This window comes from Luteibacter sp. 1214 (assembly GCF_031455395.1).
Taxonomy (GTDB): Bacteria; Pseudomonadota; Gammaproteobacteria; order Xanthomonadales; family Rhodanobacteraceae; genus Luteibacter; species Luteibacter mycovicinus.
This window is the reverse complement of record NZ_JAVDSQ010000003.1, coordinates 168,073-283,415: the sequence shown is the minus strand read 5'-3', so window position 1 is coordinate 283,415 and position 115,343 is coordinate 168,073. Positions and strand designations below refer to the sequence as shown.

Below are 115,343 nucleotides of genomic sequence, written 5' to 3'. Positions count from 1 at the left end.
GAGTCGGCGCCGCGGCAACGGCCACCGACGTGATCACGCCGGTATCGTTCGCCGTCACCGGAATCGTCACCGCCTGGTTGGCCGCCGTGCTGGCCGTATCGGCGACGGCCACGGGCACCGCATCGCCGATGGTGACCGAGTACGCCTGCGTGCCGGCCATGCCATGCGCATCCGCCGCACGCACGGTGAAGCTCACCGCGCCACTGCGCGTCGGCGTACCGGACAGCGCGCCCGCCGGTGAAAGCGTGATGCCCTCGGGCAGCGCGCCCGTGCTCACCGCGAAGGTGTAGGGCGCGGCACCTCCGCTGGCGCTGAGCGAACCGCTATAGGCGGTGCCCACGACACCGCCCGGCAGCGTGGCCGGACTGACGACCACGGTGACGGCCGCGATGGTCAGCGTGTAGTTCCGGCTGAGTGTCGCTGGCGTCAGGCTGCCGTCGGTCACCGTCACGGTGAAGGGGAAGCTGCCGGTCACGGTCGGCGTACCGGACAGCACACCGGACGCCGGATCGAAACTCATGCCCGCCGGCAGCGCACCGGTGAGTGACAGGGTGCGCGGTGCCGAGCCGCCGCTGCTGGTAAATGTGATGCTGTTGCTGACGCCGTAGGTGGCCGTCAGCGCCGGACTGGCGGGCGTCAGCACGAGAGGGTCCGCATCGACGGCCAGCGTCATGTTGACTGTCGCCGTAAACGGGCTGCCCGCACCCGTGCTGCTGTCGGTGACGTGGATAGCGACCGGGAAGTTGCCCGCCTGCGTCGGCGTCCCGCTGAGGGTGCCGTTGTCCGCCAGCGAAAGCCCGGTCGGCAGGTTGCCGGTCACCGTGTAGTGGTAAGGCGCGGTACCGCCCGTCGTCGAGTACGACGCGGTGTAGGCCTGGCCGACGTGCCCCGTGGGCTGGCTGGTCGGGGTAAGCACCAGCGTCGGTCCGCCGGCCGTCACGGTATAGGCGCGCGCGCCATCGAAGCCGTTGCCGTCGGTGGCCGTGACGGTGAAGTTGAACGTACCCGCAGCGGTTGGCGTGCCGCTGAGTACACCGGCCGCGCTCAGGCTCAGCCCGGAGGGCGTGGCACCGGCCGTGACGGCGAACGTGTAGGGTGCCGTGCCACCCGAAGCGGTCACGGTCTGCGAGTAGGCCGCGCCGACGGTCGGGTTGGGCAACGTGGCCGGTGCGACGGTTACGGAGGGCGCACCCACCGTGAGCGAATACGCACGCGAGCCGCTGAACGGTGCACCGGCCCCGCTGGAACTGTCGGTGGCGCTGACCGTGAAGTTGAACGTGCCGGCCACCGTGGACGTGCCTGACAGCACGCCGGTCGATGAAAGGGTGATACCGCTGGGCAGGGAGCCGCCCGTGACAGCGAACGCATAGGGCGCGGTTCCGCCACTGGCGGTGACCGTGCTGGAGTAAGCCTGGCCGGCCACCGCGTTGGGCAGGTTGGCTGGGGCGATCGCGATGGTCGGCGCCGCCACCGTGATGGTGTAGGCGCGGCTGCCGGTGAAGCCGCCGTTGTCGGTGGCCGTGACCGTGAAATTGAAGGTGCCCGCCGCCGTCGGTGTGCCGCTGAGAGCGCCGCCGCCGGCGAGGGTCATGCCGGCCGGCAGGGCTCCCGCGGTTATCGCGAAGGTATAGGGCGCGGTGCCGCCCGAAGCGCTGATAGTTTGCGAATAGGCCACACCGACCGTCGGGTTCGGCAAGGTGACCGGAGCGACCGTGATCGTGGGTGCGCTGACGGTGACCGCATAGGTCCGCGTCGTGCTGAAAGGCGCGCCGCTGCCCGTGGAGCTGTCCGTGCTGCTCACGGTGAAGCTGTAGTTGCCGGGCGTCGTCGCGTTGCCGGACACGTTGCCGGTACTGGAGACGCTGATGCCGGGCGGCAGCGTGCCGCCGCTGATCGAATAGGTATACGGCGCGGTACCGCCGGACGTGCCGAGCGTCTGGCTGTAGGCCGTCCCGATCACGGGGTTAGGCAGTGTCGCCGGCGTAATCGCCAGGGTCGGGGCGGACACGTTGAGAGCGATGGCACGCGACGCGGTGCGGTTGCCGCTGTCGGTCACCGTGAACACCGGGTTGAAGCTGCCGGCCTGGGTCGGCGTGCCAGTAACTACGCCTGCCGAGGAAAGGGTAACGCCGTTGGGCAGGCTACCGCCGGTCAGGCTCCAGGTGTACGGCGTCGAACCGCCCGACGCGGCCAGCGACTGGCTGTACCCGGTGCCTACCGTCGCGTCGGGCAGGGTGGTCGTCGTGACGGACGGACCCGCCTGCTGCACGGTGACGCTGAAGGGAATGACCGAGTTGTCATCGCCGTCGATGACGGAAAAGCTGTCGGTGGTCGAGCTGTCGCCGTTGTTCGTGTAGTAGACCAGGCCGGTGGAGTTGTTGTTACGGCTGTCGTTCACCCCATGCTGCGGGGGAGACTGGTAACCATTGATGCCGCTGGTCGTGCAGTTGCTCAAGTCCGTGACGACCGTGCCGCCGGAGGCCACGGTGATCGACTGCGACGGGCAGTTCGAGGCATGGGCGACGCTTGCCAGCAAGAGCAGGCACACGCCAACCAGCCAGGTCGACATGCGCGAACGGGCACGAGCCGGCGCGGCCGCGTGGCGGCCGCCGAAGAATAACGATGTCATGTGAACCCCTGAATCCCGCTGAAGCAGTCGCCTGCGAGCGCATTATGCGCAGCCGTTCGACCCCACCAGTGTGTCTAATCGGCAACGTTGACGTGAACTTGAATCCAACTACTTGTTTGCAGTCTTTCCATCGACCACAGTCCATGGACGCAGCCGCCGACTGACGCGGCCGAACGCAGGGGACATCGGATGAGTAACTATTTCCTCGGGCAGATCATGCTCGCGGGGTTCAGCTTCGCACCCAGGGGTTTCGCGGCATGCAACGGCCAGTTGATGCCAGTGCAGCAGAACCAGGCGTTGTTCTCGCTGCTTGGCGTGCACTACGGTGGTGACGGCCGGAACACGTTTGGCTTGCCCGACCTGCGCGGCCGTTCACCGGTCGGTTCCGGGCCTTCGGTCGACGCCAACTGGCAACCGCCGGCGTATACCGTGGGTGCCGCGGCCGGTCTGGAGACCGTCACCCTCCTGCAGGGTCAGATGCCGATCCATACGCATCCATTGAATGCCACCACCGCAGCGGGCACCGTGAAACTGCCCACGAACGCGTTGTACGGCAACTCCGGGGCGGAAAATTTCTACGCTAACCCGGCACACCCGACGCCGTTGATCGGGTCGACCATCGGGATGGCCGGGGGCGATCAGCCGCACCCGAACCTGCAGCCGTTCAGCGTGGTCGGCTTCAACATCGCCATGACCGGCATCTTCCCGTCACGCGGCTGACGCAGAACCAGGAGATCGACCATGTCCGAGTGTTATGTCGGTGAGATTCGCATGTTCGGCTTCAGCCGTGTTCCGGATGGGTGGCTCGCCTGCGACGGCAGCCTGGTCGCGATCAACCAGTACGAGACGCTCTATGTGCTGCTCGGCACTACCTATGGCGGTGATGGGGTCAACACGTTCGGTCTTCCGGACATGCGCGGCCGCTTGCCGGTCGGGCAGGGACAAGGGCCTGGGCTGGGCAGCTACGTGTGGGGCCAGAAGGCCGGCACCGAAACGGTGACCTTGTCGACGCCACAACTGCCCATGCACAACCACACCTGCATCGCGACCACCGACACGGGTACCAGTGCTTCGCCCGGTTCCAGTGCCGTGCTGGGTGGTATCGCACCGGACACGATGTACACGCCGAGTATCGCCGGCCTGACCGGCTATCCGCTGGCTACGGCCGCCGTGAGCAACCAGGGCGGCTCGCAGCCGCACGACAACCTCATGCCGACGTTGAGCATACCGTTCTATATCGCATACGTCGGCGTCTATCCCACTCCCCCTTGATCCCTCGCAGGCGACTACGACATGACCGAACCTTACTTCGGCGAAATTCAGGTTTTCGCCTTCGACTTCGCCCCGGTCGACTGGGCATTCTGTAACGGTGCGACATTGCCGATGACGCAGTACATGGCGTTGTATTCCTTGCTGGGGATCACCTACGGCGGCAACGGTTCGACAACTTTCATGTTGCCCAACCTCACGTCGCGTGCGCCCGGCGGCACCGGTGCCGGGCCCGGACTGACGCCGCGGTCGGCGGGCAATGCGTACGGTGAATTCCAGCATGCGTTGACTGTGCACGAGATGCCCTCGCACGGGCACAGCGCAACGGTTTACGTCCAGCGTGATCAGACCAAGCGGACATCGGTTCCGGCAGCAGGCAGCGCCGTGGTGTCACCCAGTACCACGGCACCGTTCGTTCCGGCCGGGGTACCGTCCACCTCGCTTTATCCGATGGCGCTCCAGCCGGCGGGTTCCGGCTTGCCGCATGAAAACCGGCAGCCGTTCCTGGCACTGAATTTCTGCATTGCGCTACAGGGCGTGTACCCCGATTTCAACTGATGGTCCTCCCCGGCTTTCCTGCCGCCGGCTCCGGCAGCGATGCGCTGGCGGAAGCCCTGGCCGTCGCCGGCGTGCGTTTGCGCGCCGGCCGCGAATGCGATCTGCCCTTCCTTCGCATGCTCTACCGCCAGACGCGCGACGACGAACTGGCCGTTACCGGCTGGCCGGAAGCCACCCGTGCCACCTTTGCCGACCAGCAGTTCGGCATGCAGCACATTCACTTCGTCAGTCACTTTCCCCACGCGCACTTCTTCGTGCTTCAACGTGAGGGTCGTGACATCGGTCGCTACTACCTCGACGTGACCGGGGAGGCGTGGCACGTGGTCGATATCGCACTCGTGTCGGACGCGCGCGGGCAGGGTATCGGCACGGCGCTCTTGCGGGCGACGCGTGCTCTCGCTCCCGCCGTTACCCTGAGCGTGGCCGTGAACAATCCGGCCGCCTTGCGGCTGTACACGCGCCTGGGATTCGTCGACGAAGGCGCGGCCGGCGGCATGCACCGGCGCATGCGCGCTAGTTGAAGACGGCCTGGTAGACGAAGCCGTCGCGATCGCGAGCGACGGGCACGAGAAAGATGCCGAATTCGCCCAGTTGCGGATGGCGCATCGTGTAGGTGCGCTGGGCGAAAAGAATGGCCGCCGTGTTGTGGAACAGCAGCGAGAACGCCTGGCGGAACGAGGACGCCGAAGACAGCGGCTGCACCTGCATCAGCACGAACGGCGCGTTGCCGTCCCCGGTGTCGACGTCGACCTCGAAGGTCTCGTTCACATGGCCGGCGAAGTGGTGGATCTCGAAGAACTGCATGGGTGCCCTCCCGGTGACCTGCAAGGCAGGTCGGTTGCGATGGGGGGAGCATCGCGCACATGGTGCGCTCCTACAAACTGAAAGCATCACACGCAGGGCGCGCTCCTACACCATCGTGTAAGAGCGCGCCCCGCGCGCGAATGGACCCACAGGATCGCCGCGACTTACTGCGGCAGCCCCAGGTCGTCGATCATCGCCTTGAGGAAGCGCGCCGCTTCGCCGCCGGTGGCGGCGCGGTGGTCGAAGGTCAGCGAGAGCGGCATGCGGCGATGCACTTCGATACCGCCCATCACGGCGACCACATCGTGGCTCAGCTTGCCCGCACCGATGATCGCAACGGTCGGCGGCACCACCACCGGCGTAGCGTAACGACCGGCAAACATGCCGAAATTGGACAGGCTGATGGTGTAGCCGGAGAGTTCCGATGCCGGGATGCTGCGATCCTCGACCGACGAACGCAGTCGCTTGATCGCGGCGCGGACACCGGCACCGTCGAGCACGTCGGCGTTACGAAGCGCGGGCACGAACAGGCCGTCTTCGGTGTCCACGGCGATGCCGATGTCCACGTGCGGATGCAGCGTGCGGGTCAGGTCCTTGCCGTTGAACCAGGCGTTGAGCGCCGGCACGGCCTTGCAGGCCACGACGATGGCGCGGATCAGACGCGAGGTGATGTCCTGCTTGCCGATCCAGGCATGCAGATCGGCATCGTCGACGATCGTGGTCGGGACGACCTGGGCATGCGCATCGGCCATGACGCGCGCCATGTTGCGGCGGACACCCTTGAGCTGTTCCGGCTGGCCCATCGCGTCCTTGCCCGGAGGCGCCGTGCGCACGGCCTTGCCCGCGAGCGACACCGGCGTACGCGAGGGGGCGGGACCCGGCTCGGGCAACGAGGGTGCCAGGTGCTGGGCCGAGGCGGGGCGCGCGGGTGCGGCAGGCTGCGAGCCGGATGCGCCGAGCGCGGCGCCTCCGTTGGCGGCGGCGTTCTTCACGTCGGCCATGGTGATCACGCCACCGGCGCCCGTGGGCGACACGCGGGTGAGGTCGATCTTCATCTTCTTCGCCAGCGCGCGCACGGCCGGTACGGCCTTGACGCCACCGGCGCTCGAGACCTGCTCGGTGTGCACGGCGTTGCCGCTGACCATGGCGCCGACGACGGTGCCTTCGTCTTCGCGCTGTGCCGGGGCCTTGCCATCGGATTCGATCTCGCCGCCGTCGTCGGAGGCGACGACCCTGGACGCATCATCCGGTGCCGGGCTGCCGACGCTCTTCTTCGGGCCGTGGTGGTGACCCGTGGATTCGGCTTCGGCACGCTGGCGGGCGTTCGGATCGATTTCGAAGTCGGCCAGCGACGCGCCGGTTTCGATGATGTCACCCACGCCGCCGTGCAGTTTCTTCACGGTGCCGGAGAACGGCGACGGCACGTCGACGACGGCCTTCGCGGTTTCCATCGACACCAGCGGGGCGTCGAGCTTGATGGTGTCGCCTTCCTTGACGTGCCACTCGACGACGGTCGCGTCGGGCAGGCCTTCGCCGAGGTCCGGCAGGTAAAAGGTCTTGATGTCGGCCATTTCTATCGTTTCCTCAGGAGGCGGCGAGCGTGCGCTGGGCGGCTTCGACGATGCGTTCGACGCTGGGCAGGTACTTCATTTCCAGGCGGAACAGCGGGATGTGGGTATCGAAGCCGGTGACGCGTTCGACCGGCGCGAGCAGGCTGTACAGGCATTCCTCGGACAGACGGGCGGCGATCTCCGCACCGAAACCGGCCGTCTTCGGAGCCTCGTGCACGATGACGCAGCGGCCGGTCCTGCCGACCGACTCGGCAATCGTGTCGAAGTCCAGCGGGGTCAGCGTGGCGACGTCGATGACTTCGGCGCTGATGCCCTGCTGCGCGAGTTCGTCGGCGGCCTCGAGGCATTCCTTGACCTGAGCGCCCCAGGTGACCAGCGTGACGTCGGTGCCGTCACGCAGCACGAAGCACACGTCGAGCGGCAGCGCTTCGCCGTCATCGGGCACTTCTTCCTTGTACTGGCGATAGATGCGCTTGGGCTCGAAGAAGATCACCGGATCCGGATCGCGGATGGCAGCGAGCAGCAGGCCGTAGGCACGCGCGGGGGACGACGGCATGACCACGCGCAGGCCCGGGATGTTGGTGAACAGGTGCTCGTTGGCCTCGGAGTGATGCTCCGGCGCACGAATGCCGCCGCCCCAGGGGGCGCGCCACACGGCCGGCACGGTCATGCGACCGCGGGTGCGGTTGCGCATGCGCGCGGCGTGGCAGGCGATGTGCTCCATCATCGGGTAGATGAAGCCTTCGAACTGCGCCTCGGCGACCGGCTTCATGCCCTGCACGGCCAGGCCGATGGTCAGGCCGGCAATGGTGCCTTCGTCCAGCGGCGTGTCGATGACGCGCTCTTCGCCGAACTGTTCCTGCAGGCCCTGGGTGGCGCGGAACACGCCGCCGTTGACGCCGACGTCCTCACCGAGCACCACGACGCTTTCGTCGTTGCGCATTTCGTAGGCGAGCGCCTGGGTCACTGCTTCGATCAGAGTGATTTGTGCCATGGGAAGAGATCCTTACGACTTGCGATCGAGGGAAGCGACGTAGTCACGCTGCGCTTCGAGGTCGGCCGGGACTTCGGCGTACAGATAGTCGAACATCGCCGTGGCCGGCTGGTTCTTCGTCTCCAGGTACGCGTTGACCTCGTTGTCCATCCAGTCATCGCACTCGGCCTTCCAGGCCTCTTCCTTCGCGTCGTCCCACTTGCCCTTGGCTTCGAGCCACTTGCGCAGGCGCGGCACGGGGTCGCGCTCCCAGGCGTCCTTCACTTCCTGCTCGCCGCGGTAGCGACGGGCGTCGTCGGCGGTGGTGTGGTCGCCGAGGCGGTAGGTCACCGCTTCGATCACGCTGCCACCCTGGCCGGAACGGGCGCGCTCGAGCGCGTCTTCCATCGCCTTGCGCACGGCGATGATGTCGTTCCCGTCCACCTGGATGCAGAACAGGCCGGCCGCGATGCCCTTCTGGGCCAGTGTGCCGGAACCGCTCTGGATGCGGCGCGGGACCGAGATGGCCCACTGGTTGTTCACGATGACGGCGACCAGCGGCAGGTTCTGCGCACCGGTGACGTTGATCGCGCCGTAGAAGTCGCCCTTGGACGAACCGCCGTCACCGATCGTGCAGACCGCCACGCGCGGTTCCTTGCGGATCTTGAAGGCGAGCGCCGAACCGGCGGCGTGCAGGCACTGCGTACCGATCGGCACGCACCAGGCGAAGTCGTGCGCGGGGGCATCGGCGAAGTCGTTGCCACGCTCGTCGCCACCCCAGTAGGTGTAGACCTCGCGCGGCTTGACGCCGCGATACAGCTGCGCGCCGTATTCGCGGTAGGACACCGCGAGGGAGTCTTCGCGGCGCATGGCGCTGCCGATACCGACGTGCGCGGCCTCGTGACCGAGGCACGACGCGTAGGTACCGAGCTTGCCGGTGCGCTGCAGCGCGATCGACTTGGCGTCGAAGACGCGTGTGGAGACCATCAGCTTGTAGAGCTCGACCATATGGTCGAGATCCTTTGCGAATTCAGGGAGTTCCTTACCGGTTTCCTTGCCATCCTGGTCAAGGTACTGCAGGTATTCGATTTCGAACTTGGCGGCGACGGACACGACTCGCTCCCAGGGGAAGGTTAGAAACGACACGCACGAGTGGGGAAGCGGACGGCCCATCCAGCGGGGCACGAGCGGCTTTTCGATCATTGCGAGCCGGACTAGATATCAGGGGTATTATCACCCGGCAAGGCACGGCGCAGCATGAGACCGGCCGTCGCAGCCCCGGAATGGCGGCGCGGCGCGGGTTTCAGGGCTTCCAAACCCCTTTTTGCGAATCGACTCACCCATGACCAATCCTCAGCGCGACCTCGAACCGGGCATCCGCACCGACCTCGACGGGCGCCTCACGTATGGCGACTACCTGCGACTGGACAAGGTGCTGTCCGCGCAGGAGCCACGCAGCAACCCGCCCCAGCACGACGAGATGCTCTTCATCATCCAGCACCAGACCTCGGAGCTCTGGCTGAAACTGCTGATCCACGAGCTGGACGCGGCGCTGGTGCATCTCCGCGTGGACGACGTCGACCGCGCGTTGAAGATCCTTGCCCGTGTCAAACATATTCAGCACCAGCTCTACGAACAGTGGGGCGTGCTCGAAACACTGACCCCCACGGAGTATCTGCAGTTCCGCGACGTGCTCGGTCCGTCCTCGGGATTCCAGTCGCTGCAGTACCGCATCGTCGAATTCGTGCTGGGCAACAAACACGCCGACATGCTGCGCGTGTTCGAGCACGATCCGCTTGCCCACGAGCGCCTCAGGGCCACTTTCGAAGCACCTGGGCTTTACGACGAATACCTGCGGTTCCTCGCACGCCGCGGGCACGCGGTGCCGTCGAGCGTGCTGCAACGCGATACCAGCCAGCCGTGGCAGCGCGAACCCGCCTTGCTGCCGGTCTTCAAGCGCATCTACGAAAACACCGCCAGCCACTGGCCTGAGTACCATCTCAGTGAGCAACTCGTGGATATCGAGGAATCGTTCCAGCTCTGGCGCTTCCGCCACATGAAAACCGTGGAGCGCATCATCGGCTTCCGCTCCGGCACCGGCGGTTCCTCCGGCGTGGCTTTCCTGCGCAAGGCGCTCGAGCAGAGCTTCTTCCCCGAGCTGATCGAAGTACGCACCATCCTGGGCACCTGACATTTGACGTTCCCGCCCGGTCCAGCTAAACACCCTTGATCGATCGACCGATCCATCGCCAAGGGAAGCCATGACACCGACCGCCCCAAGCCAGACACGGCCCGTGCCCGACTATCCGCAGACCCTGGGGCATCCGCGCCCCTTGTGGATGCTGTTCATGACCGAGTTCTGGGAGCGCTTCGCTTTCTACGGCATGCGCTGGGCGCTGACGCTGTACATCGTGGCCGAATTCTTCAAGGGCGATGCATCGGGGCAGGGCTACGCCAGCCGCACCTACGGCGCGTACCTCGCGCTGGTCTACGCGTCGGCCATCTTCGGCGGCTGGGTCGCCGACCGCATCCTCGGTTACCAGCGTTCGATCCTCGTCGGCGCCGCGGTGATGGGCGCGGGCCTGTTCATGGTGATGGTGCCGAACCAGCAGGTGTTCCTCGCCGGTCTGGCCACGGTGATCGTGGGCAACGGTCTGTTCAAGCCGAACATTTCTTCGCTGGTCGGCCAGATCTACCCGCAGGGCGATGACCGCCGCGATCGCGGCTTCACCATCTTCTACATGGGCATCAACATGGGCGGCTTCCTCGCCCCGCTGATCACCGGCCGGATCGCCTCGGTGATGAGCAACACGCCGTTGCAGGACAACTACCGCGCCGTTTTCGCCTCCACCGGTGTCGGCATGGTGATCTGCTTCATCTGGTTCCTCATCGGCAAGAAACAGCTCAAGGGCGTCGGCGTGCCGCCGCCGGAGCGCCACGAGGGCAAGAGCCTGATCGCCGTGATCGTCGGCATCCTCGTCGCCATTCCGCTGGTCTACCTGCTGATGGCCAAGGCGGGAGCGATCTTCATCGCGTGGCTGCTCGGCGTGCTCTTCATCGGCGTGGCCGCGATGCTGGTCGTCGAGGCCGTCCGGCACGACCGCATCCAGATCCACCGCGTCATCGCCATGCTGCTGCTGTTCGCCTTCAACGTGCTGTTCTGGATGTTCTTCGAACAGGCCGGCAGCTCGTTCAACTTCCTCGCGCAGAATATCGTCGACCGCCACATGTTCGGCGGCTGGGAATTTCCCACCGGCTGGTTCCAGTCGGTGAACTCGGCGGCGATCCTGGTCTTCGCGCCCATCGTGGCGCTGGCCTGGGGCTGGTCGGCACGGCACCGCAAGGAACCGTCGATCCCGCGCAAGTTCGGCCTCGGCCTCATGTTCAACGCACTGGGTTTCCTGGTGCTGATGTACGCGCTGAGCGCGCTCGTCGGTGCGGACAACCTGATCCCGTTCTGGCCGCTGGCGCTGTGCTACGTCATGCAGACCATCGGCGAGCTGTGCCTGTCACCGATCGGCCTGTCGATGGTGACCAAGCTGGCGCCGCTGCGCGTGGTCGGCCTGGCGATGGGTGGGTGGTTCCTGTCCACGGCGATCGGCAACAACCTGTCCGGTCTGCTGGCGGGTCATATCAGCGGCGAGACAGGGATGACCGTGGGTTCCGCGCTGAGCGGGTTCACCTTCAGCTTTGAGCTCTTGATCGGGGCGGGCATCGTGTTGTTCGTGATCGCGCCGCTGATCAACCGGTTGATGCACGGGGTGAAATGACGCGGCGCGCCGCTTCACGGCGCCTCGTGTCACTGTAGGAGCGCGCCTTGCGCGCGATTCGGTAATGCCGCCACCTCGCATCACCCATCGCGCGCGGGGCGCGCTCCTACATAAGCGGTCGCGGTGCGGTTTTTACCTTGCCGTATCGAGAAGCTTGTCCAGAATGCTGTTGAGCTGGGCCCTCTCGCCCTCGTCCAGCTTCGCGAGCAAATCCCGCTCATGCGCCCGCGCCATCGGCGCGACCTCGTCATGAATCGCCCATCCGGCCTCGGACAGCTGCAGCACCGACCGGCGCTTGTCCCCGTCATGGGTGCCCCGATCCACGCGCCCCTTCTCGACCAGTCGCGCCACGGCCCGGCTCACCGCGACCTTGTCCATGGCCGTCCGCTCGACCACCTCCCGCGCCGAAATCTCGGGGAACCGGGCCAGAATCGTCATCACGCGCCATTCGGTCATGCTGAGCTGGAACCGGTCCTCGTACTCCGCGGCGATCGACTGGCTCACCGTGTTCGACAGGATCGACAGGCGGTAGGGCAGGAAGTGCTCCAGTTCCAGCGGGGCATGGGCGGGCACGGGTTCAAAGGTCATTGCTGCGCTGGTCCTTGCAAATGGTTACAAGTGAAACTATAAGGTGCGAGTCGACGGCGTAAGCCGTGCCCAAGCCAGGAGTATCGCCCATGAGCGCCCAGCCCAATATCGGTATGGAAGTCACCACCTTCGAAAACCCGCAGGGTGTCGATGGCTTCGAGTTCGTCGAGTTCGCCGCGCCCGACAGCGCGCTGCTGCACACGCTGTTTCCGAAGCTTGGCTTTACGGCCGTGGCGAAGCACAAGACCAAGGCTATCACCCTGTATCGCCAGGGCGACTGCAATTTCCTGGTCAACGAAGAGCCGAACTCCTTCGCGTCCGATTTCGCGGCCGCGCACGGTCCGAGCGCCTGCGGCTTCGCGATCCGTTTCAATCGTCCCGCGACCGACGTGCAGGCCACCGCGCTGTCGAACGGCGCCGAGAAGATCGCGGACAAAGCCGACACGCTGGCGCTGGATGTCCCGACGATTCAGGGCATCGGTGGCTGCGCGCTTTACCTGATCGACACCTATGGCGCTAGGGGCGATGTGTTCGATTCGGAGTTCGAGTGGATTCCGGGCGTCGACCGGCACCCGAAGGGTTTCGGCCTCACCTTCATCGATCACCTGACCCACAACCTGCACTTCGGCAACATGCAGAAGTGGTCGGATTACTACGAGCGCCTGTTCAACTTCCGCGAAATCCGCTATTTCGACATCAAGGGCGCCAAGACCGGCCTGGTGTCCAAGGCGATGACCGCGCCGGACGGCATGGTCCGTATCCCGCTCAACGAGTCGTCGGACGAAAAGTCGCAGATCAACGAGTACATCCGCGAATACAACGGCGAAGGCATCCAGCACATCGCGCTGTTCACCGATAACATCTATGAGTCGGTGGAAGCGATGCGTGCGCAGGACGTGGCTTTCCTCGAGACGCCGGACACGTATTACGAAGTGATCGACATCCGCGTGCCCGACCACGGTGAAGACATCCCGCGCCTGCAGAAGAACAAGCTGCTGATCGACGCCGACGACGAGACCAAGAAGAAGCTGCTGCTGCAGATCTTCACCCAGAACAACATCGGGCCGATCTTTTTCGAGATCATCCAGCGCAAGGGCAACGAAGGCTTCGGCAACGGCAACTTCAAGGCGCTGTTCGAGTCCATCGAGCGCGACCAGATGCGTCGCGGCGTACTCTAAGATCACCGTCGACACGTAGGAGCGCGCCTCGCGCGCGACAGGACCCCGATGAGCCACATCGAAGACACCCGCGCCTACCAGACCGGCTTCGGCAACGAGTTCGCCACCGAAGCGGTCGTCGGCGTGCTGCCGACCGGACAGAACTCGCCGCAACAGGTCGCTCAAGGCCTGTACGCCGAGCAGTTGTCCGGCAGCGCGTTCACCGCGCCGCGCCATCGCAACCGTCGCAGCTGGCTGTACCGGATCCGCCCCGCCGCGCAGCACTCGCCGTTCTCGGCGCTGGGCCACGAGACCTTCCATAACCGTTTCCAGGAAGCGCCGGCGACACCCAACCAGATGCGTTGGGATCCGTTGCCGATGCCGTCCACCCCGACGGATTTCCTCGACGGTCTGGTCACCATGGGTGGCAACGGCGGCGCGGAAGAGCAGGCGGGTATCGGTATCCACCTTTACTGCGCCAATCGCTCGATGGAAGGTCGTTACTTCTACGATGCCGATGGCGAGCTGCTGATCGTGCCGCAAGAGGGCCGGTTGCGCATTCGCACCGAGCTGGGTGTGCTGGACGTGGCACCGCTCGAGATCGCGGTGGTTCCGCGTGGCGTGCGTTTTCTGGTGGAGCTGCCGGACGGCGAAGCGCGTGGCTACGTCGCCGAGAACTTCGGGGCGCAGCTGCACCTTCCCGACCTCGGTCCGATCGGCGCGAACGGACTTGCCCACCCGCGTGACTTCCTCACGCCGGTGGCGTCCTACGAAGATCTCGACGGTGATTTCGCACTGATCGCGAAGTTTCAGGGCGCGCTGTGGTCGGCCACCATCGACCACTCGCCGCTCGACGTGGTCGCGTGGCATGGCAACTACGCGCCCTACAAATACGACTTGCGCCGCTTCAACACGATCGGCTCGATCGCGGTGGATCACCCGGATCCGTCGATCTTCACGGTGCTGACCTCGGCCAGCGACACGCCGGGCACGGCGAACATGGATTTCGTGATCTTTCCGCCGCGCTGGCTGGTGGCCGAGCACACGTTCCGCCCGCCGTATTTCCATCGCAACGTGGCCAGCGAATTCATGGGCCTGATCGACGGCGCGTACGATGCGAAGGCTGGTGGTTTCGTGCCGGGTGGTTCGAGCCTGCACAACTGCATGAGCGGCCACGGCCCGGATGCGGCGAGTTTCGAGAAGGCCTCCAACGCCGATGTCTCGCGCCCCGACCACATCACGGGCACGATGGCCTTCATGTTCGAGACTCGCAAGGTCATCCGCCCCACCCGCCAGGCGCTGGCATCCGAAGCGCTGCAGGGCGATTATTACGAATGCTGGCGCGGCCTGAAGAAACACTTCACGCCGCCGACGGTCTGATCGCAAAGGACATCCATGAAACTCGCTTCACTGAAGGAAGGCGGCCGTGACGGCACGCTGGTCGTCGTCAGTCGTGACCTCACCCGCGCCGTGAAAGCGGCGGGTATCGCGCCGACGTTGCAGGCCGCGCTCGACGACTGGAGTGCCATCGCGCCGCGTCTCAATGCTTTGTCGGAAGATCTCAACGAGGGCAGGGCGACCGGTGCTTTCGATCTCGATGTCGCGAAGCTCGCCGCGCCGCTGCCGCGTGCCTATGAATTCGTCGACGGCAGTGCCTATCTGCCTCACGTCGAGCGCGTCCGTCGTGCCCGTGGTGCCGAGGTGCCCGCGTCGTTCTACACCGACCCGCTGATGTATCAGGCGACCAGCGCCGGCTTTCTTGGGCCGCGCGATCCGGTCGTCGTGCCGAGCGAAGACTTCGGCATCGACCTCGAAGCCGAAGTGCTCGTGGTGACCGATGACGTGCCGATGGGCGTGACCCCTGAGCAGGCCGCCGGTCACATTCAGCTGGTTGGCCTCGTCAACGACGTTTCGCTTCGCGGGCTGATCCCCGGCGAACTCGCCAAGGGCTTCGGTTTCCTGCAGTCCAAGCCGCGCTCGGCGCTGTCACCGGTGTTTGTTACGCCGGATGAGCTGGGTGACGTGTGGAAAGACGAGAAGCTGCACCTGCCGATGCGGACCTGGATCAATGGCCAGTGGTTCGGCGAGGCCGAGTGCGGTGTCGATATGCAGTTCGACTTCTCGCAGCTCGTTGCTCATGTGGCAAAGACGCGCCCGTTGACCGCCGGCACACTGGTGGGCTCGGGCACGATTGCGAATGAGGACACGGGTAAGGGCGCTTCGTGCCTTGCCGAGCAGCGTACCGTTGAGACGTTGCGCGATGGCAAGCCGACGACGCCGTTTCTGTCGTTTGGCGATACCGTGAAGATCGACGTCACGGATGACATGGGTGTGAGCATTTTCGGCTCGATCGAGCAGCGCATTCAAAAGAACTGACGGCCCCGCATTCGGGCGACTCATGCGTGCGTATCTATTGGTACCCCAATCACGGGGACAGAGGATCCGCTATGAAAAGTTGCATGCTTGCTCGCACGCTTCACGTCGCGTTTGCGCTCACGGCCGCTTGCGGCGTGATCAATGTTGCTTTCGCCGACGACGCCATGGGGGCGCAGAAGACGGTCATGGTCGGTGGCGCCGCGATGTATCCGACGAAGAACATCGTCCAGAACGCCGTCAACTCGAAAGACCACACCACGCTGGTTGCTGCCGTGAAGGCTGCCGGGCTCGTCGATACGCTGTCGGGACCGGGTCCCTTCACTGTGTTCGCCCCAACCAACGAAGCGTTTAATGCGCTACCGGCCGGTACGATCGATACGTTGGTCAAGCCTGAGAACAAGGCGACGCTGACCAAGATTCTTACCTATCACGTGGTATCGGGTCGTTACACCGCGTCGGACCTGATGGCTCTGGTGGCCAAGGGTAATGGCAAGGCGAGCCTGACCACGGTGCAGGGCGAGCCGCTGACGGTGATGCAGTCTGGCAAGACACTTGAAGTGACCGACGCCAAGGGCGGTGTTGCGCACGTGACTATTGGCGACGTGCTGCAATCGAACGGCGTGATCCACGTTGTCGACAAGGTTCTGATGCCGTAAGTCAGGTATGAAAAAGCCCCGCACGTTGCCGTGCGGGGCTTACTTTTAGAGCATCGCGCGCGGAGCTCGCTTCTACAGAAAGACCCCTCCGCTCACCGCCGGCACGCTGGTCGGCTCAAGCACCATCGCCAACGAACACACCGGTAAGGGCGCGTCCTGCCTGGCCGAGCAGTACATGGTCGAAACCTTCCGCGACGGTAAGCGGGCGACGCCGTTCCTGTCCTCTGGCCATACGGTGAAAATCGAGGTCACCGACAAGCGTGGCGTATCGATCTTCAGTTTGATCGAGCAAGTGGTCCAGAAAGCATAATCGCTCGATCACTCGCTGTGCGCGAAGGAAGTACTGTTCCCTGATGACAGGAGAACATGCCTAGCTCCGAAGCAGGGAATTCCTACAGCAGAAGTAAGCTTGGCGCGGTACCGTGTGCCGATCCTTTCATTGGATCAAGTCATGAAGACGGTGTGCTGGATCGTCGGATGTGCCGTGTTCGCACTGGTCATTGTGTTTTGCGGACCGACAAGGCCGGAGGACGGCGAGCGTGATGATGCGATCGCCGACGCCCTCTCGCTTACCAGGAAACGAGTCGACGGAGAGCCGCGCGCTTACGACCCGCCTCCGCAGCAAAGGGATGAGCTCGCTCATGCTCTGTCTTTGAGGCCCGGCGAAAGTGGGATTCGAGCAACGAGGGGCCGCGGTGTTCGGTGTTACCACAATTGTCCGCCGCCGGTAGGTAGCGTGACCGCGTCGCCTCAGGTCGTGAGCGTGCCGGTCGGCGCCCTCGGTAGTGTGAGTGTTCACTGGCGATGGGATCAATCTTCCACGCAGGAGGTTAGCCAGCACGGCTGCCTCTGGGTGAGTGTAGGCAAGGAGAGCGAGGCGCATCTCGTGGATTGCGGTGCTCCGGGCCGTAATCACGAAACAAGTGTGCGTTGGGTCGGAATGGACACCTACGTGTTTCGCGTCGCACCGGGCAATCCAAAAGGACCGTTCACCAAGCCACTTGCGGGACTGTTCCAGCTTGCGCAGACGCTTGTCATCGGCGTATCGCACTCAGGCCCTGGCGGTGGTCGGTTCATCGGCGATCCCGCTATAGCGGCAGAGGTTGCAGGAAGCTCCGATCGCCGCTGAAGCGGCGTCTGCAAGTCCCAGCGCTACGAATGAAGAAGCCCCGCACGTTGCCGTGCGGGGCTTCTGTTTTAAAGGCATCGCGTGCAAGGCACGCTCCTACATGGGGAGCGCGCGTTGCGAAGCCGTTATTTCGCGGCCATCAGCGCCTTGGTCATATCGAGCATACGGTTCGAGAAGCCCCACTCGTTGTCGTACCACGAGAGGACCTTGACCAAGGTGCCTTCCATCACGCGCGTCTGCGTCGAATCGTAAATCGACGAGTGCGGGTTGTGGTTGAAGTCGATCGACACCAAGGGCGCGGTGTTGACGGCCAGGATGCCTTTGAGGGCGCCGTTGGCGGCTTCGTTGATGGCGGCGTCGATCTCTTCCTTGGTCGTCGCGCGGGCGGCGGTGAAGGTGAGGTCGACCACGGACACGTTGATCGTCGGCACGCGCATGGCGAAACCGTCGAGCTTGCCGTTGAGCTCCGGCAGGACCAGGCCGACCGCGGCGGCGGCGCCGGTCTTGGTCGGAATCTGGCTGTGGGTGGCGCTACGGGCGCGGCGCAGGTCCGAGTGGTAGACGTCGGTCAGTACCTGGTCGTTGGTGTACGCGTGGATCGTGGTCATCAGGCCGTGCACGATGCCGATCTTCGAGTGCAGCACCTTGGCCAGCGGCGCGAGGCAGTTGGTGGTGCAGGACGCGTTGGAGATGACCTCGAGCTTCGAGGTGAGCTTGTCGTCGTTGACGCCCATGACGAAGGTGCCGTCCACGTCCTTGTCGCCCGGGGCCGAGATGATGACCTTCTTGGCGCCGCCGGCGATATGGGCGCTGGCCTTGGCCTTGGAGGTGAAGAAGCCGGTGGACTCCAGCACCACGTCCACGCCGTGCTCGCCCCAGGGGAGCTTGGCCGGGTCGCGCTCGGCAAAGACCTTGATGCGGTCGCCGTTGACGATCAGGTCGCCGTTGTCGACCGAGACCTCGCCCGGGAAACGGCCGTGAGCCGTGTCGTACTGGGTGAGGTGGGCGTTGGTTTCCGCGTTGCCGAGATCGTTGATCGCGACGATCTGGATGTCCTGGCCGTTCTTCTTCGACTCATAGAGCGAGCGCAGGATGTTGCGACCGATGCGACCGTAACCGTTGATGGCGACCTTGATGGTCATGTGCAGCCTCCGGGTGGGATTTGCTAACGAGGTAAGGGCAGGTGCGTAAACCTCCATGGTAGCGGAACGTCGCAGGGGCCTGCTTGCTGCACCGCCGCGATCTGTCATCCGAGTCTCAGTCCGGCTGTGGCACACTTGCCCGTTCGCCCCGTCCGGAATCGTTTACAGGCTCATGAACGCCGTTCTCAAGCGCCGCACCATTGCCGCCCTGCTGGCCCTCGCCGTACCCGCCTTCGCCACCACCGTTCAGGCCTGGGGCGACATCGGCCACCGTATCGTCGCCGAGCTGGCCTTCCGCCAGCTGGACCCCTCGGCCAAAGCCGAAGTGGAGCGCCTGCTCAAGGCCGACGGGGACGATTCCCTGCCCGACGTCGCCAGCTGGCCGGACCGCCTGCGCGACAACCCGGAGACGAAGGAGCTGGGTAAGGCCACCGGCCCCCTGCATTACATGGACTTCGTCGACGGTAAGTGCCACTACGTGCCGGCCCGGCAGTGCGCCGGTGGCAAGTGCGTGGTGGGCGGCCTCGAGAAGTACGTCGCCATCCTGGGCGACCGCCACAAGTCCAACGCCGAGCGGGCCGAAGCGCTGAAGTTCGTGGTCCACTTCGTGGGCGACGTGCACCAGCCGCTGCATGCCGGCAACCGCGACGACAAGGGCGGCAACGACTACCAGGTCCAGTTCGACGGCAAGGGCACCAACCTGCACAGCGTGTGGGACTCGAAAATGCTCTACACCCGCGACCTCAAGTGGCAGGCCTACGCCGACCGCCTGGCCGCCGAAGGCCCGGTCACGCTCCCGAAGCCCCAGGCGCCGCTGGATAACCCGTACGCCCAGTGGGCCGAGGAATCCTGCGAGATCGTGGCGAAGGACGGCTTCTACCCGGACTCGCACAAGGTCGACGACGCCTACGTCGCCAGAAACCTCCCGGTCGCCGAGACCCGCCTGCGTGAAGCGGGCAAGCGTCTCGCCGACCTGCTCAACAAGACGCTGGACTGATCCGCGCCCCCCGAATTCGCATTCGAAGACAAGGTAGACACAGATGACCGATATCCAGGTTCGCCGTACCAAGATCGTCGCCACTCTCGGACCCGCCACCGACGTGCCGGGCATGCTTGAGAAAATTCTGGAGGAGGGCGTGGATATCGTTCGCCTCAACCTCTCGCATGGCGTGCCTGACGACCACCGCGCCCGCGCCAATGCCGTGCGCGCCGCCGCGCTGAAGGTCGGTCGCGAAGTCGGCATCCTGGCCGATCTGCAGGGTCCGAAGATCCGCATCGAGAAGTTCGCCGACGGTCCGATCGACCTGATGGCCGGTGACAACTTCACCCTCGACTGCCGTCCGGACGCACCGGCCGGCACCCAGACCCACGTGGGCGTCAGCTACTACGACCTGCCCAAGGACGTCGTCCCGGGCGACGTGCTGCTGCTGGACGACGGCCTCATCGCGCTGTCGGTGCTGGAAATTTCGGGTACCGAAATCCGCACCCGCGTCATCATCGGTGGCCGCCTGTCGGCACGTAAGGGTCTCAACCGCCAGGGCGGTGGCCTCAGCGTGTCCGCGCTGTCCGACAAGGACCGTAACGACATCAAGCTGGCCGCCGAGATGGGCGCCGACTTTCTCGCCGTCTCCTTCGTCCGTTGCGCCGAAGACCTGCACGAAGCCCGCCGCCTGATCCGCGAGGCCGGTGGCGACGCCGCCATCGTTTCCAAGATCGAGCGCGCCGACGCCATCCCCGTGCTCGGCGAAATCATCGACGCGTCCGACGTCGTCATGGTCGCCCGTGGCGATCTGGGCGTGGAAATCGGTGACGCCGAGCTCCCGGGCCTGCAGAAGAAGATCATTCGCGAGTCCGTGCAGCGCAACCGCTCGGTGATCACCGCGACGCAGATGCTGCAGTCGATGGTCCGCGCGCCGATTCCCACCCGTGCCGAAGTGCTCGACGTGGCCAACGCCGTGATCGACGGCACCGACGCCGTCATGCTTTCGGAAGAGACCGCGGCCGGTGCGCACCCGGACAAGGCCGTGGCCGCCATGCGCCGCATCTGCCTCGGCGCCGAGCGCCAGTTCGAGCCGCGCGGCGACCTGCGCCCGGACGTGCAGTCGCTCGACCGCAGCGACCAGGCCATCGCGCTCGCCGCCATGTCGCTGGCCGCTCAGGTTGGCGTGCGCGCCATCGTGGCGCTGACCGAGTCGGGAGCCACGGCCCAGTGGCTATCGCGCTATCGCTTCGCGGTGCCCATCTATGCGATGTCGCCGTCCGACATGGCCCGCCGCCGCATGCTGATGCTCCGCGACGTGCAGCCGGTCGACTTCGCCCAGGGCAACCTCGATCCGGCGCACACCGCGCGCGCCGCGCTCCAGCACCTGTTCTCGCTGGGCAAGCTGACCAAGGGCGATCGCGTGATCCTGACCCACGGTGACCACATCGGCCGTGGCGGCGGTACCAACACGCTGAAGTTGCTGGTGATCGGGGACGACGGTATCGCGGACAGCCTGCGCGACCTGTAAGACGGTGTGGGGGCGTGCCTTGCGCGCGCCCCCACGTCAGGGTTTGATTTCACACGCAACGCAAACGCCCACAGGGTTAAACTCAACGCCCTGGTAAACCACCGAGGGCGTCATGATCCGCATTTCTTCCCGCACCGGCGCCATCGCCGCCGTCCTCCTCCTTGCCGCGGGTTCCGCGCAGGCGCAGAACCTCCGCCGTGTCGCCCCCGAGCGTCTGACCGGCTACTGGTACCTCACCAACAAGTCCGTCAGCCCGGACGTGCCGAACACCGGCAAGAACCTCAATCAGCCCACCTGCGTCGCCGTCAGCTACATGATCGGCTCGGACGGTCGCACCCAGAACGCGAAGATCGAGAAAGTGGTCCCCGCCGGCGACCTCGGTCAGGTCGGCGTGAGCATCGTCAACCAGCTGGTCTACGTGAAGGGCAACCAGAACGGCACCGCCGTTCCCGTGCAGACCTACTACGTCACGGGCTTCAACCTGCCCGAAGACCCCGCCGCCAAAACGGCCCTCCTCGATAAGTGCAAGCTGCCCGGCTACGACCAGACCACTTGATCGCATCGCACAACATGATTCGCGGGGTAGCCGTTTATACTTCGTCGGCTTTGCATACCACTAAATCCATGGAGTCCTCATGAGCATCGAAAACCTCGAAGAAATCGCGCAGGCGATGGTCGCCACCGGCAAGGGCATCATTGCCGTCGACGAGTCGACCAACACCATCCGGAAGCGTTTCGAAGCCGCCGGCGTCGAGAACACCGAGGAAAACCGTCGGGCCTACCGCGAGCTGCTCCTCACCGCACCGGGCCTGGGCGACCACATCTCCGGCGCGATCCTCTTCGACGAGACCATTCGTCAGAAGACCGGCGACGGCACCCCGCTCGTGGATGCGATGAAGAAGGCCGGCATCATCCCGGGCATCAAGGTGGACAAGGGCCCGGTGCCGCTGGCCGGCTTCCCGGGCGACGTCGTGACCGAAGGCCTCGACGGCCTGCGCGACCGTCTCAAGGAATACGCCCAGCTCGGTGCCCAGTTCGCCAAGTGGCGCGCGGTGATCAATATCACCGAGGACAACCCGAGCTCGACCGCCATCGAGGCCAACATGCACGCGCTGGCCCGCTACGCCGCGCTCTGCCAGGAAGCCGGGCTGGTGCCGATGGTCGAGCCCGAAGTCGTCATGGACAGCCCGGACAGCACGCACGACATCGACGTCAGCTACGACGTGCACGAGGCCGTCCTGCGCAGCCTGTTCAACGCGCTGTACGAGCAGAACGTCATGCTCGAAGGCACGATCCTCAAGGTCAGCATGGTCATCGCCGGCAAGCATTCGCCGGAACAGGCCTCGCCCGAGGAGGTCGCCGAAGCCACCGTCCGCGTGCTGAAGGCCACCGTGCCGGCGTCGCTGCCGGGCATCGTGTTCCTGTCCGGCGGCCAGTCCGACGCGCAGGCGACCGAGCATCTGGACCTGATCAACAAGCTGGGCCCGCATCCGTGGCCGGTCAGCTTCTCCTACGGCCGCGCCCTCGTCGCCGAGGCGCTGAACGTCTGGTCGAAGGATCTGAAGGGCAACGTCGCCAAGGCCCAGGCCGTGGTGCACGAGCGCGCCAAGGAAAACGGCGAGGCTGCGCTGGGGCAGTGGAAGAAGCGCTGATTCGCTAGCTCGTTCACAGATGTGAAGAAGGCGCCGGAACGGGCGCCTTCTTTTTTGCGAGCTACTGCCGATATTTCATATTGGCCACTTGCTGCGGGCATCGGCCCATTGTCTGATGCGAGGTAAGTGGAAGTCCTCAGCGCGAGGGCGGCGGGTTCCCGTGGAGGGTCCCGGTCCAGGGGGAATCGGGGAGCTGGCGATGAATCGTATGAAAGGGGCTGCGTGGGCGGCAGTCGGTGTCGTCGCATTGAGTGCGGCGGTTCTCTGGCGTGTATCCGGGGACGCAACGATAAGCGGGCAGTCACACGCGCGTGTTTCCACGCCCGTCGTGGCAGCGCCTGCCGCCCCCAGGGTGGTGTCGACCCCGCTTCCTCCGCAGCAGCGTGGGCGCATGTCAGCAGTGGCTCCGGCCAGCCCGGCATCGTCAGGTCGAGCGGCAGCGGCAAGCGCATCCAGCGGCGAGTTGTTCGCTTACTCGAAGACCGATACGCCGCATCGCGAGGGCCCTTACACCTACTATCCCGTCGATATCGACGTCGATCAGGTGCTCGCATCGGCTCTGTCAGGACGCCTCACCTTTACCGCACCTGATGGATCGCAGATCGCTCTCGACTACGACCGTCACGTCTCGCATGACGACGGCAACTGGACCTGGATGGGGCGTGAGGCGGGAGGAACGGCAAGCCAGGATGCGGTGATCACGTTTGGGCCGGACGCGACCTACGGATCGCTGCCGTCGTCCAACGGGCAGCAGTTGCGCATCACGACGATCCAGGGGAAAACGTACGTGACCAGTGCGTCGTATAGCCAGTTGCAGCAAGGGATTCGCGCAGGCGGCGATACCGTGGTTAAAGCGGCGGGCGCGGCGTCGACAGAGGTCGTTACCTCACAGCCTGTGGTCGCCGCTGCGGCAGCCGTCACGGGTACTCCGGTCGACGTGGTCATCGGCTATTCGACGGGATATCGGACGTCGCTTGGTTCGACGTCCGCTGTGACGACCCGGCTGACCAATCTTGTCGATGTCGCTAACCGTGGGCTCGGCAATTCGGCGGTGACGACGGCGTCGTTTCGCCTTGTCGGGACGCTGGAGATCAACTACGCCGACGGCACCGATAATGGCGTGGCATTGACCGACCTTGCTTCCACATCCGCCTCGTCGCCGCTTTCCGCCATGCGCGCGGCACGTGCCCAGTATGGTGCGGACATGGTGAGCTTCGTGCGTCGCTACGCGACGGGTCAGAACGGCTGTGGGCTGGCGTACATCCCTCAGGCACCCTATGCCAGTACCGGGCGCGACCAGACTTTCTCGGTCGTTGGCGACGGAACGATCGATCAGGGTGGCGGCGCGTACTCGTACTGCCCGGATACCTCGCTGGCGCATGAAATGGGGCACAACCTAGGTGCTCAGCACAATGCACAGACGAACTCTACGGGTGGTTTGTATGCCTACTCGTACGGCTATCGGAACGACGACGCCAATTTCTACGACATCATGTCGTATAGCCTCAACGGTCAGGAACCTGAGTTGCTCTACTCGAACCCGGGCGTCTCGACCTGCAAGGGCTTGCCGTGCGGCGTGGCAAACGCGGCGGACGTGGCGAGGACATTCCGCGAAACACTGCTGGTGGCAGCGACGTTCAGGGCCGCCCCGGCGCCAGAGGCGAATCCGAATTCGTCGCCTGGGAAGTTCATGCTGGCTAACGGCACGGGGCGATGCCTTGAGGTATCCGCAGGCGGTACCGCTAATGGCTCGGTTGTTCAGATGTGGGCTTGCAACGGATTGCGCTGGCAAAATTGGGCTATGAAGGCGGACACGGGGTCGTTGGTCTCATCGGGTACATCGTCTGTGCTTGACGCTGATGGATACGGCACCACCGAGGGGACGCTGTTGCATCTATGGCAAAGCACGGGTGCGTCCAATCAATCGTGGCGCTTCACGCACACGGCGGTGGTCGCAGCGAAGTACGGCAGAGGCCTGGATGCAGTCGCTGTCGGATCTGCGAACGGTACACGCATCCAGATATGGGACGGAGTGGGCGGTCCCAATCAAAGTTTTACCTTCAATCCAGTTACCGGTGAATTCAAGATCGACACCGGACGTTGTCTCGATGTCCAGGCAGCCGGCACAACCAATGGGACGCCACTTCAGCTCTGGGACTGTGCTGGTGTGCCGAATCAGAAGTTTCATTTGACAGCCAACGGCAGTATCGTCGGCTACGGCGGTTTATGCGTTGAAGTGAGCAATAACGGGTCGAATAACGGCGCTGACGTTCATATGCAACAGTGCAACGGCACGCCCGGGCAGATATGGCGCTTGCGTGGCGAGTTGCGGGGGGTACAAAGTAACCTCTGCGTGGATGATCCGTCGAGTGGTCAGGTCAATGGTTCTCGCCCTCATCTGTGGACGTGCTATCACAGCGCGAATCAGGTCTGGGAATACCAGCCGAACTAAAAAACTAAGGGCGCCGCGAGGCGCCCTTAGTTTTTTACTATCTCGCGAGCTTAGAACCGGTACTCAGCACTGACCGACGTCATGTTGGTCGACAGATCCAAACCATCCTTCTTCGCATCGTAGTGATCGTAGTTGATGCCCATGCTCCAGTTCCTGTTGAAGTCATAGCCTACGCCCGCACCCGCATACCAGCTGGTCTTGTCCAGATCGTGGCGGTTGATGTCGTCGTTGCTGGTGCCGTGGCCCTTCCACGAGTAGATACCGGCACGGCCACTGATGTACCACTTCGGGTCGATATTGAAGTGGCCATTCACGCCGGCGGTCCAGCCGTGGAGCTCGGACTTGCGACGATCGACGACGCGATCGCTGTTGAAGACATTCTTAGCGTGGATGTTGCCCAGGTCGTTGTAACCGGCCTCGACACCCAGGGCGGCCCACGGGCTCACGGCCCAGCGGTAGCCGCCGTTGACCGCGTAACCGGTGTCGTGGCCGTCATAACGGCCCTTGTCCACGGATGTGCGACCGACGTTGCCGTTGACGAACCAGCCAGCGCCGTTGGCGTCTTGCGCAAAGGCCGGAGCCGCAACGGAACCGGCCGCGACGAGGGCGAGCGCGATGAGGGTCTTCTTCATGGTGGATCTCTCCTGCTTTTCTTCTTGTTCGCTGTGACGGCCATGGGGGGGGTGCCATCGACAACGGCGCGGGGCCGGGGTGCCTCGCGTGAAAAATTAGATAAGGCCAGACCTTCGATATTCAATACCGCTCAGTGCAGTATTAATAAAAATTTAAGCCGCGACGGGGGTGGCGTCGCGGCTTAAAGGTTGAGCGTAAAACGTTGTTACGTGGCGAACGTGTCGCTTAGAAGCGGTATTCACCCGCCAGCGAGACGATACCGGTCGAGCGCTTGATGCCGCGCGAGATTTCGCCAGTAGCGTTGTTCTTGACCTTGCCCGCGTCAGCATGGAAGTAGTCGTAGTTGGCACCAACGCTGAAGTGCTCGTTGATATCCCAACCGGTGCCGACACCGCCGTACCAGCTGCCACGGTCGGCCTTACCGCCGTTGGAGAAGCCGAGGTCCTGGCTCACGCTGTTGTTGTAGTTCTGGTTGTTGTCGTTGGCGCGGAAGTAGCCGCCATGCGCGCTCAGGTACCAGCCCTGGACCAGGTTGACCTTACCGTTCACACCGACCATCCAGCCGCGCAGCGCGTTGCGCGTGCCCTTCTGATCGACGTCCTGGCCGTCTTCGAAGACGTTCTTGACGCGGTAGTTGCCGAGATCCGCATAGCCGGCTTCAAGGCCCAGGCCGAGATCCGGGCCGACCTTCCAGCGATAACCGCCGAGCAGGCCGTAGCCGGTGCGACGATCCTTGTTTCCCTTGAGGAAATTGAAACCGCCGTTGTTGCCGTCACCGAAGCCGCCATTGTCGCTGCCGTTGGTGCGGCCGACCTGGGCGCCGATGAACCAGTTACCGCTACCGACGGCCTGGCTGGGCTGATAGTTGCCGGTCACTGCCGGGTTGGAATCCTGTGCGAAGGCCGGAATGGCCACAAACGAGGCGCAAGAGACTGCAAGGGCAAGGGCTGCCTTTTTCATGGGACTGTTCCTCTTATTTTCGGGGCGGCCAGCACCATGGGGGAGGGGGAGTGATGCTGGCCTTGTACGATTAGAGGCCTTCGTACCTGAAGAGATTCAAAAAGCAGAACTAAAAGATTAAGGCTTGGTTAACTTCCCTGCCGCGGCATGAACATCCACGACAAGCTCATGCCGGATGCGCGACAATCGTGGTTTTTCCGCCGCCTGTTAACTGGAGAATGCCGATGACGACACGCCGCGAACGCGCAAACGCGATCCGCGCCCTGGCCATGGATGGTGTCCAAGCCGCCAATTCCGGTCATCCGGGCATGCCCATGGGCATGGCCGACATCGCCGAGGTTCTGTGGGGAGATTTCCTTCATCACAACCCGACGAACCCGCACTGGCCCAATCGCGACCGCTTCGTTCTGTCGAACGGTCACGGCTCGATGCTCCAGTACGCCCTGCTGCACCTGACGGGCTATGACCTCGGCATCGAAGACCTCAAGCACTTCCGCCAGCTGGGCTATCGCACGGCCGGCCACCCTGAGTACCACCACACCCCGGGCGTCGAGACCACCACCGGTCCACTCGGCCAGGGTCTGGCTAACGCGGTCGGTTTCGCGATCGCCGAGGAAGTCCTCGCCGCGCGCTTCAACCGCCCCGGCCATGACATCGTCGACCACCACACCTTCGTGTTCGTCGGTGACGGCTGCCTGATGGAAGGCATCTCGCACGAAGTGTCCTCGCTCGCCGGCACGCTCAAGCTCGGCAAGCTCGTCGCGATCTACGACGACAACGGCATCTCGATCGACGGCGAAGTCCACGACTGGTTCACCGACAACACGGCGGAGCGCTTCCGCGCATACGGCTGGAACGTCGTGGTCGGTGACGACGACAAGCCGGTCGACGGTCACGATGGCGACGCCATCAAGAAGGCCATCGCTTCGGCCACCAGCCAGAGCGAAAAGCCCTCGCTGATCATCTGCAAGACGATCATCGGCTTCGGTTCGCCGAACAAGGAAGGCAAGGAATCCTCGCACGGTGCCGCTCTGGGTGCGGACGAAGTCAAGCTCACGCGCGAGCGCCTGGGCTGGAACTACGGTCCTTTCGAAATCCCGCAGACCATCTACGATTCGTGGTCGGCAAAGGAGAAGGGCGCACAGAGCGAGCAGGCCTGGAACGAAAAGTTCGACGCGTATGCGAAGGCTTTCCCGGAACTCGCCGCCGAGTTCAAGCGTCGTACCTCGGGCGAGCTGCCGGGCAACTGGAAGAAGGATTCCGACGCCTACATCGCCAAGCTTCAGGCCGAAGGCCCGGTCGTGGCTTCGCGCAAGGCATCGCAGATGGCGCTCGACGCGTTCGGTCCGCTGCTTCCCGAGCTGATCGGTGGCTCCGCGGATCTGGCTCCGTCGAATCTCACCATCTGGAAGGGTTCCAAGAACATCGCCGACGGCGGTGCTGAAGGCAACTACATCCACTATGGCGTGCGCGAGTTCGGCATGTCGGCGATCTCCAACGGCATCGCGCTGCACGGTGGTTTCGTGCCGTACGACGCGACGTTCCTGGTCTTCTCCGACTACGCCCGCAACGCGGTGCGCATGTCCTGCCTGATCCCGGCTCACGCGATCCACGTGTACACGCATGACTCGATCGGTCTGGGCGAAGATGGTCCGACCCATCAGCCGGTGGAACACCTCGGTTCGCTGCGCCTGATCCCGAACAACCGCGTGTGGCGCCCGGCCGATGCGGTCGAGTCGGCCGTGTCCTGGCAGAAGGCGATCGAGCGCACGGGCAACCCGTCGTGCCTGATCTTCTCGCGTCAGAACCTCAAGCATAATCCGCGCACGGAAGAGCAGGTCGCCAACATCGCCAAGGGCGGCTACGTCCTCTGGGAATCGGCCGAGAAGTTCAAGGCGATCATCATCGCCACGGGCTCCGAAGTCGGTATGGCCGTCGAAGCCGCACAGGCACTCGGCGACCAGGGCATCCCGGTCCGCGTCGTCTCCATGCCCTGCACCGAGGAATTCGACGCGCAGCCGGCCGAATACCGCGAAGGCGTCCTGCCGTCGTGGTGCCGCGCCCGCGTGGCGGTGGAAGCCGCCAGCGTCGATTTCTGGAGCAAGTACGTCGGCCTCGACGGCACGGCGGTCGGCATGACGACCTTCGGCGCCTCGGGCCCGATCGACAAGCTGTATGAGCACTTCGGCATCACGACCACGGCTGTGGTCGATGCGGTCAAGAGTGTCGTCAAGTAAGTAGGTGGTAGTTCGATAAAAAAACCTCAGGAGTAATCCTGAGGTTTTTTTTTTCGGTGTTCGCCATTAAGGCCGCTAAGTCTCGTAGCGGTTTGCCGTGTCAGAAAGGAGCAGGCGCTATCCCGCCAAGCTAATAGCTCCGCGGTGGTGGCACCGGAGTGACTGGAGGCGAAGGTATTGCGAACGGTGCGATCATCGCCTGTTGTGCTGAAGGTCCGTTGCGGCAGCGGACGGTTGCCTTGCCATAGGCGTCCAGATCGGCGTCGGGATGCCTTGCGTGCTGTCGGTTGGTGATGGATTTTCCAGATGCTTCCCTTGCTGTAGAGATCCGTGTTTCAGGCCCCCGCGATATTGATCCCCAGCCCAAACATCACGCAAAGCAGTGCCAATGCCACGGCGAACGTCGCGGTGCAGATCTGACCAAATCGATGCCAGCGCTCGCTCCATACCGCCAGGGCGACGTAGATGCCCGGAGCTACGCCTGCGTAACGCGTCATCGAAGTCAGCGTGCCGGTGGCCATCGGTGCCAGAAGAGTGAGAGCGGTGAAGACAGCAAGGCCTCGCCAGCCTCGCTTCCAGCAGGTTACGACGCTGCAGATGCCGAGGGTGGTGATGCCGAAGTGTAGAAGCCTCGGATTCCAGGGTGCTGCCAGTCTGTGCGGGCGAGCGACGTACTCGGTGAGGGCGCCCCACGGCATGCCGAGATGGCGCCCCCACGCGACCTGGATATCCTTGAACGCAAACGGATTGCCGGTGATGACCCAGAGATAAGTCATATAGGCGGCGGCGCCAGCCACGACCGGTGCGATTCTGAGCAGATCCATAGGGCGCCTGTCGCCCTTCAGCCAATCCATGACGGCCATCGGCGCAATAAAAAGTCCGTTGAAGCGGGTGGCTGACGCGAAGGCTCCCGCAATGCCCACGCCGCCCCACCGCCCCTGCCTGGATGCTAGCGCGGACAGGCAGGTGAGGGCGAAGAACAATGCTTCAGTATGCGGCAGCATTGCGAAATAGCTGGCGGGCCAGAAGCTGGCGAAGATTGCGGCGTGGTCGGCCATCCGTTGTGAGTCGGTCAGCGTTCGTGCCAGTTGCCACAACATTGTCAGAGCAAGCAGAAAGCACGCATTCGACAGCAGGATCCCTGACCAGAGCCATTCTCCCGTCAGGTGCGAAGCGCCGCGCCAGAGCATCGGGTGAAGGGGAAAAAACGCCCAGTTGGCCTGTCGTGTCGTATCGAATCGCCGTTGCTCGTAGCCGTCATGGGCGATCGAGTAATACCAGCCTGCATCGCTTCCCGTGGCGACATTACGTAGGCCGGTCGTAATGGCCTCTCTCGACAGTTTTACGGCGGTGCTGTCGTCGTGATTCCACTGGTCAAGGGGTATCTGCGCCAACAGTGGCGTTGCCGTCAGTATCAGGACGATCAGGGCACGCGATACGAGGAACGGGATGACCACCTGCTTCAGTGACCGGGGCACGTACTCCCACATTCGTAGGGCGGAGATCCCGCGACGACCCTCCAGGTCGCTTGCGATGGCTCTCATTGACGCTGTGTCCGTCTGGCGTGGCGTTTGATTCTACGTGATCTTGAACAAGCCTGCGGGTAACGGCCGCCGCGAGAACGATTAGTGCACGCCGCCTATGCCGCCGCTGAAGGCGCCGAACGAGCCGAAAGAACTGTCGCTCATCGTCGGTGGCTGATCGGCTCGCTTGATGGGATCGCTCTGATTGCCGGGAACAGCGCCTGTAATATTGCCTGTGGCGGCGAGCGCGGTGATCACCGCAGTCGTGACCCAGCGCGTCGTTGCGCTGTAGCGGGGCCGATTGGCGAAAGCCGTACCGATGGCCTCATGATACGGCGAAGCATACGAGGACGATGAAGTCGGCTTCGCGACCAGTAGCGACGGTGGAGGTACGAATACCACCTGCGTTGCGGGGGGGGTGAGGTTGAGGCTCGGGCCGGCTACTGATGTGCTCTCAGAAGCCATGCCGACCGCGGGACCAGCCGAGGCGACGAGCATGATGAGCAGATAGTTCGACAAACGCATGATTCTTCCTTGGACGCGGGGCCGTTATGCGGAAGATAGTTCAGCCGGGTCGATAGCGAAAGTGCCCGTATGCTCAGTGGAGGGGTGTAAGCAGGTTCGCCAATCGATCCGGCGTGCCCCCAATCCGTTGGAGGTGGGGATAGCGCAATGGCCCTGTCGGCTGGATCTTAACGCTGGATTTTGCGTCGTTGGCGCTCAGGCCGAGGGTCAGACGCTGAGGCGCGGCAACGGTCAGAAGAGAGCGCAGGGCGTCTGCCGAGTAAGGTCTTCCATCCACACTTTCCACCCGCATGCCAGGTGCCACGCCGGCATCGAAAGCCGGCCCATCCCACGCGACACTTCGGATCATTCCGTCCTTGCCCAGAGTCATGCCGACCGCACTCGAGAAATCCTGTACGTCGCTGTCTGCTTCACTCGCCTTGGCGTAGTCAGTGGGGTTGCCATCGAAGACCAGCCGATAACCCTCCCGCTCGATGCCGTCGAGTGTGTCGGCTGGGTCGTGGGTGTCGAGCCGTTTCCGCAGAAACGTCGCCCAGTCGTTGGGCGCGACGCGGCGCAAAGCGGTGCACACGTCGTCGAAGGTATAGGTTTTTGTCACTGTGTCGCCTACCGCACCGCCAGCAAAGAACTCGCGGGCAAAGTCGTCGATACTTTTCGCGTCGTGAGTGCGTTCACGAATCTCTGCGTCAACAGCCAGCCACAAAAAGACGCCTTCCCCGTAATAGTCTTCGCGTCGCTGCCAGTCGCGCCACGACGTTGAATGGCCCCCGGCCGTGATTATCGCGTCGTTGGTACTGTCCTGCAGCGACTTCCAGGTGCGTCCCTTCTGAGCGAGCACTTGCGCCGCGCCCACCGCGAGAGCATCCAGCGTTTCCTGTTTCGTCCGCAGTCCGGATCGCGCCGCCAGCAAGCGCCCCCAGAACTCGGTCTGGCCTTCGTAGACCCAGAGCAGACTCCCCCGTACGGGCGTGTTGAAGTCAGCTGTCCAAAGATCGGCAGGCTGGCGATAGCGCCCGTTCCACGAATGGACAAACTCATGCGCCAGCAGATCGGCATTGATGAGGTCGCGCTCGTCGCCGGCAAAATAGTCGGGCGGCAAGGTGTCGGTGCTGGACTGTGCCTGCTCGCTGCCGCCGGGGCCGGGTAGCGCGTCGTCCAGCGCCAGCAGGAAATCGTAGTGTCGGTAATGCCGCGTCGGGAACACCTTGCCTGCCTGTTGCACCATCGCCCGAAGCGCGTCGAGTTGGGCTGGTTTGATGGCGATCCTGCGCTCGTCATCGGCAAACACATTCAGGGTGACCGGCGCTTCGCCTCTGCGCGCTAGCGCATAACGCCCGACGTGGCGCGACGCGTAGACGGGCGAGTCGACCAGTGTCTCCAGTGAGGTGGTGCGAAACCCTGTGGCATCGCCCGGGCTGTTCTCCAGCGCCGTGGCGGAGGCGAAGCCATTTGGCAAGGTAACTCGTGCACTTACAGGGATATTGCGCGTGAACCACCCTGCCGGGTAAAGCACAACGTTTTGCCAGGGTACCGTGACCGTGGACGCTGTCATGACAACGGCGCCCTGGCGAAGACTGAAGGGCGACAGGTACTGGAACGACACGTCGAGCGCTTTCGCGTCGGCCGGAACGTCCACATGGAAGGCGAACATGTTGACAGTATCGCGTTCCCATTTCAGGGGCCGGCCGTTCGATACGACGGTCAAGCCTGTGAGGCCCGCTACCGACGCCGTCGGGGCATGGCTTGCGGTTTCCCATTGCGGGTACAGGAGGACCATGGGTCCCGCTGCCTGTACCGGGATCGACTCCCGGACGCGGTAGATGCGCTGGCTCAGGTTGGATGCGTCGACATCCAGCGTTATCTGCCCGTTGAAAGGCACATCGCGTGCGACAGGAATCGGCGGGGGAAGGGGTGCCGGCTGCGGGCCTTCGGAAGCGAGGCTTGCCTGAGCGAAGAAGAAGGACAGAACGACGGTGGAAGCAACGACGCGCATGCGGTGCGAACCTTGGCGGGAAGAAGTGGTGCCAGCTGGGTGCCCCCCACGATAAGCGCATCGTCGCGGGGCACCCAGTGACCATCGGCATGGCCGCCCGGTCGTCCATTCAGGCCTCAGCGGGGAACGGTGGCACCCACCAGTGTTGCGATTTCAGCCGGTGTTTCAACCACCTTCCAGGCCCCGGCCGTCTCCAGTTCCTCGCGATCGCCGAAGCCCCAGAGGACGCCGATGCCACGAACACCGTTGGCGACCGCGCCGTCGATGTCGAAGTGGCGATCGCCGATCATGATCACGTCGTCCACGATGTGCCCGAAGTCCGCGATCGCCGCGGCGATCATCTCGGCTTTCTCGCTCTTCGACGTCGACGGATCGGGCGCATAGAGCGCATCGAACGCGTCGCCGAAGGGCAGGTGGGCGATGATCGGCTCCGCATGCGGACGCACCTTGCTGGTGACGACCGCCAGCTTGTGACCGGCGCCCGCCAGTGCGGAGATCAGGTCGGCGATGCCTGGGTACACGGTGTGCTCGGACCAGCCGACATCGTGGAAGCGCTGCGAGTAAGCCGCGACGGCTTGCTCGACGCGTTCGCTGTCACCATTCAGGAGCTCACCGAAGCTGACCCGAAGTGGAGGACCGATCCATGAGCGCAGCACGGTGTCGTCCGGAACGTCCGCGCCGACGGTTGCCAGCGAATGGCGAACGCCGGCGAAGATGCCGATCTCCGAGTTGATGAGGGTGCCGTCCAGGTCGAAGAGAATCAGCATTACTTCGAATCCGCGCGAGCCTTGAGCGCGGCCACGGCCGGCAGCTCCTTGCCTTCGAGGAATTCGAGGAAGGCGCCGCCGCCCGTCGAGATGTACGACACGCCGTCTTCGATGCCGTACTTGTCGACGGCCGCCAGGGTGTCGCCGCCACCGGCGATGGAGAAGGCCTTCGACGAAGCGATGGCACGCGCCAGCGTTTCCGTGCCCTTGCCGAACGCATCGAACTCGAACACGCCGACCGGGCCGTTCCAGACGACCGTACCAGCCTTGGCGATCAGGTCGGCATAGCGCTTCGCAGTATCCGGGCCGATATCGAGGATCATCTCGTCGTCGGCGACCTGATCCACCGCCTTGACCGTGGCTTTGGCGGTGGCGGAGAACTCGGTGGCGACGACCACATCGGTCGGCACCGGCACATCGGCGCCACGCGCCCTGGCATCCGCCATGATCTTTTTCGCGGTGTCGAGCAGGTCCGCTTCGACCAGCGACTTGCCGACCTTGTGGCCGGAGGCGAGGATGAACGTGTTGGCGATGCCGCCGCCGACGATCAGCTGCTCGACGCGACCGACGAGGTTCTGCAGCAACTCGAGCTTGGTCGACACCTTGGATCCGGCGACGATGGCGAGCAGCGGCTTCTGCGGGTTTTCCAGCGCCTTGCCCAGCGCATCCAGTTCCTTCGCCAGCAGCGGACCCGCGGCGGCGACGGGAGCGAAACGGATCACGCCGTGGGTCGACGCCTGCGCGCGATGCGCGGTGCCGAAGGCATCCATGACGAAGACATCGCACAGGGCGGCGTACTTCTTCGACAGGGCCTCATCGTCCTTGCCTTCGCCGACATTCATGCGGCAGTTCTCGAGTACGACCACCTCGCCGTCGGCCACGTCGACGCCATCGAGATAGTCGCGGACCAGGCGGACGTCCTTGCCCAGCTTGTCGCCGAGCCATTCTGCCACCGGCTTGAGCGAGGAGGCTTCGTCGAATTCGCCTTCCTTTGGCCGGCCAAGGTGCGAGATGACCATGACCTTCGCGCCAGCGTCGCGCGCGGCGACGATGGTGGGCAGGGAGGCATCGAGGCGCTGGGTGGACGTGATCTTGCCGTTCTCGACAGGCACGTTCAGATCTTCACGGATGAGGACTCGCTTGCCTTTGAGGTCGAGGTCTTGCATGCGGATGACGGGCACGGTGAGGCTCCAGCTAGGGGAAGGAGAATTCTCCATTGTCCGCGTCCTTGATGGGGTGGCGCAAATCCGTGTCGCCAGCTGGGCTGGCTGTTACAGGTCGCCAGCGGGGCTGGCTCCTACAGGTCTGCCGTAGCCCTGTAGGAGCCAGCCCCGCTGGCGACACGCGCGGCAGCGCGGCAAGGCTTGCCCCGGTCCCGGCGCTAGAATCGCGAAGTCCCCGCGAAGGAAGTCCCTCATGTCCCTCACCCTTTACACGTATTGGCGCTCCAGCGCCGCCTATCGCGTCCGTATCGCCCTCAACCTCAAAGGTCTCGACTACGAAGCGCGCCCCGTGCATCTGGTCAACGAGGGCGGCGAACACCTGAAAGCCGACTACCGCGAGCTCTCCCCCCAGGCCCAGCTCCCGACTCTGATCGACGGCGATCGCGTCATTCGCCAGTCGATGGCGATCCTGGAATACCTCGACGAGACCCGGCCGGATCCGGCCCTGATGCCAGCGGATGCGCAGGGCAGGGCGAAAGTCCGCGAGCTGATGCAGGCGGTGGGCACGGATATCCACCCGCTGGGTAATCTGCGTGTCCTGCAAGCGATCGAGACGGAATTCGGGGCCGATCAGGCGGCGAAAGAGGGGTGGTCGCGGCGCTGGATCCAGCACGGTTTCGACGGCATCGAGGCCCTGCTCGCTGAGGGTGCCGCAGGAACGTTCAGCTATGGCGATACGCCGACGCTGGCCGATTGCTGTCTCGTCCCGCAGTTCTACAACGCGTTGCGCTGGGGGGTGGATCTGGCGTCGTATCCGACGATCCGGCGAGTGGTGGAGGCATGCCATGCGCTCGAGGCGTTCCAGCGGGCGGCCCCGGAAGTTCAGCCAGACGCTCCAGCCTGACTTCAGAACCACGTAGGAGCGCGCCCCGCGCGCGAAAAGCCAACGAAGCGAAGAAGCGGTGACTCTGCAACCCCTGCCCTGCCGCTGTCGCGCGCGGGGCGCGCTCCTACATTAGTGGGTGGTGTCAGACCCCGATTCCGTAGGGATCGCTCGAAGCAAACTCATTGCCCGTCGCACCTTCCGACAGACGAATCTTCAGCGCCAGGCCATCGCGCGAATCCGCCTTGTTCAGGCACTCCTCGAGCGTGATCTTGCCGTCCTTGTACAGGCGGTAGAGCGACTGGTCGAAGGTCTGCATGCCTTCCTGCAGGCTGCGGTCCATGGCGTCCTTCACCTCGTGGATCTGGCCGCGGCGGATCATGTCGCGGATCAGCGGGGTGTTGAGCAGCACCTCGGTCGCCGGCATGCGGCGGCCGTCCTTGCCGATCACCAGGCGCTGGCTGATCACCGCGCGCAGGTTGAGGGCGAGGTTCATCAGCACGTTCTTGTGCGCCGACTCGCCGAAGAAGTTGAGGATGCGCTCCAGCGTCTGGTCGGCGTTGTTCGAGTGCAGGGTGGCCAGGCACAGGTGACCGGTCTCGGAGAACGAGATGGCCGCCTCCATCGTCTCGGTGTCGCGGATCTCACCGATCATGATGACGTCCGGGGCCTCGCGCATCGCGTTCTTCAGCGCCTCGTGATAGCTGTGGGTATCCAGTCCCACCTCACGCTGGTTGACGATGGACCGCTTGTGCCGGTGCAGGTACTCGATCGGGTCCTCGATGGTGAGGATATGGCCCGAGCTGTTGCTGTTGCGGTGGTCGAGCATGGCCGCCAGGGTGGTGGACTTGCCCGAGCCGGTAGCGCCCACGACCAGGATCAGGCCGCGTGGCTCCATGATCAGATCGCGGAAAATCGTCGGCAGCTGCAGCTCTTCCAGCGAGGGGATCTCGCTCTTGATGGCACGGATGACCATGCCGATCTCGCCGCGCTGCTTGAACACGTTGATACGGAAGCGGCCGGCTTCCTTCACGGCCAGGGCCATGTTCAGCTCGAGATCGCGCTCGAACTGCGGCACCTGACCCTCGTCCATGAGCGAATAGGCGATCTTCTTGACCATGCCGCTCGGCAGGCCGGTATTTCCCAACGGGTACAGCTTGCCTTCCACCTTGATGTTCACAGGGGCGCCGGTCGTCAGGAACATATCCGACGCGCCCTTGTCCACCATCAGCTTAAGGAAATAACCGATATCCACCTAAACCCCCGGACGTTCATTACAATCGAGTCGAGGTCATAGCCTGACCGTTATATATATCGACAATATCTCGCAAACCTGTACGAGGAACGAGTGATGGTGCACAACTTGCCGTCGAAAGCCCTTTCCAAGGGCCGCCGGCTCATTGCTCAGGCCGCCCTGGGCCTTGGTATCGCTACGCTCGCCGGCTGTGCCAGCGCCCCCCCACCCGACGGCTCGATGAACCAGGCACTGGCCCAGCTGCAGGCTGCCAGAGACGCCGGAGCGGCCGATTATGCGCCGGTCGATCTCGATTATGCGCAGGGAAAATTCCGTCAGGCGCAGGCCGCGATGGCCAGCCGCAAGTACGACGAGGCGGCGGTGCTCGCCGACGAGTCGCGTGCCGACAGCGAACTGGCCCGGGCCAAGGCCCGTCTGGGTGCCGCCCGCGCCCAGAACACGGCCAAGAGTCAGGAAAACTCCCGCATGCGCGTCGAGATGATCGACAACCATGCCAACGACACGGTGCCCATCCCGACCAACGTGCAGGAAACCGAATCGGTCCTGCCCGAGCCGACGGACAGCACTCAGCCGCCGGTCGGTGGTCAGACCCAGCCCCTGAATGACAATTCGGGCAACCAGATCCAGCCGTCCACCAACCAGGGAGGCCAGTGATGAAGCGTTCGACCCTCCTTACCTCCGCGCTGGCCCTTGCGCTTGCCGCGGGCAGTGCCATGGCCGCCACGGACGACCTGGACATCCGCCGTCTCAATTCGAGCCTGGACCAGCTGTCGTCGGACCCCGTGCTGGGCAATTACGCCCAGGCTGAACAGGCTCGCGCCCGCGAAGCGATCAGCCAGATGGCCCAGTTCCGTCCCAAGGACAAGGAGCACGGCCATCTGCTGTATGTCGCCGAGCGCCGGGTGGACATCGCCAAGGCGATGGCCCAGTACCAGGATGCCCAGGCCAAGAGCGCTCAGCTGGACCGCGAGCATGACGCCATCCTGCTGGAGGCCAGTCGGCTCGACGCCGAGATGGCCCGTCGCCAGCTCGAGCAGCAGCGTGCCCAGAACCAGATGATCCAGGAAGAGGCCGCCCGCCTGCAGCAGCAGGGTGTCGACTACGCCCAGGCGCTGGAGCAGGCCAAGGCTGAAGGCGACAAGGCCAAACAGGTCGCCGCGGCACAGGCCAAGGTGGCTAACGCCGCCAAGAAGCAGGCCGCGCTGGCCGAGGCCGCCGCGCGTGCCATGCGTGATATGAACTCGTCCGACGGTGGGGCGCCAGCCTCCACGCCTGCACCGAAAAAGAGCAAGAAAACCGACGGCAACTGAGAAATATCGCTCTTGCAGGCGCATGGCTAGCGGAGTAGCTTCGGTCTCCCGGCACCCGAAAATTCAGGGTGCCGGTCCTGCCGGAGCATGCGAAGAACTTGCCCGCATGGCTCCCCTCACGACCGGCCCGCGCATCGGGCCGATCCCACCGCGAGGAGTTTGCAATGTTCGAAAACCAGCAGCGCGACGACGTCGAAAAGTTCATCCATGCCGATGCGGAAACCCGTCGTCTCTTCTATCGCCACCAGGAACTCGATACCAAGTTGCGTGACGCCAACATCGGCTGTCTGCCTATCGACGACGTAAGCCTTGGGGGCCTCAAGAAGGAAAAGCTGCAGGCGAAGGAAAAGCTGCAGCGAATGTGGGATAGCTGGCAAAAGTCGCCACACTGACCACCCTCAATCAGTTCATTAATTGACCGACGGGCGCCGAAAGGTGCCCGTTTTGCATGTGTAGGAGCGCGCCCCGCGCGCGACCCCTCCCCTACCCCCTTTCGCCTCCGCCAATCAGCCGGGCATCCGTTCACAGGCACACCCTTTATGATGTGCGCCCATAGGGCGAGGTCGCAGGGGCCGCGCCGTTCCAGACGATTGGAGTTTCAATGAGTGTTCATGACAGCGTCCTCGACCTGATCGGTCATACCCCGATGGTGCGCGCCCAGCGCCTGGACGCGGGCCCGTGCGAGCTCTTTCTCAAGCTCGAGAGCGCCAACCCGGGCGGATCCGTCAAGGACCGTATCGGCATGTCGATGATCGAAGGCGCCGAGCGCGCCGGCAAGATCAAGCCGGGCGACACCCTCGTGGAAGGTACCGCCGGCAATACTGGTCTCGGCCTGGCGCTGGTCGCCCAACAGAAGGGCTACCGGCTGGTGCTGGTCGTGCCGGACAAGATGAGCCGGGAAAAGATCTTCAACCTCAAGGCGATGGGTGCGGAAGTGGTGCTGACCCGTTCGGATGTCGCCAAGGGACATCCGGAGTACTACCAGGACATGGCGGAGCGCATCGCGCGCGAAACCCCGGGCGCGTACTTCATCAACCAGTTCGGCAACCCGGACAACCCGCTCGCGCACGTGCAGACGACGGGGCCGGAAATCCTCGCGCAGATGGACGGCAAGGTCGACGCCATCGTGGTCGGCTGTGGCTCGTCCGGCACCATGAGCGGCCTGACCGCCTACCTGAAAGAGCACTCGCCGAACACGCGGATCATCCTCGCGGATCCGGTGGGCTCCATCCTTGCCGAGTACATCAACGAGGGTACCCTGTCGGAGAAGTCCGGCAGCTGGATGGTCGAAGGCATCGGTGAAGATTTCCTGCCATCGATCAGCGACTTCTCGCTCGTCGAGAAGGCATTCGCCATTACCGACAAGGAAAGCTTCCTGGCCGCGCGCGAACTGCTGGCGAAGGAGGGTGTCCTCGGTGGCTCATCCACCGGCACGCTGCTCGCCGCCGCGCTGAAATACTGCCGCGAACAGACTACGCCCAAGCGCGTGGTCACGCTGGTCTGCGATACCGGCAACAAGTATCTGTCGAAGATGTACAACGACTACTGGATGCTGGACAACGGCTTCCTGGAACGCGAGCGCTACAACGACCTGCGCGATCTGATCCTGCGCCCGTATGCCCAGCGCGACACGGTCGTGATCAAGCCGGACGACATGCTCGTGACCGCCTATAACCGCATGAAGCTCTACGACGTCTCGCAGCTTCCGGTGATGGAAGGCGACCGTATCGTCGGCATCCTCGACGAATCGGACGTGCTGCTTCACGTGCATGCCGACGAGGCGAAGTTCCGCGACCCCGTGTCCACCGCGATGATCGCTTCGCCGGAAATGCTCCAGGTCCGCGAGCCGATCGAGGCACTCCTGCCCGTGTTCGAGAAGGGTCACGTGGCCATCGTCGTCGACGGCGACCAGTTCCTCGGTCTGATCACCCGGATCGACCTGCTCAATTACCTGCGCCGCAAAGTTAACTGACAAGGATCCGAACCATGTGTGGAATCGTCGCCGCTGTCGCTCAGCGTGATATCGCGCCCATTCTGATCGCGGGCCTCAAAGCCCTCGAGTATCGCGGCTACGACTCCGCGGGCATGGCCATCGCGGACGCTGGCGAGATTCGCCGGGTGCGTGCAAAGGGCAAGGTTCGCGAGATGGAAGCGCTGTACGACGCCGATCCCGTCCCCGGTGGCACCGGCATCGCACACACGCGCTGGGCCACGCACGGCGTTCCCAGCGAGAAGAATGCGCATCCGCACGTGCAGGGTCGCATCGCTATCGTGCATAACGGCATCATCGAGAACTACGCGTCGCTGCGTGAAGGTCTGAAGGCGAAGGGTCGTACCTTCCATTCCGAGACCGATACGGAAGTGATGGGCGCGGTCATCGATGAGCACGTGCAGGCCGGCAAGCCGCTGCGCGAAGCGGTTACCGCCGCCGTGCGCGAACTCGAAGGCGCCTACGCCATCGCGGTGATGAGCCTGGACGAGCCCGAGCGCATCGTCGGTGCCCGCCGCGGCTGCCCGCTGCTGGTCGGCATCGGCATCGGTGAGCACTTCCTCGGATCGGACGCGCAGGCGCTGATCAAGGTCACCAACCGGATGATGTACCTCGAGGAAGACGACGTCGTCGAGATCACCCGTGAAACCGTCGAGGTGTTCGATCTCGATGGCAAGCGTGTCGACCGTACCGCGCACGAGAGCGAGATCAGTGCCGACTCGGTCGAGCGCGGCGAATACCGTCACTACATGCAAAAGGAGATCTTCGAGCAGCCGCGTGCCGTGGCCGACACTCTCGAAGGGCGCATCGGTCCGCACGGCGTGTTGCCCAATATCTTCGGCATCGACGCCGATCCGATACTCGACAAGACGCGCACCATCCATATCGTGGCCTGCGGTACGAGCTACCACGCCGGTATGGTCGCCAAGTACTGGATCGAGGAATTCGCCCGTATCCCGGTCGTCGTCGAAGTGGCCAGCGAATACCGCTACCGCGATGTCGTCGTGCCCGAGAACACGCTGTTCGTCGCCGTCTCCCAGTCGGGCGAAACCGCCGATACCCTGGCGGCTATGCGTGAATCGCGTCGTCGCGGCTACCTCGCTACGTTCGCGATCTGCAACGTGCCCGAGTCGTCCGTCGTGCGCGAGTCCGATCTGCGTCTGATGACACGAGCGGGCCCGGAGATCGGCGTCGCCTCAACCAAGGCCTTTACCACGCAGCTCACCGCATTCGCCCTGCTGGCGCTGGACCTCGGCCGCCGTCGTGGTCTGGACGAGGCAAAGTACCTCGAGCACTGCAAGGAGCTGCAGTCGCTGCCACGCTATATTGAGAACGCGCTGAAGAGTGAGCCGGAGATCGTCACGATCGCCGACCACTTTGTGGCCAAGCAGCATGCGCTGTTCCTGGGGCGTGGTGCGCAGTTCCCGGTGGCACTCGAGGGCTCGCTCAAGCTGAAGGAAATCTCGTACATCCACGCCGAGGCTTATCCGGCGGGCGAACTGAAGCACGGCCCGCTGGCGCTGGTCGACGAGAATATGCCGATCGTGGCCGTGGCCCCGAATGGCCCGCTGCTGGACAAGCTGAAGTCGAATCTGCAGGAAGTCCGCGCACGCGGCGGTGAACTGATCGTCTTCGCGGACGAGCGCGCGGAACTCGATGAAGATTCGCAGGAGAACATCGCGACGGTGCGCGTCGACGGTGGTGGCGATTTGATCGCGCCGGCTGTGTTTACGATTCCGATGCAGCTGCTTGCGTACCACGTGGCCGTGATGCGCGGCACCGATGTGGATCAGCCGCGTAATTTGGCCAAGTCGGTGACCGTGGAATGAGTGACGCGCCGTTGGGGTTATGTCGATGATCCTGCGTCGTAAGCGCCGCTCATTACCGTACGCAGTTCGCTTCTCCAGTCCGGCGGCGTGATGCCGAAAACCGTTTGCACTCTGGTCGTGTCGAGCACAGACCATGCGGGGCGCTTCGCGGGCGTCGGAAACCCCGCCGTATCGGTTGGAAGCAACAATGGGGCTGCATTCAAACGGCCTGCTTGAACTGCTTCTTCGAATATGGCCTGTGCAAAACCATGCCATGTTGTCTCGCCGCTTGCTGTCAGATGGTAAATGCCGCTCGCCTCGCGACGTGATTGGCGTTCCGTCATCCACTTCTGCGCGATACGTGCGGTGGCTTTCGCGAGGAAGCCGGCACTCGTAGGCGTCCCATGCTGGTCGTCCACGACGGTCAGCGAATGGCGCTCGGCGCCGAGTCGGAGCATGGTCGTCAGGAAATTACGACCACGCAGGCTGTAGACCCAGGCGGTCCGCAATACCAGATGATCCGCGCTCATTCGGGAGAGTGCGATCTCTCCGCTGAGCTTGCTCTTTCCGTAAACGCCGAGCGGCCCGGTCGGGTCGTGTTCGACATATGGCCGGGTACCCATTCCGTCGAATACGTAATCGGTCGAAAAGTGGATGAGCGCACCATTCCATGACGTGATCACCGAGGCGATCACCGCCGGGAGGGCTGCGTTGGTCAGCATGGCCTCAGCGCTGTCCGACTCGGCCTGATCCACGGCCGTGTACGCCGCCGCATTCACCACCAGGTCGGGGCTCTCTCTGGCGAGGAGCGATAGTAGCCCCCCCGTATCCTTAAGATCGATGCGCAGCGATTCATCGAGAGCACGGCGCGACGATGCCCGTACCGTGCCTATGTCAGCAAGCGACCGTTGCAAGTAGCCGCCCAGCTGACCTTCGGCCCCGAGCAGCAGGATCTTCACGGCACGTAATCGGGTAGCCGCTCGCGCGGCACCTCGTCGAAGAGGGGGGCCTTCCGATCCTTCGGCGAGAGTTCGGGGTCGGTGACCGGCCAGTCGATGGCGAAGCGCGCATCGTTCCAGCGAATCGCCGCATCGGCGGCAGGGTCGTATACGGTCGTGCACTGATAGGTGAACGTCGCCTGCTCGGAGACGACGCAAAAGCCGTGGGCAAAACCGGGGGCGATCCAGAGATGCCGCTTGTTCTCGCCCGAGAGCATGACCGCTACGGACTTTCCGAAGTGCGGCGAGTCAGGTCGGATGTCGACGGCGACGTCGTAAACCTCACCGTCGAGAACGCTGACCAGTTTCCCCTGCGGGTTCGGCCACTGATAGTGCAGTCCGCGCAATACGCCACGGCGTGACTTGGAGACGTTGCTCTGCACGAAGCTGGCGTCAATGCCGTGAGCGGCAAAGCGCGCCTGATTGAACGCTTCGTAGAAGAAACCGCGCTCGTCGCCGAATACCGTCGGTTCGACGATGACGACGCCGGGTAACTGAGTGGCAATGCATTTCACGCTGGTCCATCCTGCTCGGCGAGGCGCAGAAGATACTGTCCGTAGCCTACTTTGGACAGGGGCTCTGCCAGGCGCACAAGCTGGTTGCGATCTATCCAGCCATTGACGAACGCGATTTCCTCAGGGCAACAGATCTTGAGGCCCTGCCGGTTTTCGATGGTCTGGATGTAGTTGCCCGCTTCCATGAGGGACTCGTGCGTTCCTGTATCCAGCCACGCGTGACCGCGGCCGAGCTGTTCCAGGTGCAACTCCTGCTGGCTCAGATAACGTCGGTTGAGGTCCGTGATCTCGAGCTCGCCGCGCACCGAGGGCGTCAGCTCGGAGGCGTAGGCGGGCGCGTGCTCGTCGTAAAAATAAAGGCCCGTGACCGCATGGTTCGACTTAGGGTGGGTCGGCTTTTCTTCGATGTCGATCACCTTGCCATCGGTGCCCAGGGTAGCTACGCCGTAACGCTGTGGGTCACGTACCCAGTAGCCAAACACGGTTGCGCCGCGCTCGCGCGTGGCGGCACGGCGCATGCGTTCGATCAGCCCGTCACCATAGAAAATGTTGTCGCCCAACACCAGGCAGCTCGGGGCGCCGTCGAGGAAGTCCTTGCCAATGAGGAACGCCTGAGCAAGGCCATCCGGGTTTGGCTGCACTGCATAGTCGATCGAAATACCCCACTGCGATCCGTCGCCGAGCAAGCGCTGGAACATGCTCTGCTCGTGGGGCGTGTTGATTACCAGGATCTCGCGGATACCGGCCAGCATCAGCGTGCCCAGCGGGTAGTAGATCATCGGCTTGTCGTACACGGGCAGGAGCTGCTTGCTGACACCCTGGGTGATCGGATACAGCCGTGTGCCCGATCCTCCGGCCAGGATGATTCCCTTGCGATTCTTCATTGTCCGAGTCGTTCCATCCGATAGCTGCCGTCGAGGATACTGCTCACCCATGTCTGGTTGGCCAGATACCAGTCCACGGTGCGTGCCAGGCCCGAAACGAAATCGTTGCGTGGTGTCCAGCCGAGTTCACGCTGGATCTTGCCGGCATCGATCGCATAGCGGCGGTCATGTCCCGGACGGTCCCGGACGAACCGTATCAGCGACTCGCGCGGTGTGGCGCCGGGTACCCGCTGATCGAGTAAGCGGCAAAGCGCCCGGACCACGTCGATGTTGGTCTTCTCACTGTCTCCACCTACATTGTAGGTTTCGCCGGGGCTTCCCTTGTCCAGCACCGCGGCGATGGCGTCGCAGTGGTCCTCGACGAAGAGCCAGTCGCGCACGTTCAGGCCATCCCCATAGACCGGCAGCGGCTCGCCCGCCAGCGCCTTCTGAATGACCAGCGGGATCAGCTTTTCGGGGAACTGGTAAGGCCCGTAGTTGTTCGAGCAGTTCGTCGTCAGCGTCGGCAGGCCATACGTGTGATGGAAGGCGCGGACCAGATGATCGGATGCCGCCTTGGACGCGGAGTAGGGCGAGTTGGGCGCATACGGTGTGTCTTCGGTAAACCGCCCCTCGGCGCCAAGTGAGCCGTACACCTCGTCCGTGGATACGTGCAGAAAGCGGAAGCGCTTCGCGCCGTCCTCGTCGAGCGTGCGCCAGTAATCGCGGGTCACCTCCAGCAAGGTGAGCGTCGCCGCCACATTGGTCTGAATGAACGCCGCCGGCCCGTCAATGGAGCGGTCGACATGGGACTCCGCGGCGAAATTAAGCACGGCATCGGGCCGGTGCTCCGCCAGGAGTGCGGCCACCAGCGCGGCATCACCAATATCCCCTTCCACGAAGACGTGGTCAGGATGGTTCCTGAGCGAGGCCAGTGTGGACAGGTTGCCGGCATAGGTCAGCTTGTCCAGGTTGACCACGTGGTGGCCAGCGGCCATGGCGCGATGGACGAAGTTTCCGCCGATGAAGCCGGCACCGCCGGTGACCAGTAATGTGGGCATGAAGAACCTTATCGATGGCCCCGGCAAGCTCCCGGTGGCGATGGCGCCGATTATGGGCGATTGGGCCCGCGCCGTCCCCTTGCACGGGGACTTGATGAATATCGCTTCAGACTCCTCAGCCGAGAGACCGGCAAGACGGTAATATAAGTCGCTTTGCCGTGGCGCATGGTGCGCGCTCGGAACAATTATTTCAGGTAGATCAATGGCTTCCAAGAAAGCGACGCAAGTACTGGGTCTGGGCACGCGTGCCATTCACGCCGGGCAGCATCCCGATCCGTCGACGGGCGCCATCATGACGCCGATCTATGCGACCTCTACTTACGTGCAGTCCAGCCCCGGTAAGCACCAGGGTTATGAGTACTCGCGCACCCAGAACCCGACCCGCATGGCTTACGAGCGCTGCGTGGCCGACCTGGAAGGTGGAGTCGCGGGCTTCGCCTTCGGCTCCGGCCTGGGCGGCGCTTCCACGGTGCTGGACCTGCTCGATTCGGGTGACCACGTCATCGCCATGGACGACCTCTACGGTGGTACCTACCGGCTGTTCGAGCGCGTTCGTCGACGCTCCGCCGGTCTGGATTTTACGTTCCTGGATCTCAATGACGCGGTCGCCCTCAAGGCTGCGCTCAAGCCCAACACGAAGATGATCTGGGCGGAGACGCCGACCAATCCGATGCTGAAGCTGGTCGACCTGGCCAAGCTGTCCGCTTTCGCAAAGAAGCACGGCCTGATTCTGGTGGTGGACAACACCTTCTGCTCGCCCATGCTGCAGCGCCCGATCGAATACGGGGCTGATCTTGTGCTGCACTCGGCCACCAAGTACCTCAACGGTCACTCGGATATGGTGGGTGGCATCGTGGTCGCCGCGAACGACGAAATGGCCGAGCGCATGGGTTTCCTGCAGAACTCGGTAGGCGCCGTGGCGGGTCCTTTCGACTCGTTTCTGGCGATGCGTGGCCTGAAGACGCTGCATCTGCGCATGAAGGCGCACTGCGAGTCGGCGCTGGACATCGCGCGTTGGCTCGAGAAGCACCCGGCGATCGAGCGGGTGATCTATCCCGGCCTGAAGTCGCATCCGCAGCACGCGCTGGCGCGCCGGCAGATGGATGGCTTCGGCGGGATCATCTCGGCGGAAGTGAAGGGCGGGATTCGCGCGGCGCGCAAGATGCTCGAGCGCTGCGAGATTTTCGCCCTGGCCGAATCGCTGGGCGGCGTGGAAAGCCTTATCGAGCACCCGGGGATCATGACCCATGCGTCCATCCCGCCGGCGACGCGCAAGCGGCTGGGGATCAGCGATGGGTTGATCCGGCTGTCGGTGGGTGTGGAGGATGTGGAAGATCTGCGTTCCGAACTTACGCGCGCACTGCGGAGCTGATTTGCAGCGGCTGTACGGTGGAGGACCTCGACCGCGCGCAAAAGCGCTTGTCCGCATATCCCACCCGTGCGGATTTCGCGACTGGCACCCCGAACAAGGGTGCGTCAACGTGTTTCACGGCATCGTGGACCACGAGTCCTTTGATCGACCCAGGGTCTAGCGCATGCAGAACTTGCTCAGAGCGGTTTGGATTTACCGCCACTTTATCTTCTCATCTATCCGAAACGACCTGCGGATGCGCTTCGCGCGCAGTAAGTTGGGTGGTCTGTGGATGATCCTTCAGCCTCTCGCACAGGTAGCGATTTACGCAGTGGTGCTCTCGCGCATCATGGGTAGCCGGTTGCCAGGTGTCGACAATCGGTACGCCTACGTGATCTACCTGATCGCGGGAATGGTAGCGTGGTCGCTCTTTGTCGAAACGGTCACGCGCTGCCTCACTATCTTCGTGGACAACGGCAACCTGCTTAAAAAAATCGTTTTTCCGCGAATCAGCTTGCCGTTGATCGTCGCCGGGTCAGCTCTGGTGAGTAACCTGCTGCTGCTGATCGCTGCGGTGGGTGTGTTCCTCATTGCTGGGCATATGCCGACGATGAGCATGGCGTGGCTTCTTGTCTTGATTCCCGTAAACCTTGCCTTCTCCATCGGCCTCGGGTTGACCCTCGGAATCCTCAACGTCTTTGTCCGGGATATCGGTCAGGTCATGGTGGTCGTCCTGCAGTTGTGGTTCTGGATGACTCCTATCGTTTATATGCCGACGATCCTTCCAGAGCAATTTCAAAGCCTGATTCGGCTGAATCCTATGTACTACATTGCTTCCGGTTTTCAGGACGTTCTTCTCTACGGGAAGGCACCGCAGCTCGATCATTTGGGTTACATCGCTGTTGGCTCCGCGCTTCTTCTTGGCTTGTCCATGTTCCTCTTTCGTCGCGCCAACGCTGAAATGGTGGATGTGCTGTGAGCGCCGTTCTCAGAGTTCATCGTGTTGGTAAAGCCTTTCAGGAGTACGGAAGCGAGCTCCATCGTTTCGCACGTTGGTTCGGCCTGACGACACGCACGGCCCGGCAGCATTGGGTACTCCGGGAGGTGAGTTTTACCGTTGCTCCCGGTGAAGCTGTGGGCATCATTGGACAGAACGGTGCCGGAAAGAGCACGTTGCTTAAGATGATCACGGGCACGTTGCCGCCGACTGAAGGCGAAGTCACGGTCAACGGTCGTATCGCGGCGATCCTGGAGTTGGGGATGGGCTTCAATCCCGAGTTGACCGGGCGCCAGAATGTCTACCACTCAGCAGGGCTTATGGGCTTTGATCGCGCTCAGATCGCATCAGCAATGCCCGCCATCGAAGCATTTGCTGAGGTGGGCGATTATTTTGACCAAGCGGTACGAACCTACTCGAGTGGGATGCAGATGCGTGTGGCCTTCAGTGTGGCCACGGCATTTCGACCGGCGATCCTCATCGTCGATGAGGCCTTGTCTGTCGGCGACGCATACTTTCAGCATAAATGCTTCGAGCGTATACGTGAATTTCAGAGGGAAGGCACGACTCTGCTCATCGTCTCCCACGACAACTCCGCGGTGCAGGCGCTGTGCGACCGGGCGGTACTTATCGATCGCGGGCGTATGATTAAGGATGGTGCGCCATCGGAGGTTATTGACCTCTACAACGCATTGATCGCTGAGAAAGAGAATGCGACCGTCGAAGTGATCCGCATCGAGGGTAGCGACTCTGTCCAGACGGTCTCGGGTACGGGCGAAGCGGTTGTCAGTGAGATCGCCTTGCACGACGAAAACGGTGCGCCTGTTGAATTCATCAATGTTGGCTCCCGAGTCGATCTTCGTGTGAAAGTGCGGGTCTCACGCGATATCCCGCAGTTGGTATTCGGCTACATGATCAAAGACCGTTTCGGCCAGCAGTTGTTTGGTACGAATACATTTCACACCGACCAAGTTGTTCATGATGTACCCGCCGGGGCCGAACTTACCTTCAGCGCCGAGTTTGTCGCCGCACTTGGCTCAGGAAGTTATTCTGTATCAACGGCCCTGGTGAGTTCCGACACGCATCTCGTGGATAACTTCGAATGGCGTGATCTGGCCCTCGTATTCACTGTCAGCAACTTTGACAAACCCTATTTTGTCGGCAGCGCGTGGATGCCGCCGACCTTCAAGGTGACGATGTGACCTTTATATCCTACGCGCAGAATGCCGAAGACGTTGTTCTGCATCGTGCACTGGGTCATGTTGAACACGGCTTCTACATCGATGTCGGTGCTCAAGACCCCATTACCGACTCGGTAACCCGCGCTTTCTATGAGCGCGGCTGGCATGGAATCAACGTTGAGCCGGTGCCGCGCTGGTTAAAGCGACTGAATGAAGACCGTCCGCGCGATCTCAATATTCAAGCGATTGTTGCAGATCATGCTGGTATCGAAACAATTCGAGAGGTCGTAGGCACGGGCTTGTCGACCGTGGACGCGGGTATCGCACGCCAACATTCGACCGGCGGGCACGCCATCGAGGAGTTCGAGGTTCGGGCCACGACCCTCGACGACCTCTGTCGCGACCATAACGTCGAGACAATTCACTTTCTCAAGGTGGATGTGGAGGGGCACGAGGCGAAGGTTCTGGCGGGTATGGCGTTCGATGCCTATCGACCTTGGGTGCTTCTGATCGAGGCGACGGCGCCCAACTCCCAGGTTGAAACTCATGAATCTTGGGAGCCGGCACTGCTTGAACGGAACTATCTGTTCGTCTATGCAGACGGGCTGAACCGTTTCTATGTCGCTCAGGAGAAATTCGACGAACTTGGCGACTTTTTCCGCTATCCCCCGAATTTCTTCGACGACTACGAGCGCATGTCGGTTAACTGGCTGCGCCAGCACGCGGAGCGACTCGAGAGCGACCTCGCGCTCGTCACGGAGGAAAGGGATGATCTGCTTGCTCAGGGGCCGTTTCTGCCGAGTGACTTGCCTGATCACGACCTGCTGATAACTCTGCGTGAGCGCTATCGGCGCTTGCGCGCTGAGCGCATCCTTATGCGTCGTCAGATTAAAGATGCACAAGCAAAAGTCCTCGAACTGAATAACGAGCACAATGAACTGATAGAGCTGCGGCGTTCGGCGCAGCGTTACCGGCTGCAGCTTTTCTCGGCGCAAGAGTCGCTCGCCGAGGCGGAGCAGCGCGTCGACACGCAGCGCATCGAAATCGATAACTTGCGTCACTATGTCCGCGCCCTTGAGGTGCAGTCCAGTAATCTGGAAACAGCGCATGGTCAGGAGCGGGCCGAAGCCGCCCATCTTCGCGTGCAGCTCGATGCGATACTGCGTAGCACCTCGTGGCGTATCACCAAGCCCATCCGCCTGGGGCGTCGCCTTTGGTCGAACCCGTCTCCTGGCGATCGTCGCTCGGCGCTGCGCGGGCTGTCGGGTTTGTTCCTTAAAACGGCCGCGCGGATTCCGGGTGCCCGGCGAGTTGGAGGCGCTCTTCTGCGCCGCATGCCGCGTTTCCGCGCACGTCTGCTTCATCTCCACGGTTTATCTCCACCCGGCGATCCGATCGCGGTCGATCCGGCTGCCGATGGCCTTTCTCCGATTGCAAGGATGTATGCCGTTGCGCTCAAGAGCGCCGACGAACGGCGTGCCGTGCCGCCCGGGGACGATCAATGAGAATTCTGATTGACCTGCAGGCTTGCCAGAACGAGAACCGCTTTCGAGGAATCGGGCGTTACAGTATTGCCTTAGCGAAGGCGCTCTGTGGACGAAACGACGGCAACGAGTATTGGATTGCGCTCAATGCGAGTATGCCTGAGACGGGTGATGCGTTGCGCGGCGAATTTTCTTCGCTGGTTCCGGCGCATCGTATCGTCTCGTGGGACATGCCCACGCCGACTCGGGCGAGCAACCCCGCCAATCGCTGGCGGGAGCAAACCGGTGAGTGGCTGCGCGAGTCCGTGTTGGCCTACGTCAATGCGGACATACTCGTCTTAAGCAGCGTATTCGATGGGTTGCACGACGATAGCGTGACTTCAGTCAAGCTGGTCGACAACGGGGTCACGCAGACGATCGCCATCGTCTACGACCTGATTCCCCTGATATATTCGACTAAATACCTTAGCGATCCACTAGCTAAGGCTTGGTACTACCGCAAGCTGGCGGTGCTTAACGCCGCGGACGGATGGCTATGCATTTCCGAGCATGCGCGGCAGGAAGCAGTTGATGTCGCGGGTATCGATTCTTCGCGAGCATTCAATATCGTTGCCGCGTCGGACAGTATATTTGGACCGCGCAACTTCTCGAATGAAGAGCGAGCCCAGCGCTTGCTGCCCCTTGGTATCACCCGGCCGTACGTGATGTACACCGGCGGTCTGGATGAGCGCAAGAATATTCGTTCATTGCTGGTTGCCTACGCCCAGCTGCCGCACGACTTACGGATGTCACACCAGCTGGTTCTCGTCGGCAAAGCGAGCCCAGGCGAGCTCGATACTCTCGCAGGCATCGCGCGTCGGTCGGGTTTGCAGGACGACGAGTTGATCATGACCGGCTACGTCGACGACGAGTCGCTCGCTGCACTCTATAACCTGTGCAAGGTCTTCGCGTTTCCCTCTCTCCACGAAGGCTTTGGCCTCCCAGCGCTCGAAGCCATGGCGTGCGGGCGCGCTGTGATTGGCAGCAATGCGTCGAGTATTCCCGAGGTCATCGGCCGACCCGATGCGCTTTTCGATCCGAGGTCAATCGAAGACTGCAATCTGATGCTCTTGCGTGTGCTCACTGACGAGGTGTTCCGCGCGGATCTCGAGGCATGGGGTGTCGATCGCGCTGCCACTTTTTCCTGGGATGCATGTGCGGCGCGTGCGGTGGAAGCCATGGAGGGCATTCGTTCGCGTCAGCCCTCCGGGGCGCTGGTCAAGGAACAGCAGCGAGCAGGCCACGTATCACCGCGTCCGCGCATGGCAATGGTGACACCGCTGCCGCCCGCACGAAGCGGTATTGCGGACTACGCGGAGCAACTCATCCCGCAGCTTTGCCGCCATTACGACATCGATGTCATTCTGGAGCAGGATGACGTGGTATCCCCGTGGGTGCAAGCCAACTGCGGTGTGCGCAATGTCAGCTGGTTCGTGAAGAACGTCGCTACTTATGACCGTATCGTGTACCAGGTGGGGAATTCGACATTTCACACTTATATGTTCGATCTCATCGCGCGGTATCCAGGTGTCGTGGTGCTCCACGACTTCTTTCTCAGCAGTATCGCTGCCTACCTCGAGATTTCTGGCGAACGTCCCGGATGGTGGGCGCGGTGGCTGTATGAATCGCACGGGTATCCGGGGTTGGTTGCGCGCAGGGAGGCAGCGGATCCGCAGGAGGCGATGGATTCATTTCCTTGCAATCTGCCGGTTCTCCAGGCCGCGCAGGGTTTGATCGTTCACTCGCGCACGGCTATCGAGCTTGCCGCTGCATGGTACGGATCCGATGCGCCGGGATTCTGGCATCACATTCCGTTACTGAGAGAATCTCCGGCGCCGGATGCGCGTCTTCGAGCCCGGGAAGAGCTGGGTTTACTCGATGACGAGTTCATGGTTTGCTCATTTGGTATCCTTGCCTACACGAAGCTTAATGAGAAGCTGATAGAGGCATGGCTCACGTCCCGTTTGGCCCAAGACAGTCGATGCCGGCTTGTTTTCGTGGGTGAATCCCCGAATATTGCATATACCGCGCTTTTGAATCGACTCATTGATCGCGGGGCAGCGCGAATCAAGATTACGGGCCATGTCTCGGCTGCGGAGTATGCGACCTATCTCGCGGCTGCGGATGTCGGCGTACAGCTGCGCTCACACTCGCGCGGAGAGACGTCTGCGGCGGTTCTCGACTGCATGGTTAACGGTATTGCGACGATCGTTAACGCGCACGGCAGCATGGCCGAGTTTTCAAACGAAGAGGTATTTGTCCTCGACGACAAATTCAGTACCGAGGCGTTGTCAAACGCGTTGGAGTTGCTGTTCGAGTCGCCGGATCTGCGCGCACGGCTCGGTCGGCAGGCGCGCGAGAATCTCCTGAATGGCCATGCGCCTGACGTGGTCGCTTCGCGCTATGCCGACGCGATTGAGGACTTCTACGGTCCAACGACAGCAGCTGGTCGGTCACACGCGCTGATCGATACCTTGGTCGGTCTTGACCATATCGGCGGAAACCGGGAAGCCGATCTGGATGCGGTGGCACGCGCTTTGGCGCGGAACCAACCGCCTGCAGTACGCCAGCGCGTTCTTCTCGTCGACGTGTCGGTCACCGCCAATGAGGATCTGCGCACCGGTATCGAGCGAGTAGTTCGAAGCGTCACGCTCGAGCTTTTGCGTGGCGCTGCGGGTTCTTGGCGCGTTGAACCGGTTCGTGCGACGGAGCACGGCTATGTTTATGCTCACCGATACACTTGCGAGTTGCTCGGACTAGCGTCGAGCGGCCTTTCTGACATGCCAATTGATGTGGCAGCAGGCGACCTTTTCCTTGGCCTCGATCTCGCCCAGATGGACCTTCCAAAGCGACTCTCTGACGTCAAGAGGTTACGTCTTGCCGGGGTTGCGTGCCATTTTGTCGTCTACGACATGCTGCCGATTCAATTTCCGCAATTCTTCCCTGAATGGCTCGCGCCCGTCTTCCGGCAGTGGTTTCTTTCGGCTTGCGCCGTTGCCGATGGCCTGTGGTGCATCTCTGAATCTGTGGCCGACGATGTCATGGACACGTTGGCCGAGTTACGACCGTCCCGTGTTCAGCCCTTGGCAGTCGGCTCTTTTCCACTTGGCTCCGATCTGGCGTCTGGGGCGCCTTCGACGGGAATTTCAGATGCCGATACGGAGCGGCTGAACAGCCTTGACGCAGCGCCTGTGTTCCTGATGGTAGGTACCGTCGAGCCTCGTAAGGGGCATTCGCAGGTGGTCGACGCTTTTGAGTTGTTGCACGAACGGGGTGGGAACGCTCAGTTGGTGATCGTGGGTAAGCACGGCTGGATGGTTGAGGCGCTTGCTGAACGGGTTGAAACTCTGTGCCGCCGTGGAAAAGCCAGGATTCATTGGTTCAGTGCGGCGTCGGACGAACTACTTGCCGCCCTTTATGAGCGTGCGGACGCCCTCATTGCGGCGTCTTACGGCGAGGGCTACGGTTTGCCCCTCATTGAGGCTGCTGGCCACGGAATTCCTATTATCGCGCGCGATATCCCCGTTTTTCGCGAAGTAGGAGGCGAGCATGCGACGTACTTCGCTTCGAAGGACGGGCGAGGTCTGGCTCGCGATATTGAAGATTGGCTCCGACTGAATGCCGCAGGTCAGGTCCCAGAAAGTAGAGGGATCGCAGGCCGCACCTGGGCAAATAGTGCGCTACAGCTGATCAAGAACGTCACGGGAGGCCAGTCGACCCGCGTCTGGAGCGATCGTGGCGTGCGGCAACCTTGACCGGCCCATCCCGGGCTTGAGTCACCCGGGCCCCTCATGGAAAATGGGCGGCCCAGCTAAATCAATCATTTGCAGCGACGGACACTGATGAAAACAGCATTGATCACCGGAATTTCGGGCCAGGACGGCGCCTATCTCGCGGAGCTCCTCCTTGAGAAGGGCTACCGCGTCTTTGGCACCTATCGGCGCACGAGCTCGGTCAACTTCTGGCGTATCGAGGAGCTGGGCATCCAGAACCACCCGAACCTCGAACTGGTCGAGTTCGACCTGACCGATGGCGGCTCGGCAATTCGCCTGCTGCAGACCACCGGCGCCACCGAGGTGTACAACCTGGCCGCCCAGAGCTTCGTGGGCGTGTCGTTTGACCAGCCGGCCACGACGGCCGCGATCACCGGCGTCGGCGCGCTGCACCTGCTGGAAGCCATCCGCATCGTCAATCCGAAGATCCGCTTCTATCAGGCGTCCACCTCGGAGATGTTCGGTAAGGTCCAGGCGGTTCCGCAGAAGGAAGACACGCCGTTCTACCCGCGTAGCCCGTACGGTGTGGCCAAGCTCTATGCTCACTGGATGACGGTGAATTACCGCGAGTCGTACGGCATTTTCGGTTCCAGCGGCATTCTCTTCAATCACGAGTCGCCGCTCCGCGGTCGTGAGTTCGTCACCCGCAAGATCACCGACTCGGTCGCCAAGATCAAACTCGGCAAGCTGGACGTTCTCGAGCTGGGCAACCTCGATGCCAAGCGTGACTGGGGCTTCGCCAAGGAATACGTCGAAGGTATGTGGCGCATGCTGCAGGCCGACGAGCCGGACACCTTCGTGCTCGCCACCAATCGCACCGAGACGGTGCGCGACTTCGTGACGCTCGCGTTTGCGGCAGTCGATATCGATATCGAGTGGAAGGGCAGCGAAGAGAACGAGACGGGCACCTGCCGTAAGACCGGCAAGCTCCTGGTCAAGATCAATCCGAAGTTCTACCGCCCGGCAGAAGTCGAGCTTCTGATCGGCGATCCGGCCAAGGCATTCGAAAAGCTCGGCTGGAAGCCGGAGACCAATCTCGAGCAGCTCTGCAAGATGATGGTGGAAGCCGATCTGCGCCGGAACGAACGTGACGCTTCGTTCTGAGGGGAAGCCCGGCCGGGTACTCGTCACCGGCCATAAGGGCTTCACCGGTCGCTACGTGGTCGCCGCGCTTCGCGCGGCTGGCCACGACGTCCTCGGTCTGGGCGAGCAGCCGGACGATCTGGATTCACCGTCGATCAACCTGCTCGACCGCGCAGGCGTAGCGCGCGCCATCGATGCGGGCCGCCCCGATGCCGTGATCCATCTCGCTGCCATCGCCTTTGTCGCACATGGCGATGCGGAAGAAATGTACCGGACCAATGTCGTCGGTACCCGAAACCTGCTGGAGGCTCTGGCGGCGCTGCCGACGGCGCCCCGTGCCGTGTTGCTTGCCAGTAGCGCCAATGTCTACGGCAACAGCGAGATCGAACTGCTCGTTGAGTCGGTCGAGCCGTCGCCGGCCAACGACTACGCCGTCAGCAAGCTCGCCATGGAATACATGGCCAGGCTGTGGTCGGAGCGGTTGCCTGTCATTCTTGCTCGTCCTTTCAATTACACGGGCGTAGGCCAAGCGGAGAACTTCCTGCTGCCCAAGATCGTTTCGCATTTTCAGCGCGGCGAGCGTGTGATCGAACTGGGCAACATCGATGTCGCGCGCGACTTTCAGGACGTCCGCTTCGTGGCCGAGGCCTATGTGCGCCTTCTCTCCGCCGATGCAGCGGGTCAGACGGTCAATCTGTGTTCGGGTACGTCCGTCTCGCTGATGCAGGTGATCGGCATGATGCAGGAGATCGCGGGTTACGAGATTGAAGTCAGGGTCAATCCTGCCTTTGTTCGTGGCAACGAGGTGGCACGCCTGACCGGTGACAATCGTCGGCTGCGCTCGTTGATCGGCTCGCTCGACATCATTCCGTTGCGTACGACGCTCGAGTGGATGTTCACCCATCCTTTGCCGGCGCGCTGAGCGCGCCTCCAGGAATCGTCATGAAGTGTTTCAAGGCTTACGACATCCGTGGCCGCGTGCCGGATGAACTGAATGCGGACATCGCCTACCGTATCGGACGGGCGTTCGCGCGGACGGTAGGTGAGGGTGAGGTGGTCGTCGGATACGACATCCGTATGGATAGCCCGACGTTTGCCGCCGAAGTCGCCCGAGGCCTCGCCGACGAAGGGCGCGACGTGATCGACATCGGCCTGTGCGGTACAGAAGAGGTTTATTTCCAGACGGCACATCGCGGTGTGGCTGGCGGCATCATGGTCACCGCGAGCCACAATCCGATCGACTACAACGGCATGAAGCTCGTTCGTGAAGGCGCGCGCCCGATCAGTGGTGACACCGGCCTTCGCGATATCGAGCGTATGGTCGAAGATAACGCCTTTGGCGATGCAGGCGCGACGCGTGGCACGGTGCGTTCGGATCACGACAAGTCGGCGTATATCTCGCACTTGCTCGAATATATCGATGTTGCTGCGTTGCGTCCGCTCAAGATCGTCGTAAACGCTGGCAACGGTGGGGCGGGCGCCATCATCGACCTGCTCGAGCCGTTTCTTCCGTTTACATTTGTCCGCGTGAATCACGAGCCGGATGGTACGTTTCCCAACGGTATTCCCAATCCGCTGTTGCCGGAGAATCGTGATGCCACGGCTAAAGCCGTCATCGAATCCGGTGCCGATCTGGGCATCGCCTGGGACGGCGACTTCGATCGCTGCTTCCTGTTTGACGCCCAGGGCGGATTTATCGAGGGTTACTACATCGTGGGCCTGCTCGCGGCACAGCTGCTCGAAAAGCATCCGGGCTCGAAGATCATTCACGACCCCCGCCTGACCTGGAACACCGTCGACATGGTCGCGGCCGCCGGTGGTGTCGCGGTAGAGAGCAAGACGGGACACGCATTCATCAAAGAGCGCATGCGCGCCGAGGACGCCGTGTATGGCGGCGAGATGAGTGCACATCATTATTTTCGCGACTTCGCCTATTGCGACTCGGGGATGATTCCGTGGTTGCTGGTCGCAGAGCGCATCGGCAAGACCTCGACTTCGCTCACCGACATGCTGGCCCAGCGGATGGCGGCCTATCCGTGCAGCGGCGAAATCAACTTCCGTGTCGACGATGCCTCAGCCACGGTTGCTCGCATCGTTGAGCACTTCAAGCCTTTAGCCGAGAGTGTCGAAAATATCGATGGGGTCAGCATGTCGTTTGGTACGTGGCGTTTCAACCTGCGCTCGTCGAATACCGAGCCTCTGCTGCGTCTTAATGTCGAGGCGCGTGGTGATTCGGCGTTGATGGAAGCAAAGACTGCAGAGCTGCGCGGTTTGATCGGCGGAACGCCGGCATAAAAAACGGGCCGCGAGGCCCGTTTTTGTTCAAGCCATGCTTCGCTCAGGCGCGTCCGTAAACGTCTTCGAAGCGGACAATATCGTCCTCCCCCAGATAGCTCCCGGACTGTACTTCGATAAGCTCAAGCGGCACCTTGCCGACGTTGCGCAGACGGTGCGTTACGCCCAGCGGGATGTAGGTGCTCTGGTTCTCGGTGAGCAGGAAGACCTTTTCGCCGCACGTGACCTCTGCCGTGCCTGAAACGACGATCCAGTGCTCGGCACGGTGGTGATGCATCTGAAGGCTGAGGACCGAGCCCGGCTTAACGACGATACGCTTGACCTGAAATCGCTCGCCCATGTCGATGGAGTCGTAGCTGCCCCAGGGGCGATAGACCTGGCGATGGGCAAGATGCTCGCCGCGGCCGGCGCTGCTGAGATTGTCGACGATCTTCTTGACGTGCTGGACCTTGTCCCGGGCGGCGACGAGGGTCGCATCGGGCGTGGCGACGATGACGACGTCGTCGAGGCCGATGGTCGCCACCATGTGACGGTCGTGGGTGCGAACGAGCGTGTTCCGCGTGTCGAGGGTGATGACATCACCGTCGGTCGCGTTGCCATCGCCATCCTTGTCCGCAGCCTCCCAAAGGGCGGACCAGGAGCCGATGTCGCTCCAGCGGCAGCTCACCGGTACCACGGCGGCACGATCGGTCTTCTCCATCACGGCGTAGTCGATCGAGTCGTCCGGTACGTCGACCATGGCGGCCTTGTCGAAGCGGACGAAATCGAGGTCCGGCTGTGCCGACGCGAAGACCTTGACGGTGGCGTCATAGATGGCCGGCGAGTGCTTCTGCAACTCTTCAAGGTACCGGGAGGCCTTGAACAGGAACATGCCTGAGTTCCAGTCGAAGTCGCCGCTCGCGACGTACGTTGCGGCAGTCTCCGCATTGGGCTTCTCGACGAACTGGGCGACCTTGAAGCCGTTATCGGAGACCGCTTCCGCGCGCTTGATGTAGCCAAAACCGGTTTCGGGTGCCTCGGGGCGGATGCCAAAGGTCACCAGCCAGTCCTGAGTGGCGAGGGGGGCGGCACGCTTCACAGCGTCGACAAAGCTGGTCTGGTCGCCGATCAGGTGATCCGCGGGCAGGACAAGCAGGATGGCGTCGGAATCCTTCTGAACGGCGTGCATTGCAGACAGTGCGATGGCCGGCGCCGTGTTGCGGGCGGCTGGCTCGAGCAGAATGGACGAGCCCGAGATACCCAGCTCCTGAAGCTGCTCGGCGACGGTGAAGCGGTGGTCTTCGCTGCAGACAACGATCGGCGCGCCGGTATCGCCCAGCTTGCGCGTCCGTTCGACGGTCTGCTGGAACAGCGTCGTGTCACCGACCAGGGCGAGGAACTGCTTGGGGCGGTTCTTCCGGGACAGGGGCCACAGGCGGGTTCCGCTACCGCCGCTGAGGATGACTGGGACAATCATGGGTTCCGCTCCAGGGGTACGTTAACCGGACGATTATAGCGGGGTGGATGCCCATCAGCCGAGACATCGAAATCCCCGTTCAGTCATCTCCAAAGGGCCGCCTAGCAACGAGTCCAGAGAGGGCGTCCGCCGGGCTTCCCGTAGTATCATGCGAAGTCAGCAGCGTTGTTTCCGGGATCACGTATACCTACGGCACCACCGCCTACTCGCCCACCGTGCAGGTGCGCCGGAGCGGCTGCCGGTGTGCCGTCGAGACTTCGCATACAATCAATAAATTGACTGGTCGGCGAGTCATGCCGTGGGCGTTGCTCGGCCGGTCCCTGTGGATCCAGAGGATAGGAAATGTCTGTAAATCAACAACGTGTACTGGTGACCGGCGGAGCTGGCTTCCTTGGGTCCCACCTTTGCGACCGTCTCATCGCAGCCGGTCACGATGTCCTCTGCGTGGACAACTTCTACACCGGCAGCAAGGCCAACGTGGACGGGCTCCTGGCCCATCCGCGCTTCGAGCTCATGCGCCACGACGTTACCTTCCCTCTCTATGTTGAAGTCGACCGTATTTTCAACTTGGCATGCCCGGCCTCACCGGTGCACTACCAGCACGACCCGGTCCAGACCACCAAAACCAGCGTGCATGGCGCCATCAACATGCTCGGCCTGGCCAAGCGCGTCGGTGCCCGTATCCTTCAGGCCAGCACCAGCGAAGTCTACGGCGATCCCGAGATCCACCCGCAGGTCGAGGGTTACTGGGGCCGGGTCAATCCGATCGGTATTCGTAGCTGCTATGACGAAGGCAAGCGGTGCGCCGAGACCCTGTTCTTCGACTACTGGCGTCAGCACCAGCTCGAGGTGAAGGTCATGCGTATCTTCAATACGTATGGTCCGCGCATGCACCCGAACGACGGGCGCGTGGTCAGTAACTTCATCGTGCAGGCCCTCAAGGGTGAGGCCATTACGATCTACGGCGATGGCACCCAGACGCGCAGCTTCTGCTATGTCGACGATCTCATCGAAGGCATGCTCCGCCTGATGGACTCGCCGGCGGACTTCACCGGCCCGGTCAACATTGGCAACCCGGGCGAGTTCACCATGCTCGAGCTCGCAGAGACCGTCGTGCGCCTCGTTGGTGGCACCTCCAAGATCGAATATCGTCCGTTGCCCTCGGATGATCCGAAGCAGCGTCAGCCGGACATCAGCCTGGCCAAGGCCACGTTCGACTGGCAGCCGAAGGTCAATCTCGAAGATGGCCTGAAGGAAACGATCGCTTACTTCCGACACCGTTTGCAGGCATGACGATGGTAGCGGCGCAGAAGGTTGTGGTAATGCCGGTCTATGAGGACGTTGAAGCGTCTACCCGGCTTTTCCAGGAACTGGCACGGACACAGGGTGTTGGTACTTACGTAGTCGCTGTCGATGACGGCTCCGTCCGGCAGCCGCTCGACGTGGCGGCCATCGCCGCCGCGGGCCTCGATGGTGTCGTGGTCAAGCTGCGTCGCAATGTGGGTCACCAGCGCGCGATCGCCATCGGCCTCAGCTACGTCGCCGAGCACTTCGGCGACGACGTTGTCGTCATCGTTATGGACTCCGACGGCGAAGATACGCCGGAGAGCATTACGCAGCTGGTGGCGGGACTTTCGTCGCCCGAGGTCGACGTCGTCGTGGGTGCGCGCAAGAGCCGTGTCGAGTCGCTCAAGTTCAAGACCTTCTATATCGTCTACAAGACGCTGTTCTCGCTGCTCAGTGGCCGAAAGATCAGTTTTGGCAACTTCATGGCGGCAAAAATGCCGGCGGTGCGCCGTCTGGCTTCGATGCAGGAGCTCTGGACCCACGTGGCTGCATGCGTCCTGGGCTCCAAACTGCGCGTTCAGGGCTGTTCACTGGACCGTGGTCCGCGCTATGCCGGCAAGAGCAAGATGAACTTCGTCGGCCTTGCGCTGCACGGGTTTCGTGCACTGATGGTCTTTGCGGAAGATGTGCTGGTTCGCGTGGGGATTGCCTGCACGCTGGTCGCCGGTCTCGCGGTACTGGGCGGTGCGACGGCAATGGTGCTTAAGGCCGCCGGCTTTGCGACCCCTGGTTGGTTTTCGTTGGCCTTTGGCATCCTGCTGCTGGTTTTCCTACAGACCGCGGCACTGACACTGATCATCCTCATGCTCTCGGGCATGGTGCGTAGCGGTGGTGTCCTGGGTATCGGCAGCTATCGTGAGTTCGTGGCTGAGGTGTTGCATGCCCGCGAGCGCTAAGCCGGCGCTCGGTGGGCAGGTCGTCCGCTACATCATCAATGGATTGGTCGCTACGGCCGTCCATTTTGCCGTGCTGCGCTTCTGCATGGAGGTGCTGCATGTGCCTCTGGCAGGCGAGGCAAACGCCATCGCCGCGTGCTTCGGTATCACCGTCTCGTTTCTCGGTAGCCGGTATTTCGTCTTCAGAGGGCAGGAGGGCAGCGTCGTTAAGCAGGGATCCCTGTTTCTCGGCGTTTATGCCGTCATCGCTTTGCTGCACGCCACGGTCATGTACGTGTGGACTGACCGTATGGGATACGACTATCGCATCGGCTTCGTGCTGGCCACCGGCATGCAAATGGCCTTCAGTTTCGTCGCGAACAAACTCCTGGTATTCAAATGAACAAGTATCTGCGTGCGCTGATTGCGTCGGTCGTTTTCGTCGTCGTCCTGCTGCTGACGTACTACATTCACATGCGATACTTCCGCGTCAACGTGGTCTTCTACGCAGCGATCCTCGACGCCTTCATCGCTCTGCTCATTGTCATGGCTGGACTGGCTGTCGTCGGATGGTTCCGGGCCTTTACGCGGCTCGAGTTGATCCAGCTCGGCCTGATTTGGCTTCTAGGCGGGTATGCCTTCGCCATCTCGGTGCCCACAGTTATTGATCGGTCGCTTTCGTTCTACATCCTGGAAAAACTGCAGCAGCGTGGTGGTGGCATCCGGCAGGACGCGTTCCACGATGTGTTCACGGAGGAGTACGTCCGTGAGGATCATCTGGTTGCCGTTCGTCTGACAGAGCAGCTTCAGTCTGGCACGATCAGAATCGATGACGGATGCGTAAAGCTGACGCCATGGGGCGAGAAGCTGGCCACGTTCAGCAGCTTTTATCGGAAGAATCTCTTACCGACACATCGGTTGTTGATGGGCGAATACACCGATGCGCTGACGGATCCGTTTCGCAATAGCGTCATGGCTACGGATTACCGTTGCCACTGATGGATAATCGATCTCTAATACGCGCCATATTGGATGCTGGCCCTGCAAGCGGCCGCGCTGGTCAGATCGCGCGCTGGATCCTGCCGTTGGCAGTGCTGGCGTTCGGGTTTTGGTTGATCCCGCTTACGCACACCTGTCAACTTGCCTGCGTGCCGGGCGATAACGGTGACGCGCGGTTCAATAACATCATTCTCGAGCATTTCTATCGCTGGGTTATAGGGCAGGATCGCAGTCTGCTGAGCCCGAGTTTTTTCTATCCCATGCCAGGCGCGTTGACGTTCTCTGACAATCACTGGGGCACTGCGTGGATCTATTCGATTTTTCGTGCGTTTGGTTGGGACCGTTATCAAGCGTTCGACTTGTGGTACCTCTCTGCTTACCTCGTTAACTATCTGGCTAGCTATGGAGTAATGCGCAAATTGCATTTTTCCCCGCTCGCCAGCGCGGTGGGGGCATTTGCATTTACTTTCCCCATGCCGGTAATCGCAAAGCATGGTCATGCGCAGCTTTTGTATCGTTTTCTGATACCCGTTGGGGTGCTTTGCTGGCAGCGCTTTAGTGAGACTTCGCGGTGGCGTTGGATTGGTTGGCTCGCATTGGTTGTGGTCGGTCAGTTCTATATTTCAATCTATCTTGGCTACTTCATGCTGCTATTACTCGCGGCGTGGGCGATTGTTCAGTGGCGTCTAGAGGGTTGGGGCCCGAGTGGCTGGTTCCGCCAATGGGGCTCTTGGCGGGAGCCCTCTGACAGACAAGATCTTATCGTTGCGATGTGCATATTGTTTTTGGCATGCATTGCTTTTGTGGTGTTGATGCACCCCTACCTGCACTATGCAAAGACCTACGGTTTTAGTCGGGGCGCGGCAGAGATCGCCACGATGCTTCCAAGACCGCAGAGTTATTTGCTTGCTGATGAGTCCCGTATCTGGGGAGGATTGACCGCTAATTACTTCACTGTGCCCATGCGTGGTGAGCACCAGATGTTTTTCGGTCTCGGGATCATAGGACTCGCACTGGTCGGTGTATTCCGTTCGGCGCGGCGGCAGCGTTGGCTAGCTTTGGTGTCGGTTGTGCTGCTGGTGGTGCTCACGTTGAGCGTGCAGGGCTACTCGCTGTACCTGCTTCTGGCAAAGCTGCCTGGCGTAAACTCAATTCGCGCCGTCTCGCGGATCAGTTTGGTATTCACGTTTCCGATCGCGCTTCTCGTCGCAATGGGCGTGGACGCCGTCCGTGGAGCAACGCCGATGTGGCGTGTGCTGGTTGTATTTCTGGGCGTGGCCATGGTGACCGAATCTGTCGCCACGCATACAGTGCATTTCGATAGCTCACAGGCGCGCGAACAGACAAAGCAGATGGTCACGCAGTTACCCTCGCCTCTGCCGGAAAAAGCGATCCTCTTTAATCCTAGTCAAGCGGACGAGCCATTCTTCGTCACTGAGTTGGATGGCATGGTTCTGGGCCAGGAGTTGAACCGGCCGACGCTGAACGGTTATTCCGGAAATTTGGCTCCTGGCTACGAGCCGCATAGCCAGAACTATCCGTGCGTGCAGGCCGCAGCCCGAATCGAGGCGGCGAAACTTTTTTATGCACAGCATCTGAAGCGTCGATTGCCGTTGGGCGCCGCGGGTCCGATTATCATCGTAGGCAATGCTTCATGCGCGGAGACCGAAGCTTGGCGAAAGATGCCGCTCACCGATGCGGGCAAGGTGTCCCTGCGGATCGAATCCGTACAGAGGCGAGGGGACCACTATGAGGTTCAGGTTGACGTGCGCAACGACTCCGCTTACGCCTTGAACACATCCACGAGCAGGGCGCAGCCTCTCTTTCTGTCGTGGCAAAAAGTGTCAGAGGGTCGTACGGTCGATTCGAAGGCTTGGGTAGCTCGAATTGAGGTTGGGGGGCACGGTTCGCTCCTGCCGGGCGAGCAGCGCAGTGTCTCGTTCTCGGTCCCCGTGGCGGCTGGGGACGGCCGTGCGTTGGCGGTGAATGCCGTCCTGGAAGGTCGGGCGTGGCTGAGCGACTACGGCTTGAAGCCGGCTTTCGGCAGTTTGTCGACAGAAAAGTAAGTGACGCGGAATGCGTTGCACGAAGTAGTTCTAGAGGGGGCTCGTGTCAAATTCGTCTTCCATTGCGCAGGAACCAAGTCGCCGGGGCGTAGCGCTCGTGGCTGTGGCTGCGCTTCTTTTCGCCGCCCTGCTATGCGGTGTCCTCGCGTTGCGGCCGTTCCGGAACTCACCCGACATCAGATCGGACGGCGTGGGTTACCATATATGGGCACACGCCATTGCCCACGGCAACCTGACATTTTGCAACTACGGGTCGCTGCTGAAGCCCGTAGGAGCGCTCTCCGGCGAAAGCCTGGATGGGCTGCGTTGCAAGAATAAATATCCGCCTGGCGTAGCATTATTGCAGCTCGCATTCTCGTGGCCGGTGCTTGCAAAACATCCGACCGCGACAGGCTTCTCCGTCGGCGAGAATCGCGTCGTCCTATGGGGTGGGGCGGTCTTGCTTTTCGTGGTGACGGCACTTATGAGCAGAGTGCTGGCCCGTCGAGGTCATACGCCATTCATTGCCCTCTTTTCGGTGGGCGCTTTCGTGTTTGGTACAGGTCTGTTTCACTACTCGACCTATGACGCCTCGTTTAGTCACATTTATAGCGCTTTCGGTGCGGCGCTGGCTTTGTGGCTTGTGTACGGAAAAGCGCGTCTGTCCATCGGACGGCTGGTCGCTTTTTCGCTCGTGGTCGCGTGGTTATATGCGGTGCGTCAGACCAACGCCGCGGTGGGTTTAGCGGTGGTCTATCTCTTTTTCCGTCAGGCCGCGGTCGAAGATGGTCGTCGAGTGGCCTTTTCCTGGCTCGCTGGCACAGCCTTCTCGGCGTCGCTCTTACTGGCATACGGCCACTATTCCAGCGGAAGAGCATCGCTATCAAGTTACGGCGCCGAAGGGTTTCCCTCATTCGGTGGGCATGCCATTGATGTGCTCGTGTCTTACGAACGCGGCCTCTTCAGCTATTACCCATTGTTCTTCGTCACCGTGGTGCTCGCGCTATGGAGATGGCGGAAGCCGACGAGCCAGGCGTTCCTTGCGTTGGTCGGCGCATTTACGCTCCTATATGGATCCTGGCACGCCTGGCAGCTAGGCGCAGGCTTCGGCCACCGAGGGTTTGTCGAACTCGCACCCTTTGGCATTCTGGCGCTCGCCGAGGCGCTGTCCGCCATGTCGACAACAGCTCGGCGCGTCAGCGTCATCCTAGTCGGCGTCTGCTGCATGGTGACCCTTATGGCCATGAGCGCCTACTGGCGACGTGATCTGCCTTTTAGCGGTGCCGTAGGTGCGCAGTACTGGCAGAGTATTTCGCCGTTCCCGGTTTCAGCATCTGAAAAATTGAAGTATTCCGAGGACGATGTCCGGCACATTCGCCTCGCGTTTGAAGGGCCCATTCAGAAGGATGGAGCGGAATGGAAGGTCCGTATCATGGTGACCAACGGAAATCCTCTGACTCGGATGCATGGTGCTGCCGAAGGCTATCCACCCCTCCGCCTTTCATGGCGGGTAGTCAGCCAGGAAAAGGATATTCACAAGGGCTGGGTCGATCGCCTCGACCTTCCCGCTCTGGCGCCGGGAGAATCGCGAGCGGTCACGATTTCAGTCGCTGCGCCGATTCAGGCAGATAGCGGGCAGCAATTGCAGCTTGCTATCGTCCAGGAGGGCATGTTCTGGTCCCACGACATCGGCGTAGCGCCTGTATCGCTTACATGGACCCGTGATGAAACTGCGTCACTCAATATGGTGGAATGAACATGAGCATGAAAATCGCTGTGGTAGGCACCGGATACGTTGGTCTCTCGAACGGAGTCCTCCTTTCCAAGGCAAATGAGGTCGTCGCCTTAGACATCGTTGAGAGCAAGATTAGCTTGCTCAATCAGGGGCGTTCGCCGATCGTTGATGCTGAACTCGAAGCCGCGCTGGCTGGGGGCGGTCTAAATTTTCGTGCCACCCTCGATCCGAAAGAAGCATACGAAGGAGCCTCGTTCGTCATCATCGCGACGCCCACCGACTACGACCCCGATACGAACTATTTCAATACTGGATCAATTGAAACAGTGATCGGCCAAGTATTGCATATCAACCCACAAGCGACGATGGTTATCAAGTCCACCATCCCGGTGGGATACACCAGCAAACTTCGCGAGCAGTTTGGCGTAGACAACATCATCTTCTCGCCTGAATTCCTTAGGGAAGGAAAGGCGCTTTATGACAATCTACATCCGTCGCGCATTATCGTCGGCGATCACTCGCCCGCCGCGAAGACATTTGCTGCTCTGTTGCAGCAGGGAGCGGAAAAGGCAGATGTGCCTGTGCTCTTTACGGACTCAACCGAGGCTGAGGCAATCAAGCTGTTTGCGAACACGTATCTGGCGATGCGCGTTTCATACTTCAATGAGCTAGATACGTATGCGGTAACCCACGGCCTCGACAGTCGGCACATCATCGAAGGGATCTGCCTGGATCCGCGTATCGGGGGAGGCTACAATAATCCCTCATTTGGTTATGGCGGCTATTGCTTGCCTAAAGATACGAAGCAGCTTCTCGCAAATTACCAGAGCGTGCCGCAGACGTTGATTAAGGCGATCGTCGAGTCGAATACGACTCGTAAAGACTTCATTGCAGGCGACATTCTTAGTCGAAAGCCGAAAGTGGTGGGTATCTACCGCCTGATCATGAAAAGTGGATCGGACAACTTCCGCTCGTCCAGCATCCAGGGAATCATGAAGCGGATCAAGGCGAAGGGCGTGGAAGTAATCGTGTACGAGCCTGTGCTCGATTCCGCCGAATTCTTCCATTCAAGAGTTGTCAATGACTTGAGCCTGTTCAAGCAGGAGGCCGATGTGATTATTAGCAATCGCATGGCTGACGCCCTCAGTGACGTGAGCGACAAAGTCTATACCCGAGATCTGTTTGGCGATAACTGAAGACGGTCTGGAACGGCTGAGAGACGGCGGGCGGGTATCGGAATGTCCCGGTGTTCCGCTCGCTTCCGATGGGGATGGATGTCGACGGCATGGCTAGGCGACTTGAAAAAGTCTTGGTCCCGATTTTTTTCGGGCTCTACCTTCTTGTGGGTGTCCTCATCCACACGGACTATGGCGTCTCTTGGGACGAGCCCATCTCGAGAACAAATGGTCTTGTTAACCTCAAGTATGTCCACGCGACGCTTGTGCCTGGCACAGCGATCGTCGGGATGGACGACGTTCCCGATCTCGAAAACTGGGCCGACAAGGACTATGGCGTTGCATTTGAGCTTCCTCTCGTCGCCGTTGAGCGAGCGTTGGGCGTAGGCGAGGAAGATCTTTACCCCTTCAGGCACCTCGTCATTTTCCTCTTCTCGGTGCTTGGCATTCTGGCCGTCTACGGAGTTGCGAGGTTCGTATATGAGGATTGGCGCCTTGGCGTTCTTGCGGCGCTGATGCTCATGCTCTCTCCGAGAATATTCGGCGAGTCGTTTTATAATTCGAAAGACATTATATTCATGGCCGCCATAGCGATGGCCATCTATACGTTTACCCGAATGGTAACGAAGCCTGGTCTATTGCTCGCGATTTTTCATGGCTGGATGTCGGCCTTCGCGATCGATGTGCGCATCATGGGTATAACTATTGTAGCCGCGACCATCGGTATTCTCGTTGTGCGCGCCGTCAAGAAAGATTTTCCTGCGTCTCGCGTGCTGACATGCCTGTTAGCGTATTTGGTAGCGACGGCCATTTTTGTGGTCGCGCTGTTCCCGTATCTATGGGCGGACCCAGCCGGTCATTTCATGGATGCGCTTGGTAGTATGGCGAGGTTCCGGTGGAACGGTTGGGTGCTGTACCTCGGTAACCACTACCTCGCCGCACAGTTACCCTGGCATTACCTTCCGGTCTGGATACTCGTTACGACGCCGCTAACTTTCTCGGCATTGATGATGGTTGGCGCGGTACACGGTGTTCGAACGCTAAGTACGAACAGGATCGCCCTGTGGGTATCCGAGATTCAGATGTTGGAACTAAGCTACCTGGCTCTTTTGTTCGTTCCCACAATCGCGATCATCGCAATGCGAGCCGTTGTCTACGACGGCTGGCGGCATCTGTACTTCATTTATCCTTCGTTTGTCCTGGTTGCTGTAGCGGGATTCGCCGCTCTGATGCGCCGTGGGCGTACTAGTCACTTTCTGAAAATCGCCGTGTCGGTCGGACTTGTCTTGACCTTTGTCTCAAACGGCTATTGGATGGTCCAGTCTCACCCGCTGCAGAATGTCTATTTCAACGCTCTCGCGGGAAGGCATTGGAAAGAACGATTTGACGTTGACTATTGGGGCATGGGCAACCGTGCTGCCCTTGAGGCGATCATCAAGGCGGACGGACGTCGTGTCATATCGATCAAAGCGATTAGTGCTACGCCGTTGGATCGCGCTTTGCTGTCGATGCCCGTCGATGATCGCGAGCGCTTTGTCTTTTCGACTCCCGAGTCGAAGCCTGAGTTTATTCTCACAAACTATCGGTTTGCGAAGTTTTGTGAGGGTATGTGCGACCTGACTGATTACGCGCTGTTTTATCAGAAAAAAATCGGCGGCGAAGTGATCGTTTCGGTATTCAGGCTTCGTGATCTGTCTCTGGCCGATACGGTGACCCGAATTGACCGAAGGTATTCTGCTGATGAATTTCGCAGCTTGAGCTACCGCATCGAAAGGCGATACAAGCGCGGCGATCAGACCTATATCGATCTGCGTATCGATAACGCGGGACCGTTACCCATATCGGCGGCCTCCGCGGTGGGTACTCCGATCCGCGTGTCGTGGAGGTTTCTTGACGAAGAGGGTGTCGCCACGGAAGGCTGGAATACGCGTCGCGATCTTCCGCGCGACGTGCGTGCGGAGGGGAGTCTCACAATGAGCATTCCCGTCGCGGACAGCATGCAGGTTCCTGGAGGAACTCTTCAGGTTTCACTCGTTCAGGAGGGAGTGTTCTGGGGGCACGACATAGGTATTCCTGATGCGAATTTCCCATGGGAATCTTCGAGGCCGTAATTCCACTTGTACATGCCAAGTAAAAAGAGCTGGGCCTCGTTATGAGGCCCAGCTCTTTTGGATTGCTGTCGGTGCCTAGTGCGCTGCACTGCTCGCATGTGAGGCTTGACGTTTCAGCCCAGGGCGGCTTCCAGCTCCGGGAGGATCTTGAATAGATCGCCTACCAGGCCGATATCGGCAATCTCAAAGATCGGCGCTTCACCGTCCTTGTTAATCGCCACGATAGTACCGGCATCCTTGATACCGGTCAGGTGCTGGATGGCGCCTGAGATGCCGACAGCAATGTACAGCTCCGGCGCGATGATCTTGCCGGTCTGGCCGACCTGCATTTCGTTCGGGACGTAGCCGGCGTCGACCGCGGCGCGCGACGCACCTACTCCCGCACCGATCTTGTCGGCGAACTTATAAATGATCTCGAAGTTCTCCTTCGAACCCACGCCGCGGCCACCCGAAACGACCTTGGCCGCGCCCTGCAGGTCGGGACGGTCGCTCTTGCCCTGCTGCAGGTTCACGAAGCGGGTGTGCGAGGGCAGGGCGGCATCGACGGTCAGCGGTTCGACAGGTGCCGAGCCGTTTGAGGCAGCTGCTGGCCACGAGGCGGTGCGGATCGTGGCGACGACGGTCGAGGCCGTATCCACCTCGACGGTGACGATCGCGTTGCCGGCATAGATCGGGCGCTTGAAGCTGTGCGAGCCTTCCACGGTCATGACGTCGCTGACCTGCGACACGCCCAGGAGGGCCGCCACGCGCGGGGCGAGGTCCTTGCCGAAGGTGGTCGAGGGGGCGAATACGTGGCTGTAACCCGCGGCTGCCTTAGCGATCTGCGGGGCCAGGATGGCCGCGAGCGCGTGGGCGTTCTCGGCACGGGCGACGGTCAGCACCCTGGTGACGCCGTCGATTTTCGCGGCCTCAGCGGCGATGGCATCGGGGGCGTCGGACAGGACGATGACGTCGACAGCTTCCGGCTTGGCCGCCGAGGCGGCGCTGACCGCGCGGGCAGTGGCGCCATTGAGCTTGCCGTCGAGGTGTTCAGCGATAACGAGGATCTTGGACATATCGATTCTCCGGTCGGCTGCTTTACAGCAGGCCCTTCTGCTTGAGGGCCGCGACGAGCTCGGCGGCGTCCTTCACCATCACGCCCTTGCTGCGCTTGGGCGGGGCGGCATAGTGAGTGGTCTTGATGTGGTCTGCTGCGTCGACGCCAAGCGAGCCCAACTCGATCACATCGATCGGCTTGGATTTTGCCTTCATGATGTCCGGCAGCTTGATGAAGCGCGGCTCGTTGAGGCGCAGGTCCGTCGTGATCACGGCGGGCAGGTCGGCTTCAATCGTCTCGAGGCCGGCATCGACCTCGCGGGTGACCGTAGCCTTGCCGTCGGCGATCTCAACCTTCCCAGCGAAGGTGGCCTGCGGGCGGTCCCACAGGGCGGCAAGCATCTGGCCGGTCTGGTTGGCATCGTCGTCGATGGCCTGCTTACCCAGAATGACCAGGCCCGGCTGTTCCTTTTCGATCAGTTTCAGGAAGGTGCGGGCGGCGGTGAGCGGGGACACTGCTTCCGTGGTCTGGACATGGATGGCGCGATTGGCGCCCATGGCCAGGCCGTTACGGAGGTGGGCGGTCAGGTCGGCCGGGCCGATGCCCACGACGATGACTTCCTCGGCCACGCCCTTCTCACGCAGGCGCAGGGCCTCTTCCAGAGCGATATCGTCGAAGGGGTTGGCGGAGAGCTTGACGCCGTCCGTGACGACACCGGTGCCGTCGGGCTTGACCTGAATGCGGACGTTGTAGTCCACGACGCGCTTGTAGCCGACCAGAATCTTCATTCGGGGTTCCTGTGCGTTGGGGCAGGCGCGGGGCCGCGGATGCCTCGGGGTTGACCCCGCATTCTAGCGAAACTTCAAACTATCGTTTGATGCAGCGCGGGAAGACCTGGGGGAGAGCCGGAGCTGTAAGCCCCCGGTGGGAATCTCGTGTTGAGATTCAGGTCAACGCTATGATGTCATGGAACGTTCACACTACTTACGGCTGTCTATAGGTTGGGGAGCGAGCGTTGGCTGGGGAGATTGTCGTCAAATGAAACTGATCATTCAGATTCCGTGCCTGAATGAAGAGGCGACGCTAGCCATTGCGCTGGAAGCGTTGCCTCGTGTCGTGGCGGGTTTCGACACGGTGGAATGGCTGATCGTCGACGATGGCAGTACGGATGGCACGGTGGAGGTGGCGCGCGCCCATGGTGTGCACCATGTCGTCAGACACGCATGCAATCAAGGGCTGGCCCGAGCATTTTCCACGGGTATCGATGCCTGTCTCAGCCTGGGTGCCGACGTCATCGTTAACACTGATGCGGATAACCAATACGTCGCTGACGATATTCCAGCGCTGACCGCGCCCATCGTCGCCGGGGAGGCAGATATCGTGGTGGGTGCGAGGCCCATCGCATCGATAACTCACTTTTCTCCCGTGAAAAAATTTCTCCAGTCCCTCGGGAGTAGCGTAGTCCGGCTCGCCAGCGGATCAAAAGTGCCCGATGCACCAAGCGGCTTCAGGGCAATTAGTCGACATGCGGCGCAAAGGCTCGTCGTATTCAGTCGTTATACCTATACGCTGGAAACGATCATTCAGGCGGGCCAGAAGGGGATGGCACTGACGTCGGTGCCTATCAGGGTCAATCCGGATCTTCGCCCATCGCGACTTGTACGCAGTATCCCTTCCTATGTGCGACGCAGCATCGTTACGATCGTTCGCATTTTTGTCGTATACCGTCCTTTTCGTTTCTTTGCATCCATCGGCGTGGCTTTTTTTATTGCCGGCCTGGTGCCCGGTGTCCGCTTTCTTGTGAAGTACGCACAAGGTGACGGCGATGGCCATATTCAGTCTTTGATCCTCGCCGCGATCCTTCTCGGCATGGGCTTTCAGACCATGCTGATCGCCTTTGTCACCGATTTGCTTGCCGCGAACAGGAGGCTGCTAGAGGACATCCGGTACAAGATGGCCGTCGCTAATGACAAAGATAAAAAAAATATGGGTGAGAGTCATGGAGCATAGGGTCGCTGGCGGCGTCGTTGACGAGCGAGGGTTAGTTCTCGGTAACACGTTCGACAAATACGGGTCACGGAATCCGATTGTCAGATGGCTCATGAAGGGCTTTCACGACGCGCTGGATGAGCTCATTGCGGTAGCTAAGCCGTCGTCGATCTACGAAGTGGGATGTGGCGAAGGCTATTGGGTCGCACGTTGGCACGCAGAGGGCTATGCGGCAGCAGGCTGTGATGTTTCGGGAGAGGTTATAGCCCTTGCGCGCGCAAATACGGCGCATATCGAGATGCCTTCATCGACGTTCGATGTTTGCGACATCTATGACGTCGCAAGAACTCCGAGTGCCAGTGAACTGGTGGTCTGCTGCGAGGTTCTTGAACATATCGAGGATCCGCTTCGTGGCCTTCGCGCGCTTCGCGCCATAGCGGGAGACTACGTCATCCTGAGCGTGCCACGTGAGCCGCTTTGGCGCGCACTAAACATGGTACGGGGGAAGTATCTTGTCGACGGCGGCAATACCCCGGGTCACATTCAACACTGGTCCGCACGTTCATTTCGACGATTGGTGGAAGAGGTCTTCGACGTTGTCGAGGTAAAGTCGCCTATTCCATGGACGATGCTCCTGTGCAGACGGCGCGACTGACGTGTCGATTCGGAAGGCTCGCTGGAAGCGGTTTGCGAATCTTGCGGGAGCTGCCCTCGCCCTGATCGGTCTTACCTTTGTCGTGATTCAGCTGCGCCGATACGGCGCGTCAGTGGACACGGCGAACGTTTCGCCGGGGGAGTGGATGTCGCTGTGTGGCCTCATTCTCGTCGGCGTCGGGATGAACGCTTGCCTTGGCGTGGCCTGGCGGTCGGCTCTTGCTGATGGCGGGGCGCCAGTGTCGATGCGCTGGGGAATCGCCACCTACGCGCTGACCCATGTTGCGCGTTACGTGCCCGGCAACATTTTTCACTACGCGGGACGTCAGGCAGTTGGCATGGCCGCGGGGCTATCCGCGCGCTCGCTCGCGCGTGCATCGCTGCTAGAACTCGCCCTTGTCGCGATGGCAGGGGCGCTTTTGAGTCTACTCGCGCTTCCCCTCGTTTTTCCCCTTTTGATGGGGTATGCGTGGATTGCTTTCGTCGTGCTGCTACTGGGATCTGCAATCTGGGTGGTGTACCGGACACTGGGGCGCGCGCTAACCTCGGCATTCATGCTCTACCTGTTGTACCTGTCGCTGTCGGGTACGACCTTTCTCGTCGTAGTACTCGTACATGCCCCACACGATGCGGAAGCTGGCCACTACTGGATCGCACTATGCGCGGCCTACGTCGCCGCCTGGCTGATCGGTATGCTTACCCCCGGGGCGCCAGCAGGCCTCGGTGTGCGCGAGATCGTCATTCTCTTCTTGCTTCAGGGAAGTATGGACGCAGCCACGCTACTGTTTGCGGTCCTCGCGACGCGCGTCATCGCCATCGGTGCCGATACGGCGGCATGGGTTGTCGGATGCGCTCTGCGGCGCAATACATTACCTCCGGAGATAAATCGATGATGTCGATACGAAAGCAACGCGTGTTTGAAGTTGTGTCGGTTGTCATCGCTCTCGTATCTGTATTGCTCGTCTATGGAGCTATTCCTGGTGTGGCGACACCGACGCTCGGTCAGGCGCTGTGGACCACTAGCTTTTCGCAGTCGTTTGCGAATGAGGGTTTTTTTTCGATTCACGCTCACAACTTCGGGTATCCGGCTCTTGCGACGATACCGTTCGGACTTGCAGGCGCGGTTCCTTGCGGGTGGATGATCCGGTTAGGAATGTCCCCGGCAGACGCGTACACGAGCATGGTGGCTGCATGGCTTGTAGTCGCCTTCGCTGGAGCGGTAGCAGTAAGCCTACGTCTCGGTGTTTCCGTCGCCATGGCTGTGTGTGTATCTGCCCTCTGGCTGTGTATGCCCATGGTCTGGGCGCACGTTGACTACAGTATGCTGAGTCTGGGCATGGCCCTGATGCCGACTTACGTCTGGGGAACGCTGCGGTCGCTCGATGTTATCGACCGACGTGGTGCCGTGCTGCTGGTAGCGTCAGCTTTGGTCGCGGCCTTCATGGACGGATATACGTTTGTGATGTTTGCCTTCTGTGCGTCCGCGCTGGTTCTCGGTACGCTGTTCAGCAGAAAATCTTCGGAAGCCAGGATCCACTTGGTCCGACGCGTCGTTCCCATGCATCTGCTTGCCTTTGGCATTGCACTCATTGCCTACAAGGAGTACGTCGGAGGAGGTGCTTACGATGCCGCACCTCTCGAGATGTTTCGAGCCTGGGGCATGGATGTGGCATTCGCACTCATCCCAAGCCGAGGAGAGTTCTGGTTTTGGGACCTTATCCATCTGGCAGTGCCGCGCACTGCGAATAGCTTTTACGGGGACGCATCGGTCTGGACCACGACATTCGCAGCGCCCTTGCTTTTCGTGGCGATTGTTGCGGCATGGCGCGTGCGGAGGCATACACTTACGGTAACCCTGGTGGCTGTTGCGGTCCTGGCGCTCTATCTATCATTGGGCCCCTCGTTGAAGATCGATTCCCGAAAAGCCAGCAATGATCCTAATGAGGTCATGATGCCCGCCGATGCCGCAATCGCTCCGACGGGGAGCGCCTTCCTTTCGATGCACGTTCCCGGCTTTCGCCTCATGCGCGCGTCATATCGATGGGCCATGCTCGCCTATCTTGCATGCTGGCTATTGCTGGTTATTGCGCTTGGAAAATCTCGACTGGGTCGGCCGCTGATCGCGTATATCGTAGTAGCGTTGCTTGTAGTCATGTTTTTCCCGCACCCGGCACGCGCGCTCCGCGCAGGTCGCCTATACAGGGAGATGATGACGTCTATCGATGCGGAATGGGTGGGTTCGTTACGCGACGCCCATGTCGGTCCGCTGATAGCCTTTGCTCCGCACGGGAATGATTTTTTGGCGGCATATGCCGCAGCGCGCCTGAACGTCGTTACTTTCAATGCCGGTGGTGACAAGAATGCTGAGGAGGCGGCGAGCAGTTGGCCGCACGAGATGTTGCGGCTCGTTGATCCGTCTGAGCCATCAGCGGCCGCGTCAATAGGGCAGTTTCTTCTGCATGGGACGGGAGATCAGGTGATTCTTCCCTACGTCGACCTTTTGGCGAGTGCTCATTTCTGGCCATGTGCTCCGAAAGAATCGCTCGACAGGTCGTCTGATCGACGCGCAGGCAAGGTTTCCTCGGAGTGTGCTGTCGACACCAGGCAGCAATACGCGGGTACCATCGGGGCCCTTCGCGCGTCACCTTACTTCGACGTTGACGATCGGACGTTCTTTGCTGTCGTGTCCCTCAAGCCGGCCTACGCTGGAAAGGCAGGACGAGATCGCGCGCAAAGGGAATTACTCTCGAGCATTCGCTACCCTGTTGACGTCGCTGCTGACGTCAATGCGACGCGCCTTCTTCTTGGCGAGGGCTGGAACCCTGTCGAGCCTGTTAATCGGTGGTCCCAGTCTGAGGCGACGTTGGCGCTGCCTGCTACCGCATCGTGCACCCGGGATGGTTGCAAGGTCGTTATTCGCTTCATTGCCTTTGCTGCGTCACCCACTCGCCCGGTCACGGTATCGATGCGTATGACAGATCGTGTCGATTCCAGTGTTTCGCTGACGCTGTTTGATCAAAACGAGCACGACTTGGCTCTCACCATCCCGGAAGGGCAGAGCGTGATCGCGCTCACGGTTGACGTCCCCCTTGCAACATCGCCACTGGCACTCGGTATGAGTCCGGATGCACGCGTTCTGGGCATTTCACTGAGACGAATCGAGTTAGTGAGATCTCCCTGATGAAGCCACCGCGCAGGCCAGCAAAGCGGCGCTTTCTCTCCAGGTCCTTCGCGTTGGCAGTTCACCAGAGGGCGCTGGGTAGGATAGCCAGTGTGCAATGTGGGTTGCCAGGCCCGCTGCTGTCTCCGTGTCAAAATACGACGGGTAGTTCCCTGCGATTTCTCGGAATACGGGAAGTGACCTTGCAATCACTGGTTTGTTTCGCTGTGCGGCTTCAATGAGGGGGAGGCCGTAGCCTTCGCCCCGTGAGGCGGCGACAAGTGCAGATGAGCGCCGGTAAACGGCCTCGAGCATCTGATCGTCGGCGTCATCGAGCCAGAAGAGTCTCCGACCCCGCTCCGCGTGGTTCTCTATGCGCTGCATGAGTTCTTTTACAAGCCACCCGCGGTGACCGACGATTACCAACGTCAGGTTTGCGCCGGATTCCCACAGGAGCTCGACAGCACTAAGAACCTGATCGTGCGCCTTTCGCGGCTCCAGGGTGCCGACCATGAGTAATGATGGGGCGGAGGCCATCGCGGCCAGCAGTTTTGCATCTAGCGTTCCCTCTCGCCTTTGTTCCTCCGGCTCCACGCCGAGATCGAAGTGCATAACCGCAGGCAAGCGAGCTGGCTTGCGCTGTTGTAACCAGGTTATCACGTCGCCGGCCGTCGTTCGCGAAATGCAGTGCAGAGCATCCGCCAGCGCCACGGCCGTTTCGAGCCAACGCGCAAAGCTTTCGCGCGACTGTGGATGAAACGCTTCGGGCATGGTAAGTGGAAGTAGGTCGTAAACAATGAAGTGAATCGGCACTCCTGCTCGCCGCCACGTCCGCAGCAACGGCGCACTGGATGGCAAACTCTCCATTGTCCAGTCCAAACCGATATAAACCTCGTTACCGGTGATGGCGACGAGATCATCGGGAAGTGTCTCGTCGGACTTCGCGCCGATTAGTTCGCACGCGTAGGTATGCGCGTGGTGGAAACGACCCCCGCGGAATTCAACGGGATCGATTCGAATGCCTTTCGGCGGCTGCAAAAGCCACTCGCGGAGAATCGAGCGCACCACACGGTGTACTCCAGTCCCCAGGTCGTTTGCCGCTATATGTGTGACATCGACCAGCCAGCGAACTTGTTGGCAAGGAACTGATCGGACCAAGGCGTCGGCTACATGCGCCAGATCATCGTCAGTCAGATTCGGGGCAAAGGCGGCGGCGATCGCTAGCTCCGCCAACCGCTGCCGGCCGAGCGGATGTTCCGTCTCGAGTCGTGCCAGATGCGCTGGAAGAGCTTCGTCGGCCACTGCGTTGTCTCGCACAAGGGAGATCGCGTCAGCCTCTAACAAGGCGAGCCAGTCTGTATCGACGCCGTCATTTTGAAGCCTGGAGTATCCGCCCAGGCGATACCGATCTGACGCGGATAACAATGCGGCATTGGGGAGCGGCCCGGACCATACGATGTGTCCTGGCCACTGGCGAATTTTTGTCAATACGGTCGCGATATTGCGAGCGTCCGCCAGATAGATCGGAAGGGATGGCGACGATACATCGTCTATCGAGATGGGATGCCGTCCGAGCGACGCGTGCGACTCGATGGCCGCCAGCGCTCGTGACGCTACTGCGTGCCAGCTGAAATGCGACGCGCGCTCCATGCCGCTTCGTCGCAGCCGGTCGGCAAGATGGGCATCGCTGAGCACCGCTTCAATACGGGCTGCCATCGCACCATGCTGGCTCGCATCGAATAGGGCCTCACGGATGCCGACCACCTCGGGCAGGCTCGTCGCATCGTTGACGACGGTTGGGGCACCACATGCCATGGCCTCCAGCGGGGCAAGGCCGAAGCCTTCACGCTCCGATGGGAAAACAAAAACCGCGCACGACTGGTATAGCCGCACGAGATCCTCGTCGCTGACAAATCCCGTGAAGATAACCTCGCCAGGGCGCAGGCCGAGGCTCGCCATGGTATCGGCGAAGCGTTTAGCCATCAGCATGTCGATACGGCCCACGATCACAAGCACATGCGCTTCGCGCAGTGGCGTAGACAGGGACGCGTAGGCCTCTATAAGCGCGAGCACATTCTTTCGCTTGTCGAACCCGCCGTTGTACATCACAAACGGACGGTCGATGCCAAACTGTTCCGCCAGTACCCTCGAGTGGTCCGTCCCGGGCGAGGGCGGCGAGAAGCGTGGCTCCACGCCCGCGCCAATGGCAACGATGCGATCAGGTTCTATCCCCAATCGTTCTATCGCATCGGTACGGACCCACTCTGAAATGGCCAGGAGCAGGTCGCAACGCTTAAGTACTTCTATGCGCCGCATGTACCAGTCCCGGGACCGCGCGTGCCCGAGATACTCAGGATCGTGCAGGGGAATAAGGTCGTACAGGGTCGCTGCTGTGAATGCCTCAGGCGCCGCGTGCGGTACAAGGGCGTCGTCCGCAAATCCCTCCACCACACTGCTCAGCCATACGACATCGGGTCGGGTGGCATCCAGTGCATGAGTGAAGACGTGCTCGGCCGCGTCACGCCGGATATCGTTGATGCGGTTGTCGGAAGACGTGTTCCGAATGGGCCCCACCACGCGCCTTGGCACCTGGTGCCCGGATTCCGCGAGGGCGTCGATAGCTTCATCAATGCCGTCGAGGGCAGCATTGAACAGTAAGGTAGTGTCGTGTGAATGCCTGCTCAGGTCGACAAACGCACGGCTGACGGCGAGACAGTAGCGACCGATGCCGCGGTGACGGCTGTCGGTCTGCAGGCCCTGCATGTCGATTACGATCTTCATGGCTTTGGGCCTTCACGCATCCTGTCGAATGCCCTGCGGCTCGCATCAGGCAGGCGGGTCGCATCCACATCCAGTACGGCTTCGGGATGAATGACCCGGTGCGCCACGGTACGCAGCGTTGTGTCCAATGCGGGGAACCGATAGACCGTATCGACGATTAGTCGCTTGAGCGCAGGATAGCGCCCGAGAAAATGCAGGAGGTCACGCAAAATCCGGCGAGCGATGGAACTCATGCTAACGATTCATCCAGTGCCCGGCGCAACGCATCCCGCGCTCGCTCGGTAGAAAAGTGTCGACGTACATTGTCGAGTCCGGCGTCCGATAGCCGAGTCCACAGGACTTCATCGCGGTAGATACAGTCAATGGCGTTCGCCATCGCTGTGGCGTCGTCCCTGATGATGGCGTCGATGTCGTCCTGCAAATGCATGCCCTCGGCGGCCAACGTGGTGACCACGACGGGCAATCCATGGCTCATCGCCTGATTGACTTTGCCTTTAACGCCTGCACCAAAGCGCAGTGGAGCGACCGAGATACGTGTCGATGCTAGTAGCGGATTAAGGTCTTCCACGCGGCCGTGAATCAGCATGCCTTCGCACTCGATGGCGCTTCGGGTGGTGTCGTCGATATCGCCGACCACATGGAAAATAATAGATGGATCGTTCGCTCGCACAAGGGGAAGCACGTTCGCCGCGAACCACCGCACCGCATCCTCATTGGGTGGATGACCGAAGCCACCGACGAACAACAGGCCGCTACGCGACGCGAACGGCATCGACCGCCCGGCGACATCGTGAATATTGCTGACCAGTTCGACGCGCGACTGCGGTGCCTCCGTCGCGAGGATGTCACGCTCGTCGCCGCTTACTACAAGCGTGACATCGGCCTGTTCCACCATCGCGAGTTCGCGCCGCCGTGACCGTGCGGCTTGCCGTGCGAGCGCGGGGTTGGACGTCAACGTGGCTGCTCGTTGCTCGCGTATGAAATGCAGGTCGACGGTATCGAACACGGTGCGCGCGTGGGGGGCAAGCTGGCGCGTCAGCGCCAGATACTGGTCGGCGACGGGAAGGCGGCACAGCATCACGGCGTCCAGGGTCGCTCCGTGGGTGCGCATCCAGGATGCCGCATTGCCGCGGTGGACTGCCACACCCAAGGCAGCAAGCCTCGCGATGTCTCGCGGGGTCGCATCGTTATCATCCGCCATGAAGTCGATGTACCAGCCATCCGCATTGAGCAGCCGGAAGATCTGGCAGAGTCGCATGGAGCCGGAATCGCGCGTGGGATCGGGCGTCATGGTCTCGATGACGAGTATCCGTCGTGCGGGTTTGCCGGGGGCGGGCGGTTTCAGGGTGGCTGGTATCGCCTCGTCCGCCACGCCCGCGTCGGCGCGGTTCCGGGCGAGCATCGCCCGGCGCACGGTGCCGCGCCATCCACGAATGGCAATGCTTCCCTTCAGGCGCCGCAGCACATGTCCGATCCGCCGCAATTTCCAGCCAATATCCATCAAAGGTTCTGGTAGTTGGGCCCGGACCCGCCCTCAGGCGTCACCCAGGTAATGATCTGATACGGGTCCTTGATATCGCACGTCTTGCAATGCACGCAGTTCGCCGAATTGATCTGCAGCCGCCTCCCGCCCTCATCCTGCACCATCTCGTAAACCCCCGCCGGGCAGAACTTCTCGCACGGATTGCCATACTCGGTCGTGCACCGGTCGATGCAGATCGAGGTGTCGGCCACCTTCAGATGCACCGGCTGGTCCTCATCGTGCTCGGTCGCCGCGAAATACACGCTGGCGAGCCGGTCTCGCGGTGCCAGTGTGCGGTCGACGTAGTCCTTCTTCGGGGTCTCGTACTGGCCGAGCTTGCCCAGCGACGACCAGTCCGCGTGGTTCTTCAGCGTCCACGGCGAGCGGCCGCCGGTGACGGTTTCCCACGCGGCGTTGATCAGGCCGAACCACAGGCCCTTGTTGAAGCCCGGTCGGATGTTGCGCACCTTCTTCAGTTCGGCGACGACCGCCGAGCCACGCAACGCCGCATCCCAGCCGGCCGGCGAGAGCTGCGACGCCACGAGGTGTTCCGCGGCCAGCATGCCCGAGGCGATCGCCTGATGCGTGCCCTTGATCTTGGGCACGTTGACCAGGCCGGCGGAGTCGCCGATGAGGATCGCGCCCGGCATCTCCACCTTCGGCAGGGACTGCGCGCCGCCTTCGACGATGGCACGCGCGCCGGCGGAAACGATCGTGCCGCCCTCGAGCAGGCCCTTCACGTTCGGGTGGTGCTTGAACTGCTGGAACGCCTCGAACGGCGAGAATTTGGGATCGGGATAATCGAGGCCGACGACAAAGCCGATGGCCACGCGGTCGTTGTCGAGGTGATAGAGGAAGCTGCCGCCGTAGGTGTCGTTGGCGAGCGGCCAGCCGGCGGTGTGCACCACCTTGCCGGCTTCGCCGCGTCCGGGCTGCAGCTGCCACAGCTCCTTGATGCCGATGCCGTAGGTCTGCGGGTCGCTGTCCTTGTCGAGGTCGAAGTGTCTGATCAGCGCCTTGCTGATGTGTCCGCGACAGCCTTCGGCCAGCACCGTGACCTTCGCGCGGATGTCGATGCCTTCGGTATAGCCGGGTTTGTGCGTGCCATCGCGTGCCACGCCCATGTCGCCGATGCGCACGCCGTTCACCGCGCCGCTCTCGTCGAACAGCGCCTCGGCGGCCGCATAGCCGGGAAAGACGTCAACGCCCAGCGCTTCCGCCTGAGGCGCCAGCCACGCGCAGAGTGCGCCGAGGCTGACGATGACGTTGCCGTGGTTGTTCATCTGCGGCGGCGTCACCGGCAGCTTGCTGCCCGAGGCGTGGTCGCGCAGCAGCCAGAACTCGTCCTTCGTCACCGGCACGCAGACCGGCGGGGGCGCCTTGCGCCATTCCGGCAGCAGGCGGTCGAGGGGCGCCGTCTCGATCACCGCGCCGGAGAGAATCTGCGCGCCGATCGTGGATGCCTTCTCGATCACGCAGACGGTGATCTCCGGGTTGAGTTGTTTCGTACGCATTGCGAACGCGAGACCGGCGGGGCCGGCCCCGACGACGACGAGGTCGTATTCCATGGTTTCGCGTTCGCTCATGGCTGGCTCACTCAAACTCGGCTGGCTGGGGAGGGTTGACCTGGCATTGTCCGTTTTCGCCGCCAGAGGGGCAAATGGCGCGTTTCAAACACATTCGCGTCATTAAGCCTTGCATCACTTTCACATATCGCGTTCATAATCGTCCCAAGCGCAAGGAGAGTTCATGAATACGATGCCGCCGGTCGCCGATAACGACATGCGCCGGGCCACGCTACTGCAGATTCTGCACTGGCTGGCTATTGGAAGGGTCCAGCCCCAGGCCCTGTCCGACGTTTACCAGGACGCGATCGAGCGTCTGAACCCGCGTCTGAATGCTTTTTCCGATTACAGCGTTTCCCTGATCCAGGAGCAGTCGCTGGCCGCCGACCGGCGTCGCCGGGACGGTGTGATCGGCCGCCTCGACGGCATGCCGATCGCGATCAAGGACAATTTCGACGTCGCCGGCGTGCCGACGCGCGCGGGTATGCGGCGCCGCACCGTCGTGCCGGAGGAGGATGCGCATGTCGTGGCGCGCCTGCGTGCCTCAGGCGCGGTGCTGCTTGGCAAGACCAATATGGATGAAGGCGCGCTCGGCCTTACCACGAACAACCCGTTTCATGGCGCGACGCACAATCCGCACCGGCTCGGTTACACCGCGGGTGGTTCGTCCGGTGGTGCGGCCGCGGCGGTGGCCTCCGGCATGGCCGTGGCCGCCATCGGCTCGGACAGCCTCGGTTCGATCCGCGTTCCTGCGAGCTATTGCGGCATCTACGCCCTCAAGCCGACGCACGGCGAAATTTCCGCGCGTGGCCTGGTGCCGGCCGCGCGGCGGCTCGATGCGGTGGGCCTGCTGGCGCGCGGCGTCGACGACCTCACGGTCCTGCTGCAGACGCTCGCCGGCTATGACGCGGACGATCCGCGCTCGCGCCGCCGTCGCGTCGCGTTCTCGCCGCCGGACTGGGAGCCGGGCAACCTGCGTGCCGGTTTCCTGCCCGATCTGGCGGCGGTAGGCGTCGAGCGTGACGTGATCGACGTGTTCGAAGCCGCGCTGGCGCGCCTGCAGGGCGAGCTCGGTGAACGTCGCAGTGTCGACTTCTCCGACTGGGATTTCGCGAAGACGCGTCGTGCCGGCCTGCTGCTGATGGAAGCGGAGATGATCAACACCTTCGCCGCCGAGCTGGCCGATGAGGCCTATCCGGTCTCGAACGGTTTCCGCGACATGGTCGGTTTTGCGACGAAGAAATCCGCCGCTGAATACGCGGCGGCCGATCTCGTCCTGGACGCGGCGACCCTGAAGATGCGCCGTCTGTTCGCCCAGGTCGACGTCCTGGTGCTTCCGACGACGCCGCAGGGCGCGTTCCCGCTGGATGGCCCGGTCCCGGCGTCGCAGGCGGATCTGTGCGGGTTCGCCAGTCTGGCCGGTTGTCCGGCTGTCAGTATCCCCATGGGTACGTTGGCCAACGGCCTGCCCATCGGTATGCAGCTGATCGGCGCGCGCGGTTCCGACCTTCGTCTGCTCGAACTGGCCGCTGTCTGCGCGTCGTCGCTGGATGCCGAGCCGGCGTACCCGGTGGAGCCCGCCTGATTCCGGACTGGCAGCGTATCGATCTGCCCGGCGCCGACGTGACGTTTGCGCCGGCCTGGCTGCCGCGCGAGGAAGCCGACGCGCTGCTCGATGAGCTGCGTGACCGTCTGCCCTGGGAGGTTCACCGTATCCGCATGTTCGGGCGGGTCGTGGACTCGCCGCGACTCAGTGCCTGGATCGGCGACGAAGCGGCGACGTACCGCTACTCGGGGACGCGCTTCGCGCCGCGGCCCTGGACGCCGGCGTTACTCGCGTTGCGCGATCGCGTGGCGGCGGCGTGCGATGCGCCGTTCAACAGCGTGCTGGCGAATCTCTATCGCGATGGATCCGACCGGATGGGCTGGCACAGCGATGACGAGCCGGAGCTTGGCGCGGCACCGGTGATCGCCTCGGTCAGCCTGGGAGCGGAGCGTACGTTTCGTTTCCGGGCGAAGGCAGGGGGCGAGCCTGTCGCCATCGCGCTGCCGCATGGCGGCCTGTTACGGATGGGCGGAGAGACCCAGCGGCTCTATAAGCACGAGCTGCCGGTCAGGAAGCGGGTCGCGGGGGCTCGGCTCAATCTGACCTTTCGTGACATTGGCGAGCGTCGCCAGCCGGGTTAGCGATGCTCCTGCTCCCGGGACGCCAACGTCCAGCTCACCACATCCCGTGACACCTTATCCATCGCCCGCCCGAACGCCTCGACCACCTGCGGCACTTCTTTCCCGCTGACCGGCTCGTGCACTTCGAACCGTCGCGACGCGACGATCTGATGCTTCCGCGTACTGGCGAGAATCGCATCGAAGCGAATCACCACTTCCGGCGCGCCACCGACATATTCGGTCTGGAACGCGGCGAGCGACCCGCCCAGTTCGACGTCCGCGCCCAGATTGCTGTCATCGGTACTGATGGCTGAAACACGCCCGCTGTCCCGGAACGCATCCGCGAAGCGATCGCGAACCAGATGCGGCACGCTGTCCGCCCAGCGCGCGCCCGCGTACACCGTAATGGTGTTCGCTTCGGGCACCACCGCGATGCGCGCATTGTCCAGCGCGCGCGGTGCATTGGGTGAGGCGATACGTAGCGACCAGCTGACCGGCGTCGCCGCCGAGGCGGCGGGTCGTGCGCCGGGCGCCGCGGGTAACGTATAGATACGTGGCGTTTCCGCCTTCGGCAGGATCGAGCAACCGGCCAGCAGGGCGATGAGCAGTGGAGCGGCGAAGCGGGCACGGCTCATGGTGTGAACTCCTTGGTCTTCTCGCGGCCGAACAGGTAGCCGCTGGGGTTTTCGTCGAGACGGCGGGTGATCGAGCGGAGCGAACCCAGCGTGTCGCGCAGCTCACGCAATGCCGGAGCGAGGTCGCCCAGACTGGCGGCGCCGCCGTTGATCGCATCGGCGTTGTCATTGAGCAGGCGATCGACCGAGGCCATCGAATGCTCCAGTGACACCATCGCCCGCTGCGCGCTCTCCAGCGTCGCCTTGCCCTGGCCTTCGACCAGACCGTTGGCGTTGTGCACCAGCGTGCGGCTCTCGGCGAGGGTGGCGCTCGCTTCCTGCGTCGTCGTATTCAGCTGCCTGATCAGCGAGCGGATGTCCTCACGCTCGTCGGCGATGACCGCGGTGGTCTTGTCCAGATGATCCAGCGTGCGCTCGATGCGCTGCACGTTGTCCTTCGACAGCAGATCCTTGGCCTGCGCGGCGGCCTGACTGATGTTGGTGATCAGGTCCTCGCCGCCGGCGAGGAGTCGCGCGAGCGGGGAAGGGTCGGCCATGATGACCGGCACTTCGCCGTCATGACCCACCAGCAGCGGGCTGCCGGGCGAACCGCCGGAAAGCTGGATGATGGCCACACCGGTCACACCCGTGACGGCCAGCTTGGCGTGCGTGTCCTTGCGCAACGGTGTGTCGCCGGTCAGGCGGACACGGGCGAGCACACGGCGCGGGTCTTCGGGATCCAGACGCAGCTGCGTGACATCGCCGAGGCGGATGCCGTTGTACTGCACCGCGCCGCCCTTCGACAGGCCGGTGACCGCCTCGTTGAACACGATGTCGTAATAGTTCCACTCCTGATCGGAGTGCGCCTTGGCCAGCCAGACCCCGAAGGCCAGGCCGAACAGGACGACGAGGACCGCGAACAGTCCTATCAAGACGTGGTGGGCACGCGTTTCCATGACTCAGTCCTTGCCTCGGTGGGCGGCGAGGGTGGCCGCGCGACCGCGCGGTCCGTTGAAATAGGCCTGGACCCAGGCGTCGTCGGTGCGGGCGACCTCATTGATCGGCGCCGCGGCGAGCACGCGCCGCTGCGACAACACGGCGACGCGGTCGCAGGTGGAATACAAGGTGTCCAGATCGTGGGTGACCAGAAAAACCGTGAGACCGAGCGCGTCGCGCAGCGTGACGAGGAGGCTGTCGAACGCCGCCGCGCTGATCGGGTCGAGTCCCGCGGTCGGCTCGTCGAGAAACAGGATCTCGGGATCCAGCGCCAGCGCGCGGGCCAGTGCCGCGCGCTTGATCATGCCGCCCGACAGTTGCGACGGATACTTGCGACCCGCATCCACCGGCAGGCCGGACAAGGCCAGCTTGACGCCCGCCAGCCGCTGCGCGTCCAGGCGGTCGAGACCGGCGTGTTCGACGAGCGGGAGCGCGACGTTCTCGGCGACCGTCAACGACGAGAACAGCGCGCCACTCTGGAACAGCACGCCGAAACGACGCTCCACGAGCGACCGTTTTTCCGCCGGCAGCGAGAGCAGGTCTTCCCCGAAGACCCGCACTTCACCGGCAACCGGTCGAACGAGACCGACGATGGTCCGGAGAAGTACCGACTTGCCGGTACCCGATCCGCCGACGACGCCGATGATCTCGCCCCGGTAGACATCGAGGTCGAGGTTCTCGTGCACGGTCTGCGAGCCGAAGCGATTGACCAGGCCACGCACTTCGATGACGGTCTCTCGCGCGTTCACCAGCCCATCTCCATATAGAAGAGGGCGGCGAGGGCATCGAGCAGGATCACCACGAAGATGGACTGCACCACCGCCGAGGTGGTGTGCTCGCCGACGGACTGCGCACTGCCTGATACCTTGAAGCCTTCCATGCAGCCGATCACCCCGATCATGAAAGCGAAGACGGGCGCCTTGGCGATGCCGACCAGAAACTGGGTCAGCGAGATGTCGGCCTGGAACATCGACAGGAACATCGACGGCGACATCTTCAGTACCGCCATGCAGACCACGCCGCCGCCGACGATGCCAGCGATCATGGCGATGAAGGTGAGCAGGGGCAGGGCGATCAGCAGGGCGAGCACGCGGGGCAGAACGAGGAGTTCGACCGGGTCCAGGCCCAGCGTGCGGATGGCGTCGATCTCTTCCCGCGCCTTCATCGAACCGATCTGCGCGGTGAAGGCGCTCGCGGTCCGGCCGGCGAGCAGGATCGAGGTCAGCAGGACGCCGAACTCGCGCAGGAAGGCGAAGCCGATCAGATCGACGGTGAAGATGCTGGCGCCGTAGCTGGCCAGCGCGGTCGAGCCGAGGAAGGCGACCACCGCACCGACCATGAAGGAGAGCAGCCCCAGGATCGGTACCGCATCCATACCGGTCTGCTCGATATGCGACACCAGCGAGGTGACCCGCCAGCGCTTCGGCTGCCAGACGGTGGCGAGAAATCCCTGCAGGGTGATGCCGATGAAAGCCAGCAGCTTCGCGGTCTGTTTCCAGGAACCTTCGAGCGACCTGCCGATGCGCTCCAGTGCTTCGACGAAGCCGGCGTCACGCTTGCGCTTCACGCCCTTGCAGTAGGCGTCGATGGCATCGCCCACGGTCTTCAGCAGCGCGCGCCGCGCAGCGGGCAGGTCCTCATGCTGGGCCAGTTGCTGGGTGCGTGCGCTGCCGAGCAGTTCGGCGATGACGAAGGCGCCGGAGGTGTCCATCGCGCCGAGCCGCGCGATGTCGACGGCGACCTCCGCCCCGATCGATCCAGCCAGTTCGTTGGCGCGACGCTGCAGGGCGGGATAGTGGGCGAGCGTCCAGTCGCCCGAGATCGACAGTCGTTCGCCCGCCGCGTCGCGGGTCAGGGTGGCGGAGCCGGGGGCGGGTGCCGTCGTCATAGAAGGAAGGCTACCTCAGTCCGGACGTGTTGCGCTGCGATTGGCCTTATCTGTCGTCGGACCGGATAATACGGGGCTGTATCCCACCGCCATCCCCCGCAAGGTACTCCGATGACCGAAAAGACCGAACTCAACGCCACCCACCGTGAACTCGGTGCCCGCATGGTCGACTTCGGCGGCTGGGACATGCCGATCGCCTACGGCTCGCAGATCGAAGAACACCACGCCGTCCGCAAGGACGCCGGCATGTTCGACGTGTCGCACATGACGGTAGTCGACCTGACCGGCGAGCAGGTCCGTCCCTTTCTTCGCAAGCTGGTCGCCAACAATGTCGACAAGCTGGCCAAATCGGGCAAGGCGCTCTATACCTGCATGCTCGACGAGAACGGCGGTGTCATCGACGACCTCATCGTCTACTTCCTGCGCGAGGATTTTTTCCGTCTGGTCGTCAATGCGGCGACGCGCGTCAAGGATCTCGCGTGGATCACGAAGCAGGCGGCGGCCTTCGACGTCACCGTCCGTGAGCGCCCCGAGTTCGGCATGATCGCGGTGCAGGGTCCGAACGCCCGACACAAGCTGATCGCACTGCTGCCCGAGGACGTCCGCGAGAAGGCGACGAAGCTGGGCAAGTTCGCCGCCATCGAGGTCGAAGGTCCCAACGGCATGCCGTTGTTCCTCGCCCGCACCGGTTACACGGGTGAAGACGGCTTCGAAGTCGTCGTACCGAACAGCCGCGTGGTCGAGCTGTGGAACCTGCTGCGCGAGGCGGGTGTCGCCCCGGCGGGTCTGGGTGCGCGCGACACCCTGCGCCTCGAAGCCGGCATGAATCTCTACGGTCAGGACATGGACGAAACGGTCACGCCATGGGAAGCCGCGCTGGCCTGGACGATCTCGCTCGACGAAGGCCGCGACTTCATCGGCCGCGCCGCGCTGGAGTCGCAGAAGGCTGACGGGGTGTCACGTGTCATGGTCGGTCTGGTGATGGACGAGAAGGGCGTGCTCCGTCACGGCCAGAAAGTTCTCACGGCGATCGGCGACGGCGAGATTCTTTCCGGCGGTTTCGCGCCGACGCTCGGCAAGTCGGTCGCCTTCGCCCGCATTCCGGTGGGCGAGCATGGTGACGTGCGCGTGGACATCCGCGGCCGTGAGATCCCGGTGCGCGTGGTCAGGTTCCCGTTCGTCCGTGACGGTCAGCCCATGCCCGGCATCGCCGACTGACGTACACACATATATATATGTCAGCGTGCGGACGCCGCGCCCGGCTCCAGTGACAGGACGGCGTTGCCCGCTGCGCCGTTCTGCAGCAGATATTTGCGTTGCGGCTGGATGACGTAGAAGGTATCCACATGCGCGACGTCCTCGCCGGACGTGCGGTCATAGATGTGCAGCGTGACGTAGCCGCCGGTGAAGCGGCGCCAGTCCACCAACGGATAGGACCTGTCATACCAGGTCCGGTCCCGCTTGACCCAGGGCAGGGGATGGACTTCGGTCCGCGGCTTGCCGTCCTGTCCGGTCCCGGAAACCGCGACAAAAATCGACGCCTCGCCGAGCGAATCGGGATGTTTGTCGTCGCGGAGCAGGATGCGCCGCAGCATGGTGGTGGCTTCCGGGGTTGGCGAATGACCGGTCGTCACGGCACGCGCGGTCGACGGTACGCTCGCGACCGCGGTCAGCAGGAAAAGAAGAAACGTCGTGCCTGGTGGCAGGTGCATCGTTTTGCTCCATGGGAAGAAAGGCCGGGATGGCGTGCCACCCCGGCCTTCTCGTCAACGCTGGCGGACCTCGTAGGGCGCCAGGACCATTTTCACTTCGCCGCGGGCGCCGATCAGCGGAGCGTTCTTGCTGCCGTAATCGTGCCCGCGCTCCAGCACATAGAACGAATCGATGTAGTCCGTGCTGTTTTCGAACCACCAACTCTCCATCGCGCCGAGTATCTTCTGGCCGATCCTGGAGATGCCCGCCACGATGAGCGCGGGCGGAGCCGCCGGCGACACGACCAGCGCGGTGTCGCCCACCGCCTCCGTCAGGGCGGACGCAAGCTTCTGGAAGTTGACGTTGCCGTCGTCTTCAAAGAACTGCACGTTGACGTAGTTGGTCCCGAACTGTGTCCAGTTGATCAGGTCCTGTCTCGGCGTATACCAGCGCTTGTCGTGGTCGAGCCAGGGCATGTCCTGGGTGACGACGACGGGTTTACCGGCGGCATCGACACCGGACACGACAGCAAACACCTCGGCATCGCCCTGGATGTTGGGCTCGTGATCCTTCTCCAGATAGATTTCCTTGAGGATGGTCAGCAACTCGCCCTTCGTTTCGCCGTCGCCAGCCCGAGCGAAGCCTGTCAGTCGGGGACTCGACGAAGCGCCACGCGCCGCCTCATTGAGTACGGCCATGCCTGCCTGCACAGCGGCGGTACCGTCGGTTTCCACCAGGAGCATGGGGATGTCGGGTGTCTGGTCGATCGCGAAGCTGTGTCGCTTACCCTCGGGATCGAACGCGACGACCTGTTTCTTGCCGGTCGAACCGTCGCTGGTCACGGCGGCGGTCCAGAAGCCGCGAAGACTCCTGGGTTGCGGATGTGCGCCCAGACCGTGGACACGCACGCTGGCGATATGGCCGAGCCTGCCCTCGAGGCCGCGCAGGTGGACAGCCTGGCGGTCGAGGTCGAGCATGTCGTCCACGACGTCCTGCTTGCCATCGGCGACCGCGGTCTGGGCGTAGTCGTTGAGAATTTCCGCCAATGGGGCCTTACCGTTACCCAGATGGTCACGGATGGCGGTATCGAGGGCGGGCTGGTGGAGGATCGAGGCGAGGTCGCGTGCCAGTGCGACGCGTGCGTCGCCGGGGGAGGAAACGTCCGTCGCCATCAGCGACGGCGAGAGCGCGACGGCGATGAGGGCTGCAAGGCAGGTCATCCTGGTTTTCCGTGTCATAAGGTTCTCCATGGGGAATGGGGCGGGCGACGTCGGAGGTCGCCTTCGTGGTTCAGCTCGATTGGCCGAGCTGGTTGTCAGCGTATGCCCGCGTGTTCGCTCGCGCTGCGAGCGAAGCCTTAGGTTCACGTAGGGGACTTCGTAGCCCTAGGGCAGGCGAACGCCCGCAGCCGCGCATGGCGCCCGCGTTTCTCCCAGACGCTTTCGCGAAACGCGCGGACCGGCGACAATTGGCCGTCGCACCAACGCACACCCCGTCCCGAGACAACGAGGAACACCCCATGAGCGAAATCCCCGGCGATCTGAAATTTGCAAAAACCCACGAGTGGGTCCGCGTCGAACAGGACGGCACGGTCACCGTCGGCATCTCCGACCATGCGCAGGGCGCACTGGGCGATCTGGTCTACGTCGAGTTGCCGGAAGTGGGCAGCAGCGTGCAGGCAGGCAGCAGCACGGCGGTCGTCGAGTCGGTCAAGGCCGCCTCCGATATCTACGCGCCGGTGTCGGGCGAAGTGACCGAGGTGAACACGGTACTTGCCGACAAGCCGGAAACGATCAACGAAGATGCGTACGAGGGTGGCTGGATCTTCAAACTGAAGATCGCAGACAAGAGCGAACTCGACGAGCTGATGACAGCCGACGAGTACGCCGATCATGCCGAGAACGACGACCACTGATCGACTCGCCGACGCTTCACCCCGATGCCGGTCGTCTTCGACCGGCATTTTTTTGTCCGGGAGGGGTCTTCGGCGAAAAATTTTTTTCGCCTCAGTCGTGTTCCGTTCATCCCCGGAATTCGCCTCCCGATGGATGGTGACCGGAGCGACGACGTGCGCTGTCGCGGTGCGATGCGATTGCGGCGTTTTTTTTGAACGAACAAAAAAACGCCTTTATTTAAGGTGTTTTTTGAACCGCATAAGAGATGCGGTGTGTTTTGAATGGAAGTCCATTAGTGCCTTGCTAATGCCGAAGGTGCGTCGGGGATAAACCCGGTGGACTTCCCGATCGTCCGGTATGTGTCCGCAACGTCTTCAATTTAGAGCCAAAATTTATTGACAGCGGAAATGTTCAGGAATAGCTTTTGCGTCAATTGACGGGGAACCCGGAAATGGAAACAGGAAAATTCGTCAGGCCGTATGTGGAGCATGGTTCGAAAGCGGGTGCGGTACGCAAGATCACCGTCTCGATTCCGCTGCACATTCTCCGCCTGCTATCCGATGAACGTACTCGCCGCCAGGTGAACAATTTGAGGCACGCTACGAACAGCGACCTGCTGGTCGAAGCGTTCCTCCACGCTTTTACTGGGCAACCACTGCCAACTGATGAGGAGCTGAAGAGAACTATGGCCACTGCCAAGAAAGCCACTGCCAAGAAGTCCGCCGCCAAGAAAGCGACGAAGAAGTCCACCGTAAAGAAGACGGCCGCGCGCAAGTCGCCGGCGAAGAAGGCTTCGACCCGTAAGGTCGCGGTCAAGAAGGCTGCGACCCGCAAGTCGCCGGCCAAGAAGGCCACCGCCAAGAAGGCTGCGGTCAAGAAGGTCGCCCGCAAGGCGTCCACCCGTAAGGTCGCTGCCAAGAAGGCAGTCAAGAAGGCTTCCGTAAAGAAGGCCTCCGTCAAGAAGACCGCTCGCAAGGCTGCTCCGCGTAAGGCTGCCGCCCCGCGTAAGGCTGCCTCGAAGAAGGTCGCCGCAGCGAAGGTCGTTCGCGCGACCAAGACCGCCAAGGCACCCCGGGCCGCCAAGGCCAAGTAAGCGTTACCTTCCAATAAGAAAGTACGTTTCCGAATTATCTCCCCGCGGTGCCCAGCGCGGGGAGACACTTCGAAACCTTGACCCCGGCTTGCCGGGGTTATTCATTGATGGGGTTCGCAGAATATCTCCCCCGGAAAAGCTCCTAGGGCGTCGCGCTGGATTCACGCGGCCATTACGGTTACCTTGTCGCCACATCGCGCTGCGGGGGACGGGGGGTCCACCGCGTCAAGCCATCAGGGGGCGCGCGCCTTGCGGAGTCGTACGACCGCCATGGATAACCGTCCACCCTTTATCGATCGCCGCCAGCGTGGCGCGGTCAGTCCCGTGACGCTCGCCGTCATCGGCATCGTCGTCGCGCTCGCCGTCGCGGCCTGGTTCCTGATCGTCAAGCCTTACCGCGACGCCCGCGCCGCGGAGACGCCCGCGCCGGTAGCGGTGCAGAAGGCTGCCGCGACCGGCGTGGCCCCGCCGGCCAACGTCGATGCACTCAGCGTCGACCAGCTGCTGGCCGAAGCGCGTACCGCCATGAACGAGCAGCGCCTCGTCGCCCCGGCGGGCAACAATGCCTTCGAGTTCTATATGAAGGTGCTGCAGAAGCAGCCCGGCAACCCGGTCGCCGCCGATGCGCTGCGCGAGACCTTCTCCTACGGCTCAGCCGCGACGGAGCAGACGATCAACCAGCGCGACTTCAATGAAGCGCAGCGCGAGATCGACCTGCTCGCCAAGGCCGACCCCGAGAACTACACCCTGACCATCCTGCGTTCGAAGCTCGATGCACAGCGCAAGACGCTGGACCGCGAGCAGCAGCAGGCGGTCGATGCGCAGAAGGCTCAGCAGGTCGCGCAGCAGAATGCCGCCGCCACCCAGCGTCAGCAGGCCGAACAGGCCGCCGCGGCCATCGAGGCGCAGCGCGCGCAGGCCGCACGCGAGCAGGCGGCTCGTGTCGCTCAGGCGCAGCAGGCGGTGCCCGTCGCCGCACCCGTCGCACGACCGGCCGCCGCGCCGGCTGCCTCAGAGGGCGGGGCCATCAGCGATGCCGTCCTTATCCGTCAGGTCAACCCGCGCTATCCGACTGCCGCGATGCGTGCGAATCAGGAAGGCTGGGTCGACGTCGAGCTGACCGTCGGTCCCGACGGTCGCGTTGCGAACGTCAACGTGGTCGACGCTCAGCCGAAGCATATCTTCGACCGCTCCGCGATCGACGCCGTCAGCCGCTGGGAGTACAAGGCCGCCACACGCAACGGCGAACCGATGACCGTCACCCTGCGCCGCCGCCTGCAGTTCAACCTCGGCCGGTAAGTCACCACACCAGCCGCGCAAAAAAGAAACGGCCCCTCGGGGCCGTTTCTTTTGGGCTACAGGTCGTATGAAAACGATCACGGTCGCCGTAACCTGGTGAAAGCTCGGAAGCCGGAGCCTCGTTTACTCCGGCTTCTTCTTTTTCTTGACGGCCTTGACCGGTGCCGCCTTCTTCACTGGCGCCGCCTTGCCTTTCGCTTTGGTTTTCGTGGCAGGCGCCGCCTTGGCCACCGGCGCCGTGCGCACGCTTCCTTCCACACCCGCCCAGTCGACGTGGTTGAGCCCGAGCAGGCTGTCGAACACCATCGGCATCAGACCCGCCGGGACCGGACCCGCACCGTTCCACATGGTCACGACACCGGCGTGATACTTGGGAAAGAAGCCGATCATCGTGCGATAGCCAGAGACCGCGCCCGCATGGAAGATCAGGTCTTCATTGGCGTACTTGAATACGCGCCAGCCCAGCGCGTAGTGCGCGTCGGTGACACGCGCGCGTCGCCAGGGCAGCGAGTGAACTTCCGACGGCGTGGCCACCTCGGGCGCGTGCAGTACGTCCAGCGATGGCGTCGGCAGGACGTCCGGACGTCCGCCCATCTGGGCCATCAGCCACTGCTCCATGTCGCGCAGGCTGGCGTTGACGCCGGCGGCGGGGGCGACACGGTAGTAACTGTCGTTGGGCTCGTAGGGAATCCAGTTGTGCGGACCGCCGCGATGCGGGCGTGCCCAGCTCTTGCTGGCTTCGAGCGCGTCGCGGCCGTAGCTGGCGGTGGTCATGCCCAGCGGGGCGAAGATGCGGCGTTCGACCTGTCGAAAGAAATAATCGCCGGTGGTGGCGTAGATCACGTCGCCGATCATGCTGAAGGCGACGTTCTGGTAGCCGTAGCACGCGCCCACCTTGCAGGAGAGGTCCACCTCGTCCAGTTTGCGGACGAGCTCCTCGTAGGGAGCGTCGGCCTCGAGCATGTTGTCGTACGTGTTGCGCGGCAGACCGAGGCGCTGGCCGAGGATGTCGCGCACGGTCGCCTGCTGCGCCGCCTCCATGTCCTTGAGCTTGAAATACGGAATGGTGTCGATCAGCTTGGTGTCCCAGCTGAGAAAGCCTTCACGGACCAGCACGGCGGTGACGCCCGTGGCGAAGGCCTTCGACAGCGACGCCAGGCGGAACACGGTTTCCGGTGTGGCGGCTTCCTTCGTCTTCGCGTTGGCGTAGCCGATGGCGCGCTCGTACACGACCTTGTCGTCGACGATCACGGCGGTGACGATCGCGGGGGCGGCGTCGCGGGCTTCGGCCGCGTCCATCCAGCGGTTGTAGTTCTCGATCGTTTCCTTCACGCGCTCCGCAGGCAGCTTTTCCGACGTCGGGTCGACATGGACGACCGGGGGTTTCTGCGGCGGCTTCTGCGGCGGCGAAGCGGCGAGGGCGAAGGGGGCGGTGGCGGCGCAGGCGAGCGCACAGGCCAGCAGGGAGGCGGATCGAAACGACATGCTATTCTCGCGAAAGCGAGGCGTGACGGACACGCCGAAGGGAGGGAAACGTCATGGGATGGATCGTTTTTCTGATCATCGTCGCGGTCATTGTCGTGTACTTCATCGCTGTCTACAACGGACGGCAGACTTCACACAAACGACGACCCGGTTCCCCTTCACGATCCGGTGCCCGCGGCGAGCCGTGCTAGGCTTCTCGCGCATCCCGCCGACCCCGGACCCACCGTGAACGAACGTCGACCCTTCGCCAGGGACGAAGCGAGGACCCTCACGCTCTCCGTCATCGCCTTCTTCTTCGTGATGACGTCGTACTACGTGCTCCGTCCGGTGCGCGATCAGCTCGCTGGCGCGGCCGGATCGCAGTCGTTGCCGCAGTTCTACGCGATCGTCTTCGTGGTGATGCTGGCGCTGACACCGGTCTTCGGCTGGCTGGTCTCGCGATTTCCGCGCAAGCTGGTAATCGGCAGCAGCTACGTCTTCTTCGCCGCTTCGATGCTCGCGTTCATCCCGGCCTTCGTCGCCCAGGACCGCATCGGCGCGGTGGCGCTGGGGCGGATCTTCTTCGTCTGGGTCAGTGTGTTCAATCTCTTTGTCGTGTCGCTCTTCTGGAGCTTCATGGCGGATGTCTACCGCAGCCAGCAGGCGCGGCTGATGTTCCCGTTCATCGCGGCCGGTGGCATGGCGGGCGCGCTGCTCGGCCCCTTGCTGACACGGCTGCTCGTCCAGCGCCTCGGTGTGCCCGCGATGCTCGTCGTCTCCGCGGCGTTCCTGCTGCTGGCGCTGGGCGCACTGCTCGCGCTCTCGGCACGGCGTGACCTGAACGATGAAAGCGAAGGCGCGCCGGTCGGCGGTTCGATCCTGCAAGGCGCGAAGGCGGCGTTCTCGCAGCCGTTCCTGCGGTACATGCTCGTGCTGATGCTGCTTGGCGACGGCATCGCCACCATGGGCTACACGCTGATGGCGGATTACACGAAGGGACATTTCGCCGACAACGCGGCACGCACGGCCTTCTATGCCGATCTCGATCTGTGGACCAATTGTTTCGGTGCCTTGCTGCAGCTGACGCTCACCCCGCTGATCATGCGCGGGCTGGGCGTGGTCTGGGCCATGGTTCTGCCGGCGCTCGTCAACATGGCGCTGCTGCTCGGCCTGTCGGTACTCGGACTCATCGACCTGCACGTCTTCGGCTGGACGGTGCCGGTGATCGCGATCGTGCTGGTCGGCTCGCGCGGCATGACCTACGGCATGACCAAGCCGGCGTCCGATGCGCTGTACACCCGCACGCCGCGCGAAGTGCGCTACAAGGGCAAGAACTTCATCGAGACCGCTGTCTGGCGCTTCGGCGATTTGGTGGTGACGTCGGGACTCGTCGCCATACGTGGCGCGGGTGTAGGCATCACGGCGATCGGCCTGACCGCCGCGGGTCTCGCCTGCGTGGCGGCCGAGATGGGCCGGCGTGCGGCGAAATCGCCCGACCTGCTACCCGAGCAACGCGACGACGCGACCCGGTCTAGCTCGTGATGTAGCTCTCCAGCTGATTGATGGTCTCGCGCTGTTCGGAGATCACGGCTTTGACCAGATCGCCGATGGAGACGACGCCCACGAGGCTCGTGCCGTCGAGCACGGGCAGGTGGCGAAGTCGTCCGTCGGTGCACAGCCGCATGCATTCATCCACCGTGGCGTCGCTGGCGACCGTGATGACGCTGGCCGTCATGATCTCGGCCACCGGCGTGTCGCGTGACGATCGGTCCTTCAGGATGACCTTGCGCGCATAGTCGCGCTCGGAAACGATGCCGACCAGTTCACTGCCCTTGATGACCACGAGCGCGCCGACGTTCTTATCGGCCATTTGCTGGATAGCCTCGTAGACCGAGGCATCGGGTGCCACGGCGTAGACGGCTTTGCCCTTGCCTTCCAGGAGGTGCTTGACCTGCTGCATGCTCGACTCTCCGCTGCCGCGCGGCGTGCCGCCGCCAGGAGATCAGTCTACGCCGGGTGCGCGCGGGCGAGGGTAACGATCAGGTGAAGAGGGCGCGCCGCGCCGCGACTCGACGTAGTAGATCGGCCGGCGCTTGGATTCGGCGTAGGTACGGCCGATGTACTCGCCGATGACGCCCAAAGCCAGCAGCTGGGCGCCGCCCAGAAAGAGGATCACCACCAGCAGTGTGGGGTAGCCGCGCACGGGGTCGCCCCAGATGCACACCTTGAGCAGCACCCATACGCCGTAGAGAAAGGCCAGGCCCGCGGCGGACACCCCGAGCCAGGTGGCGATACGCAGCGGTGCCGTGGAGAACGAGGTGATGCCCTCGACGGCGAGGTTGCCCAGGCGCCAGTAATTCCACTTGGTCGTACCGGCGTGGCGGGCGTCGCGGTGATAGACCACGGAGGTCTGCCGGTAGCCGATCCAGGCAAACAATCCCTTCATGAATCGCTGGCGCTCGCGCAGGCCGTGCAGTGCCTCGACCGCGCGGCGCGAGAGCAGGCGGAAGTCTCCCGTGTCGCGCGGAAGCGGTGTGTCGGCCACCCGTTCCATGACGCGGTAAAACGCCGCCGAGGTGAACTTCTTGAAGCGCGTCTCGCCGTCGCGCTCGCCGCGGGTCGCGTAGACGACGTCGAAGCCTTCGCGCCAGCGGGCGATGAGGGTGGGGATGAGCTCGGGGGGATCCTGCAGATCCGCATCGATCACGACGACCGCGTCGGCATCCGCGGCATCGAGACCGGCGGTCATCGCCGCCTCCTTGCCGAAGTTGCGCGACAAGCGCAGCGCGACGACGCGGGCATCCGCCTGGGCGATGCGCTCGATCAGCGGCCAGGTCTCGTCGCGGCTGCCGTCGTCGATGTAGATCACGCGCGCGTCCGCGTCGAGCCCGTCGAGCACCGCGGCGATGCGTGCGTGGAAGTCGTCGATGACCTGCGCTTCGTTATATGCCGGGACGACGATGGCCAGTGAATACGTCATGGTGGCGCTCAGCGTACGCGACCGGCGACGGGGGCCGGGCGAGTGAGGTAGGCCGGGCCGCCGAGCTGGCTCATCTGCTGCGAGATCCACGCCGCGCGTCGCTGGACGTAAGCGCTGGGCGCCTCGGCGTGAAAGCGGCGGGGATTGGGCAGGACGGCCGCAAGCCGGGCTGCCTGCGACACACCCAGGCGATCGGGCGTGGTGTGAAAGAACGTGTCGCTAGCGGCGCCCACACCGTAGATGCCGTCACCGAGCTCCACGATGTTCATGTACACCTCGAGGATGCGCTGCTTCGGCCACAAGGCCTCGATGAGCACGGTGAAATAGGCCTCGGCGCCCTTGCGCACGAAGCTGCGGCCGTTCCAAAGAAACAGGTTCTTGGCGACCTGCTGGCTGATCGTGCTGGCCCCGCGCAGGCGCTTGCCCTCGTCGGCCGCGTCGATCGCGTCCTGGATGGCATCGACGTCGAAGCCGTGGTGATAGGGGAATTTCTGGTCTTCGCCAGCGACCATGGCCAGGCCCACCTGGGGCGATACGCGCTCCCATGGCACCCAGTGGTGACGATAGGTGAAGCCGGTTTCTCCGGTGACCAGCGCGGCCACCCGGCGCTCCATGATCATCGCGCTGGTCCACGGCGGCACGAAGCGCAGCACGAAGACCACCAGGACCGACAGCGCGACCCACGAGACGATGAGCAGGCCGGCGAGATGGACGATGCGGCGGGGCAGCGAGCGGGGCGTCGGGCTCATGAGGGCACGCGGAAGGAGGATGGCGCAGTATAAAGGGCCTGTGCCCATGCAGGCTTGTCGCCGGGCCGACCCACCCCCATCTCCCGTCGGATCACCAGGAGGCCACCGTGACCGATTCGATCGTCGATACCCTTGCGTCCGAGGACGTGCTGCACCGCTTCCTGCTCGAGAAGGCGGGTGTGCGCGGCGTGCTCGTGCGGCTCGGCGCCAGCTGGCAGGACATCGCCTCGCGCGTCGATTACTCCGCGGAGCTTCGCGACACGCTGGGGCAGGCCGTCGCGGCATCCGCGCTGCTGACCGGCAACGTCAAGTTCGAAGGCTCGCTGTCCCTGGAGTTCAAGAGTCAGGGCGCGCTGCGCCTCCTCTTCGCGGAATGCACCGACAAGGGCCGCCTCCGCGGGCTGGCGCGATTCGACGACGGCGACATGCCGGTGACGGACGGCAAGCTCGATCTGAGCGAGCTGCCCGACGCCGCGCTCGCCATCACCATCGGCCAGATCGACCGCGGCCGCTATCAGGGGCTGGTCGACCTCGACACGTCGTCCCTCGCCGAGGCGCTGGAGAACTACTTCCTGCGGTCGGAACAGCTGCCCGCGCGCATTCTTCTCGCGGCAGATGGCGTGCACGCGGTTGGCCTCATCCTGCAACCGGTAGCGGGAGAGGGCGGACACAGCGCCGCTGAACAGGACGACGACGCCTGGGAGCGTGTCGGTCACCTGACGGCCACGCTGAGCGCCAGCGAGATGCTGTCGACGCGCCCGGAGGAGCTGCTGTTCCGGCTCTATCACGAGGAAACCGTGCGACTGTACGAGCCAAAGCCGCTCGCGTTTGGCTGCACGTGTTCACAGGAGCGCGTGGAAGGCATGTTACGCGCGCTGGGGCGCGACGAGGTCGAGGCGACCCTCGAGGATCGCGACGGCGAGATCGAGGTGATCTGCGAGTTCTGCGCCACGCGGTATGTGTTCGATCGCGTGGATGCCGAGCGTCTGCTCACGCAGGCCGAGACCCCTCCCGCCCCCTCGACGCTGCAGTAAACCGCGCTCAGGCATCCAGCGACAGTGGCGCTCCCAGCCACTTGCTCGCTGGCTGTGGCTGCGCGAACAGAAACCCCTGACCGAACCGGCAGCCGATACGCTGCAGTACCCGCATCTGCGATTCGGTTTCGATGCCCTCGGCGATCACCTGCATGCGCAGCGAGTCCGCCAGCGCCTGGATGGCCCGGACGACCGCCGTGCTATGCGCCTGATCGTCTTCCGCCGGAAGCTCGATGACAAACGAACGGTCGATCTTCAGCGTCTCGATCGGATACTGATGCAGATAGCTCAGTGACGAGTACCCGGTACCGAAGTCATCCAGCGCGATGCCGACACCGTGCTCGCGCAGGTGCTCGAGAATACGTTTGACCTGCGCCGGATTCTCCAGCAGCGCGCGCTCGGTCACCTCGACGCGAATACAGCGCGCGGGTACGCCGTGCTGTGCGAACAGGTCCAGCAACCGCTGATCGAGATCGGCCGAGCGGAAATGACTGCCCGACACGTTGATGCTGATGAAGCCCTCGTCGCGCGTAAGCGCACGGGCCTGCCGCGCCACCTGCTCGAAGATCTGCCAGTCGATCGCCTCCGAACAACCGGTGTCCTCGGCAACCGCGAGGAATTCGCCGGGCGGAAGCAAGCCGCGCTCGGGATGGCGCCAGCGCAGCAGCGCCTCATAGCCGACGACGCGTAAGGTCGCCAGTTCGACGATCGGCTGGAAGAACGGCACGAACTCATTGCGGGTGATCGCCCGCCGGAGGTCGCCCTCGAGCTCGAGCAGCGAAAGCGCTTCACGGCGCAGGCGATCATCGAAGACGGCGGCGCGATGGCGTCCCTCGTCCTTCGCGCGATACATGGCCGAATCGGCGTCGCGCAGCAGTTCTTCCGGTCGCGTGTATTCGGGCGTCGGCAGCGCGATACCGATGGATGCGGAGGTGAAGATCTCCTTCGCGCCCAGGCGGAAGGGTGTCTGCAACTGCGCGATGATGCGCTCCGCGATGTGCGTGGCCGCCTGGGGATCGGTGATGCCCTCGACCAGCACGGCGAACTCGTCGCCGCCCAGACGCGCGACGACATCGCGCGTCTTCAGGCAGGCACGCACGCGTCCGCCGACCTGGAAGAGGAGATCGTCGCCGACCAGATGACCGACCGAGTCGTTGATCACCTTGAAACGGTCGAGATCGATGAAGAGCACGGCGAACAGTTCGCCCGGGTTCTCGCGGTAATGGTTGAGCGCCTGCTCGAGTCGCTGCAGGAGCAGCGTGCGGTTGGGCAGGCCGGTAAGCGAGTCGTGCAGGGTTTCGTATTTCAGCCGGCGTTCGACGCGTTCGCGCTCGGCGATCTGCTCGCGCAGGTCACGGTTGGCCAGCGCCAGGGCACGGGTGCGCTCGGTGACGCGTCGCTCGAGGCTGGCGTAGGCCTGCTTCAGCGATTCGGTCGTGTACTTGCGCTGCAGCGCGTTGGCGATGTGGTAGCTGACGAACGTCAGCAATTCCTGGTCGCGCGCGCTGTACGTGTGTTCGGGCGAATAGCTCTGCACCGCGAGCACGCCCATCGACTTCTCGTTCCAGATCAGCGGAACGCCCAGCCAGTGAAGTGAGCGCGCGCCGCTGGTGGAAAGGACCTGGTCGCGATTGAGGCGGTCGATCTCGTCGCGATCGGCCAGCAGCGCCTTGCCGTTACGCAGCACGAATTCGGTGAGGCCACGCCCCAGCTCGCGCGGCTCGCGCACGCCATCGAGTTCGTCGACGGAGTAGGGGAAGGTCAGCTTGTTCTGGTCTTCCGAGAGCAGCGCGATATAGAAGTTGCGCGCGTAGAGCAGGCCGCCGATGACGCGATGCACGGCGGCATAGAAGTTCTCGATACTGTCCGACGTATTGGCCAGCTCGGCGATACGGAACAGGGCCGCCTGCAGGCGTTCGCCGCGCTGACGCTGCAGGACCTGCTGGCGCAGCACGCGGTTGGCCTCACGCAGGGCCGCGGTTCGCGTGGTCACGCGTCGCTCGAGTTCCTCGTGCGCCTGGCGTCGTTCGAGCGCCGTCTGCACGTGCTGCGCGACATAGGTAAGGAGTTCGCGGTCGTTTTCGCTGTAGTGCGTGTCGTCCCGGTAACTCTGCACCACCAGGGCGCCCACCACGTCGTCACCGCGCTTCATCGGTACGCCGAGCCAGTCGTCGCTGGGCGGGCCGATGGCCACGCGTGGACCCGGGAGGCTCTTTTCCAGCTCGGAGCTGGCGCCCATCATCGAACGCCCGCTCTGCAGCACGTGCCAGGTCAGGGAGTTCTCGATCGCGTCGATCAGGCGGATGCCTTCGGGATCCGGCGTGTCGTCGTCGACCGTGTCGACGAAATACGGAAAGCGTACGGTCCGGTTCTGCGCGTCGTACAGGACGATGAAGAAGTTTTCGGCGTACATGAGGCTGCCCACGATGCTGTGCAGCGCACTCATCATGTCCTTCATGTTGTGCTCGGCACCCGCCTGCTCGGCGATGGCGTAGAGCGCGCGTTGCAGCCGTTCGGCCAGCGCCAGGCGCGAGATCGCCTCGTAAAGATTCGCGGTTTCCGCAAGCTGGCGTAGCCGGGCGGAGGCAAGCCTGCCCAGCCAGGACACCATGTCGATCGAGGCGGAGGCGTCGCGATCGTCGGTGCCGAAGCCCAGCGTCCGCCCTGACTGCGGGTCGACAGCGAGGTCGAGCGTGGTGCCGGCCGCCATCGGCGCGTCGTCGACGCGCAGCCAGGAGACCCGGGCGTCGGGCAGGAGGCAGCGCGCGAATGCCTCGCACTCGTCGCGGACCCCATCGGCATCGGCGGCTCTCAGCAGACGCTCGACGGCGTCATGCAGCGGCTCGACCTCCCCTGTGCCGGGTGTTTGCGATGTCGGGCTTTGGGATGGAGCTATGGTCATCGCCTGACGAAGATTCCGGTCGTGGTCGGGCCAGTCTATATGCGTTAACGCAACCGTGCGATGGCCCTTGCAGGTTGCCGAACCCGTTGCGCCCCACGCGCCGCGGTTCCCCCTGTCGTACTAAACGGCAGGTAATCTTTTTCCTGAACCTCGACCGCTCCGGGGTGTTAGTAAAAAGTAAAACGGGGTATAGTCGAGCCGTCCTCGTCGGGCTGAAGGCGGGGGCACGGGGAGGAAACCTTCAGCCGCTTACGACCAGACCCGACATGCGCCGATCCTTACTCACGTTGCTACTTCTGATGCCGCTCGCCGCGGCAGGTCAGAGTGCGTCGGTGGGTCCGGACGCCACGGCGTCCCGTCTGCTGGCCAAGCAGCCGGATGCCTACGCGCAGACGAGCCAGGGTTCCTTGCCGCTGTGGCGCGCCCCCGATGGCCGGATGCTCGCCATCCAGGCCGACGATCGCGCCGATCCCAGCAAGCCGTTGGCCCTCCACGCGGTCGATGCCGGCCCTTTCCTGTCCAGTGGCCTGCAGTACGATCTCGGCCCGCGGCTCCAGGCCCACGCCAGTGTCAGCGGGCAGGGCTGGGCGAATTCGGCCGAATCCTGCGCCGCCGCGGCGCCGGGTGGGCTCGACAACCGTTGCTACACGCCGGGTGCGCCGCCGCGCATCGTCGGCAGCGAAGTCGGCGCGACCTACCGTGGCACGGGTTACAGCCTCGGTCTGGGCGTCGGTTCGAGCCGTCCGACGGGTGGTGGCGCGGCGCTCCCGCGTGTGCTGCCGGGCCTGTCGACCGCATCGGGCCTTCCCATCAGCGCCCTTTCGTCCAGCACCGAGCTCAATGCTCACGGCAGGGTCGATCTCGGTGCGCGCAGCGGTATAGACGTCGGCGCCAGCGTCGGTCGCATCCGCCTGCTGCCGGGCAATCTGCTGGGCATCGGCTCGGTCGACCAGAAAGCGCTGAGCTTCGGCGTCGACCGCGGCTCCGTGTCGGGAGCCATCACCGGCCGCACCATGCAGCCGGAAGCCAACATCGTGAATGGCCTGAACCCGGATCGCCGCTGGAGCGCGGTGGACCTCGGCGTCACCTTCCGCCTGCCATGGCGTGGTGAGCTCTCGGTCGGCGCACAGAACGTCTGGTCCTCGGGCAACGCCCCCGCGAGCCCGGCGGGTCCAGAGCCCGACTCCTCGCGAACGCCTTACGTCCAGTACCACCAGGACCTCTGAACGAACCCGCCGCAAGGCGGGTTCTTCGTTTATGGCGCTGCGGAGGCAGCCGATCCGGTGGACGCCGGCCCTGCTGGCGATCCCGCGGCAGCTGGCCGGCCTGGCGACGATGGCTGGGCTGGGCTGGGCTAGGCTCGGCTTGCGCCATCGCGTTTGGCTTTGTCGCGGTGTGTCGTGTCGCGTTGGAGAGCCGGCGGGGGTGACCCTCGAGGCCACGCCTTCGGCGACCCCTCAGGGAAGGGCCGCTACCGCGGCCGTATTTCAATGGCCTTCGGCCGGGTCGGGCTTCGCCTGGGGGTTTTCGAGTCGGCTGTCCCTGCCTCCCCGAAAACGGCCGGTCATCCCTGACCGGCCCCGCCTGCGCGGCCTTGTCCAGTCGAAGCCCTCGCCTGCAGCTACCGGCCGCGAGGGTCACCCCCGCCGTCTCTTTGGTGTACCGAGGTGGGTTGGTGGTCGAGCGGGGTGTGGTTTCTTCGCTTCGTTGGCTTTTCGCGCGCAGGGCGCGCTCCTACAGGCCGCCATGTATCCCACCATTGCGGTCGCCGTGCGGCAGGAGCGAACCGTGTTCGCGAACCCTCAGCCTAACTAATGCGAACGAGGCGATGCGCTAAGGCAAGCGAGCGGTCCCAGCCAACGAAGCGAACCGCCGTTCGACCCCACGCTGCCTCAGTCCCCGAAAGAGCCGGCGGGTGCCACCCTCGCGTCCGGTAGCCGCAGGCGAGGGCGCCGACTGGAAGAGGCCCGCAGGGGGCCGGTCAGGGATGACCGGCCGTTTTCGGGGAGGCAGGGACAGCCGACTCGAAAACCCCCAGTCGGAGCCCGACCCGGCCGAAGGCCATTGATACACGGCCGCGGTAGCGGCCTTTCCTTATGGGGTCGCCGCAGGCGTGGACGCGAGGGTGGCACCCGCCGGCTCTTCAACGCGACACCACACGCCGCAGTAAAACAAGCCGAGCCGTAAAACAACACCGCCCTTTACCGACAAACTCCGTCCTTCACCCATCGAAGCGCCTCAGCGCCCCTGGCCCCTCAACCGCACGTCGCCGCTGAACGACTCGACGTGAATGAAACCGTTGCCACCGCCCAGGGTGGTCTTCAGTTCCTTACCCGGACCATCGTCACCCTTGGACGGGCTGCCGAAGTCGCTGCGGATCTCGCCGCTGAAGGTTGAGGCCTCGAGCTTTGCCGAGGTGTCGGTCGGCAGCTGCAGCTGGACATCGCCACTCATCGAGTCGACGTTGATCTTGCCGTCGCGTGCCGGGCCACCGGTGACCTGGGTGTCGCCGGAGACCGTGCTGAAGCTCGCTTCCTTCCATGGACCACCACCGATCGTCATGCGGCCGGAGACCGTCTGGGCCTCGATGCGCTCCGTGACCTGAGGTGCCGTGATGTCGCCGGAGACGGTCTGCAGTTCGGCCTTGTCCGAACGGCCGGCGAGGTCGATCGTGCCGCTCACCGTCTGCATGCTGACGTTCGGTGATCGCAGGTTGGCGCGAATGCGACCGCTCACGGAGTTGATGTCGATCTTGCCGCCGTCGAGGCCGTCGACACTGACGGGGGCGCTCACGACATTGATATCGATGGAGACGCCGCGCGGCACGCGCACGTTGAGTACCGTGGGCTGCATGCGGGTGTCGTTGCCCCAGCTGAACCAGTTGCCTTTCTTCTCGTCGCCATCGACATGGATGTCGACGTTCTGGTCGTTGCCTTCGATCTCGAGCGGACGGGCGCCGTCGCCGAGCGTGCCGGAGACCTGCACTTGGTTCTTGTCCCAGGCGGTCACCGTGACTTCGCCCTTGACGTTGTCGATGCTTACCTTCGCGGTCGGACGGATGTCTTTCGACAGGTTGATCGGTGTCGAGGCGAATGCCTGACCGATCGAGAGCGCCAGCAGCAGGGGAGTGAGGTAGAGCGTTTTCATAGCGGTTTGTCCTGGCTGTTCGCGTTAGCCGGCTTGCTTTTCAAAATTGCGCAGACGATCGCGCTGGCGTTCGGTACGTAGCAGCAGGCGCTGCAGCGCGGGAGAGTCGGGGGAGTCCTTCATGGCCTGAGTGAGCTCCATGTGGGCTGCGTCGAGTTCGACCGCCGCGCCGGACAGGCGCGGATCGGCCGGCTTCCAGGGCTGCGTCGTGCTGGCCATGCCATCGCTGCCGGTGGGCCTGGCCAGATGAAGGCCGACGCCGCCGCTCAGGACCGCGACACCGGCGATGGCGGCGGCCATCAGCCAGGGCTGTGCGCGACGCCGACGCGGCTGAGCGATTACGGGCGCTTCGCCGAGGCGGGCGTCGATATCGGCCCACAGGTCGCGATGCGGCGTGACCGGGCGGTTGAGCGAGCGCATCTGGCGCAGATAGTCGAGTTCGTTCATGGCGTCTCTCCCAGTGCGCGGCGGAGGAGCCCGCGCGCACGGTGTAACTGTGCTTTTGAAGACCCCACCGCCATGCCCAGCTCGATGGAGATCTCTTCGTGTTTCCAGCCTTCCACGTCGTGCAGTACGAGAACCGCACGGGCCCGCGGCGGCAATGCCGCGATGGCCTTTTCCAGCTCGTCGCGCTCGATGGCGCGGACGGGATTGTCGGTGGACGTGATGTCCGGCAGATGTTCGTCGTCCATGATGGTGACGGGGTCGGCGTTGCGGGCGCGTATGGACATGAGTGCGACGTTCACGGCCAGACGGTAGACCCAGGTGCCGAAGGCGCTTTCGAAGCGGAAGCTTTCCAGCTTCTGCCAGGCGCGGACGAAGGCCTCCTGGGTCAGGTCTTCCGCACGGGCGTGATCGAAGGCGGCCAGGCGCAGTACCGCGCCGTAGACCCGGTCGGCGTGCCGACGGTACAGCGTCTCGAAAGCCTTGCGGTCGCCACCGATCGCCGCGCGTACGACGTCGTCATCGGTCGATGCGACGGGCAGCTCAGGCTGCATGAAGGACGTGGCGGCGAGGCATAGGGCATTCATCTTGCCAGCTTGGATGCGGGCAAGGGGAAAACGGTTTAACGGGGGCGGCCACGCCGCCACCGCTGGAGCGCGGCCTGCGCGCGAAGGGCATGTCGAAGGCAGGCCACGTCGGGGGCGGATTTCGCGCGCGAGGCGCGCTCCTACAGGGCGCTAACGCTAGGCCACATCGGTTTCCCGGGTCTCCATGGCTTTCTGCAAAGCCTCGCTGACGCGTACCCGCTCAGCCTTCAGCCGCGCCGGCATCCGCTCGCCGAACCCGTCGAGATAAAGGTCGATCGCCCTGAGTTCTTCCGTCCAGCCCTCCAGATCGACGTGGAGCAGCGCGTCGAGCGTAGCGGGCGCCACGGTGAGTCCGTTGGTATTGAGTTCGGCCTTCGCGGGAACCACCCCGATCGGCGTCTCGACACCCTCGGCCTTGCCGGCGACCCGCTGAATCATCCAGTCCAGTACCCGCAGGTTCTCCCCATAACCGGGCCACATGAAACGCCCTTCGCCATCCTTGCGGAACCAGTTGACGTGGAAGATCCGCGGGAGTTTCGCGCCTGGTTTGTCGAACGAAAGCCAGTGCGCGAAGTAATCGGCGAAGTTGTAGCCGCAGAACGGCTTCATCGCCATCGAGTCCCGACGGAGCACGCCGACCGCACCGGTCGCCGCTGCCGTGGTTTCGGAGCCCATCGCCGCACCGATCAGCACGCCGTGCGCCCAGTCTTTCGCTTCGAAGACCAGCGGCACCAGCGAGGGGCGACGTCCGCCGAAGACGATGGCCGAGATGGGGACGCCTGCCGCGTCTTCTGACTCCGGCGCCCAGCTCGGGCACTGCCTGGCGCTGACGGTGAAGCGCGAGTTGGGATGCGCGGCAGGGCCATTGGCATGATCGAACGCGCGCCCTTGCCAGTCGGTCACCGGCTCGCCGTCGCCGAGGCCTTCCCACCACGGCCGGTTGTCGGCGGTCAGCGCGACATTGGTGAAGATCGCATCGTGTCCCAGCGTCTCCAGCGCGGTCGGATTCGTGCCCGCGCTCGTGCCCGGTGCGACACCGAAATACCCCGCCTCGGGATTGATCGCCCAGAGGCGCCCATCGGCACCCGGCGTCATCCAGCAGATATCGTCGCCGACGGTCCAGACCTTCCAGCCCGCCTTCCGGTAACCCTCGGCCGGAATCAGCATGGCCAGGTTGGTCTTGCCGCAGGCGGACGGGAACGCCGCGGCGATGTAGTGCTTCTCACCCTGCGGGTTCTCGATGCCGACGATAAGCATGTGCTCGGCGAGCCAGCCTTCCTGACGTGCCTGATAGCTGGCGATGCGCAGGGCGTGGCATTTCTTGCCGAGCAGCGCATTGCCGCCGTAACCGGAGCCGATCGACTTGATCGACAGCTCCTCGGGAAAATGCATGATGAAGCGGCGCTCCGGGTCCAGGTCGCCCGTCGAATGCAACCCTTTGACGAAGCGACCTTCGCGCTCGATCCGCACCAGGGCAGGCGCGCCCATGCGCGTCATGATCCGCATGTTGGCGACGACGTAGGGGCTGTCGGTGATCTCCACGCCGCAGCGGGACAACGGCGAGTCGATCGGGCCCATGCAATAGGGAATCACATACATGACGCGCCCGCGCATGGCGCCGGCGAACAAGGCGTCGATCTTCGCGTGCGCGTCCGCAGGCGCCATCCAGTGATTGTTCGGACCGGCATCGTCCTGCTTCGGCGTGCAGACGAAGGTCAGGTGTTCGACGCGCGCGACGTCGGACGGATGCGAGCGATGCAGATAGCTGCGCGGGTTGGTCGCCTCGTTCAACGGCACGAGATCGCCGCTGGCAAGCATCGTCTGGATGAGGTCGGCGTATTCGCCTTCCGAGCCGTCACACCAGCGAACGGAGGCGGGGTCGGTCAGCCTTGCGACCTCGTCCACCCATCGGTTCAATGCTTCAAGAGAACTGCCGTTCGAACGCATCCGTTGTGGTCTCCAGGTAAAAGTCCCTGAAGACAGTAGTTTGCGCTTCGTGGTATTGGCAAGGCACGGCGCAACAAATCGAGCCGCACCCCTGTAGGAGCGCGCATCGCGCGCGACCCTCTCGCCTCAGTCGTTCACATGCGCCGGCGTCAACGTCGCAATCATGTGCTCGACATACGCATCGAACTCCTCATGACTCAGGCGCGGCAGACCCAGCGTGAAGTTGAGCTGCAGGAACCCGACATAGGCGGCATACGTCAGCCGTGCACGGTGCAGCGCCACCACGGGATCCAGGCCCGCTTCCTGATACAGCCGCGTGAGGAACTCCATACGCCGCTGCGACACGCGCGACATCACCGGCACCACCTGCGGATGATCCAGCGCTTTGAGCAGGGCCGCGTAGACGCGATGCGGCTGCATCTCGTGGGCCACGCGGCGAAAGAGCTCCGGAAAGCGCTTCAGCGGGTCAGGGATGCGCTCGATCTCGGCTAGCACCTCGCGTTCGCCGTACTCTTCCCAACGCTCCAGCGCGGCCTGAAGCAGGGCTTCGCGCGTGCGGAAGTGCCAGTAGAAGCTGCCTTTGGTCACGCCGAGCCGGCGCGCGAGCGCCTCGACGGCGAGGGCGCCGACGCCTTGCTCGGCGATAAGGGCCAGGGCGCCGTCTTCCCAGTCTTCGGCGGAGAGGCGGACTCGTTCGTTCTTGGCACCGTCGTTCATCGGCGCATGGTAGCGGAGCCGTCGCCGTTTGCAATCCGTGCCCTTCGGTGCATGCTGCATAAGACCTTGACTTGGCTGTTATTGCATGACCGTACGCGGGCGTATTGACGCACCCGGCGACCCGCTACATACTCCGCCGTATGGTTGCCGATCCAGTCCACGTCAGTTCCGCCAAGGCGAGTCTCGTCTCGATCGACGGGATCGTGCTCGCGACCGAGCGCTGGCCGGGCGAACGCTCGCCAGGACTGCTGTTCGCTCACGGCTTCGGGCAGACCCGGCACGCCTGGACCGGCGCGGCGCGTACGCTTGCGGCGCAGGGCTTCGATGCGACCACCTTCGACGCCCGGGGCCACGGCGAGAGCGAGCGCGTCCCGCGAGGCGAATACCACATGGAGCAGTTCGTCGGCGACCTGCTTGCGGTGGCCGGCGTGGCGACCTCGCCGGACGGCCGGCCTCCCGTCCTGGTCGGTGCCTCGATGGGCGGCCTGCTCGGCCTGATCGCGGCGGGCGAGTCCGGCGGTACGTCGCCGTTTTCGGCGCTGGTTCTCGTCGACATCACGCCCCGTTGGGAAACCGCCGGGGTCGAACGTATCCTCGGCTTCATGCGTGCGCACCCTGACGGTTTCGCGAGTTACGACGAGGCGGCCTCGGCCATCGAGGCGTACCTGCCGCAGCGCCGCGAGCGCAAGACGGAGTCGCAGCTGAAGCCGCTGCTGCGGCCGGGTGGTGACGGACGCCTGCGCTGGCACTGGGATCCGGCTCTGCTCGACGGCGTGGTGGCCGAAAGCGAGCGCTACCAGCCGCGGCTTTTCGAGGCCGCCGCCAACGTCGACGTCCCCGTGCTGCTGCTTTCCGGTACGCGCAGTGACGTCGTCTCCAGCCACACCGTGGAAGAATTCCTTCGCCTCGTGCCGCATGCGCGTCACGTGGCACTGCATGATGCGACCCATATGGTCGCCGGGGATGCGAACGACGCGTTCACCCGCGAGATCGCGCGCTTCATGTTCGAGCTTTGATCCACCGTTTCACGCATTGTCTATCCGCTGTTTCCACTGTTCGACTGTAACGAGGTGATTCCGATGTCTGCGATCCTGGTTGTGCTGGCGGCGCTCATCGCCTCCGGTGCCTGCGCTTACCACCGCACGTCCCTGAAGACGTGGGCCATCGCCACGGGTGTCACCATCGTCGTCGTCGGCTTGCTTGCCGGCGCGCCGGTGACCACCGTCGTGCTGCTCATCCTGCTGGCGCTCATCGCCGCACCGCTCCTGATGGTGGATTTCCGCCGCAAGAAGATCAGCGCGCCGCTGCTGTCGATGTTCGCCAAGGTGACGCCGAAGCTGTCCGATACCGAACAGACCGCGCTCGAAGCCGGCACCGTCGGTTTCGAAGGCCAGCTGTTCTCCGGCAAGCCGGAATGGTCGGAACTGCTCCGCCAGCCGAAGCCGGAACTCTCGACCGAAGAGCAGGCCTTCCTCGACGGCCCCGTCGAAGAACTCTGCAGCATGATCGACGACTGGCAGATCACCCACGAACTGGCCGACCTGCCGCCGAACGTCTGGGAGTTCATCAAGAAGAACAAGTTCTTCGGCATGATCATTCCCAAGAGCTACGGCGGCCTCGGCTTCTCCGCGCTGGCTCACTCGGCCGTGCTGCAGAAGCTGTCCAGCATGTCGCAGACCGTCGCCTCCACCGTGGCCGTGCCCAATTCGCTCGGACCGGGCGAGCTGCTGATGCACTACGGCAGCGACGAGCAGAAAAATCATTACCTGCCGCGTCTGGCCGACGGCCGTGAAATCCCGTGCTTCGCGCTGACCGGCCCGTACGCAGGTTCGGACGCCACGTCGATTCCGGATTTCGGCATCGTCACCAAGGGCACGTGGAACGGCGAAGAAACCGTCGGCATCCGCCTCACCTTCGACAAGCGTTACATCACGCTTGCGCCGGTCGCGACCATCGTCGGTCTGGCCTTCCGCATGTACGACCCGGACAAGCTGCTGGGTGAGAAGGAAGACCTCGGGATCACGCTGGCGCTGCTGCCGCGCGAAACCCCGGGGCTGGAAATCGGTCGTCGCCATTTCCCGCTCAACACCCCGTTCCAGAACGGTCCGGTGCACGGCAAGGACATGTTCGTCCCGCTGTCCGTCCTCATCGGCGGTCCGCACATGGCTGGCCAGGGCTGGCGCATGCTCGTCGAGTGCCTGTCGGTGGGTCGCGCCATCTCGCTGCCGTCCAACGCCACGGGCGCGTCGCGCATGGCGGTCTCGGCGACGGGTTCCTATGCCCGTATGCGCAAGCAGTTCGGCCTCGCCATCGGCCGTTTCGAAGGTGTGGAGGAAGCACTCGCCCGCATCGGCGGCCTGACCTACGCCATGCAGGCGCTGTCGCGTGCCACGGCCGCGGCGGTCGACCGCGGTGAGAAGCCGGCCGTACCGTCGGCGATCGCGAAGTATCACGCCACGGAATGGTGCCGCCAGATCGCATCCGACGCGATGGACGTGCACGGCGGCAAGGGCGTCATCCTCGGTCCGAAGAACTATATGGGTCGCGGCTGGCAGTCGGTGCCCATCGCCATCACGGTGGAGGGCGCGAACATCATGACGCGCAGCCTGATGATCTTCGGTCAGGGTGCCATCCGCTGCCATCCTTATGTCCTGAAGGAAATGCAGGCCCTCGGCATCGCGGACTATCGCGAGCGTCTGAAGACCTTCGACAAGGCGCTGTTCGGTCACATCGGTTTCGGCTTCTCCAATGCGGTCCGCAGCTTCGTGCTGGGCATCACCGCGGCGAAGATCGGCGACACCGCGGGCGATGCCTATACACGTCGTTACTACCGCAAGCTCAACCGTTACTCCGCCGCGCTGGCACTCTGCGCGGACGTCGCCATGGGCGTGCTGGGTGGCAAGCTGAAGTTCAAGGAAAAGCTGTCGGCCCGTCTGGGTGACGTGCTTTCGTACCTCTACATCGCCAGCGCGATGCTCAAGCGCTACGAAGACACGGGCCGTCCGGAAGCGGATCGTCCGCTGCTGGCGTGGGCGTTCCACCAGTGCGTGTGGAACATGCAAATGGCGCTGGACGGGGTGATCCGCAACTTCCCGGTCCGCCCGGTAGCCTGGCTCCTGCGTGCGCTGGTGTTCCCGTTCGGTCGTCGCGAAGTGCCGCCGTCGGATCGCCTCGGCCGTCGCGTCGCCGCGCTGATCACGGCGCCCAGCGAAGCCCGCGATCGTCTGACCACGTGGAGCTACCTGACGCCAACGCAAAACAACACGGTCGGTCGCATGAATGCGCTGCTGCCGGACGTCATCGCCGCCGAGCCGGTGGAGCGCAAGTTCGTCAAGGCGCTCAAGGGTGGTCAGCTGAAGGCACACACGTACAACGAGCAGCTTGCCGAAGCCGAGAAGCTGGGCGCCATAAATGCCGCCGAGCGCGATCTGCTGCAGCGTGTCCGTGACGGTGTCGCCGAGTTCATCTCGGTCGATGACTTCGACAGCGAAGAGCTGCGTGCGAACGTGGTGCGCAATGCGGAAGCGATGAAGAAGGTGCGCGCGGCCTGAGCCGTTCGTATCGCTTCACGGAAAAGGCCGCGAGCGATCGCGGCCTTTTTTGTTTTGGCGGAAGCGGGCTCGGCTTTGCCCTCGCATTTGCCTCAAAGCCTCGCCTTGCGGCAGGGGCGTCGCCGGCTGCCATTTCTGTCGCTACGTCCTCCTACGGCCTTCGCCTTCGTGCGGAAGCGCTCCAGAAACGGCAGCCGGCGACGCCCCTCCTACCGTCGAGGCAAGCGGCGTATGTAGGAGCCAGCCCTGCTGGCGATTCACTCCGCCCCGAGTTGTCGCACGCCAAAACGCAACGGGTGCACCCTCGCTCGCACGATGAACCTCATCGGCCCGTCCGTGGCCGGACGCCGGGCGGGTCTTCAATCGTGTCTGCCAAGGATCCCTTCGTGCTCGCCCTTCAAGTCAATGCCACGTTCGAGGGGAGTCGTCGGCTGCCGTGCCTGGAGCGCTTCCGCACGAAGGCGAAGGCCGTAAGAGGACTTAGCGACAGGCATGGCAGTCGGCGGCTCCCTTGCGTCAGCGCGCAAGTACGAAAGCGATGGCGCAGCCGAGCCCTTAGAGTCCCCGAATGATGCGATGTCGGGTCGCGAGCAGGCTCGCTCCTACACAGGACTGTGGCAACGCCTAGCTTTCGGCGCAGCCGTCCTGCAGCGCTTCGACTTCCTGCAAGCGCGCTTCGACATCGTCGCGGGTGTGCGCACGGAACAGGCGCGGCGCCGCACGCCGCAGCGCACGGCAGTCCAGCTGCGTCAGCCGGTCGCGGACCTGCAGCAATTGTCCCGGGTGCATGCTGAATTCCTCCAGCCCCATCGCCAGCAACAACGCGGTGAACTGCGTGTCGCCCGCGATTTCGCCGCACAGGCTCACCGGCTTCTTCGCCCGGCGGGCGCTGGCGATGACATGCGCGATGAGGCGCAGGAACGCTGGCTGCAGCGGATCGTAGATGCCGTCGAGCGCATCGTTGTTGCGATCGGCGGCGAGCACGTACTGGGCCAGATCGTTGGTGCCGATGGCGAGGAAGTCGGCTTTTTCGAGGATCGAGGTGACGCCGATGGCGGCGGCCGGCACTTCGATCATGGCACCGATATCGATGCGCTCAGGCAATTCCTGGCCGGAACGGGCGAGGTCTTCGCGTGCTTTCTTGATCAGCCGTCGCACCTCGGTCATTTCACCGAGGTGGGTGATCATCGGTACCAGGATGCGCACAGGGCCGTAGCAGGCGGCACGCAGGATGGCGCGCAGCTGCACGCTGAAGATGTCGGGATAGCGCAGCGACAGACGGACGCCGCGTACGCCGAGTGCCGGGTTGTCTTCGCCGCGGATCGCGAGTCCGGCGGAGTCGGCCTTGTCGGCACCAAGGTCGAGCGTCCGGATGGTGACCGGGAGGCCGCCCATGCCGAGGACGACGTCGCGATAGGCGACGAACTGTTCTTCTTCCGAAGGCAGGCCGCGCTGGCGCAGGAAGAGGAATTCCGAACGGTAGAGGCCGACGCCGTCGGCGCCGCGCGAGCGGGCGAGGGTGATGTCGCCGGCAAGCTCCGCGTTGGCGTACAGGCGAACATGGGCACCGTCGCGGGTCAGCGTCGGCGCGGTCGCCAGCGCGGCGAGACGACGGCCCTCGGCGGCAGCCTGACGCTGCCATTGGCGGTAGCGGGCGAGATCCTGCGCGGTGGGATGAACGATGACTTCGCCGTGTTCGGCGTCGATCAGTACGAGGTCGTCGTCGTTGATCGTCGCCAGCGCGTCTTTCGTGCCGACCAGCATGGGCAGGTTGAAGCTGCGCGCGAGAATCGCGCTGTGCGAGT

The 115,343-nt window shown here is 63.0% G+C and carries 96 protein-coding genes and 1 pseudogene (2 of these 97 only partly in view); 54 read left to right on the top strand and 43 right to left on the bottom strand.

Going from position 1 to position 115,343, the window contains the following annotated elements; translation table 11 throughout:
• On the bottom strand, positions 1-2,629 hold the 5' portion of the coding sequence (locus J2X57_RS09650) for a putative Ig domain-containing protein (protein ID WP_309866346.1). The gene continues 1,823 nt to the left of window position 1, outside the view; the window shows 2,629 of its 4,452 coding nt (coding positions 1-2,629); it begins with the start codon at positions 2,627-2,629; the stop codon falls past the left edge of the window.
• Between the two features lie 189 nt (positions 2,630-2,818).
• Here J2X57_RS09650 and J2X57_RS09645 point away from each other — a divergent pair, with 189 nt between their 5' ends.
• From J2X57_RS09645 to J2X57_RS09630, 4 genes are read left to right on the top strand one after another with little or no spacing between them, the layout of a single operon-like run.
• Entirely contained in the window at positions 2,819-3,349 is a 531-nt protein-coding gene (locus J2X57_RS09645) for a tail fiber protein (protein ID WP_309866343.1), read from the top strand.
• A 21-nt stretch (positions 3,350-3,370) separates the two neighbouring features.
• Positions 3,371-3,901: a tail fiber protein gene (locus J2X57_RS09640; protein WP_309866340.1), complete on the top strand. Its 531-nt coding sequence runs from the start codon at positions 3,371-3,373 to the stop codon at positions 3,899-3,901.
• 21 nt (positions 3,902-3,922) lie between these two features.
• Positions 3,923-4,456 carry a tail fiber protein gene (locus J2X57_RS09635; RefSeq protein WP_309866337.1) on the top strand — a complete coding sequence of 178 codons (534 nt, stop codon included), beginning with the start codon at positions 3,923-3,925 and terminating at the stop codon, positions 4,454-4,456.
• Positions 4,456-4,977 carry a GNAT family N-acetyltransferase gene (locus J2X57_RS09630; protein ID WP_309866334.1) on the top strand — a complete coding sequence of 174 codons (522 nt, stop codon included), beginning with the start codon at positions 4,456-4,458 and terminating at the stop codon, positions 4,975-4,977. Before J2X57_RS09635 ends, J2X57_RS09630 begins: the two co-directional genes overlap by 1 nt.
• Here the strand turns inward: J2X57_RS09630 and J2X57_RS09625 are convergent.
• From J2X57_RS09625 to pdhA, 4 genes are all read right to left on the bottom strand, one after another.
• The gene (locus tag J2X57_RS09625) at positions 4,970-5,260 is read right to left on the bottom strand and encodes a hypothetical protein (protein ID WP_309866331.1); all 291 of its coding nucleotides are present in this window, start codon (positions 5,258-5,260) and stop codon (positions 4,970-4,972) included. The genes J2X57_RS09630 and J2X57_RS09625 overlap by 8 nt on opposite strands.
• Positions 5,261-5,424: 164 nt before the next feature.
• Positions 5,425-6,831: a dihydrolipoamide acetyltransferase family protein gene (locus J2X57_RS09620; protein WP_309866328.1), complete on the bottom strand. Its 1,407-nt coding sequence runs from the start codon at positions 6,829-6,831 to the stop codon at positions 5,425-5,427.
• Positions 6,832-6,844: 13 nt separating this feature from the next.
• Positions 6,845-7,825 (bottom strand): alpha-ketoacid dehydrogenase subunit beta, encoded by a 981-nt coding sequence (locus J2X57_RS09615; RefSeq protein ID WP_036115856.1) that lies wholly within the window; start codon positions 7,823-7,825, stop codon positions 6,845-6,847.
• Between the two features lie 12 nt (positions 7,826-7,837).
• Positions 7,838-8,917: a pyruvate dehydrogenase (acetyl-transferring) E1 component subunit alpha gene (gene pdhA, locus J2X57_RS09610; protein ID WP_036118354.1), complete on the bottom strand. Its 1,080-nt coding sequence runs from the start codon at positions 8,915-8,917 to the stop codon at positions 7,838-7,840.
• Between the two features lie 229 nt (positions 8,918-9,146).
• Between pdhA and J2X57_RS09605 the strand changes: the two genes are divergently transcribed.
• Both J2X57_RS09605 and J2X57_RS09600 read left to right on the top strand, forming a co-directional pair.
• Complete coding sequence (locus tag J2X57_RS09605) at positions 9,147-9,995, top strand: tryptophan 2,3-dioxygenase family protein (RefSeq protein ID WP_309866324.1); 849 nt, start codon at positions 9,147-9,149, stop codon at positions 9,993-9,995.
• A 70-nt stretch (positions 9,996-10,065) separates the two neighbouring features.
• Positions 10,066-11,574 carry a peptide MFS transporter gene (locus J2X57_RS09600; protein ID WP_309866321.1) on the top strand — a complete coding sequence of 503 codons (1,509 nt, stop codon included), beginning with the start codon at positions 10,066-10,068 and terminating at the stop codon, positions 11,572-11,574.
• A 132-nt stretch (positions 11,575-11,706) separates the two neighbouring features.
• On the opposite strand, the gene J2X57_RS09595 is transcribed toward J2X57_RS09600, so the two are convergent.
• Positions 11,707-12,162, bottom strand: a complete 456-nt coding sequence (locus J2X57_RS09595; protein ID WP_079521676.1) for a MarR family winged helix-turn-helix transcriptional regulator — start codon at positions 12,160-12,162, stop codon at positions 11,707-11,709.
• Positions 12,163-12,251: 89 nt separating this feature from the next.
• On the opposite strand from J2X57_RS09595, the gene hppD reads away from it, so the two are divergent.
• The 5 genes and pseudogenes from hppD to J2X57_RS09570 form a co-directional block, all read left to right on the top strand.
• A complete protein-coding gene (hppD, locus tag J2X57_RS09590; RefSeq protein ID WP_309866318.1) occupies positions 12,252-13,340 on the top strand; it encodes a 4-hydroxyphenylpyruvate dioxygenase in 1,089 nt (362 codons plus the stop codon).
• Positions 13,341-13,388: 48 nt separating this feature from the next.
• Positions 13,389-14,699: a homogentisate 1,2-dioxygenase gene (gene hmgA, locus J2X57_RS09585; protein WP_309866315.1), complete on the top strand. Its 1,311-nt coding sequence runs from the start codon at positions 13,389-13,391 to the stop codon at positions 14,697-14,699.
• A gap of 15 nt (positions 14,700-14,714) precedes the next feature.
• On the top strand, positions 14,715-15,695 hold the full coding sequence (locus J2X57_RS09580; protein WP_309866310.1) for a fumarylacetoacetate hydrolase family protein: 981 nt from the start codon (positions 14,715-14,717) through the stop codon (positions 15,693-15,695).
• 134 nt (positions 15,696-15,829) lie between these two features.
• Entirely contained in the window at positions 15,830-16,351 is a 522-nt protein-coding gene (locus J2X57_RS09575) for a fasciclin domain-containing protein (protein ID WP_309866898.1), read from the top strand.
• Between the two features lie 79 nt (positions 16,352-16,430).
• Positions 16,431-16,661: pseudogene (locus J2X57_RS09570) on the top strand (FAA hydrolase family protein); the annotation flags it as partial.
• Between the two features lie 944 nt (positions 16,662-17,605).
• Here the strand turns inward: J2X57_RS09570 and gap are convergent.
• Entirely contained in the window at positions 17,606-18,622 is a 1,017-nt protein-coding gene (gene gap / locus J2X57_RS09565) for a type I glyceraldehyde-3-phosphate dehydrogenase (protein ID WP_043692388.1), read from the bottom strand.
• A 172-nt stretch (positions 18,623-18,794) separates the two neighbouring features.
• Between gap and J2X57_RS09560 the strand changes: the two genes are divergently transcribed.
• The 5 genes from J2X57_RS09560 (at position 18,795) to J2X57_RS09540 (ending at position 25,236) form a co-directional block, all read left to right on the top strand.
• On the top strand, positions 18,795-19,619 hold the full coding sequence (locus J2X57_RS09560; RefSeq protein ID WP_079522852.1) for a S1/P1 nuclease: 825 nt from the start codon (positions 18,795-18,797) through the stop codon (positions 19,617-19,619).
• A 43-nt stretch (positions 19,620-19,662) separates the two neighbouring features.
• A complete protein-coding gene (pyk, locus tag J2X57_RS09555; RefSeq protein ID WP_036115828.1) occupies positions 19,663-21,132 on the top strand; it encodes a pyruvate kinase in 1,470 nt (489 codons plus the stop codon).
• A gap of 112 nt (positions 21,133-21,244) precedes the next feature.
• Positions 21,245-21,688 carry an energy transducer TonB gene (locus J2X57_RS09550; RefSeq protein ID WP_309866302.1) on the top strand — a complete coding sequence of 148 codons (444 nt, stop codon included), beginning with the start codon at positions 21,245-21,247 and terminating at the stop codon, positions 21,686-21,688.
• Positions 21,689-21,767: 79 nt separating this feature from the next.
• On the top strand, positions 21,768-22,784 hold the full coding sequence (locus J2X57_RS09545) for a class I fructose-bisphosphate aldolase (protein ID WP_043692393.1): 1,017 nt from the start codon (positions 21,768-21,770) through the stop codon (positions 22,782-22,784).
• Positions 22,785-22,983: 199 nt separating this feature from the next.
• On the top strand, positions 22,984-25,236 hold the full coding sequence (locus J2X57_RS09540) for a ricin-type beta-trefoil lectin domain protein (protein ID WP_309866298.1): 2,253 nt from the start codon (positions 22,984-22,986) through the stop codon (positions 25,234-25,236).
• A gap of 50 nt (positions 25,237-25,286) precedes the next feature.
• Here the strand turns inward: J2X57_RS09540 and J2X57_RS09535 are convergent, their stop codons facing one another.
• Positions 25,287-25,868: a porin family protein gene (locus J2X57_RS09535; RefSeq protein ID WP_036115822.1), complete on the bottom strand. Its 582-nt coding sequence runs from the start codon at positions 25,866-25,868 to the stop codon at positions 25,287-25,289.
• 226 nt (positions 25,869-26,094) lie between these two features.
• Positions 26,095-26,829 (bottom strand): porin family protein, encoded by a 735-nt coding sequence (locus J2X57_RS09530; protein ID WP_309866295.1) that lies wholly within the window; start codon positions 26,827-26,829, stop codon positions 26,095-26,097.
• Between the two features lie 224 nt (positions 26,830-27,053).
• Here J2X57_RS09530 and tkt point away from each other — a divergent pair, with 224 nt between their 5' ends.
• Positions 27,054-29,066, top strand: a complete 2,013-nt coding sequence (tkt, locus tag J2X57_RS09525; RefSeq protein WP_308846051.1) for a transketolase — start codon at positions 27,054-27,056, stop codon at positions 29,064-29,066.
• A 335-nt stretch (positions 29,067-29,401) separates the two neighbouring features.
• Here tkt and J2X57_RS09520 read toward each other — a convergent pair whose 3' ends face one another.
• The 5 genes from J2X57_RS09520 to J2X57_RS09500 form a co-directional block, all read right to left on the bottom strand.
• Positions 29,402-30,610, bottom strand: a complete 1,209-nt coding sequence (locus tag J2X57_RS09520; protein ID WP_309866292.1) for a hypothetical protein — start codon at positions 30,608-30,610, stop codon at positions 29,402-29,404.
• An 81-nt stretch (positions 30,611-30,691) separates the two neighbouring features.
• Positions 30,692-31,114 (bottom strand): hypothetical protein, encoded by a 423-nt coding sequence (locus J2X57_RS09515; protein ID WP_309866288.1) that lies wholly within the window; start codon positions 31,112-31,114, stop codon positions 30,692-30,694.
• Positions 31,115-31,187: 73 nt separating this feature from the next.
• Complete coding sequence (locus J2X57_RS09510; RefSeq protein WP_309866285.1) at positions 31,188-33,107, bottom strand: M61 family peptidase; 1,920 nt, start codon at positions 33,105-33,107, stop codon at positions 31,188-31,190.
• Between the two features lie 116 nt (positions 33,108-33,223).
• The gene (locus J2X57_RS09505; protein WP_309866282.1) at positions 33,224-33,874 is read right to left on the bottom strand and encodes an HAD hydrolase-like protein; all 651 of its coding nucleotides are present in this window, start codon (positions 33,872-33,874) and stop codon (positions 33,224-33,226) included.
• Positions 33,874-35,055 (bottom strand): phosphoglycerate kinase, encoded by a 1,182-nt coding sequence (locus tag J2X57_RS09500; protein WP_308846046.1) that lies wholly within the window; start codon positions 35,053-35,055, stop codon positions 33,874-33,876. Before J2X57_RS09500 ends, J2X57_RS09505 begins: the two co-directional genes overlap by 1 nt.
• A 235-nt stretch (positions 35,056-35,290) precedes the next feature.
• Between J2X57_RS09500 and maiA the strand changes: the two genes are divergently transcribed.
• Positions 35,291-35,941 (top strand): maleylacetoacetate isomerase, encoded by a 651-nt coding sequence (gene maiA / locus J2X57_RS09495; protein ID WP_308846045.1) that lies wholly within the window; start codon positions 35,291-35,293, stop codon positions 35,939-35,941.
• Between the two features lie 124 nt (positions 35,942-36,065).
• On the opposite strand, the gene J2X57_RS09490 is transcribed toward maiA, so the two are convergent.
• The gene (locus J2X57_RS09490; protein ID WP_036115787.1) at positions 36,066-37,175 is read right to left on the bottom strand and encodes a PilT/PilU family type 4a pilus ATPase; all 1,110 of its coding nucleotides are present in this window, start codon (positions 37,173-37,175) and stop codon (positions 36,066-36,068) included.
• Between the two features lie 96 nt (positions 37,176-37,271).
• On the opposite strand from J2X57_RS09490, the gene J2X57_RS09485 reads away from it, so the two are divergent.
• The 5 genes from J2X57_RS09485 (at position 37,272) to glmS (ending at position 42,304) form a co-directional block, all read left to right on the top strand.
• Positions 37,272-37,829: a DUF4398 domain-containing protein gene (locus J2X57_RS09485; protein WP_036115784.1), complete on the top strand. Its 558-nt coding sequence runs from the start codon at positions 37,272-37,274 to the stop codon at positions 37,827-37,829.
• The gene (locus J2X57_RS09480) at positions 37,829-38,485 is read left to right on the top strand and encodes a DUF4398 domain-containing protein (protein WP_043692412.1); all 657 of its coding nucleotides are present in this window, start codon (positions 37,829-37,831) and stop codon (positions 38,483-38,485) included. The genes J2X57_RS09485 and J2X57_RS09480 overlap by 1 nt, the downstream gene beginning before the upstream one ends.
• 164 nt (positions 38,486-38,649) lie before the next feature.
• Entirely contained in the window at positions 38,650-38,877 is a 228-nt protein-coding gene (locus J2X57_RS09475) for a YdcH family protein (protein ID WP_043692414.1), read from the top strand.
• A 209-nt stretch (positions 38,878-39,086) separates the two neighbouring features.
• Positions 39,087-40,457, top strand: a complete 1,371-nt coding sequence (locus tag J2X57_RS09470) for a pyridoxal-phosphate dependent enzyme (RefSeq protein ID WP_036115776.1) — start codon at positions 39,087-39,089, stop codon at positions 40,455-40,457.
• 14 nt (positions 40,458-40,471) lie between these two features.
• Entirely contained in the window at positions 40,472-42,304 is a 1,833-nt protein-coding gene (gene glmS, locus J2X57_RS09465; RefSeq protein ID WP_309866273.1) for a glutamine--fructose-6-phosphate transaminase (isomerizing), read from the top strand.
• Positions 42,305-42,321: 17 nt separating this feature from the next.
• Here glmS and rfbD read toward each other — a convergent pair whose 3' ends face one another.
• From rfbD to rfbB, 4 genes are read right to left on the bottom strand one after another with little or no spacing between them, the layout of a single operon-like run.
• Positions 42,322-43,242 carry a dTDP-4-dehydrorhamnose reductase gene (gene rfbD, locus J2X57_RS09460; protein ID WP_309866271.1) on the bottom strand — a complete coding sequence of 307 codons (921 nt, stop codon included), beginning with the start codon at positions 43,240-43,242 and terminating at the stop codon, positions 42,322-42,324.
• Complete coding sequence (gene rfbC / locus J2X57_RS09455) at positions 43,239-43,796, bottom strand: dTDP-4-dehydrorhamnose 3,5-epimerase (RefSeq protein ID WP_309866269.1); 558 nt, start codon at positions 43,794-43,796, stop codon at positions 43,239-43,241. Before rfbC ends, rfbD begins: the two co-directional genes overlap by 4 nt.
• Positions 43,793-44,680, bottom strand: coding sequence for a glucose-1-phosphate thymidylyltransferase RfbA (rfbA, locus tag J2X57_RS09450; protein ID WP_043692424.1), 888 nt, complete (start codon positions 44,678-44,680; stop codon positions 43,793-43,795). Before rfbA ends, rfbC begins: the two co-directional genes overlap by 4 nt.
• Complete coding sequence (rfbB, locus tag J2X57_RS09445) at positions 44,677-45,720, bottom strand: dTDP-glucose 4,6-dehydratase (protein WP_043692427.1); 1,044 nt, start codon at positions 45,718-45,720, stop codon at positions 44,677-44,679. The genes rfbA and rfbB overlap by 4 nt, the downstream gene beginning before the upstream one ends.
• A gap of 202 nt (positions 45,721-45,922) precedes the next feature.
• Between rfbB and J2X57_RS09440 the strand changes: the two genes are divergently transcribed.
• From J2X57_RS09440 to J2X57_RS09405, 8 genes are all read left to right on the top strand, one after another.
• A complete protein-coding gene (locus J2X57_RS09440) occupies positions 45,923-47,092 on the top strand; it encodes a PLP-dependent aspartate aminotransferase family protein (protein ID WP_309866262.1) in 1,170 nt (389 codons plus the stop codon).
• Positions 47,093-47,255: 163 nt separating this feature from the next.
• Positions 47,256-48,050 (top strand): ABC transporter permease, encoded by a 795-nt coding sequence (locus J2X57_RS09435; RefSeq protein ID WP_309866259.1) that lies wholly within the window; start codon positions 47,256-47,258, stop codon positions 48,048-48,050.
• The gene (locus J2X57_RS09430) at positions 48,047-49,270 is read left to right on the top strand and encodes an ABC transporter ATP-binding protein (RefSeq protein ID WP_309866258.1); all 1,224 of its coding nucleotides are present in this window, start codon (positions 48,047-48,049) and stop codon (positions 49,268-49,270) included. Before J2X57_RS09435 ends, J2X57_RS09430 begins: the two co-directional genes overlap by 4 nt.
• The gene (locus J2X57_RS09425) at positions 49,237-50,754 is read left to right on the top strand and encodes an FkbM family methyltransferase (RefSeq protein WP_309866255.1); all 1,518 of its coding nucleotides are present in this window, start codon (positions 49,237-49,239) and stop codon (positions 50,752-50,754) included. The genes J2X57_RS09430 and J2X57_RS09425 overlap by 34 nt, the downstream gene beginning before the upstream one ends.
• A complete protein-coding gene (locus J2X57_RS09420) occupies positions 50,751-54,527 on the top strand; it encodes a glycosyltransferase (protein ID WP_309866251.1) in 3,777 nt (1,258 codons plus the stop codon). Before J2X57_RS09425 ends, J2X57_RS09420 begins: the two co-directional genes overlap by 4 nt.
• Before the next feature lie 87 nt (positions 54,528-54,614).
• A complete protein-coding gene (gene gmd / locus J2X57_RS09415) occupies positions 54,615-55,649 on the top strand; it encodes a GDP-mannose 4,6-dehydratase (protein WP_309866213.1) in 1,035 nt (344 codons plus the stop codon).
• Positions 55,633-56,550, top strand: a complete 918-nt coding sequence (locus tag J2X57_RS09410; RefSeq protein ID WP_309866210.1) for an NAD-dependent epimerase/dehydratase family protein — start codon at positions 55,633-55,635, stop codon at positions 56,548-56,550. The genes gmd and J2X57_RS09410 overlap by 17 nt, the downstream gene beginning before the upstream one ends.
• 14 nt (positions 56,551-56,564) lie before the next feature.
• Positions 56,565-57,923 carry a phosphomannomutase gene (locus J2X57_RS09405; protein WP_309866896.1) on the top strand — a complete coding sequence of 453 codons (1,359 nt, stop codon included), beginning with the start codon at positions 56,565-56,567 and terminating at the stop codon, positions 57,921-57,923.
• A gap of 43 nt (positions 57,924-57,966) precedes the next feature.
• Here the strand turns inward: J2X57_RS09405 and J2X57_RS09400 are convergent, their stop codons facing one another.
• On the bottom strand, positions 57,967-59,379 hold the full coding sequence (locus tag J2X57_RS09400) for a mannose-1-phosphate guanylyltransferase/mannose-6-phosphate isomerase (protein ID WP_309866207.1): 1,413 nt from the start codon (positions 59,377-59,379) through the stop codon (positions 57,967-57,969).
• Positions 59,380-59,721: 342 nt separating this feature from the next.
• Between J2X57_RS09400 and J2X57_RS09395 the strand changes: the two genes are divergently transcribed.
• From J2X57_RS09395 to J2X57_RS09360, 8 genes are all read left to right on the top strand, one after another.
• Complete coding sequence (locus J2X57_RS09395; RefSeq protein WP_309866204.1) at positions 59,722-60,672, top strand: SDR family oxidoreductase; 951 nt, start codon at positions 59,722-59,724, stop codon at positions 60,670-60,672.
• A 29-nt stretch (positions 60,673-60,701) separates the two neighbouring features.
• Positions 60,702-61,622 carry a glycosyltransferase gene (locus J2X57_RS09390; RefSeq protein ID WP_309866201.1) on the top strand — a complete coding sequence of 307 codons (921 nt, stop codon included), beginning with the start codon at positions 60,702-60,704 and terminating at the stop codon, positions 61,620-61,622.
• A complete protein-coding gene (locus J2X57_RS09385; protein ID WP_309866199.1) occupies positions 61,606-62,004 on the top strand; it encodes a GtrA family protein in 399 nt (132 codons plus the stop codon). The genes J2X57_RS09390 and J2X57_RS09385 overlap by 17 nt, the downstream gene beginning before the upstream one ends.
• Complete coding sequence (locus J2X57_RS09380; RefSeq protein ID WP_309866196.1) at positions 62,001-62,600, top strand: hypothetical protein; 600 nt, start codon at positions 62,001-62,003, stop codon at positions 62,598-62,600. Before J2X57_RS09385 ends, J2X57_RS09380 begins: the two co-directional genes overlap by 4 nt.
• Positions 62,591-64,666 carry a hypothetical protein gene (locus J2X57_RS09375; protein WP_309866193.1) on the top strand — a complete coding sequence of 692 codons (2,076 nt, stop codon included), beginning with the start codon at positions 62,591-62,593 and terminating at the stop codon, positions 64,664-64,666. Before J2X57_RS09380 ends, J2X57_RS09375 begins: the two co-directional genes overlap by 10 nt.
• Positions 64,667-64,769: 103 nt before the next feature.
• Positions 64,770-66,401, top strand: a complete 1,632-nt coding sequence (locus J2X57_RS09370; protein ID WP_309866190.1) for a hypothetical protein — start codon at positions 64,770-64,772, stop codon at positions 66,399-66,401.
• Between the two features lie 8 nt (positions 66,402-66,409).
• On the top strand, positions 66,410-67,576 hold the full coding sequence (locus J2X57_RS09365; protein WP_309866893.1) for a nucleotide sugar dehydrogenase: 1,167 nt from the start codon (positions 66,410-66,412) through the stop codon (positions 67,574-67,576).
• Positions 67,577-67,626: 50 nt separating this feature from the next.
• The gene (locus J2X57_RS09360) at positions 67,627-69,666 is read left to right on the top strand and encodes a glycosyltransferase family 39 protein (RefSeq protein ID WP_309866187.1); all 2,040 of its coding nucleotides are present in this window, start codon (positions 67,627-67,629) and stop codon (positions 69,664-69,666) included.
• A gap of 113 nt (positions 69,667-69,779) precedes the next feature.
• Here J2X57_RS09360 and J2X57_RS09355 read toward each other — a convergent pair whose 3' ends face one another.
• Together J2X57_RS09355 and J2X57_RS09350 are read right to left on the bottom strand one after the other, a co-directional pair.
• Positions 69,780-70,721 carry an FAD-binding protein gene (locus tag J2X57_RS09355; protein WP_309866185.1) on the bottom strand — a complete coding sequence of 314 codons (942 nt, stop codon included), beginning with the start codon at positions 70,719-70,721 and terminating at the stop codon, positions 69,780-69,782.
• A 22-nt stretch (positions 70,722-70,743) separates the two neighbouring features.
• Entirely contained in the window at positions 70,744-71,490 is a 747-nt protein-coding gene (locus J2X57_RS09350; RefSeq protein WP_309866182.1) for an electron transfer flavoprotein subunit beta/FixA family protein, read from the bottom strand.
• A gap of 250 nt (positions 71,491-71,740) precedes the next feature.
• On the opposite strand from J2X57_RS09350, the gene J2X57_RS09345 reads away from it, so the two are divergent.
• From J2X57_RS09345 to J2X57_RS09330, 4 genes are all read left to right on the top strand, one after another.
• A complete protein-coding gene (locus tag J2X57_RS09345; protein WP_309866179.1) occupies positions 71,741-72,712 on the top strand; it encodes a glycosyltransferase family 2 protein in 972 nt (323 codons plus the stop codon).
• A 91-nt stretch (positions 72,713-72,803) separates the two neighbouring features.
• Positions 72,804-73,346: a methyltransferase domain-containing protein gene (locus J2X57_RS09340; RefSeq protein ID WP_309866176.1), complete on the top strand. Its 543-nt coding sequence runs from the start codon at positions 72,804-72,806 to the stop codon at positions 73,344-73,346.
• Between the two features lies 1 nt (position 73,347).
• On the top strand, positions 73,348-74,238 hold the full coding sequence (locus J2X57_RS09335; protein WP_309866173.1) for a hypothetical protein: 891 nt from the start codon (positions 73,348-73,350) through the stop codon (positions 74,236-74,238).
• Positions 74,193-76,526: a hypothetical protein gene (locus tag J2X57_RS09330; protein ID WP_309866170.1), complete on the top strand. Its 2,334-nt coding sequence runs from the start codon at positions 74,193-74,195 to the stop codon at positions 76,524-76,526. Before J2X57_RS09335 ends, J2X57_RS09330 begins: the two co-directional genes overlap by 46 nt.
• On the opposite strand, the gene J2X57_RS09325 is transcribed toward J2X57_RS09330, so the two are convergent.
• The 4 genes from J2X57_RS09325 to J2X57_RS09310 are packed head-to-tail and all read right to left on the bottom strand — an operon-like array spanning position 76,509 to position 82,394.
• Positions 76,509-79,286 carry a glycosyltransferase family 1 protein gene (locus J2X57_RS09325; protein ID WP_309866166.1) on the bottom strand — a complete coding sequence of 926 codons (2,778 nt, stop codon included), beginning with the start codon at positions 79,284-79,286 and terminating at the stop codon, positions 76,509-76,511. The genes J2X57_RS09330 and J2X57_RS09325 overlap by 18 nt on opposite strands.
• Positions 79,283-79,519 (bottom strand): hypothetical protein, encoded by a 237-nt coding sequence (locus J2X57_RS09320; protein WP_309866163.1) that lies wholly within the window; start codon positions 79,517-79,519, stop codon positions 79,283-79,285. Before J2X57_RS09320 ends, J2X57_RS09325 begins: the two co-directional genes overlap by 4 nt.
• Positions 79,516-80,787, bottom strand: a complete 1,272-nt coding sequence (locus J2X57_RS09315; RefSeq protein WP_309866160.1) for a glycosyltransferase — start codon at positions 80,785-80,787, stop codon at positions 79,516-79,518. The genes J2X57_RS09320 and J2X57_RS09315 overlap by 4 nt, the downstream gene beginning before the upstream one ends.
• The gene (locus tag J2X57_RS09310; RefSeq protein WP_309866158.1) at positions 80,787-82,394 is read right to left on the bottom strand and encodes an electron transfer flavoprotein-ubiquinone oxidoreductase; all 1,608 of its coding nucleotides are present in this window, start codon (positions 82,392-82,394) and stop codon (positions 80,787-80,789) included. Before J2X57_RS09310 ends, J2X57_RS09315 begins: the two co-directional genes overlap by 1 nt.
• Positions 82,395-82,557: 163 nt before the next feature.
• Here J2X57_RS09310 and J2X57_RS09305 point away from each other — a divergent pair, with 163 nt between their 5' ends.
• Together J2X57_RS09305 and J2X57_RS09300 are read left to right on the top strand one after the other, a co-directional pair.
• Positions 82,558-83,958 carry an amidase gene (locus J2X57_RS09305; protein ID WP_309866155.1) on the top strand — a complete coding sequence of 467 codons (1,401 nt, stop codon included), beginning with the start codon at positions 82,558-82,560 and terminating at the stop codon, positions 83,956-83,958.
• A 38-nt stretch (positions 83,959-83,996) separates the two neighbouring features.
• Positions 83,997-84,560 carry an alpha-ketoglutarate-dependent dioxygenase AlkB gene (locus J2X57_RS09300; protein ID WP_309866153.1) on the top strand — a complete coding sequence of 188 codons (564 nt, stop codon included), beginning with the start codon at positions 83,997-83,999 and terminating at the stop codon, positions 84,558-84,560.
• Here J2X57_RS09300 and J2X57_RS09295 read toward each other — a convergent pair.
• The 4 genes from J2X57_RS09295 to J2X57_RS09280 are packed head-to-tail and all read right to left on the bottom strand — an operon-like array spanning position 84,557 to position 88,037.
• Positions 84,557-85,174 (bottom strand): ABC-type transport auxiliary lipoprotein family protein, encoded by a 618-nt coding sequence (locus J2X57_RS09295; protein ID WP_036115718.1) that lies wholly within the window; start codon positions 85,172-85,174, stop codon positions 84,557-84,559. The two genes, J2X57_RS09300 and J2X57_RS09295, sit on opposite strands and share 4 nt — an antisense overlap.
• The gene (locus J2X57_RS09290; protein WP_309866146.1) at positions 85,171-86,109 is read right to left on the bottom strand and encodes an MlaD family protein; all 939 of its coding nucleotides are present in this window, start codon (positions 86,107-86,109) and stop codon (positions 85,171-85,173) included. Before J2X57_RS09290 ends, J2X57_RS09295 begins: the two co-directional genes overlap by 4 nt.
• 3 nt (positions 86,110-86,112) lie before the next feature.
• The gene (locus J2X57_RS09285) at positions 86,113-86,898 is read right to left on the bottom strand and encodes an ATP-binding cassette domain-containing protein (RefSeq protein WP_309866143.1); all 786 of its coding nucleotides are present in this window, start codon (positions 86,896-86,898) and stop codon (positions 86,113-86,115) included.
• Entirely contained in the window at positions 86,895-88,037 is a 1,143-nt protein-coding gene (locus J2X57_RS09280) for an MlaE family lipid ABC transporter permease subunit (protein ID WP_309866140.1), read from the bottom strand. The genes J2X57_RS09285 and J2X57_RS09280 overlap by 4 nt, the downstream gene beginning before the upstream one ends.
• A gap of 111 nt (positions 88,038-88,148) precedes the next feature.
• Between J2X57_RS09280 and gcvT the strand changes: the two genes are divergently transcribed.
• Positions 88,149-89,255: a glycine cleavage system aminomethyltransferase GcvT gene (gene gcvT / locus J2X57_RS09275; RefSeq protein WP_309866137.1), complete on the top strand. Its 1,107-nt coding sequence runs from the start codon at positions 88,149-88,151 to the stop codon at positions 89,253-89,255.
• A 20-nt stretch (positions 89,256-89,275) separates the two neighbouring features.
• On the opposite strand, the gene J2X57_RS09270 is transcribed toward gcvT, so the two are convergent.
• Both J2X57_RS09270 and J2X57_RS09265 read right to left on the bottom strand, forming a co-directional pair.
• Positions 89,276-89,749: a DUF3103 family protein gene (locus tag J2X57_RS09270; protein WP_309866135.1), complete on the bottom strand. Its 474-nt coding sequence runs from the start codon at positions 89,747-89,749 to the stop codon at positions 89,276-89,278.
• Positions 89,750-89,803: 54 nt separating this feature from the next.
• On the bottom strand, positions 89,804-90,949 hold the full coding sequence (locus J2X57_RS09265) for a DUF3103 family protein (protein ID WP_309866132.1): 1,146 nt from the start codon (positions 90,947-90,949) through the stop codon (positions 89,804-89,806).
• Between the two features lie 299 nt (positions 90,950-91,248).
• Here J2X57_RS09265 and gcvH point away from each other — a divergent pair, with 299 nt between their 5' ends.
• The 3 genes from gcvH to J2X57_RS09250 all read left to right on the top strand — a co-directional run bounded on the left by gcvH (position 91,249) and on the right by J2X57_RS09250 (position 94,016).
• Entirely contained in the window at positions 91,249-91,644 is a 396-nt protein-coding gene (gene gcvH, locus J2X57_RS09260) for a glycine cleavage system protein GcvH (RefSeq protein ID WP_308846012.1), read from the top strand.
• Positions 91,645-92,075: 431 nt separating this feature from the next.
• Entirely contained in the window at positions 92,076-92,717 is a 642-nt protein-coding gene (metJ, locus tag J2X57_RS19885) for a met regulon transcriptional regulator MetJ (RefSeq protein WP_081907575.1), read from the top strand.
• A gap of 270 nt (positions 92,718-92,987) precedes the next feature.
• Positions 92,988-94,016 carry an energy transducer TonB gene (locus J2X57_RS09250; RefSeq protein WP_036115696.1) on the top strand — a complete coding sequence of 343 codons (1,029 nt, stop codon included), beginning with the start codon at positions 92,988-92,990 and terminating at the stop codon, positions 94,014-94,016.
• 123 nt (positions 94,017-94,139) lie between these two features.
• On the opposite strand, the gene J2X57_RS09245 is transcribed toward J2X57_RS09250, so the two are convergent.
• A complete protein-coding gene (locus J2X57_RS09245; RefSeq protein ID WP_309866128.1) occupies positions 94,140-95,501 on the bottom strand; it encodes a serine hydrolase domain-containing protein in 1,362 nt (453 codons plus the stop codon).
• 225 nt (positions 95,502-95,726) lie between these two features.
• Between J2X57_RS09245 and J2X57_RS09240 the strand changes: the two genes are divergently transcribed.
• Positions 95,727-97,022, top strand: coding sequence for an MFS transporter (locus J2X57_RS09240; RefSeq protein ID WP_308852021.1), 1,296 nt, complete (start codon positions 95,727-95,729; stop codon positions 97,020-97,022).
• On the opposite strand, the gene J2X57_RS09235 is transcribed toward J2X57_RS09240, so the two are convergent.
• From J2X57_RS09235 to mtgA, 3 genes are read right to left on the bottom strand one after another with little or no spacing between them, the layout of a single operon-like run.
• Positions 97,012-97,440, bottom strand: a complete 429-nt coding sequence (locus J2X57_RS09235) for a CBS domain-containing protein (protein ID WP_309866123.1) — start codon at positions 97,438-97,440, stop codon at positions 97,012-97,014. The two genes, J2X57_RS09240 and J2X57_RS09235, sit on opposite strands and share 11 nt — an antisense overlap.
• Positions 97,441-97,482: 42 nt before the next feature.
• Positions 97,483-98,460 carry a glycosyltransferase family 2 protein gene (locus J2X57_RS09230; protein ID WP_051943936.1) on the bottom strand — a complete coding sequence of 326 codons (978 nt, stop codon included), beginning with the start codon at positions 98,458-98,460 and terminating at the stop codon, positions 97,483-97,485.
• A gap of 8 nt (positions 98,461-98,468) precedes the next feature.
• On the bottom strand, positions 98,469-99,209 hold the full coding sequence (mtgA, locus tag J2X57_RS09225) for a monofunctional biosynthetic peptidoglycan transglycosylase (RefSeq protein ID WP_308846009.1): 741 nt from the start codon (positions 99,207-99,209) through the stop codon (positions 98,469-98,471).
• Between the two features lie 107 nt (positions 99,210-99,316).
• Between mtgA and J2X57_RS09220 the strand changes: the two genes are divergently transcribed.
• A complete protein-coding gene (locus tag J2X57_RS09220; RefSeq protein ID WP_239708965.1) occupies positions 99,317-100,243 on the top strand; it encodes an Hsp33 family molecular chaperone HslO in 927 nt (308 codons plus the stop codon).
• A gap of 7 nt (positions 100,244-100,250) precedes the next feature.
• On the opposite strand, the gene J2X57_RS09215 is transcribed toward J2X57_RS09220, so the two are convergent.
• Complete coding sequence (locus J2X57_RS09215) at positions 100,251-103,145, bottom strand: EAL domain-containing protein (RefSeq protein WP_036115690.1); 2,895 nt, start codon at positions 103,143-103,145, stop codon at positions 100,251-100,253.
• 266 nt (positions 103,146-103,411) lie between these two features.
• On the opposite strand from J2X57_RS09215, the gene J2X57_RS09210 reads away from it, so the two are divergent.
• Positions 103,412-104,371, top strand: coding sequence for a hypothetical protein (locus J2X57_RS09210; protein ID WP_079522821.1), 960 nt, complete (start codon positions 103,412-103,414; stop codon positions 104,369-104,371).
• A 1,012-nt stretch (positions 104,372-105,383) separates the two neighbouring features.
• Here J2X57_RS09210 and J2X57_RS09205 read toward each other — a convergent pair.
• From J2X57_RS09205 to J2X57_RS09185, 5 genes are all read right to left on the bottom strand, one after another.
• The gene (locus J2X57_RS09205) at positions 105,384-106,292 is read right to left on the bottom strand and encodes a DUF4097 family beta strand repeat-containing protein (protein ID WP_309866112.1); all 909 of its coding nucleotides are present in this window, start codon (positions 106,290-106,292) and stop codon (positions 105,384-105,386) included.
• Positions 106,293-106,316: 24 nt separating this feature from the next.
• Positions 106,317-106,739 carry a hypothetical protein gene (locus J2X57_RS09200; protein WP_043692517.1) on the bottom strand — a complete coding sequence of 141 codons (423 nt, stop codon included), beginning with the start codon at positions 106,737-106,739 and terminating at the stop codon, positions 106,317-106,319.
• Positions 106,736-107,290, bottom strand: coding sequence for a sigma-70 family RNA polymerase sigma factor (locus J2X57_RS09195; RefSeq protein WP_036115678.1), 555 nt, complete (start codon positions 107,288-107,290; stop codon positions 106,736-106,738). The genes J2X57_RS09200 and J2X57_RS09195 overlap by 4 nt, the downstream gene beginning before the upstream one ends.
• 189 nt (positions 107,291-107,479) lie before the next feature.
• A complete protein-coding gene (locus J2X57_RS09190; protein WP_309866108.1) occupies positions 107,480-109,270 on the bottom strand; it encodes a phosphoenolpyruvate carboxykinase (GTP) in 1,791 nt (596 codons plus the stop codon).
• Positions 109,271-109,396: 126 nt separating this feature from the next.
• The gene (locus J2X57_RS09185) at positions 109,397-109,987 is read right to left on the bottom strand and encodes a TetR/AcrR family transcriptional regulator (protein ID WP_036115672.1); all 591 of its coding nucleotides are present in this window, start codon (positions 109,985-109,987) and stop codon (positions 109,397-109,399) included.
• Positions 109,988-110,127: 140 nt separating this feature from the next.
• Between J2X57_RS09185 and J2X57_RS09180 the strand changes: the two genes are divergently transcribed.
• Entirely contained in the window at positions 110,128-111,003 is an 876-nt protein-coding gene (locus J2X57_RS09180) for an alpha/beta hydrolase (protein WP_309866104.1), read from the top strand.
• Positions 111,004-111,066: 63 nt separating this feature from the next.
• Entirely contained in the window at positions 111,067-113,538 is a 2,472-nt protein-coding gene (locus tag J2X57_RS09175; RefSeq protein WP_036115669.1) for an acyl-CoA dehydrogenase, read from the top strand.
• Between the two features lie 624 nt (positions 113,539-114,162).
• Here the strand turns inward: J2X57_RS09175 and ptsP are convergent.
• On the bottom strand, positions 114,163-115,343 hold the 3' portion of the coding sequence (gene ptsP / locus J2X57_RS09170) for a phosphoenolpyruvate--protein phosphotransferase (RefSeq protein WP_036115666.1). It continues 574 nt past the right edge of the window; only the last 1,181 of its 1,755 coding nucleotides appear in the window; the start codon falls outside the window, past its right edge; the stop codon is at positions 114,163-114,165.

Coding starts and splice junctions, on each gene's coding strand:
- J2X57_RS09645 (WP_309866343.1), top strand. CDS start 2,819: ATGAGTAACTATTTCCTCGGGCAGATCATGCTCGCGGGGTTCAGCTTC.
- J2X57_RS09640 (WP_309866340.1), top strand. CDS start 3,371: ATGTCCGAGTGTTATGTCGGTGAGATTCGCATGTTCGGCTTCAGCCGT.
- J2X57_RS09635 (WP_309866337.1), top strand. CDS start 3,923: ATGACCGAACCTTACTTCGGCGAAATTCAGGTTTTCGCCTTCGACTTC.
- J2X57_RS09630 (WP_309866334.1), top strand. CDS start 4,456: ATGGTCCTCCCCGGCTTTCCTGCCGCCGGCTCCGGCAGCGATGCGCTG.
- J2X57_RS09625 (WP_309866331.1), bottom strand. CDS start 5,260: ATGCAGTTCTTCGAGATCCACCACTTCGCCGGCCATGTGAACGAGACC.
- J2X57_RS09620 (WP_309866328.1), bottom strand. CDS start 6,831: ATGGCCGACATCAAGACCTTTTACCTGCCGGACCTCGGCGAAGGCCTG.
- J2X57_RS09615 (WP_036115856.1), bottom strand. CDS start 7,825: ATGGCACAAATCACTCTGATCGAAGCAGTGACCCAGGCGCTCGCCTAC.
- J2X57_RS09605 (WP_309866324.1), top strand. CDS start 9,147: ATGACCAATCCTCAGCGCGACCTCGAACCGGGCATCCGCACCGACCTC.
- J2X57_RS09600 (WP_309866321.1), top strand. CDS start 10,066: ATGACACCGACCGCCCCAAGCCAGACACGGCCCGTGCCCGACTATCCG.
- J2X57_RS09595 (WP_079521676.1), bottom strand. CDS start 12,162: ATGACCTTTGAACCCGTGCCCGCCCATGCCCCGCTGGAACTGGAGCAC.
- hppD (WP_309866318.1), top strand. CDS start 12,252: ATGAGCGCCCAGCCCAATATCGGTATGGAAGTCACCACCTTCGAAAAC.
- hmgA (WP_309866315.1), top strand. CDS start 13,389: ATGAGCCACATCGAAGACACCCGCGCCTACCAGACCGGCTTCGGCAAC.
- J2X57_RS09580 (WP_309866310.1), top strand. CDS start 14,715: ATGAAACTCGCTTCACTGAAGGAAGGCGGCCGTGACGGCACGCTGGTC.
- gap (WP_043692388.1), bottom strand. CDS start 18,622: ATGACCATCAAGGTCGCCATCAACGGTTACGGTCGCATCGGTCGCAAC.
- J2X57_RS09560 (WP_079522852.1), top strand. CDS start 18,795: ATGAACGCCGTTCTCAAGCGCCGCACCATTGCCGCCCTGCTGGCCCTC.
- pyk (WP_036115828.1), top strand. CDS start 19,663: ATGACCGATATCCAGGTTCGCCGTACCAAGATCGTCGCCACTCTCGGA.
- J2X57_RS09550 (WP_309866302.1), top strand. CDS start 21,245: ATGATCCGCATTTCTTCCCGCACCGGCGCCATCGCCGCCGTCCTCCTC.
- J2X57_RS09545 (WP_043692393.1), top strand. CDS start 21,768: ATGAGCATCGAAAACCTCGAAGAAATCGCGCAGGCGATGGTCGCCACC.
- J2X57_RS09540 (WP_309866298.1), top strand. CDS start 22,984: ATGAATCGTATGAAAGGGGCTGCGTGGGCGGCAGTCGGTGTCGTCGCA.
- J2X57_RS09535 (WP_036115822.1), bottom strand. CDS start 25,868: ATGAAGAAGACCCTCATCGCGCTCGCCCTCGTCGCGGCCGGTTCCGTT.
- J2X57_RS09530 (WP_309866295.1), bottom strand. CDS start 26,829: ATGAAAAAGGCAGCCCTTGCCCTTGCAGTCTCTTGCGCCTCGTTTGTG.
- tkt (WP_308846051.1), top strand. CDS start 27,054: ATGACGACACGCCGCGAACGCGCAAACGCGATCCGCGCCCTGGCCATG.
- J2X57_RS09520 (WP_309866292.1), bottom strand. CDS start 30,610: ATGAGAGCCATCGCAAGCGACCTGGAGGGTCGTCGCGGGATCTCCGCC.
- J2X57_RS09515 (WP_309866288.1), bottom strand. CDS start 31,114: ATGCGTTTGTCGAACTATCTGCTCATCATGCTCGTCGCCTCGGCTGGT.
- J2X57_RS09510 (WP_309866285.1), bottom strand. CDS start 33,107: ATGCGCGTCGTTGCTTCCACCGTCGTTCTGTCCTTCTTCTTCGCTCAG.
- J2X57_RS09505 (WP_309866282.1), bottom strand. CDS start 33,874: ATGCTGATTCTCTTCGACCTGGACGGCACCCTCATCAACTCGGAGATC.
- maiA (WP_308846045.1), top strand. CDS start 35,291: ATGTCCCTCACCCTTTACACGTATTGGCGCTCCAGCGCCGCCTATCGC.
- J2X57_RS09485 (WP_036115784.1), top strand. CDS start 37,272: ATGGTGCACAACTTGCCGTCGAAAGCCCTTTCCAAGGGCCGCCGGCTC.
- J2X57_RS09480 (WP_043692412.1), top strand. CDS start 37,829: ATGAAGCGTTCGACCCTCCTTACCTCCGCGCTGGCCCTTGCGCTTGCC.
- J2X57_RS09475 (WP_043692414.1), top strand. CDS start 38,650: ATGTTCGAAAACCAGCAGCGCGACGACGTCGAAAAGTTCATCCATGCC.
- J2X57_RS09470 (WP_036115776.1), top strand. CDS start 39,087: ATGAGTGTTCATGACAGCGTCCTCGACCTGATCGGTCATACCCCGATG.
- glmS (WP_309866273.1), top strand. CDS start 40,472: ATGTGTGGAATCGTCGCCGCTGTCGCTCAGCGTGATATCGCGCCCATT.
- rfbA (WP_043692424.1), bottom strand. CDS start 44,680: ATGAAGAATCGCAAGGGAATCATCCTGGCCGGAGGATCGGGCACACGG.
- rfbB (WP_043692427.1), bottom strand. CDS start 45,720: ATGCCCACATTACTGGTCACCGGCGGTGCCGGCTTCATCGGCGGAAAC.
- J2X57_RS09440 (WP_309866262.1), top strand. CDS start 45,923: ATGGCTTCCAAGAAAGCGACGCAAGTACTGGGTCTGGGCACGCGTGCC.
- J2X57_RS09435 (WP_309866259.1), top strand. CDS start 47,256: ATGCAGAACTTGCTCAGAGCGGTTTGGATTTACCGCCACTTTATCTTC.
- J2X57_RS09420 (WP_309866251.1), top strand. CDS start 50,751: ATGAGAATTCTGATTGACCTGCAGGCTTGCCAGAACGAGAACCGCTTT.
- gmd (WP_309866213.1), top strand. CDS start 54,615: ATGAAAACAGCATTGATCACCGGAATTTCGGGCCAGGACGGCGCCTAT.
- J2X57_RS09400 (WP_309866207.1), bottom strand. CDS start 59,379: ATGATTGTCCCAGTCATCCTCAGCGGCGGTAGCGGAACCCGCCTGTGG.
- J2X57_RS09395 (WP_309866204.1), top strand. CDS start 59,722: ATGTCTGTAAATCAACAACGTGTACTGGTGACCGGCGGAGCTGGCTTC.
- J2X57_RS09390 (WP_309866201.1), top strand. CDS start 60,702: ATGCCGGTCTATGAGGACGTTGAAGCGTCTACCCGGCTTTTCCAGGAA.
- J2X57_RS09385 (WP_309866199.1), top strand. CDS start 61,606: ATGCCCGCGAGCGCTAAGCCGGCGCTCGGTGGGCAGGTCGTCCGCTAC.
- J2X57_RS09380 (WP_309866196.1), top strand. CDS start 62,001: ATGAACAAGTATCTGCGTGCGCTGATTGCGTCGGTCGTTTTCGTCGTC.
- J2X57_RS09365 (WP_309866893.1), top strand. CDS start 66,410: ATGAAAATCGCTGTGGTAGGCACCGGATACGTTGGTCTCTCGAACGGA.
- J2X57_RS09355 (WP_309866185.1), bottom strand. CDS start 70,721: ATGTCCAAGATCCTCGTTATCGCTGAACACCTCGACGGCAAGCTCAAT.
- J2X57_RS09350 (WP_309866182.1), bottom strand. CDS start 71,490: ATGAAGATTCTGGTCGGCTACAAGCGCGTCGTGGACTACAACGTCCGC.
- J2X57_RS09345 (WP_309866179.1), top strand. CDS start 71,741: ATGAAACTGATCATTCAGATTCCGTGCCTGAATGAAGAGGCGACGCTA.
- J2X57_RS09340 (WP_309866176.1), top strand. CDS start 72,804: ATGAAGGGCTTTCACGACGCGCTGGATGAGCTCATTGCGGTAGCTAAG.
- J2X57_RS09330 (WP_309866170.1), top strand. CDS start 74,193: ATGCGCTCTGCGGCGCAATACATTACCTCCGGAGATAAATCGATGATG.
- J2X57_RS09325 (WP_309866166.1), bottom strand. CDS start 79,286: ATGAAGATCGTAATCGACATGCAGGGCCTGCAGACCGACAGCCGTCAC.
- J2X57_RS09320 (WP_309866163.1), bottom strand. CDS start 79,519: ATGAGTTCCATCGCTCGCCGGATTTTGCGTGACCTCCTGCATTTTCTC.
- J2X57_RS09315 (WP_309866160.1), bottom strand. CDS start 80,787: ATGGATATTGGCTGGAAATTGCGGCGGATCGGACATGTGCTGCGGCGC.
- J2X57_RS09310 (WP_309866158.1), bottom strand. CDS start 82,394: ATGAGCGAACGCGAAACCATGGAATACGACCTCGTCGTCGTCGGGGCC.
- J2X57_RS09305 (WP_309866155.1), top strand. CDS start 82,558: ATGAATACGATGCCGCCGGTCGCCGATAACGACATGCGCCGGGCCACG.
- J2X57_RS09295 (WP_036115718.1), bottom strand. CDS start 85,174: ATGAGCCGTGCCCGCTTCGCCGCTCCACTGCTCATCGCCCTGCTGGCC.
- J2X57_RS09290 (WP_309866146.1), bottom strand. CDS start 86,109: ATGGAAACGCGTGCCCACCACGTCTTGATAGGACTGTTCGCGGTCCTC.
- J2X57_RS09280 (WP_309866140.1), bottom strand. CDS start 88,037: ATGACGACGGCACCCGCCCCCGGCTCCGCCACCCTGACCCGCGACGCG.
- gcvT (WP_309866137.1), top strand. CDS start 88,149: ATGACCGAAAAGACCGAACTCAACGCCACCCACCGTGAACTCGGTGCC.
- J2X57_RS09270 (WP_309866135.1), bottom strand. CDS start 89,749: ATGCACCTGCCACCAGGCACGACGTTTCTTCTTTTCCTGCTGACCGCG.
- J2X57_RS09265 (WP_309866132.1), bottom strand. CDS start 90,949: ATGACCTGCCTTGCAGCCCTCATCGCCGTCGCGCTCTCGCCGTCGCTG.
- gcvH (WP_308846012.1), top strand. CDS start 91,249: ATGAGCGAAATCCCCGGCGATCTGAAATTTGCAAAAACCCACGAGTGG.
- metJ (WP_081907575.1), top strand. CDS start 92,076: ATGGAAACAGGAAAATTCGTCAGGCCGTATGTGGAGCATGGTTCGAAA.
- J2X57_RS09250 (WP_036115696.1), top strand. CDS start 92,988: ATGGATAACCGTCCACCCTTTATCGATCGCCGCCAGCGTGGCGCGGTC.
- J2X57_RS09245 (WP_309866128.1), bottom strand. CDS start 95,501: ATGTCGTTTCGATCCGCCTCCCTGCTGGCCTGTGCGCTCGCCTGCGCC.
- J2X57_RS09235 (WP_309866123.1), bottom strand. CDS start 97,440: ATGCAGCAGGTCAAGCACCTCCTGGAAGGCAAGGGCAAAGCCGTCTAC.
- J2X57_RS09230 (WP_051943936.1), bottom strand. CDS start 98,460: ATGACGTATTCACTGGCCATCGTCGTCCCGGCATATAACGAAGCGCAG.
- mtgA (WP_308846009.1), bottom strand. CDS start 99,209: ATGAGCCCGACGCCCCGCTCGCTGCCCCGCCGCATCGTCCATCTCGCC.
- J2X57_RS09215 (WP_036115690.1), bottom strand. CDS start 103,145: ATGACCATAGCTCCATCCCAAAGCCCGACATCGCAAACACCCGGCACA.
- J2X57_RS09210 (WP_079522821.1), top strand. CDS start 103,412: ATGCGCCGATCCTTACTCACGTTGCTACTTCTGATGCCGCTCGCCGCG.
- J2X57_RS09205 (WP_309866112.1), bottom strand. CDS start 106,292: ATGAAAACGCTCTACCTCACTCCCCTGCTGCTGGCGCTCTCGATCGGT.
- J2X57_RS09200 (WP_043692517.1), bottom strand. CDS start 106,739: ATGAACGAACTCGACTATCTGCGCCAGATGCGCTCGCTCAACCGCCCG.
- J2X57_RS09195 (WP_036115678.1), bottom strand. CDS start 107,290: ATGCAGCCTGAGCTGCCCGTCGCATCGACCGATGACGACGTCGTACGC.
- J2X57_RS09190 (WP_309866108.1), bottom strand. CDS start 109,270: ATGCGTTCGAACGGCAGTTCTCTTGAAGCATTGAACCGATGGGTGGAC.
- J2X57_RS09185 (WP_036115672.1), bottom strand. CDS start 109,987: ATGAACGACGGTGCCAAGAACGAACGAGTCCGCCTCTCCGCCGAAGAC.
- J2X57_RS09180 (WP_309866104.1), top strand. CDS start 110,128: ATGGTTGCCGATCCAGTCCACGTCAGTTCCGCCAAGGCGAGTCTCGTC.
- J2X57_RS09175 (WP_036115669.1), top strand. CDS start 111,067: ATGTCTGCGATCCTGGTTGTGCTGGCGGCGCTCATCGCCTCCGGTGCC.